The 115,343-nt window shown below is 66.2% G+C and carries 86 protein-coding genes (1 of these 86 running past the window's edge); 59 read left to right on the top strand and 27 right to left on the bottom strand.

The genetic code is table 11. From position 1 onward, the window contains the following. The 3 genes in view from QF819_01145 to QF819_01135 are tightly spaced (at most 19 nt apart) and all read right to left on the bottom strand, a layout consistent with a single transcriptional unit that may run on beyond the window. Positions 1-727, bottom strand: partial view of a hypothetical protein gene (locus tag QF819_01145; GenBank protein MDP6801773.1) — the 5' portion only. It extends 503 nt beyond the left edge of the window; 727 of the gene's 1,230 nt are visible here — the first part of the coding sequence; its start codon is at positions 725-727; its stop codon lies off the left edge, out of view. Positions 728-746: 19 nt separating this feature from the next. Further along, positions 747-1,550, bottom strand: coding sequence for an outer membrane lipoprotein-sorting protein (locus QF819_01140; GenBank protein MDP6801772.1), 804 nt, complete (start codon positions 1,548-1,550; stop codon positions 747-749). After that, complete coding sequence (locus QF819_01135; GenBank protein ID MDP6801771.1) at positions 1,547-3,856, bottom strand: MMPL family transporter; 2,310 nt, start codon at positions 3,854-3,856, stop codon at positions 1,547-1,549. The genes QF819_01140 and QF819_01135 overlap by 4 nt, the downstream gene beginning before the upstream one ends. Before the next feature lie 147 nt (positions 3,857-4,003). Here QF819_01135 and QF819_01130 point away from each other — a divergent pair, with 147 nt between their 5' ends. The 6 genes from QF819_01130 (at position 4,004) to lnt (ending at position 12,738) form a co-directional block, all read left to right on the top strand. Then, a complete protein-coding gene (locus QF819_01130) occupies positions 4,004-4,165 on the top strand; it encodes a helix-turn-helix domain-containing protein (protein MDP6801770.1) in 162 nt (53 codons plus the stop codon). Positions 4,166-4,267: 102 nt separating this feature from the next. Beyond that, complete coding sequence (locus tag QF819_01125) at positions 4,268-5,425, top strand: exonuclease SbcCD subunit D (GenBank protein MDP6801769.1); 1,158 nt, start codon at positions 4,268-4,270, stop codon at positions 5,423-5,425. After that, positions 5,422-8,496: an SMC family ATPase gene (locus QF819_01120; GenBank protein MDP6801768.1), complete on the top strand. Its 3,075-nt coding sequence runs from the start codon at positions 5,422-5,424 to the stop codon at positions 8,494-8,496. Before QF819_01125 ends, QF819_01120 begins: the two co-directional genes overlap by 4 nt. 51 nt (positions 8,497-8,547) lie before the next feature. After that, positions 8,548-9,570 (top strand): asparaginase, encoded by a 1,023-nt coding sequence (locus tag QF819_01115; GenBank protein ID MDP6801767.1) that lies wholly within the window; start codon positions 8,548-8,550, stop codon positions 9,568-9,570. 400 nt (positions 9,571-9,970) lie between these two features. Next, positions 9,971-11,182, top strand: coding sequence for a 2,3-bisphosphoglycerate-independent phosphoglycerate mutase (locus QF819_01110; protein MDP6801766.1), 1,212 nt, complete (start codon positions 9,971-9,973; stop codon positions 11,180-11,182). Beyond that, a complete protein-coding gene (gene lnt, locus QF819_01105; GenBank protein MDP6801765.1) occupies positions 11,179-12,738 on the top strand; it encodes an apolipoprotein N-acyltransferase in 1,560 nt (519 codons plus the stop codon). The genes QF819_01110 and lnt overlap by 4 nt, the downstream gene beginning before the upstream one ends. 9 nt (positions 12,739-12,747) lie before the next feature. Here the strand turns inward: lnt and QF819_01100 are convergent, their stop codons facing one another. Further along, entirely contained in the window at positions 12,748-14,517 is a 1,770-nt protein-coding gene (locus QF819_01100) for an agmatine deiminase family protein (protein ID MDP6801764.1), read from the bottom strand. A 173-nt stretch (positions 14,518-14,690) separates the two neighbouring features. On the opposite strand from QF819_01100, the gene QF819_01095 reads away from it, so the two are divergent. From QF819_01095 to QF819_00990, 22 genes are all read left to right on the top strand, one after another. After that, positions 14,691-15,461: an energy-coupling factor transporter transmembrane component T gene (locus QF819_01095; protein MDP6801763.1), complete on the top strand. Its 771-nt coding sequence runs from the start codon at positions 14,691-14,693 to the stop codon at positions 15,459-15,461. A gap of 1 nt (position 15,462) precedes the next feature. Further along, entirely contained in the window at positions 15,463-16,218 is a 756-nt protein-coding gene (truA, locus tag QF819_01090) for a tRNA pseudouridine(38-40) synthase TruA (protein ID MDP6801762.1), read from the top strand. Continuing rightward, positions 16,215-16,871 carry a fructose-6-phosphate aldolase gene (gene fsa, locus QF819_01085; GenBank protein ID MDP6801761.1) on the top strand — a complete coding sequence of 219 codons (657 nt, stop codon included), beginning with the start codon at positions 16,215-16,217 and terminating at the stop codon, positions 16,869-16,871. The genes truA and fsa overlap by 4 nt, the downstream gene beginning before the upstream one ends. Next, positions 16,872-18,005 (top strand): trypsin-like peptidase domain-containing protein, encoded by a 1,134-nt coding sequence (locus tag QF819_01080; protein MDP6801760.1) that lies wholly within the window; start codon positions 16,872-16,874, stop codon positions 18,003-18,005. Continuing rightward, positions 18,002-19,318 carry an adenylosuccinate lyase gene (gene purB / locus QF819_01075; protein MDP6801759.1) on the top strand — a complete coding sequence of 439 codons (1,317 nt, stop codon included), beginning with the start codon at positions 18,002-18,004 and terminating at the stop codon, positions 19,316-19,318. The genes QF819_01080 and purB overlap by 4 nt, the downstream gene beginning before the upstream one ends. After that, positions 19,308-21,659, top strand: a complete 2,352-nt coding sequence (gene purL, locus QF819_01070; protein ID MDP6801758.1) for a phosphoribosylformylglycinamidine synthase subunit PurL — start codon at positions 19,308-19,310, stop codon at positions 21,657-21,659. The genes purB and purL overlap by 11 nt, the downstream gene beginning before the upstream one ends. Further along, positions 21,656-22,435 carry a phosphoribosylformylglycinamidine synthase I gene (gene purQ, locus QF819_01065; GenBank protein MDP6801757.1) on the top strand — a complete coding sequence of 260 codons (780 nt, stop codon included), beginning with the start codon at positions 21,656-21,658 and terminating at the stop codon, positions 22,433-22,435. The genes purL and purQ overlap by 4 nt, the downstream gene beginning before the upstream one ends. After that, entirely contained in the window at positions 22,432-22,935 is a 504-nt protein-coding gene (locus QF819_01060) for a hypothetical protein (protein MDP6801756.1), read from the top strand. The genes purQ and QF819_01060 overlap by 4 nt, the downstream gene beginning before the upstream one ends. Further along, positions 22,932-24,356, top strand: a complete 1,425-nt coding sequence (purF, locus tag QF819_01055; GenBank protein ID MDP6801755.1) for an amidophosphoribosyltransferase — start codon at positions 22,932-22,934, stop codon at positions 24,354-24,356. Before QF819_01060 ends, purF begins: the two co-directional genes overlap by 4 nt. A gap of 35 nt (positions 24,357-24,391) precedes the next feature. After that, positions 24,392-25,432, top strand: coding sequence for a rod shape-determining protein (locus tag QF819_01050; GenBank protein MDP6801754.1), 1,041 nt, complete (start codon positions 24,392-24,394; stop codon positions 25,430-25,432). Between the two features lie 3 nt (positions 25,433-25,435). Further along, the gene (gene mreC / locus QF819_01045; GenBank protein MDP6801753.1) at positions 25,436-26,236 is read left to right on the top strand and encodes a rod shape-determining protein MreC; all 801 of its coding nucleotides are present in this window, start codon (positions 25,436-25,438) and stop codon (positions 26,234-26,236) included. Further along, on the top strand, positions 26,233-26,736 hold the full coding sequence (gene mreD, locus QF819_01040; GenBank protein MDP6801752.1) for a rod shape-determining protein MreD: 504 nt from the start codon (positions 26,233-26,235) through the stop codon (positions 26,734-26,736). Before mreC ends, mreD begins: the two co-directional genes overlap by 4 nt. Further along, positions 26,699-28,501: a penicillin-binding protein 2 gene (mrdA, locus tag QF819_01035; GenBank protein ID MDP6801751.1), complete on the top strand. Its 1,803-nt coding sequence runs from the start codon at positions 26,699-26,701 to the stop codon at positions 28,499-28,501. Before mreD ends, mrdA begins: the two co-directional genes overlap by 38 nt. Further along, entirely contained in the window at positions 28,498-29,715 is a 1,218-nt protein-coding gene (rodA, locus tag QF819_01030) for a rod shape-determining protein RodA (GenBank protein MDP6801750.1), read from the top strand. Before mrdA ends, rodA begins: the two co-directional genes overlap by 4 nt. Then, positions 29,716-30,510 carry a prolipoprotein diacylglyceryl transferase gene (gene lgt / locus QF819_01025; protein MDP6801749.1) on the top strand — a complete coding sequence of 265 codons (795 nt, stop codon included), beginning with the start codon at positions 29,716-29,718 and terminating at the stop codon, positions 30,508-30,510. Then, entirely contained in the window at positions 30,507-31,346 is an 840-nt protein-coding gene (locus QF819_01020) for a shikimate dehydrogenase (GenBank protein MDP6801748.1), read from the top strand. The genes lgt and QF819_01020 overlap by 4 nt, the downstream gene beginning before the upstream one ends. Before the next feature lie 69 nt (positions 31,347-31,415). After that, positions 31,416-32,123, top strand: coding sequence for a double zinc ribbon domain-containing protein (locus tag QF819_01015; protein MDP6801747.1), 708 nt, complete (start codon positions 31,416-31,418; stop codon positions 32,121-32,123). A 54-nt stretch (positions 32,124-32,177) separates the two neighbouring features. Continuing rightward, positions 32,178-33,767: a sulfatase gene (locus tag QF819_01010; GenBank protein ID MDP6801746.1), complete on the top strand. Its 1,590-nt coding sequence runs from the start codon at positions 32,178-32,180 to the stop codon at positions 33,765-33,767. Positions 33,768-33,856: 89 nt separating this feature from the next. Continuing rightward, a complete protein-coding gene (locus tag QF819_01005) occupies positions 33,857-37,846 on the top strand; it encodes a C25 family cysteine peptidase (protein ID MDP6801745.1) in 3,990 nt (1,329 codons plus the stop codon). 276 nt (positions 37,847-38,122) lie between these two features. Further along, the gene (gene sat, locus QF819_01000; GenBank protein ID MDP6801744.1) at positions 38,123-39,280 is read left to right on the top strand and encodes a sulfate adenylyltransferase; all 1,158 of its coding nucleotides are present in this window, start codon (positions 38,123-38,125) and stop codon (positions 39,278-39,280) included. A 115-nt stretch (positions 39,281-39,395) separates the two neighbouring features. Then, the gene (gene cysC, locus QF819_00995) at positions 39,396-39,956 is read left to right on the top strand and encodes an adenylyl-sulfate kinase (protein MDP6801743.1); all 561 of its coding nucleotides are present in this window, start codon (positions 39,396-39,398) and stop codon (positions 39,954-39,956) included. A 205-nt stretch (positions 39,957-40,161) separates the two neighbouring features. Continuing rightward, positions 40,162-40,731 carry a hypothetical protein gene (locus tag QF819_00990; GenBank protein ID MDP6801742.1) on the top strand — a complete coding sequence of 190 codons (570 nt, stop codon included), beginning with the start codon at positions 40,162-40,164 and terminating at the stop codon, positions 40,729-40,731. Positions 40,732-40,798: 67 nt separating this feature from the next. On the opposite strand, the gene QF819_00985 is transcribed toward QF819_00990, so the two are convergent. After that, positions 40,799-42,595: a sulfatase-like hydrolase/transferase gene (locus tag QF819_00985; GenBank protein MDP6801741.1), complete on the bottom strand. Its 1,797-nt coding sequence runs from the start codon at positions 42,593-42,595 to the stop codon at positions 40,799-40,801. A gap of 118 nt (positions 42,596-42,713) precedes the next feature. Between QF819_00985 and QF819_00980 the strand changes: the two genes are divergently transcribed. Both QF819_00980 and QF819_00975 read left to right on the top strand, forming a co-directional pair. Continuing rightward, on the top strand, positions 42,714-44,081 hold the full coding sequence (locus QF819_00980; GenBank protein MDP6801740.1) for a glycosyltransferase family 39 protein: 1,368 nt from the start codon (positions 42,714-42,716) through the stop codon (positions 44,079-44,081). Continuing rightward, positions 44,078-45,421 (top strand): sulfatase, encoded by a 1,344-nt coding sequence (locus QF819_00975; GenBank protein MDP6801739.1) that lies wholly within the window; start codon positions 44,078-44,080, stop codon positions 45,419-45,421. Before QF819_00980 ends, QF819_00975 begins: the two co-directional genes overlap by 4 nt. Here QF819_00975 and QF819_00970 read toward each other — a convergent pair. The 3 genes from QF819_00970 to QF819_00960 all read right to left on the bottom strand — a co-directional run bounded on the left by QF819_00970 (position 45,372) and on the right by QF819_00960 (position 49,641). Further along, positions 45,372-46,784, bottom strand: a complete 1,413-nt coding sequence (locus QF819_00970) for a hypothetical protein (GenBank protein MDP6801738.1) — start codon at positions 46,782-46,784, stop codon at positions 45,372-45,374. The two genes, QF819_00975 and QF819_00970, sit on opposite strands and share 50 nt — an antisense overlap. Position 46,785: 1 nt before the next feature. Further along, positions 46,786-48,828, bottom strand: a complete 2,043-nt coding sequence (locus QF819_00965) for a M3 family metallopeptidase (protein MDP6801737.1) — start codon at positions 48,826-48,828, stop codon at positions 46,786-46,788. A gap of 84 nt (positions 48,829-48,912) precedes the next feature. Beyond that, positions 48,913-49,641 (bottom strand): DUF2270 domain-containing protein, encoded by a 729-nt coding sequence (locus QF819_00960; GenBank protein MDP6801736.1) that lies wholly within the window; start codon positions 49,639-49,641, stop codon positions 48,913-48,915. Positions 49,642-49,793: 152 nt separating this feature from the next. Here QF819_00960 and QF819_00955 point away from each other — a divergent pair, with 152 nt between their 5' ends. The 5 genes from QF819_00955 (at position 49,794) to QF819_00935 (ending at position 56,326) form a co-directional block, all read left to right on the top strand. Beyond that, positions 49,794-50,753: an NAD-dependent epimerase/dehydratase family protein gene (locus tag QF819_00955; GenBank protein ID MDP6801735.1), complete on the top strand. Its 960-nt coding sequence runs from the start codon at positions 49,794-49,796 to the stop codon at positions 50,751-50,753. Next, entirely contained in the window at positions 50,750-51,961 is a 1,212-nt protein-coding gene (locus QF819_00950; protein ID MDP6801734.1) for a glycosyltransferase family 4 protein, read from the top strand. Before QF819_00955 ends, QF819_00950 begins: the two co-directional genes overlap by 4 nt. A gap of 227 nt (positions 51,962-52,188) precedes the next feature. Further along, complete coding sequence (locus QF819_00945; GenBank protein MDP6801733.1) at positions 52,189-53,403, top strand: MraY family glycosyltransferase; 1,215 nt, start codon at positions 52,189-52,191, stop codon at positions 53,401-53,403. A gap of 91 nt (positions 53,404-53,494) precedes the next feature. Continuing rightward, complete coding sequence (locus tag QF819_00940) at positions 53,495-55,294, top strand: GDSL-type esterase/lipase family protein (GenBank protein ID MDP6801732.1); 1,800 nt, start codon at positions 53,495-53,497, stop codon at positions 55,292-55,294. 81 nt (positions 55,295-55,375) lie between these two features. Further along, positions 55,376-56,326 carry an NAD-dependent epimerase/dehydratase family protein gene (locus QF819_00935; GenBank protein MDP6801731.1) on the top strand — a complete coding sequence of 317 codons (951 nt, stop codon included), beginning with the start codon at positions 55,376-55,378 and terminating at the stop codon, positions 56,324-56,326. A gap of 1 nt (position 56,327) precedes the next feature. Here the strand turns inward: QF819_00935 and QF819_00930 are convergent, their stop codons facing one another. The 6 genes from QF819_00930 to QF819_00905 all read right to left on the bottom strand — a co-directional run bounded on the left by QF819_00930 (position 56,328) and on the right by QF819_00905 (position 64,611). Then, positions 56,328-58,037 carry a LysM peptidoglycan-binding domain-containing protein gene (locus QF819_00930; GenBank protein ID MDP6801730.1) on the bottom strand — a complete coding sequence of 570 codons (1,710 nt, stop codon included), beginning with the start codon at positions 58,035-58,037 and terminating at the stop codon, positions 56,328-56,330. Positions 58,038-58,203: 166 nt separating this feature from the next. Continuing rightward, positions 58,204-60,069 (bottom strand): sulfatase-like hydrolase/transferase, encoded by a 1,866-nt coding sequence (locus tag QF819_00925; protein ID MDP6801729.1) that lies wholly within the window; start codon positions 60,067-60,069, stop codon positions 58,204-58,206. Further along, positions 60,066-61,859: a sulfatase-like hydrolase/transferase gene (locus QF819_00920; GenBank protein ID MDP6801728.1), complete on the bottom strand. Its 1,794-nt coding sequence runs from the start codon at positions 61,857-61,859 to the stop codon at positions 60,066-60,068. Before QF819_00920 ends, QF819_00925 begins: the two co-directional genes overlap by 4 nt. Further along, positions 61,856-63,523: a sulfatase-like hydrolase/transferase gene (locus tag QF819_00915; GenBank protein ID MDP6801727.1), complete on the bottom strand. Its 1,668-nt coding sequence runs from the start codon at positions 63,521-63,523 to the stop codon at positions 61,856-61,858. Before QF819_00915 ends, QF819_00920 begins: the two co-directional genes overlap by 4 nt. A gap of 139 nt (positions 63,524-63,662) precedes the next feature. Beyond that, positions 63,663-64,388, bottom strand: coding sequence for a hypothetical protein (locus QF819_00910; GenBank protein ID MDP6801726.1), 726 nt, complete (start codon positions 64,386-64,388; stop codon positions 63,663-63,665). An 82-nt stretch (positions 64,389-64,470) separates the two neighbouring features. After that, a complete protein-coding gene (locus tag QF819_00905) occupies positions 64,471-64,611 on the bottom strand; it encodes a hypothetical protein (GenBank protein MDP6801725.1) in 141 nt (46 codons plus the stop codon). Positions 64,612-64,901: 290 nt separating this feature from the next. Between QF819_00905 and QF819_00900 the strand changes: the two genes are divergently transcribed. The 3 genes from QF819_00900 to QF819_00890 are packed head-to-tail and all read left to right on the top strand — an operon-like array spanning position 64,902 to position 70,143. Next, entirely contained in the window at positions 64,902-66,845 is a 1,944-nt protein-coding gene (locus QF819_00900) for a tetratricopeptide repeat protein (protein ID MDP6801724.1), read from the top strand. Positions 66,846-66,880: 35 nt separating this feature from the next. Further along, positions 66,881-67,813 (top strand): right-handed parallel beta-helix repeat-containing protein, encoded by a 933-nt coding sequence (locus tag QF819_00895; protein MDP6801723.1) that lies wholly within the window; start codon positions 66,881-66,883, stop codon positions 67,811-67,813. Between the two features lie 2 nt (positions 67,814-67,815). Next, on the top strand, positions 67,816-70,143 hold the full coding sequence (locus QF819_00890; GenBank protein MDP6801722.1) for a sulfatase-like hydrolase/transferase: 2,328 nt from the start codon (positions 67,816-67,818) through the stop codon (positions 70,141-70,143). On the opposite strand, the gene QF819_00885 is transcribed toward QF819_00890, so the two are convergent. After that, positions 70,133-71,572: a sensor domain-containing diguanylate cyclase gene (locus tag QF819_00885; protein MDP6801721.1), complete on the bottom strand. Its 1,440-nt coding sequence runs from the start codon at positions 71,570-71,572 to the stop codon at positions 70,133-70,135. The genes QF819_00890 and QF819_00885 overlap by 11 nt on opposite strands. A 193-nt stretch (positions 71,573-71,765) precedes the next feature. On the opposite strand from QF819_00885, the gene QF819_00880 reads away from it, so the two are divergent. From QF819_00880 to QF819_00825, 12 genes are all read left to right on the top strand, one after another. After that, positions 71,766-72,887, top strand: a complete 1,122-nt coding sequence (locus QF819_00880) for a glycosyltransferase family 9 protein (GenBank protein ID MDP6801720.1) — start codon at positions 71,766-71,768, stop codon at positions 72,885-72,887. Between the two features lie 146 nt (positions 72,888-73,033). Then, positions 73,034-73,594, top strand: a complete 561-nt coding sequence (locus tag QF819_00875; protein MDP6801719.1) for a TlpA disulfide reductase family protein — start codon at positions 73,034-73,036, stop codon at positions 73,592-73,594. Further along, on the top strand, positions 73,591-75,075 hold the full coding sequence (locus QF819_00870) for a DUF6029 family protein (protein MDP6801718.1): 1,485 nt from the start codon (positions 73,591-73,593) through the stop codon (positions 75,073-75,075). Before QF819_00875 ends, QF819_00870 begins: the two co-directional genes overlap by 4 nt. Then, positions 75,057-76,337 carry a PEGA domain-containing protein gene (locus QF819_00865; protein ID MDP6801717.1) on the top strand — a complete coding sequence of 427 codons (1,281 nt, stop codon included), beginning with the start codon at positions 75,057-75,059 and terminating at the stop codon, positions 76,335-76,337. Before QF819_00870 ends, QF819_00865 begins: the two co-directional genes overlap by 19 nt. Positions 76,338-76,406: 69 nt before the next feature. Then, the gene (locus tag QF819_00860; GenBank protein MDP6801716.1) at positions 76,407-77,942 is read left to right on the top strand and encodes a FlgD immunoglobulin-like domain containing protein; all 1,536 of its coding nucleotides are present in this window, start codon (positions 76,407-76,409) and stop codon (positions 77,940-77,942) included. 61 nt (positions 77,943-78,003) lie between these two features. Beyond that, positions 78,004-78,141 (top strand): hypothetical protein, encoded by a 138-nt coding sequence (locus QF819_00855; protein ID MDP6801715.1) that lies wholly within the window; start codon positions 78,004-78,006, stop codon positions 78,139-78,141. A gap of 27 nt (positions 78,142-78,168) precedes the next feature. Continuing rightward, positions 78,169-80,049, top strand: coding sequence for a FlgD immunoglobulin-like domain containing protein (locus tag QF819_00850; protein ID MDP6801714.1), 1,881 nt, complete (start codon positions 78,169-78,171; stop codon positions 80,047-80,049). Between the two features lie 142 nt (positions 80,050-80,191). Next, a complete protein-coding gene (locus QF819_00845; protein MDP6801713.1) occupies positions 80,192-80,911 on the top strand; it encodes a polyprenol monophosphomannose synthase in 720 nt (239 codons plus the stop codon). Further along, positions 80,908-83,115, top strand: a complete 2,208-nt coding sequence (locus QF819_00840) for a hypothetical protein (GenBank protein ID MDP6801712.1) — start codon at positions 80,908-80,910, stop codon at positions 83,113-83,115. Before QF819_00845 ends, QF819_00840 begins: the two co-directional genes overlap by 4 nt. 87 nt (positions 83,116-83,202) lie before the next feature. Next, on the top strand, positions 83,203-85,875 hold the full coding sequence (locus QF819_00835; GenBank protein MDP6801711.1) for a valine--tRNA ligase: 2,673 nt from the start codon (positions 83,203-83,205) through the stop codon (positions 85,873-85,875). Positions 85,876-85,926: 51 nt separating this feature from the next. Then, positions 85,927-87,267, top strand: a complete 1,341-nt coding sequence (locus tag QF819_00830) for a DUF4139 domain-containing protein (protein MDP6801710.1) — start codon at positions 85,927-85,929, stop codon at positions 87,265-87,267. Positions 87,268-87,272: 5 nt separating this feature from the next. Beyond that, on the top strand, positions 87,273-88,157 hold the full coding sequence (locus QF819_00825) for a helix-turn-helix transcriptional regulator (GenBank protein MDP6801709.1): 885 nt from the start codon (positions 87,273-87,275) through the stop codon (positions 88,155-88,157). A 6-nt stretch (positions 88,158-88,163) separates the two neighbouring features. On the opposite strand, the gene QF819_00820 is transcribed toward QF819_00825, so the two are convergent. The 3 genes from QF819_00820 to QF819_00810 form a co-directional block, all read right to left on the bottom strand. Continuing rightward, positions 88,164-89,588 (bottom strand): Na+/H+ antiporter NhaA, encoded by a 1,425-nt coding sequence (locus QF819_00820; protein MDP6801708.1) that lies wholly within the window; start codon positions 89,586-89,588, stop codon positions 88,164-88,166. Positions 89,589-89,706: 118 nt separating this feature from the next. After that, positions 89,707-90,690, bottom strand: coding sequence for an ornithine carbamoyltransferase (gene argF / locus QF819_00815; GenBank protein ID MDP6801707.1), 984 nt, complete (start codon positions 90,688-90,690; stop codon positions 89,707-89,709). Positions 90,691-90,730: 40 nt separating this feature from the next. Next, complete coding sequence (locus QF819_00810) at positions 90,731-91,966, bottom strand: arginine deiminase (GenBank protein ID MDP6801706.1); 1,236 nt, start codon at positions 91,964-91,966, stop codon at positions 90,731-90,733. A 190-nt stretch (positions 91,967-92,156) separates the two neighbouring features. Here QF819_00810 and QF819_00805 point away from each other — a divergent pair, with 190 nt between their 5' ends. Beyond that, on the top strand, positions 92,157-93,341 hold the full coding sequence (locus QF819_00805) for an acyl-CoA dehydrogenase family protein (protein ID MDP6801705.1): 1,185 nt from the start codon (positions 92,157-92,159) through the stop codon (positions 93,339-93,341). On the opposite strand, the gene QF819_00800 is transcribed toward QF819_00805, so the two are convergent. From QF819_00800 to QF819_00790, 3 genes are all read right to left on the bottom strand, one after another. Beyond that, a complete protein-coding gene (locus tag QF819_00800) occupies positions 93,338-94,315 on the bottom strand; it encodes a hypothetical protein (protein MDP6801704.1) in 978 nt (325 codons plus the stop codon). The genes QF819_00805 and QF819_00800 overlap by 4 nt on opposite strands. Positions 94,316-94,440: 125 nt before the next feature. Beyond that, entirely contained in the window at positions 94,441-95,943 is a 1,503-nt protein-coding gene (locus tag QF819_00795) for a carboxypeptidase M32 (protein MDP6801703.1), read from the bottom strand. Positions 95,944-95,956: 13 nt separating this feature from the next. Beyond that, positions 95,957-96,799 (bottom strand): rhomboid family intramembrane serine protease, encoded by an 843-nt coding sequence (locus tag QF819_00790; GenBank protein ID MDP6801702.1) that lies wholly within the window; start codon positions 96,797-96,799, stop codon positions 95,957-95,959. A 182-nt stretch (positions 96,800-96,981) separates the two neighbouring features. On the opposite strand from QF819_00790, the gene QF819_00785 reads away from it, so the two are divergent. Beyond that, on the top strand, positions 96,982-98,043 hold the full coding sequence (locus QF819_00785; GenBank protein ID MDP6801701.1) for a M20/M25/M40 family metallo-hydrolase: 1,062 nt from the start codon (positions 96,982-96,984) through the stop codon (positions 98,041-98,043). A gap of 12 nt (positions 98,044-98,055) precedes the next feature. On the opposite strand, the gene QF819_00780 is transcribed toward QF819_00785, so the two are convergent. The 5 genes from QF819_00780 to QF819_00760 are packed head-to-tail and all read right to left on the bottom strand — an operon-like array spanning position 98,056 to position 104,161. After that, entirely contained in the window at positions 98,056-99,450 is a 1,395-nt protein-coding gene (locus tag QF819_00780) for a M20/M25/M40 family metallo-hydrolase (GenBank protein MDP6801700.1), read from the bottom strand. 5 nt (positions 99,451-99,455) lie between these two features. Continuing rightward, a complete protein-coding gene (locus QF819_00775) occupies positions 99,456-101,696 on the bottom strand; it encodes a protein-disulfide reductase DsbD family protein (GenBank protein ID MDP6801699.1) in 2,241 nt (746 codons plus the stop codon). 36 nt (positions 101,697-101,732) lie between these two features. Then, positions 101,733-101,888: a DUF5989 family protein gene (locus tag QF819_00770; GenBank protein MDP6801698.1), complete on the bottom strand. Its 156-nt coding sequence runs from the start codon at positions 101,886-101,888 to the stop codon at positions 101,733-101,735. 38 nt (positions 101,889-101,926) lie between these two features. Beyond that, positions 101,927-102,313 carry an SxtJ family membrane protein gene (locus QF819_00765; protein MDP6801697.1) on the bottom strand — a complete coding sequence of 129 codons (387 nt, stop codon included), beginning with the start codon at positions 102,311-102,313 and terminating at the stop codon, positions 101,927-101,929. Between the two features lie 24 nt (positions 102,314-102,337). Then, positions 102,338-104,161 carry a carbamoyltransferase gene (locus tag QF819_00760; GenBank protein ID MDP6801696.1) on the bottom strand — a complete coding sequence of 608 codons (1,824 nt, stop codon included), beginning with the start codon at positions 104,159-104,161 and terminating at the stop codon, positions 102,338-102,340. Between QF819_00760 and QF819_00755 the strand changes: the two genes are divergently transcribed. Genes QF819_00755 through QF819_00745 form a run of 3 tightly spaced genes read left to right on the top strand, consistent with a single transcriptional unit; the run spans position 104,154 to position 109,054 of the window. After that, positions 104,154-104,858, top strand: a complete 705-nt coding sequence (locus QF819_00755) for an HD domain-containing protein (protein ID MDP6801695.1) — start codon at positions 104,154-104,156, stop codon at positions 104,856-104,858. The two genes, QF819_00760 and QF819_00755, sit on opposite strands and share 8 nt — an antisense overlap. Positions 104,859-104,861: 3 nt before the next feature. Beyond that, positions 104,862-106,049: a hypothetical protein gene (locus tag QF819_00750; GenBank protein MDP6801694.1), complete on the top strand. Its 1,188-nt coding sequence runs from the start codon at positions 104,862-104,864 to the stop codon at positions 106,047-106,049. Next, positions 106,046-109,054 (top strand): PEP/pyruvate-binding domain-containing protein, encoded by a 3,009-nt coding sequence (locus QF819_00745; protein MDP6801693.1) that lies wholly within the window; start codon positions 106,046-106,048, stop codon positions 109,052-109,054. Before QF819_00750 ends, QF819_00745 begins: the two co-directional genes overlap by 4 nt. Positions 109,055-109,135: 81 nt before the next feature. Here QF819_00745 and gdhA read toward each other — a convergent pair whose 3' ends face one another. After that, complete coding sequence (gene gdhA, locus QF819_00740) at positions 109,136-110,506, bottom strand: NADP-specific glutamate dehydrogenase (protein ID MDP6801692.1); 1,371 nt, start codon at positions 110,504-110,506, stop codon at positions 109,136-109,138. A 258-nt stretch (positions 110,507-110,764) separates the two neighbouring features. On the opposite strand from gdhA, the gene uvrB reads away from it, so the two are divergent. The 4 genes from uvrB to QF819_00720 all read left to right on the top strand — a co-directional run. Continuing rightward, positions 110,765-112,747 (top strand): excinuclease ABC subunit UvrB, encoded by a 1,983-nt coding sequence (uvrB, locus tag QF819_00735; GenBank protein ID MDP6801691.1) that lies wholly within the window; start codon positions 110,765-110,767, stop codon positions 112,745-112,747. Continuing rightward, on the top strand, positions 112,747-113,649 hold the full coding sequence (gene nadC, locus QF819_00730; protein MDP6801690.1) for a carboxylating nicotinate-nucleotide diphosphorylase: 903 nt from the start codon (positions 112,747-112,749) through the stop codon (positions 113,647-113,649). Before uvrB ends, nadC begins: the two co-directional genes overlap by 1 nt. Then, complete coding sequence (locus QF819_00725) at positions 113,646-114,647, top strand: biotin--[acetyl-CoA-carboxylase] ligase (GenBank protein MDP6801689.1); 1,002 nt, start codon at positions 113,646-113,648, stop codon at positions 114,645-114,647. Before nadC ends, QF819_00725 begins: the two co-directional genes overlap by 4 nt. Next, the coding region (locus QF819_00720) for a type III pantothenate kinase (protein MDP6801688.1) at positions 114,638-115,343 on the top strand (706 nt) is incomplete at its 3' end. The genes QF819_00725 and QF819_00720, both read left to right, overlap by 10 nt.

The raw sequence follows: 115,343 nt of genomic DNA, 5'->3' as shown, positions 1-115,343 counted from the left end.
GCGCCGGGTAGGTCAGCGTGGGGACGCTGCCCCCCGGAGACACACACGCGGGCGTCGGGAAGAAGCCGTGGTAGGTGTAGAGCGCGGCCGTGAAGTCGCCCACATACCGCGATGCCCGCGCCGCGATCTCCGCATTCCCGAGCGCGGCGTTGGGCAGGGTCGGCACGCCGCCCGCTACCGGTGAGGCAAAGACGAGCCTCGTTCCGTCCGGCATCCGGTCGGGCGTGAACCCCGACGCGACCACCACATCCAGATCGACCGGAAGCCCGAAGATCCCCAGCCGCACGGCGTCCGACGGAGCCTTGAGGTACTGGTCCTCGCGACCCGCGAAGAACGACACCCAGTCCTTCGGGAAGAGATCGTTGATGAAGATCAGGTCTCCCGTGCCCCATGTCAGCGCCTGGCGGCCCGCCTTCACATCCAGATGGTCGCCGAGCGTCGTGAAGCGCAGGAAGCCTTCGCGCATCTCCAGTTCCGCCGCGCCCCCTTGGACCCGGTCATGCAGAAAGTCGAGCCGCAGGAACGCTTCGCCCTGCTCCCCGAATGCGTTCAGGCGAAGCTGTCCCCGCGTCTCGTCCAGGACATAGTCCGAAGGGGCGGCGGGGACTTCGGTCGTCCGGATGCCCCACGCGGTCTCCACAAACCCGTGGAACTCCTCCAGAGCGACAGCCACTCCCGGACTCAGGAGAAGCGCCGCGCCCAGGGCGGCCAGGATTGAGCGATTCATCCAAAGGCTCCTTTCCACGCTACCGGGAGACAAGATCTCCGGGTGGGTTCTTGAGGTATCGTTCCGTAAAGACCTTCTCGTCGACCCCGAGGTCGTACGCGATATCGAAGAACTCCACCGTGGTCGTATGGTTCTTCTTCTCGTTCCGGGCCGTCCGCTTTGTGACGGTTCGGTGCCCGTCCACGACGCGGATCTCTCCGGCGGTCAGCACGCGCACCCGTCGGTCCTTGCGATCGTAGTACTCTTCCCGCACCGCGATCGCGTCCTCCTTCGACACCCAGCTCACCTTTCTCGAAAAGGAGTCCTTCCCCCGCGGCGTGCTCTCGACGATCCAGCACGCGGTCCCGTCGATTTCCTCCTCACCGGTAATGGCGTGGTCGTCATCAGTCCAGTGTCGTCCGGAGACATCCTCGTAGGAGAAGTCGCTGCCGACAAACGACGAACCCTTGTCCTTCGCCGAGATTCTCTTCACAAGGTCGATGGCCGGGACATAGATCCACCGTGAGTCGTCCTTCTGCGGATCCTTCCAGACCATGAACGCGGTCCGCCGCACATCGGCCGGTTTGAGGAAGTACACGAAGTACTTCTGCGCTCCGCCGTCCTCCAGATCGCGGCGTACCATGACGAACTCGCGCTCGCGTGTCTTTCCGCGCTTGTCCGTCATGGTCATGCGCACGAACGCCCGCCCGTCGTCTCCCGGATAGTAGAGGTTCATGTGCGCGCTCTTCATGATGTCCTCGGCTTGCGGCGTGTCCGCCGCCCCGGTGCCCCCGGGGAAGGCGGTCGCCGCCAGGACGGCCCCCGCCAGAGCGATGCCCTTCATACGGATCTCCCTTTGCGTTGTCCCACACCCAGCACGCGTCCGCCGGTCAGCGAGATGATGGCCGGGAGTGAGAACATGGTCGTGGCGCCGCTCACCACCATGATCGCGAAGAAGAACGCGCTCACGGTGATGTAGGGCACGAGGTTCGAAAAGAACATCGGGACGAACCCCAGCGCGATCACCAGGATGTTCCGGGCAATCGCGTGGGACGGGGCTTCGAAGAGTTGCCGCATGGTCTCGGCAAGGTCGCCGGTCTCACGCAGGATCTCCCGTGCCCGCTGCAGGAAGTGGATGGCGAAGTCGATCGACAGGCCCAGCGTCAGCGAAGACAGGACCGCGATCGGCATGTCGTACGGCTTGCCCGCGAATCCGATGAAGCCATATACGGCGGCGATCGTGGCAGTCAGCGGGATCATCGACAGGATGCCGATCCGGATCGACCGGAAGAGCAGTGACATCATGACCAGGACGATCGCGAAGCTCCCCGCGAGCGCCTTTCCCATGCCCGCCACCATCTTCTGTTGCCAGATGACATTGATGTAGGGAAGTCCGGCCCAGTGCGTCGTGAGCCCCGGGTGAGGGTTCGCCGACAGGAACTCGTCTGCCGCGGCGAGCACGCTGGCGACCTCGCGGTTCTCACCCCGGCGCATCTGTACCCACACTACGGTGCGGTCGCTTTCAGGCGTGATGAACTTGAAGAGATCGTCCGGGTCGCCGCCGGAGATCTCGTAGAGGAAGAGGTACTGCGCGATCTCCTCCCGGGTGTCCGGAATGCCCGCGGCACGCTCGCCCGTCATCTCCAGCCGGACCTTTTCCACGATGTCCGCAATGGAAGTGGTGCCCCCGACATTCGGGTGCTCCCCGAGGTGCGCCTGCAGATTCTGGACGAAGCGCAGGGCGTCGGGGTTGGTGAACCCGCCGTCTTCCTCCGACTCCACCGACAGGTACGCCATGTAGGTCCCCGCAAGGTGTTCGTTCAGTACCGCGTCCGCCACGCGCAGCGAGTGTCCCGGCTTGAACCACTTCACCGGGTTGTCGTTGACCTCGATCCGCGTCAACCCGACAAGCGCCACCACGAAGAGAAGCGCCCCGACGGCCACGATCGGCTTTGCGCGTGAAGTGGAGACCCGCCGCACGGCGTGCATGGCATGGCGCATCCAGTCGCGGCTCTCCGGCAGCTCGCCGAAGTTCTTCAGCCTCTTCTCCGGGATGAGCGCGGCGAAGGACACGGCGAAGGTCATCGACAGGAACCACGCGACCGCAATCCCGAATGCGACGAACGCGCCGAACACCTGAACGGGCGGGATCGGCGTCAGGATCAGCGAGACGAAGCCCACCACGGTCGTCAGCGAGGTGAAGATCATCGGGACGAAGAGTTCGTCCATGGTGTCCGAGATGGTCTGGCGCATGCTCCGCGAAGACGGATAGCGTTCGTGGAACTCGGTGATCATGTGAATGGAGTCCAGGACCGCGATCGGCATCAGGAAGATCGGGATCATCGAACTCATGATGTGGACCGTGAAGCCCAGCCCGATGAGCAGTCCCATCGTCCAGATGACGCTCATCATCGCGACGATCATGGGCGCCGCGATGATCATGGGCTTGCGGAAGAAGTAGAGCATGAGCAGGAAGATCAGGAGCATCGCCGCAGGGGCGGAGACAGCCATCTGAATGAACATCTCCGCTCCGAAGGTGTCCTCGGCCAGCGGGATTCCGGCGAGGTGGTATTCCTCGTCGCCGCCCTCCGCCGCGATCAGTTCCCGGATTCCCGCCGCCACTTCCCGCGCACGGTCCTTCGACTCCAGCGGAATGAAGACGGCCATCGTCTTCCCGTCGTCCGAGGCCAGCTTGCCGCGAAGCACGGGGTTCTTCCCGATCTGCGCGAGGATTCGCCGCGCTTCCTCCGGGGACTCCGGGACTTCGTCCATCAGCGTGTCCACGCGGAGAATCCCGTCGGCGGTCGTGAAGATGTCGTCCACTTCCGTGGGCGCGAGAAGGTCGTCCTCGATCACTCCTTCAAGATCCAGAATCCCTTCCGTAATCCGCGCCACCCTCTCCAGCGTTTCCGGCCGGAAGACGCCTTCCTCGCGGACGATCCCCAGAACGATCAGGTCGTGCAGCCCGAAGACCTCTTTCACTTCGTCGTGGAACAGGCGCACGGACTCGTCCGCCGGGAGCATGTTCTCCGGGTCGGTGTCGATGTGGATGCGCGGAATCTGAAGGCCCAGCGCCAGGGTGAACGCGAGCGTGATCCCGATCACCCACTTCGGGTGGTCCAGCGAGAATCCGACCAGCAGCTTTTTCATCCGGTGTCTCCCGGGTGGCGAGGTTCTTGTCCATCCGTCTGCGGGGCTGTCACGCAACGATCGGGCCGAGAGGGCAGGGGCGCAGAGAGGCGGCCGGAAGTCGCGCATTTGAGAGAAGATAGGGCACACCCCCGTTTTCGACCACCCGTGCGTGGGCGGGAAACGACAGTGGTCCGCAATGATGGCGGCGAGCTCCTCGTGCTGGTGACGGCGAGTCGCCTGCTGGATCAGCGCGAGGAAGCCGCGCGGATTCTCGGGGTCCACCGGACCACTCTCTGGCGACGCATGCGGAACCTCGGCGTGGAGTGAATCACGCGATCCACGGAACGCACTTGCCACGCCACTCCCGGCCCGGTATACAGAGAGAGGGAGTGACCACCTGACTACAATGCAATGTAAACGGAATGCCTCATGCGTATCCTGCACACAGCCGACTGGCACATTGGACGCCTCTTCCACGGCATCCACCTGACGGAAGACCAGGCGCACATTCTGGACGGTTTCGTGGAGATCGTTCGAGATACCCGCCCGGATGTCGTCGTGATCGCGGGGGACATCTACGATCGCGCCGTCCCTCCTCCGTCCGCGGTTGAGCTTCTGGGCGATGTGCTGGACCGCCTCGTGCGCGAAGAGAAGGTTCCCGTGCTGGCCATCGCCGGAAACCACGACGGAGGAACGCGCCTCCGCTTTCTCTCGGGGATGCTGCGGGAGCAGGGGCTGCATCTCGCCGGGGATGTGCGCCATCCCGTGCCGTCGCCCGTCTTCGCCGACGCTGACGGCCCGGTGCGCTTCCACCTGATTCCGTACGCGGACCCGCCTCTCGCTCGCGAAGCGCTGGCCGACGACTCCCTCATGGACCACGACGCCGCGCTCGGTGCGCTTCTCGATCGGGCACGGGCGGGAGCATCTGCCGGAGAGCGGCAGGTGGCCGTCGCCCACGCGTTTGTGGCGGGCGGAGAGGAGACCGAGTCCGAGCGGAAGCTCGTGGTCGGCGGGAGTGCGCTGGTGGAGGCGTCTCGCTTTGACGGATTCGACTATGTCGCCCTCGGGCACCTCCACCGTCCGCAGACGGCAGGCCGGGACTCGGCTCGCTACTCGGGGTCCCTCTATCCCTACTCGTTTGATGAAGCGGCGCACGGGAAGTCGGTCGCGCTGGTGGAGATGGACGCCACCGGCGCCTGCCGCGTGGAGTGCCTTCCGTTGCCCGCGCGGCGGGCGGTTCGTCGCGTGGAAGGTTCGCTGAAGGACATCCTGCGCGATGCCCGTGCCGACCCCGCCCGGGACGACTACCTCTGCGTGCGACTGGCCGACCGCGGCGCGATCCTGGATCCCATGGGTCAGCTTCGCGAGGTCTATCCGAACATCCTTCATGTGGAGCGGCCTCTGGAAGAAGTGCCGGGCGGCAGCGGGCTGGTCATCGGTCCCGGTGCGCGGAAGATGAGTCCGGAGGAACTCTTCACCGCCTTCCACGCGGAAGTGACCGGTCAGGACCTCACCGAAGCGGAACGCGCCGCCCTCGTCGAAGTCGTGGAGGAGATGGACCGCCGGGATCGCGAGGTGGACGCATGAAGCCGCTTCGCCTCCGCATGCAGGCCTTCGGCCCGTACCCGGGCACAGAGACGCTGGACTTCGCGGATCTGTTGGGGCAGTCGCTCTTCCTGATTCACGGACCGACGGGTTCGGGGAAGACCACGCTGCTCGACGCCATCTGCTTCGCGCTTTACGGAGTGGCGTCCGGCGGGCGGGACGAGCGAAAAGGCGCGGACATGCGAAGCGACTGGGCGGACCCGGAGACCGCGACGGAGGTGGAGTTCGAGTTTTCGCTGGGTGCAAGAAGCTATCGCGTGATGCGGGCACCCCGGCAGGAGCGTCCCAGAAAGCGCGGCGCCGGAACGACCACCGCTCCCGATTCCGCGACACTCTGGGAGATCACCGACGCAGGGCCGGAGAATCCGGAAGGTCGCGTGCTTGCGGACGGGGCGCGGAAGGTCACCACGCATGCGGAGGAGTTGCTCGGGCTCGAGGAGCGGCAGTTCCGGCAGGTCATCCTCCTGCCGCAGGGTCAGTTCCGGAGGCTCCTCCTTGCGGACTCGAAGGGTCGCGAGGAGATCCTCCAGCGGCTCTTCCACACGGGGCTCTACCGTCGGATCGAAGTGGCGCTGAAGGAGAAGGCGGCCGTGCTCAAGAAGGAAGTGGGCAGCCTGAGAGACCGGCGGAGCACCGTGCTGGAGCAGGCGGGGGCGGATTCCGGGGACGCGCTTCGCACGCAGGAAGAGGCGCTTCTCGCGGAGATGAACAGGCACGCCCTCCAGGTTGAGAAACTGGGGAAACTGGCGGCCGAAGCGGAGAAGCGGCTGTCCGCGGGGCATGAGGACGCGAAGAAACTGGAGGAAGTGGTGGCGGCCGGGACGGCGCGGAAGGCCGTGGCGGACCGCGGGGAGAAGATCGATGCGGACCGACGGGATCTGGCCCGGGCACGGAAGGCGGAGCCGCTGGTTCCGGTGCTGGCGAGTCTCGCGAAGCGTGCGGAAGAAGCCGGGGACGCGGCCCGGAGATTCGCCGACGCGGAATCAGCCCTGACGAAGGCCGAGGGCGAGAAGAAGGAGACTGAGGACCGCCTTGCGCGGGAGCGGAAGCGGGATCCCGACCGCAGGAAGGCGGCCGCGCGTGTGACGGAACTCGACGCGCTCACCGGGAAGGTCGCCGGGATCGAGGCCGCGCGGGAAGCATCGCGGAAGGCGAGGGGCAAGGCCACCGAGGCGGCGGAGAAGAAAGAGACACTGGCGGCTCGGATCACCAGGGCGGACACCCGGCTGAAAGAACTGCGCGAGGAACTGGACCGTGTGCGGAAGACGGCCTCCGGAGCCGAGGGCCTGTCCGTGCGTGTCGTGGCGGCGCGTCGTGCGCACGAGGATCGCGTGAGGCTTGAGAAACTGGATAAGGCACTCACGACCGCGCGGAAAGAGCAGGAGGGGTTCGCCACAAGTCTGGAGTGCGCGGAGAAGGAACTCACCTCGGCGAAGGCTCTTCGGGAGAAGCGGGAGGCCGCGTGGCAGAAGGGGCAGGCGGCGCACCTCGCGAGGGGGCTGGCGGACGGGGAAGCGTGTCCCGTGTGCGGATCACAGGAGCACCCGGACCCCGCGCGTGCGGCGAAGGATCTCCCGACAGAGGCGGGCGTGACCGACGCCCGTGACGCGGAAGCGGCGGCTTCCGACGCGCTGGCCGACCTTCGCGACGAGGCAGCGGAGGCGGGTCTGGCCGTGGCCTCGCTGGATTCCACGCGAAGCACGCTTGCCGGGGGATTGGGTGACGCCGCATCGCGGGAACCGGGTGCGCTGGCGGAGGAACGGAAAGTGCTGGAGGATTCCGCGGAAGAGGCGGACCTTGCCCGGACGCGGGTGGAGTCTCTTCTGGAGGATGTGAAGACGGCGGAGAAAGCGCGGGAGGGTCTCGGCTCGGATCATGCCGAGCTGGAGAAGGAGGGCCGAAGCCTCGCGGAAGCGGCCGCCGCGGCCGACGCGGTGTCCGCGGAGAAGCAGGAGGCCATCCCGGAGGAGCTTCGCCCCGAAGGCGCGCTGGAGGCCGGGCTCGCTGCCGCGCGCGAGGAAGCGGACGCGCTGGAGTGCGCGCTGACCGATGCGCGGAAAGAGGCCGAGGACGCGAAGGAAGCCACCGCGGGAGCGAAGGCGGAGCGCGCGTCCGCGCTTGGGGCGGACAAGGCGGCCCGGAAGCAGCACGAGAAGCAGGCGAGCGCGGCCGGAGAGAAGCTCGCCGAAGCGGGGTTTGCGAGCGAAAGCGAACAGGGCGCGGCGGTCCGCTCGGAAGCGGTGGTCGATGCGCTCGACGGACGGATTCGCGAACACGACCGGGCGCTCACGGCGGCCCGGGAGCGTGTCCGGCTTGCGAAAGAGGCAGCCGACGGGATCGCCGCGCCGGACATCCCCGCGCTGCGGGAGGTCGCCGATCGCGCGGGGGCCGCCCACGACGACGCGAACGAAGCGGCGGGCGGGATGCGGGCGAATCGGGAGCAGATGGGTGCATGGCTCGCCGACCTCGCGAAGACCGCGGAGAAGCTCACCGACCGCGAGGAACGCCACGGCGTCGTCGGGCGTGTCGCAGAGATCGCCAACGGAAAAGGCGCGAACGCGCCGGGCATTGCCTTCCAGCGGTTTGTTCTCGGAGCCTTTCTTGACCACGCGCTTCGGGTTGCCACGGATCGTCTCCGCGTGATGAGTTCCGGCCGGTTCGAGCTGCGCCGCGCTTCAGAGCGCGTTGACGGCCGCCGCGCGGGGGGGCTGGATCTTGCGGTCAACGACACCTACACGGGCGTCGAGCGTCCGGTCGCCACGCTTTCCGGCGGCGAGAGCTTCCTCGCGGCGCTGTCGCTGGCACTGGGCCTGGCGGAGGTCGTGCAGTCGTACTCGGGCGGCGTGCGCCTGGAGACCCTCTTTGTCGACGAAGGATTCGGCACGCTGGACACGGAGTCGCTGGAACTCGCAATGAAGGCGCTTTCAGAGATTCAGGCCACGGGACGGCTGGTCGGAATCATCTCCCATGTCTCCGAACTGAGGACGCAGGTTCCGGCCCGGCTGGAGATCACTCGCGGACGGCGCGGCAGTTCGGCCCGCTTCGTCGTCTGACGCCTTTTTCCCGCTGGCGATTGCGCTTCGAATGAGCCACGATCCCGCCCTATGAAACGGATCTTTGAACCCTGGATGATTGTCGAGCGAGGCGGATTCCCGGAGTCTCGTCATCGGGGCATTCTGGCCGTCATCGACGATTCGGGGCGGGTGCTTGCGAGTCTCGGAGATCCATCGTGGGTCTCCTTCCTTCGCAGCAGCGCGAAGATGTTTCAGGCGCTTCCGCTGGTCGAATCCGGGACGGCGGACGCTCTCGGGCTGGACGACCGCCAGCTGGCCGTCTGCTGTGCGTCGCACAGTTCCGAGCCTTTCCACCTGCGCGCCGTGGAGGAGATTCTCTCGCGGGCGGGGCTTCTTGAAGCGGACCTGCAGTGCGGCCCCCACGAGCCGGTTCACGAACCCACCTGGTACCGCATGATCCGCGCGGGGGAGACTCCGGGCGCCCTCCACAACAACTGCTCCGGAAAGCACGCGGGGATGCTGGCAGTCTGTCGGCATCGCGGCTGGGAGACGGAGGGGTACCTCTCGCCGGATCATCCGCTCCAGAGGGAGATTCGCACGCTTCTCGCGGAGTATGCGGGAGTCGATCCGGACTCGGTGACCCACGCCACAGACGGATGTGGCCTGCCCACCTTCCGCCTGCCGGTGGAGTCCTTTGCCCGGGCGCTGGCGAAGTTCGCGGCCGGGAAAGGGCCGGACCGCTGGCGGGGCGCTTCCGCCAGGATCTTCCGCGCGATGACCAGCCACCCGGAGATGGTGGGGGGGACCGGCCGCTTCTGCACGGAAGTGGTGCGTGTCGCAAACCGGCCCCTTCTGGCCAAGACCGGGGCCGAGGGGTTCTACGCAGCCGCCTGGACCGATGACGACGGCCGCGGGAGGGGGCTGGTCGCGAAGGCGGAGGCGGGGGACGACCGAAGCCGGTACTTCGCCGTGGCGGGAGCATTGCGGAGCCTGGGAGTTCTGGACGACGCGGGACTGGCCGCGCTCGCGCCGTTTCACTCGGCGCCGCTTGTCAACCGGGCCGGGACGGAGGTGGGGCGGTTCATCCGCGCCGAGGGTGGGGAGGCGCCTTGATGAGCCGAGGAGTCGGCGGCCGACGGCGACCTGCGGAAAGCGGCTCCCCCCTGCACGCATTTCCCGATCGCCGTCTGGTCCGTCCGAATGCAGCCATTCGAAACGCTGATTCCCGGAAGGGGGTCCTTCCGCGCTGCGTCCGGGAATACTGCAAGTTGCGGGCCAATACTCCGCGATCTGGGCAGATTTTCCGAACTAAGTTGCAACTCCTGTTCGCACCGCAACTTAGCGTCCCTGCTGGCCCCGGGCTTTTCCGAAATCTCGTGCGTGGCCTGGCCCACGAAGGCCGGAAGCGACCCAAATGGTTCCGGTCAGGCGGTACCGGAGGTTCCGGTGGGACCGGGCATGGTCGCTTCCATCGCCGCATGATACTCTCCCCGATCGACTCTGGAGGTGAAGGATGAACCGGGGGATTCTCTCCTCATTGGCACAGCCGTCAGACTCGAAGATCCTGTTGCTCGTCCTCGACGGGCTGGGCGGGCTTCCCCATCCGAAGACCGGGCGCACGGAGCTGGAGTCGGCGGAGTCGCCGAATCTGGACCGCTGGGCGGCCGAGGGCGCCACCGGTCTCCATGATCCCATCGCGCGGGGAATCACGCCGGGGAGCGGCCCGGCGCATCTGGGGCTCTTTGGATACGACCCGGTGGCGGACAATGTCGGCCGGGGCGTCCTGTCGGCGCTGGGTGCGGAGCTGTCGCTGACTGCCCGGGATGTGGCGGCACGCATCAACTTCGCGACACGCGGCCCGGACGGGAACATTGCGGATCGGCGCGCGGGGAGGATCTCGTCGGAAGACGGAGAGCGTGTCGCCGCGCTCCTTGCCGGGGGGATTCGGATTCCCGGCGTGGAAGTGACGGTCTGTGCGGAGAAGGAGCACCGCGCCGTCGTCGTCTTCCGCGGGGAGGGGCTCTCCGGGGATGTGGCGGATACCGATCCGCAGTGTACCGGAGTTCCCGCGAGAGATCCCGCGCCCACCGCCGACGATCCGTGCGCGGCGCGGACCGCTGCCGTGGCGGGCGAGTTCGTCACCCGGGCGCGTGAGATTCTGGCGGGCGAACCCGCAGCGAACGATGTCCTCCTCCGCGGATTCGCGGGGTGGGATCCGCCCCGGTCCTTCCACGAACGGTACGGACTGCGCGGCATTGCCATCGCCCAGTACCCCATGTACCGCGGTCTGGCGCGGCTGGTCGGCATGGGCGTGGCCCCGACCCCCGCGTCGATCGAAGAGGGGTTTGACCTGCTCCCCGATGCGCTCGGCAACTCGGACTTTGTCTACCTGCACATCAAGCAGACCGACTCCGCCGGAGAGGACGCCGACTTCGACCGCAAGGTGAGCGTCATCGAGGAGGTGGACGCACTCCTGCCGAAGGTGGAGGCGGCCGCACCGGATATCATGATCGTGACGGGAGATCACTCCACACCCGCACTCATGGGGTCGCACTCTTCGCATCCGGTGCCGATTCTCCTGCGCGGCGGGCACGCATTCGTGGACGAGACGCGCGCCTTCGGCGAGACCGTCTGCCGCACCGGTTCGCTGGGGAGGTTCCCCGCGCGTGAGATCATGGCCGAAGCGCTTGCCGCCGCCGGCCGCCTCCAGAAGTTCGGCGCGTGACCCGTCCTACCGTGCGGGGGTCCTACGCGGCCCGGAGCCTTGTGTCGGGGCTTCTGCTCGCGTTCGCGTTTCCACCCTTCTCCGCGTTTCCCGTCGCGTGGGTCGCGCTGATTCCCTTCCTGCGCGCGCTCGAATCGCTGGCGGCCGAAGCTCGCACCGGCGCGCCGCGCACCGGCGTGTCCGCGGTTCGCGCGGGGTTCCTCTTCGGGTTCGCATTCTTCCTGCCGCTCCTTTGGTGGATTGCGCTTCTCGACGCGCCGACTCTCACGATCCCCTGGGTTCGATACCCGGCGACTCTCGCCGTCCCGCTCTACCTGGGGGTCTATCCGGCCCTCTTCTCGCTGGCCTATGTCCGCGTGAGAAGCCGGACGCGCATCCCGGCGTTTGTGGTGGCGCCCCTTCTGTGGACGGCGGCGGAGGTGCTGCGCGGCACCGGAGAGATGGGCTTTCCGTGGGGCGAAGCGGGGTATTCGCAGGTTCCCTTCCTGCCCGCGCTCCAGGCCGCGTCCGTCGTGGGTGTGGGTGGATTGACCGCGTGGATTGTGCTGGTGAACGGGATCCTTGCCGGGTTCCCCGGCCGCCGTCCGGTGTTTCGTCTGGCCACGACTCTTCTGGTCATCGCACTGCCACTTGCGGCGGGGCGTGAACGAATCGAGCACGGTGGCGACTGGAAAACCGTGCGGTGCGCGCTGGTGCAGCCCAATATCGCCAACGAGACGAAGTGGAACGCGGACCTTCGCCCGATCCATTTCGAAACGCTGGCGCAACTGACCCGAAAGGGGATCGAAGCGGGAGCGGAGTTTGTCGTGTGGCCGGAGACTGCCGCACCCTGTTACCTGCTCAAGGACGCAAGGTGGCGTCCGTTTGTGGAAGACCTCGCGCGGGAGACAGGCGTCCCGATCTTTCTGGGTACGCCGGACTATCAGGTACGCGACGGCGGCCGGGTGACCTACACGAACTCGGGGGCGTTCATGGACTCGCGCGGGTTCCTGGGCGGGCGTATGGACAAGATCCTGCTGGTTCCTTTCGGAGAGCGGCTGCCCTTCACCGCCGTGCTTCCGTTTCTGAATCGCCTGGACTTCGGCGAAGCGGACTTCCTTCCCGGAACTTTTCCCATCGTCTTCCATCCGGGCGACTGGGGCTTCGGCGCACTTGTCTGCTTCGAGGCCATCTTTCCCGGCCTTTCGGCAAAGTATGTCGAGGAGGGCGCGGAGATGCTGGTGGCCATCACGAACGACTCGTGGTTCGGCGCAGGCTCCGGTGCGGAGCAGCATGCCCGGATGGCGACCGTTCGATGTGTCGAGACCGGATGCGGGATGGCGCGCGCCGCGAACTCCGGGATTTCCATGGGGATCGACCCGTTCGGGCGCACCTTCGGAGAGACGGCGCTCTTTGAACGAACGGTGTCGGTCGTGGATGTGCCGCTTCGCGAGGGCCGCACGATCTACTCGCTGGCCCCCGGGCTCTGGTCGTGGGTGGGTATCGCGGGGTCCGTCATTCTCCTGGCGATGGCCCGCTTCCGGCGCCGGGGGTGGGCCGTGCCGGAAGCGAAGTAGGCCGCCGCGCTAACGCACCACCTGCACCGGCCGGGAGTACCGGATCCCCGCGGTGCGAAGCCGGAAGAAGTAGACGCCGGACGCCACACTCCGTCCCTGGTCATCCCTGGTGTCCCAGTGGATGCGGTTTTCCCCGGCGGGACGCACTCCTTCCACAAGCGTCGCCACGCGCCGTCCGGTGATGTCGTATACCGAGAGCTGCACTTCATCGGCGGTTCGGAGTTCGAACGAAAATGTTGTCGATCCGCGCACCGGGTTCGGCGCGACGCGCGGTGCCAGGGCCGATTCCGTCCCCATCGACTCCACGCCCACCGGAGATCCTCCGACCATCGGGAAGGTGTACCAGTGTGCCGGCTCCACTCTCGGCATGCCGGCGCTTCGCCCGGTGAGGTCCGTCGCGTGGATGTAGTACTCCACGAGCGTCGTGTCCGCAGCCAGGGGGAGACCGGTCCCGACGCCGAGAAACGCTTCGTAGGAGTCCCCGCCGACAGCGGTCATCGGGTCGGATCTCCAGATGTCTCCGGCGTACCGGTAGTGCAGTTCCACCGCCGCGATCCCCGCGCCGCTGCGATCGTCCACCACGGCCGAAATCAGCACGGGTGCGGCGGTCGTCTCACGGACGGGAATGTGCTCCACGCGAAGCATCCCCCGGTCCATGACGCCCTTGGCGCGGCAGTGAAGCGCGTCGTCGGTGATGAACCCGGAGTAGTAGTGGGCGCGGACATCGTAGCCCGGGGCCGCCGCGCGGTAGGCGTCCACGGCGGCACTGTCCCGGGACGCGTTCCCGAATGCGGGCACATAGATTTGATCGTTCAAGATGAGGCTGTTCGTGTAGGCGGCGGGGTCGTTCCAGCCGATGTTGTGGCAGTAGACGCGATGGACGGCATAGTTGCGCCCGGTGGAGGAAGCCAGAGACGCCAGGAGCGTTGCCCGCTGCTCAAGCGCCGCATAGGTGGAGTGGGAGCTCCACACCTCCTTCACCAGCACGGTCTCTTCATCCAGGAACTTCGCCCAGGTGTCGATGTGGTGGATTCCGCTGCCGGAAATGTCGGACACCACTTCGTAGTCCGTGATGCCGTAGTAGTCGAGCATCAGTTGATCCACCTGCGCGCTGGACATCCCGTTCTCGGACGCGGCCTCGTTGTAGACGAGATCCGTGGACATCCCGATGTGCGCGCCGTCGGTCATGTAGTTCCCGCCAGCGTGGAACATGTCGTGGCTGACAACCGGAATCCCCTGCTGCGTACCAAAGTGTCCGTTGACGGCGTTGTCGTTCGGGCGCCAGGGACGGTTGTAGGTGTGGTCCACGATCGCGATGTCTCCGTTCCCGTCAAAGACGAACCACGGTCCGTAGTCCCGGGTCCAGATGGAGTCGTTCGACTTGACGAGGAACTCCACCCGGCCCATGTCCACACCGTTTGCGGTCATGTTCGAAATGGCGGCCCCTTGCGACGAACTCCGGACGACGACATGCAGCGTGACATCGTCATCGAACTCGCGAAGCAGCTCGTACGGCAGTCCCAGCGGATAGCGGATCAGGACTCCGGTGCACGGTTCCCACTCGGCGCAGTTCCGAACCGGCGCGGCGGGAGGCGGGTCGGCGGCGCGGGCGGGCGGGAGCGCGTCCCTATTCCCTTCCCACAGGAGCCGTTCACGCAGCGTCTCCCGGTGCGGGAGGAGCTCTTCCAGGTCGTCCACGTCGCGTTCGGCCATGGCGGGAAAGGCGGACAGTGCCAGCACGGTGCTCAGAATCGTGACGACGCTTCCGGTGCGGTGCATGAAGTCTCCTCGGAGAAGGGCGATCGGAGTCTCCCGGGGGGAGGATCGGCCCAGTATATCAGGTTTGGCGGCCCGCTCGCAGCCCTCGCGTTGACCCTCCCGGGGCGGAGTGATATGTTCCGCCCTTCCTGATCGCCCAAAGCTCCCAGGCAGTCCGGTTCGAGGCAAAGTCCATGAGGTTCGCGTTCCGCCGGGATGTTGCTCTCGGCAGGTATCTGGCGCTGGATTCTCCAGTCCACCGACTGGACCCGAGGACCAGCCTTCTGGCATTCGTGGTTCTCACAGTGGTCCTCTGGCGGGCAGGGGCCGTGGGCTCGGCGCTGCTGGTCGCGGCGGTCGCGGGAGTGGCGGTCCTCGCCCGGATTCCCGCCCGGTGCATCGCGGGGGCGCTTCGAAGCCTGGCGTGGATTCTCCTGCTGACATTCTTCGTCCACCTGCTTCTGGTGGAGGGCGGGAGCGCGGAGTCCGGGGCACGCATGGTCTGCCGGATCGTCGGGATGGCGCTCGGCGCGCTCGTTCTGACCTCCACGACGGAGCCGGTTCGCCTGGCGGACGGGTTCTCTTCCGCGTTCGGGTTCCTGAGGCGCGTGGGTGTTCCCGTGCGGGATCTGGCCATGGTGTTGATGCTGGCGCTCCGCTTCCTCCCGACCATGATGGAGGAAGCGGAACGCATCGTGCAGGCGCAGCGCGCGCGCGGCGCGGTATTCGGCGGAGGGCCCGTGGCTCGTGCTCGCTCGCTGGTGCCGCTGGCGGTTCCGCTGCTTGCCGGGTGTCTCCTTCGGGCGGACACGCTGGCGCTGGCGATGGAGGCGCGGGGGTACTCGTCGGATGCGACGCAGACGAGGCTGCATCCGCTGGCGTTCCGGCGCGCGGATGCGCTGGTGCTTGCGGGTGCGGCGGTGACACTGGCGGCCAGCCTCGGCGGTTCGTCGGGGGGCTCTTGAGTTGGGCATCTGGAAACTCGTGGTCGAGTACGAAGGCACCGAGTTCGCCGGGTGGCAGGTGCAGCCGGAGTTGAGGACGGTCCAGGGAGAACTGGGCCGGGCGCTCTCCACCGTTCTTCGCCGCGAAGTGGCGGTGCAGGGAGCCGGGCGCACGGATGCGGGGGTGCACGCCTGCGGGCAGGTGGCTTCCATCGAGGCCGCGGAAGATGTGAACGAGGTTCTTGCGAAGGTGAACGGCGTGCTTCCGAGGGACGTGGTGGTCCGGCACGCGTCGCCGGCCCCGCCGGGGTTCCACGCGAGGCACAGCGCCGTTCGCCGGCATTACCGCTACCGTCTCCATCGGGGGGTGGTGGCTGTGGAAAGGAGAACATGTCTGTCGCTCCCGTGCGCGCCGGATCTGGAGAGAATCCGCCTCGCCGCCGATCGGCTTCCCGCGTCGCGGGACTTCGCCGCGCTGGCCAGCGCGGTGGATCCGGGGGAATCGACGATCTGCCGCCTGGAAAGCGTAGAAATCGTGGAGGAAGGTTCGTTTGTGAATGTAGAGGTTGTCGCAAACCGTTTTCTGCGGAAGATGGTGCGGACGATCGTGGGCACATTGCTGGAGGTGGGCCGGGGACGGCGTTCCCCGGATTGGATTGACGAGGTTCTCGACTCCGGAGATCGCCGGGCCGCAGGCCCCGTTGTTCCGGCGCGCGGCCTGTTTCTGATGGCGGTAGACTACCCGGGTGACCCCGGACTGAAGGAGAAGACCGAATGAAGATCTTTCTGGATACGGCGAACATCGACGAGATCCGCTCCAGCGCGGACATCGGGATCGTGGACGGCGTGACGACGAACCCCACACTTCTTGCGCGGGAAAAGGACTGCGGCGACTTTCGCGAAGTCCTGAAGGAGATCTGCACCATCGTGGACGGGCCGGTGAACGCGGAAGTCACCGGAGACACGAAGGACGAGATGTTCGAAGAGGGGATGAAACTGGCGCGCCTCCACGAGAACATCGTCGTGAAGATCCCCATGACTCGTGAAGGTCTCAAGGCGGTGAACGCGCTGCATGCCGAGGGCATCCACACCAATGTCACGCTGATCTTCAGCACGAATCAGGCACTGCTCGCAGCCAAGGCGGGGGCCCACTTTGTCAGCCCGTTTGTCGGACGACTGGACGACATCGGGACATTCGGCGTGGAACTCATCCGGGACATCGTGACGGTCTACGCGAACTACTCCTTCGAGTGCGAAGTGATCGCCGCGTCCCTCCGTTCCCCGACGCACGCGACGGACTGCGCCGTGGCCGGCGCGCACATTGCCACGGTTCCAAAGAAGGTACTCGACCAGATGTTTCTGCATCCGCTGACCGATCGCGGGATCGCGCAGTTCCTCAAGGACTGGGAAAGCACGGGGGCGAAGATCTAGGTGGCGGGACTCCTTCGGGCCGTCGTTCTCGCGGCGGCCCTGCTTCCGGCGACGGTTCCTGACCCGGCCGTGGCGACCTCCGCGCGGGACACGGGGGCCGTCATCGAAACCGGGCGGCGAAACGCCATTGTGCGTGCTGCCGAGCAGGTATCCCCGGCCGTGGCGACCGTCTCGGTTCTGCGGAGGGAACTGGTCGTTCAGCGAGTCTATCCGGAGGGATACGAAGACTTCTTCGGTCCGTTCTTTCCGGGAATCCGGCGGAGGGTCTGGAAGCCGGTGCAGGGCATGGGTTCCGGCGTGGTGGTCAGCAAGTCCGGCATTGTCCTGACCAATCACCATGTGGTGAAGGGAGCGGGGGAGATTCGCGTGACGCTCTCCGACGGGCGGGAGTACAGCGCGGTCGTCGTGGGCGGAGAGGAGCGGTACGACCTGGCGGTCCTTCGCTTCGACCCGGCCGGAGAGGACATCCCCGTCGCCACGGGCGGTTCGTCTGCGGATCTGATGATCGGTGAGTGGGTGATTGCGCTCGGCAACCCGTTCGGTTATGTGCTGGGAGACTCCCGGCCCACGGTCACGGTCGGCGTCGTGAGCGCGTTGAACCGGGATCTCCTGCCCTCCGGTTCCAGCACGGTCACCATGTATCGCGGCATGATCCAGACCGACGCGGCCATCAATCCCGGAAACTCGGGCGGGGCTCTGGCCAACGCGCTCGGTGAAGTCGTGGGCATCAACACCTTCATACTGTCCAAGTCCGGAGGCAGCCAGGGGATCGGGTTCGCCATTCCCATGGACACCGCCATGCGTGTGCTTCGCGAGATCGTCGACTATGGCGCTGTTCGCGAAGTCTGGATCGGGTGCCGCATCAACGACATTCCCGCGGCACTGGCGGAGAGGCTGTCGCTGGAGTCCACCGAAGGCGTCATTGTCGCGGATGTGGAACAGGGAAGCCCGGCCGAGCGCGCGGGGATGCGCCGGGGAGATGTCATCACGGAGATTCAGGGAGAGACGATTCGCCGCTTCGAGGACGCCACCTACGCGCTGTACGGATTCCTCGTCGGCGACGACATCACTTTCGAAGTCCAGCGGGGCGACCGGGTCGTCACGCGCACTCTTCATCTGGCGGAGCGAAGATGATCGAGAGATACACGCGCCCCGAGATGGGCGGAATCTGGTCGAACCAGCGCAAGTTCGAGACCTGGCTCGCCGTGGAGATCGCGGTTTTAGAGGCGCTGGCCGACCTGGGCCGGGTGCCTGCGGAAGATGTCTCCGAAGTGCGCGCCCGCGCGCGGGTGGACGCGGATCGCATCGCCGAGATCGAAAAGGAAACGGACCACGATGTCGTGGCCTTCCTTCGCTGCGTTTCAGAGAGCGTGGGAGAGTCGGCGCGATGGGTTCACATGGGGGTCACCAGTTCGGATGTCGTGGACACCTCATGGGCCATCCTGCTGAAGGAGGCGGGGGAGAAGCTGATTGTGGGTGTGGAGGGCCTTGCGGAGGCGCTCCGCCTTCGCGCGCTGGAGCATCGGGACACGCCCATGATGGGCCGCACGCACGGGGTTCACGCGGAGCCCACCACCTTCGGGCTGAAGCTCGCGGTCTTCCGCGAGGAACTCCTGCGCGACAGGGACCGACTGGTGAGGGCGGTGGAGACCATTTCCGTGGGGAAGATCTCCGGGGCGGTCGGCACCTTCGCGCATCTGGATCCCGAAGTCGAAGAGGGGGCGTGCCGACGGCTGGGCCTTACTCCCGCGCCGGTGTCCACGCAGATCCTCCAGCGCGACCGGCATGCGGAGTACGCCTTCGCGCTGGCGGTGACCGGCGCCACCTGCGAGAAGATCGCGCTGGAGATCCGCCATCTGCACCGGACCGAAGTGCGCGAGGTGCAGGAGCACTTCGCGCGCAAGCAGACCGGATCGTCGTCCATGCCGCACAAGCGGAACCCCATTCTCAGCGAGAGGGTCTGCGGGCTCGCGCGCGTGCTTCGCGGGAATCTGCAGGTGGCGCTGGAGAATGTCGCGCTGTGGCACGAACGCGACATCAGCCACTCGTCGGCGGAGCGTGTGGTGCTTCCGGACGGGGTGGTTCTTCTGGATTACCTCCTGGCGAAGACCACCGGCCTCGTGGAGAACCTCCTGGTCTTCCCGGAGAACATGCGTTCGAACATCGACCGGACGCGCGGCCTCGTATTCTCGCAGGCGCTCCTTCTCGACCTGGTGCAGGCGGGCTGGACGCGCGGGGCGGCGTATCGCGCCGTGCAGAGCGCGTCGGCTCGTGTCTGGGACGAGGGGATCACCCTTCGCGAAGCCGTGCTGGCCGATGACCTCATCATGCAGACGCTGGACGAGAGCGCCGTGGACAGCGCGTTGTCGCTCACGCGATCGCTGCGGAATGTGGGACGCGTGTTCGTGAGGCTCGGTCTCGTGGAGGAGGCGGCCCATGCCGGCTGATTCCGTCGGGGCTCTGCGGACGCTGGAGTTCACCGCATCGGAAGATGCTCTGGTGCAGGCGCTCATTTCCGAGCGTGGGCTGTGCTTCACCGTCGGGGAAGCGCGGCAACTGGTGGATCTTCTCGGGCGGAACCCCACGGTTCTGGAGGCGCATCTCTTCGATACGATGTGGTCGGAGCACTGTTCGTACAAGTCGAGCCGCCCCGTGCTGAAGCGTTTCCTCCCGACCGACAGTTCCTTTGTGGTGCTGGGTCCGGTGGAGGACGCGGGAGTCGTGGAGATCGGTGAAGTGAACGGGGTGCGATGGGCGGCCGTGATGGGGCATGAGAGTCACAACCATCCCAGCCAGATTGTTCCCGGCGAAGGGGCGGCCACCGGCATCGGCGGCATCGTCCGCGATGTCTACTGCATGGGTGCGGATGTGTTCGCGGTGCTGGACTCGCTTCGCTTCGGAGATCTGGACGGACCGGACGGGGAGAGATCTCGCGAGATCCTCACGGGAGTCGTGGAGGGGATCGCGGGTTACGCGAACCCTCTGGGCGTTCCGAACTGCGGCGGGGAGACGGTCTTTCATCGCGGGTACGGGGACAACTGCCTGGTGAATGTGGTCTGCGCCGGGGTGATGCCGGTGGATCACCTGGTCCACAGCGCGGTGCCGGAGCGCGCCCGGACGGAACCGTACGACTTCATCCTCACGGGCAAGGCGACGGATGCTTCGGGGTTCGGCGGGGCCACGATGGCTTCGCGGATTCTGGAAGTGGAAGAGGACTCACGCTCGGCGGTGCAGGTCCCGGATCCGTTCTTGAAGCGCGTCTTGCGGAATGCCTCGCTGGCGGTCATGGAGCGGGCGCGGGAGATGGATCTCGAAATCGGGTTCAAGGATCTGGGCGCGGGGGGGATCGTCTGTGTCGCGGCGGAGATTGCGCATTCCGGTGGTGTCGGCGTGGAGATTCGGCTGGACGAAGTCCATGTGGCGGAGGATGGGCTGGGGCCGGAGGTGATCGCCTGCGCGGAGACCCAGGAGCGCTTCGGATGGGCGGTTCCCCGGAGCTTCACGGACGAGGTTCTTCGCATCCACAACGAGGAGTTTGATCTCCCGCGTGTAAGCCGTGGCGCGGCGGCGCGTCATGTGGGGGAGTTCCTGCCGGATCATCCCGGAATGCGCGTCTTCTGGAATGGAGAACTGGTCGGAGACGCCGCCACCGAGGCGGTGACCGCTGGCGTGACGGCGGTGCGGGACGCGGCTCCGGCGCGGGATGAAGACCCCGGCGAGGTCGTCTTCCACGGAGACCTGCGGCGGTTGGCGCTGGAAGTGCTGGCGTCGGAGAACATCGCGTCGAAGCGGGATCTCTTCTCTCACTACGATCAAGAGGTGCGTGGCGGCGCGTTCCTCCGTCCGGGGGAAGCGGACGCGGGCGTGGCGCTTCCGGTGCCGGGGGCTCCTCTGGGCGTGGCTCTTTCGGTGGACGGCAATCCGCGCTATGGCGAGCGCAATGCCTACTGGGGCGGTGCGAACGCTGTGCTGGAGTCGGCGCGGAATGTGGTGGCCGCCGGTGCGTGGCCGCGTGCGCTGACCGACTGCCTCAACTTCGGCAACCCGGAACGGGCGGAGGTGTACCGGGACTTCCGGGATGCCGTTCGCGGAATGTCGGATGCGGCGCGCGGCTTCGGCACGCTGGAGCGGCCCGGGGAACCGCTGCCGTTTGTCAGCGGGAATGTGAGCTTCTACAACGAGTCCTCGACGGGACGGGCCATTCCGCCTTCGCCCATTGTGTGCTGCCTTGGAGTGGCGCCGGACGCCCGCCGCTGCCGGGCGATCGCTCTGGAGCGCGTCGGGAGCCGGGTGGTCCGCGTGGGGCACTGCCGCGACGAACTGGGAGGCTCGGAGGCGGCGAGGATTCTCCATCAGGAGGAACGCGGGCGCGTGCCCACGGCGGACTTCGGCGCGGAAGCCACCTTCGCGCGGGCGGTGCTGGAGTGCATCGAGGCCGGGAGCGTGGGGGGGAGCCACGACATCTCCTCCGGCGGGCTCTTCACCGCGCTGGCGGAGATGCTCCTCGGGCCGCGCGGGAGCATGGAGCGCGGACTGGCCGTGGACATCCGGGCTCTTCCCGGGCGGGGAGATTTCGAGAAGCTCTTCTCGGAGACCGGCGCCTACCTTCTGGAAGTGCCCGGTGACGGACCGCTCCCGCCCTCGCTCGCGGAGGTTCCCTGCGAAGTCGTGGGAACGGTGACGGACCAGCCAGGGTTGCGCATTCTCGGAGATTCGGGAGAGTACGAGTTTTCGGCACAGGAACTGGAATCGGCGTGGCGGGATTCCTTCGCGGAGGTGGCGGGATGAGAGTCGCGGTGCTGCTGTTTCCCGGGATGAACTGCGAAGACGAGACTCTGCGCGCGCTGGAAAGCGTGGGGTTGGATGCACGCATCGTTCCGGCGCACACCGGCGAACGGGAGCTTCTCTCGTACGACGGGTTCGTTCTTCCGGGCGGCTTCTCCCACGAGGACCGGATTCGCGCGGGAGTCGTGGCCGCCAAGCATCCCGTGATGGAGACGGTGGCGCGTGCCGCCGAAGAGGGGCGTGCCGTCGCGGGGATCTGCAACGGTGCGCAGATCCTGCTGGAAGCCGGGCTCGTTCCCGCGCTGGAGGCGGGGCGCGTGGAGATGGCGCTGGCTGTGAATGACTCGGGAAGCCGGACCGGCTACTACTGCGACTGGCGAACCGTGGTCGCGGATTTCGCGGAGGAACCGGTGCCGCTTCCCTTCGCGCACGCGGAGGGGCGCTTTGTGACAGCGGATGAAGAAGTGCGGCGGCGCGTGCTGGCCGAAGGGCTGATTGCGGCGCGGTACTGCGATCAGGACGGAAAGGTCGTCGCCGGGTGGCCGGTCAATCCAAACGGCGCGTGGGAGAACGCGGCCGCGATTCGCAATCCACAGGGGAATGTGTTGGCGATCATGCCCCATCCGGAGCGGGCCAACTGGGCATGGCAGGTGCCGGTGGACACCCCGGGCCGCTGGGGGGAGATTCGCCGGTCACTTCCCGACGCGTGGACCGAAGAGCCGGGGCCGGGTCGGGACTTCTTCCGCGCCTTCGCACGGATGACGGGGGTGACCGCATGACGATCGAAGCCCTGGTCTTTCGAAAGGTGAGGGACCTTGTGCGGGATGCCGCGGAAGATGTTCTCAACGACTGGGGCGCGCCGGTCTCCGCCGTGGAGCGCGCGGAGATCTGGTCGTTCACGGTGGATGCCGCCGACCCTGCCGAAGAGGTGCGGCGGGCTCTGGAGGAGACGACCGCCGTGGTGAACCCCAACATCCATCTCGTCCGTATGGACGGGTGGGGCGCGCCGCCTGATCGGGGATGCCGCGCGTTTGTTCGGGTCACCGACCGGGTGGATACGAAGGGCGCGGCGGTGCTCAGGGCACTCCGGGATCGACGCGGGATGGCCTCCTTCACCGAGGTGCGCCGGTCGGTGCTGTGGATTCTGGACCTGGATACGGAAGACCCGGCCGAGGCGAAGCGCGCGGTCGCAGGACTGGCCCGGACGGACCGCCGCTCGGCCGGACTCCTGGCCAACCCGCACGCACAGGATGTGTGCGTAGAGGTGGTGTCCGCATGAGTGCTCGCGAGAAGTGCGGCATTTTCGGAGTGTACGGGCACCCGGACGCGGCGTGGCTCACCTATCTGGGGCTGCACGCCCTGCAGCACCGGGGGCAGGAGGGGGCGGGCATCGTCTCCGCCCACGAGGCGGATCTGCATACGCACCGTGGACAGGGGCTGGTGTCGGATGTGTTCACCCGCGAGGCCATCGAGGCCCTGCCGGGGCGTTCCGCCATCGGGCACAACCGCTACTCCACGACCGGCGCGGACAAGTCGATGAACCTCCAGCCGCTCGTGGCGTCCTATCGGGACGGACGAGTCGCCATCGCCCACAACGGGAACCTGGTCAACGCACGGGAGCTTCGCGAGGAGTGCGAACACCTGGGCTCCATCTTCCAGACCACGGTCGACAGCGAGGTCATCGTGCACCTGCTTGCCCGGGCGCACCCGCCGGGGCTCGACGGGAAGCTCCGGCAGACGCTGTCACGAGTGCGCGGCGCGTACTCGCTGGTCTGCCTCTCGCCGGACGCGCTCCTCGCGATTCGAGACCCCAACGGATTCCGCCCGCTCTGTCTGGGGCGGCTGGACGACGCCTGGATTGTGGCGTCCGAGAGCTGCGCGCTGGATATCATCAAGGCGGAGTATGTCCGGGAAGTGGAGCCGGGGGAGATCGTCGTCATCGAAAAGGGCGGCGTTCGGTCGCTTCGCTTCGGAGCCGATGCCCCGCGGGCGGAGTGCGTGTTCGAACACATCTATTTTGCGCGGCCGGATTCTCGCGCCTACGGTTCCTGCGTGAGTGAAGTGAGGCGCGCGCTGGGGCGGCAGCTCGCCCGGGAGCATCCGGTGGACGCGGATCTGGTGATGGCGGTCCCGGACTCGTCCAATGCCGCGGCGCTGGGGTATTCGCGGGAGTCGAAGATCCCGCTGGAGCATGGACTCATCCGGAATCACTATGTCGGGCGCACCTTCATCAGCTCGTCTCAGGAGCAACGCGACTTCGGCGTGCGCCTGAAGTACAACGCCGTCCGGGAAGTGCTGGAGGGCCAGCGAGTGGTCGTCGTGGATGACTCCGTGGTGCGCGGCACTACCAGTCGCAGCCTCATGCGGATGATCCGCGAGGCCGGTGCCCGCGAGATCCACTTCCGTGTGAGTTCCCCCCCCGTGAAGCACCCCTGCTTCTACGGGATCGACATGCCGACCTATTCGGAACTGGTCGCCTCCGAACGCACCGTACCGGAGATCCGCGATGCGGTCGGCGTGGATTCGCTGGGGTATCTCTCCGTGGAGGGGATGCTTCGCGTGATCGCGGCGGAACGGGGCGAGGGGCAGTGCGATGCCTGCTTCACGGGAGCGTATCCGGTGAGGTGGAAGAAGATTCCTCACAAGGAAGTTCTTTCGGTGATAGACTCCGGCGGCGTTTCGAAGGGCGCGCGGTCGTGATGCCCGCGCGGTAGGCGCGGAAGGGGAAGAGGCGAATGCTCAGCAGTCTCTGGAGTCTCCTCACCAACGACATGGCCATCGATCTGGGGACGGCCAACTCCCTCGTCTATGTCAAGGGACGCGGCATTGTCATCGACGAGCCGAGTGTCGTGGCGGTGGACCAGCACTCGGGAGAGGTCATCGCGGTCGGCCAGGACGCCAAAGCCATGCTGGGCCGCGCACCGGACTCGATTGAGGTCATCCGCCCGCTGAAGGACGGCGTCATTGAGAAGGTCGGGATGGCGGAAGTGCTTCTGCGGTCGCTGATTACGCGTGCGCAGAGGCGGAAGGCCTTCGTCCGTCCGCGGACGGTCGTGGCCGTCCCGTCCGGCATCAACGAATCCGAGGAGCGCGCGGTCCGGGACTCCGCCGAGAACGCCGGAGTTCGCGAGGTCTACCTCATCAGCGAACCCATGGCGGCCGCCATCGGAGTGGGGCTGCCGGTGGACAAGCCGTCCGGGAACATGATCGTGGACATTGGCGGCGGGACCACGGATGTGGCGGTGATCGCGCTTTCGGGAACCGTCGCGAAGACCTCCATCAAGGTCGGCGGAGACGGCATGAACGAAGCCGTCGCCCAGCATGTGAAGAAGAAGTACAACCTTCTCGTCGGGATCCAGGTGGCGGAGCAGATCAAGATGGCCATCGGATCGGCGCACCCGGAAGAGGGAGAGGACGATGACGGGCTGGAGGTCAAGGGCCGGGATCTGGTGGAGGGAATCCCGAAGACAATCCGCATCAAGACCTCGGAGATTCGCATCGCGCTCAGGGATCCGGTCGAGGAGATCGTCCGCGCGGTGAAGCGCACGCTGGAGGAGACACCGCCGGAACTGGCGGCGGACATCGTGGATCGGGGAATCGTGATGACCGGGGGCGGGGCGCTCCTGAGAGGGCTTGATGTCTTCCTGCGGGAACGGACGAACCTCCCCATCAATGTGGTGGAGGACCCGTTGACCTGCGTGGTGCTGGGGGCGGGGAAAGTGCTGGATGAGACGGATCGCTACGAAAAGGTACTCTTGAAATCACACCGAAGGTAACTCTTGTCGCCATTGAACGACTACCTCTCCCGCCGGGGCGAGATCCTGGTCCTGGTTTGCGTAGTGGCGGCCTCCCTGACTCTTCACTGGGTGTCGCGGTCCCGAGGGGCCGGGTTCGCCCACTCGCTGCATGATGCCGCGCTGGGGCCGGTCCAGTCGGGGCTGTCCTTCGTGGGCGGGCTGGTGGGGCTGAGATCGGAGAATGACTCGTTGCGTACGGATCTCGCGCAGGCGTCGCTTCGGATTGCCGCGCTCCGGGAGGATGCGCGCGAGGGAGATCGCCTGCGGGAGATGCTGGCGCTGCGGGACCGAAGCACGCACGGGCTTCTGGCGGCGCGGGTCGTCGCGGTCGAAGCGGACCGCACCGGGGACGACCTTCGCATCGACAAGGGCGAACGAGACGGCGTTCGTTGCAATCTGGCGGTGGTGACGCCTTCCGGGCTCGCCGGAGCAGTGGCGACGGTCGGGCCGCGTACTTCGCTGGTTCGCCCGCTGGCCGGACCCCAGTGCCAGGTCAGCGTCCGGCTCTCCGGTGTACGAGCGGAGGGAATCCTCAGGTGGGATCGGTTCGATGGCTTGCGGGTCACCTTCCTTCCGGCGCGGGCGGCAGTGGAGGTTGGGGAAGAGGTGATCACGACCGGCTACGGAGGCGTCTTTCCCGCCGGAATCCCGGTGGGGCGCGTGCGGTCGGTGGAATCCTCGCCCGGCGACGGAACGCTCCGGGTGAGCGTGGAGCCTGCCGTGGACTTCTCGCGCCTGGAGGAGGTGTTCGTCGTCTCAGGCTCCGGAGAGGAGACGCCGTGATCGGGCTGCTGCGTTTCCTCGCCGTGCTGTACGCCGCGATCCTCGTCCAGACGCTCATGGTCCCCGCGCTGGCTCTGGGTGGAGTTCGTCCGGATGTCACTTTCGTGCTGGTCATCCTGGCGGCGTTTCATCACGGCGCCGCGGCCGGAGCGCTGGCCGGGTTTCTGGTGGGGCTTCTTGTCGGCGCCGGATCGGACGGGACGCTGGGGCTCCTGTCTCTGGCAAACGGCGTCGTCGGATATGCGGTGGGCGCGTTGGCCTCCCGAATCGTTCGCGGGAGCATTTCGACGCAACTCCTGATTCTCTTCCTGGCGGCGATCTTCCGCGATCAGATCCTCGTGTTCCTCCGGCTGCCGGGGAGCCCGGTGGAGGGGGGGCGACTCTTCATCACATCCACGCTTCCGGGCGGCATCTACACCGCGCTTCTGGGGGTTCCAGCGCTGGCCCTTGCGGAGAAACTCGTTGGATGGAACCGGGGACCGGCCCGTGGCCTCCGCTGACTCCCCGCTGCAGGAGGAGCGCGTTCGTCGCGCCCGGTTCCTGACGGTTCTCCTCCTGGCCGGAGTCGCCGTAATGGGTGCGCGTCTCTTCCAGCTTCAGGTGCTCGGAGTGGAGGAGTACACCCTCCGTTCGGAGAAGAACCGCGTGCGTCGAGAGTGGGTGGATGCTCCCCGCGGACTCATTGTGGACCGGAACGGAGAGGTGCTGGCTGATACGCGTCCGAGCTTTACCGTGCTGGCTGTCCCGCGCGAGGCGCTTCCCGACTCCGCCTGTGTGGCTCTTCTGTGTTCCGTGATGGAGATGGACCCCCTTCAGGTGCGCGACCGCCTCGGCGGAGGCGCGGACCGCCTGCCGCGCGTGTTGTATCGAGACGCGAGTTTCGAACAGGTGTCTCAGATTGCGGAGCGCGGGGCGGAACTCCCCGGCGTGACGGTGGAGGTCGCGCATGCGCGGTTCTATCCGCATGGGTCGCTGGCCGCGCACGCGATCGGTCATGTCGGTGAGATCTCCGAGGAGGAAGTGGCCTCGCTGCAGACGGAAGGCTATCGGGCGGGGCACTTTCTGGGGCGTACGGGACTCGAGAGGTTCTATGAGGCGCGTCTGCGCGGACGCGAGGGCGAGCGATACAGCGAAGTGGATGCCGTCGGCCGGGTCGTGGGAATGTTCCCCGGGCGGGATCCCGTGCCGCCGCAACCCGGAGAGACGCTGGAGTTGCATCTCGACGCGCGGCTGCAGGCGGTTGCGGAATCGCTGCTGATTGGAGTGCGCGGGGCGGCGTGCCTTCTTGAAGTGGAGACCGGGGGGGTGCTGGTCCTCGCATCCGCTCCCGCGTTTGACCTGAACCCCTTTGCCACCGGGATTGACGCCCCGAGCTGGAAGCGTCTCCGCGAGAGCGCGGAACTGCCCCTTCTCAACCGGTGCGTTCAGGCGGTCTATCCGCCCGGTTCTACCTTCAAGGCGATCACCGCAGCCGTCTCGCTGGAGGATCGGATCATACGCCCCGGAAACCCGGCATGGGTTCCGTGCCGGGGGGGCTACCAGTTCGGGAATCGATGGTACGGGTGCTGGGACGCGGATGGCCACGGGTCGCTCTCTCTGGTGGGCGCGTTCCTCCGGTCGTGCGATGCGTACTTCTACCAGCTGGGCGAGCGGTTTGATCTGGACTCTCTGGCCGGGCATTCGCGAAGTGCCGGTCTCGGGTCGCCCACCGGGATCGACCTGCCGACGGAACTCGCGGGAAACACCCCGGACACGGCGTGGTTTGATCAGCGCTACGGGCGCGGCCGCTGGACGAGGGGGAACCACCTGAATCTCGCCATCGGGCAGGGCGAACTTCTGGTGACGCCGCTTCAGATGGCGCGCCATGCGGCGGTGCTTGCGACGGGCGGGCGTGTCCCGACACCACGCCTCGTGCGGTCTCCGCAACGGGCAGACCAGGACGCCGCGCCGTCCCCCCCGAACTGGGATCTGAGCAGTGAGACATGGAAGGCCCTTCGCGAAGGAATGGCTCGAACCGTCACGGATGACGAGGGCACGGGGCGCGGCTGCCGGATTGCCGGATTCATGCCCGCCGGGAAGACGGGCACCGCCGAGAATTCACACGGGAGCCCCCACGCGTGGTTCATGGGGTACGCGCCCGCGGACGCGCCGGAAGTGGCGTTTGCCCTGATCGTGGAGGGCGGTGGGCACGGCGGAGAGGTCGCCGTCCCCCTCGTTCGCGCCCTCCTGGAGGAGGTTCGCCTGAGCCGAAGAGGTGTGTCGTGACGCGACCCCGGGAGGACTTCGACCTGATCTTCCTGGCGGCATTTCTCGCGCTGGTGGCCGCGGGACTGGTGGCCGTCTACTCCGCGTGCCAGGGGGAAGCGCCCGGTTCGGTGAGCGGCCTCTGGAAGCGGCAGATCCTCTTTGCCGGAGTCGGGATGGTGGCGTTTCTTGTCTGCGCGTCCATTCCGCACGCCGTGTGGGACCGGATGTCACCCGTCCTTCAGGTCCTTGCGCTGGGGATGCTGGTGGTGGTCCTGGTGGCGGGAGACTCCGGGGGCGGCGCGCGCCGGTGGTTTACCCTGGGCGGGGTACGGTTCCAGCCCTCCGAACCGGCGAAGCTCGCGACCGTGCTTCTGCTGGCGCGGGTCCTGGCCTCCCGGAGAAAGCCACGCGAGTCCATCTTCGGGATGGTGGTGCCGTGTGCGCTGGTATTTCTCCCGGCGGCGCTCGTTCTTCGCGAACCGGATCTCGGCACCGCGCTGGTCTTCCTCGCGATCCTCCCCGCGATGCTCTACTGGAGCGGGATCTCCGCGCCCTACATTCTCCTGTCCGTGTCTCCGGCGCTCTCGGTCGTCTGCGCCTCCAGCCTGCCGTCGTGGGTGGTGTTCAGCGTGTTCCTGCTGGTCCTGGCGTTCCTTGCACGCTTCCATCTTGCAGAGCGAATCCTCTATGTCGTGCTGTCCCTTCTGGCGGGGATCGGGACGCCGCTCCTCTGGGGGCGGCTGGAACCCTATCAGCAGGACCGGATCCTCGCGTTTGTGGATCCGGCGCAGTACTCTTCCGGAGCGGGTTACCAGATCATCCAGTCCAAGGTGGCCATCGGGTCGGGAGGGTTCGCCGGACTGGGCTTTCTGGAGGGAACCCAGAAGGGGCTGGCATTTCTCCCGGCGCGGCACACGGACTTTGTCTTCAGCGTTGTCGGCGAGGAGTTCGGCTTTCTGGGAACGGTGTTCGTGCTGGGGCTCTTCACACTGCTCGTGGCCAGGGGACTCCGAATCGCGGCATCCGTTCGAGACCCGTTTGCCGGCTTGACGGTTGTCGGCATCCTGTCGATGCTCTCGTTCCAGTTGCTGGTGAACATCGGCGTGACGCTCGGGCTGGTTCCCGTGACCGGGCTTCCGCTTCCCATCCTCTCGTATGGGGGGACATCGCTCATCTCGACGATGGCATCGCTGGGGATTGTCTTCGGGATCGGCCTGAGACGGAGGATCTGAATGCACAAGACGCTGTTCTCACTCGGACCGCTGGAGATCCACTCCTACGGGTTTCTTCTGGCCCTCTCGTTTGCGCTGGGGCTGTGGCTGGCCGCGCGGCGGGCGGAGGCTCGCGGGATTCCATCCGAGAAGATCATGGATCTCACGCTGGTGATCATTGCGTGTGTGGTCGTGGGAGCGCGGGCCCTCTTTGTGGCGGCGCATCCCGCGCAGTTCGCCGGGCGCTGGCTGGATGTTCTGAAGACCTGGGAGGGCGGCCTGACGATGTACGGCGGCGCGGTTCCTGCCGTGGTGGTGGGAATGTGGCTGTTGCGCCGATGGGGCATCGACCCGTGGGCGGCGGCGGATTCGATTGCCCCGTCGATCGGGCTGGGTCTGGGGCTGACCCGGATCGGCTGCTATCTCTCCGGCTGCTGCCTGGGCGCACCCACGGAGGCGTCGTGGGCCGTGGTCTTCCCCGACAGCTGCTATCTGTACAGCGGCAGTCCGCTGAGTGCCGGAACGCCGGTTCACCCCGCGCAGCTGTATGCGTCGGCGGTCGGGTTCTTCCTCTTCGCGTTTCTGATGCTCCTGGATCGGCGGCCGCTGCGCCGGGGGAGCCTGTTTCTGACCTTCCTTCTGCTCTACTCAGTGGCTCGCACGCTTCTGGATACGCTGCGCACCTACGACGCGACCGCCTTTCCCGTCGCCGCAGTTCCGCTGACACTCAATCAGTGGGTTTCCGCGGCGGTGTTCCTGTTTGCAGTGTACGGCCTGGCTCGCGGTGTCGGCGGGAGCCGGACCTCCTCCGCGTGACCGGCGAACCCTGCCGCGCGACGGGGCCGAGTCCGCGGTTTCTCGTCGTGGGTTGCCCCGTGGCGCACTCGCTGTCGCCCGTGATGATGGCGGCGGCCTTCCGGGCGGCGGGAGTCCCGGGAGAGTACGCGGCGCGGGAGATTCCCCCGTCCTCATGGCCGGACGCCATGGACGATCTCTTCCTCGAGGGGATCGCCGGGATCAATGTCACGGTTCCACACAAGGAAGGGGCGCTGGCGGGGGCGGCCACGGCGTCGGCGGAGGCGCGCGCGATCGGTGCGGCAAACACGCTGGTTCGAGCGGATCACGGGTGGCATGCGGAGAACACCGACGCCCCCGGCTTCCTCGACTGGGTCCGTGAGGCCGACGGAGGCGATCTCCTCCGGGAAGATGCACTGGTGCTGGGTGCGGGCGGTTCGGCCCGCGCGGTGGTCGTGGCGCTCCTGCGGGCGAACTGCCCGCGCGTCTGGATCGCGAATCGAACGCGACCGCGGGCGGAGCAGCTGGCGAACGCGCTCGGGGCGGAGCGCGTGTCCGTGGTGGAAAGGGACGACGCATCCCCGCAAGGACTGGTCGTGAACTGTACGGCTCTCGGGATGCATCCGGCCGATGCGCTTCCGCTCGCGGCGGGTTCTCTTGCGGGGGCCGGTCTGGTGATGGATCTGGTCTACCCGGAAACGAACCTCGTGCGTGCGGCCCGCGAGGCCGGAGTCGCGGCTCATGACGGCTCGGGGCTTCTTGTGGCGCAGGGGGCGCGGTCCTTCCAGCTGTGGACAGGTTTCACCGCGGACCGTCGCGCCATGCGCGAAGCGGTGGAGGCGGCCCGGCACGGATAGCACGCCGGGGAGGGGTGGTCCGCGGGAGGATCGGTCCGTACCATCGACCTTCCCCGTCGGAGGTTGTTCGTGGTCGGGTTTGCCGTCGCCTGTGCCCGCAGCCATGCGACCGCGCTTCTGGATCTCCTCTGGCCGCCCGTCTGCCCCCGGTGTGGGGGCCGTGCCGCCGTGCCGCGGGAGATCTTCTGCGAGTCGTGCTGGTCCTCCCTCTCTCCGGTTCGCGGAGATGCGGGCCGGGGGGTCCATGCCGCGTTTTCGGTGAACGCCTTGTTCATCGAAATGCTCGCGTTCTCCAAGTACCGAAGATACCGGCGTGTGGGTCTTCGTCTGGCGAGGGAGGCGGCGGCCCTGGTGTCGCCGCTGCCCGGGGCGGTCCTCGTTCCGGTTCCACTTACGAAGACCCGGCACCGCGAACGCGGGTTCAATCAGGCGGCGGACTTCGCAAGAGTGCTCGGAGACCGGACAGGCCTTCGCGTGGAGGAGAGGTGGCTTCGTCGCGTCCGGGGGGGAACGCCGCTGGCCGGGCGCCCGCGCGAGGAACGCGCCGCCGCCATCCGGGGTGCGTTTGAGGCGGGGGCCGCCTTCCCCGGAGCCGACGCGCCTCCGCTTTTCGTCGTGGATGATGTGGTCACGACCGGATCCACCCGCCGCGCGTGTCAGCGTGCGCTGGAGGCGGCAGGCGGGCGTGTGGTTGCCTGCGTCGCGATGGGGCGGGCGTTCGATTCCCGGCGCGACGCCTCGGGCGGAACGGGTGCCGGGCTGCCGGGACAGTTCTGATCTTCGCGCCTCCGCGGCTTGCCGCGTTTCGTGCGGTCGGATAGGCTCCCGGGCATGAGTGCGCTCAACATTCTTCTCGGACTTGCCACCGGTTTCGCTGCGGCGCTGCTCCAGCTTCGCCTTCTGGCGTGGGGCGGGATTGCGCCCGACCAGCGCCTCGCGTATTGGGCCTTCTTCCTGGCCCTGGGCGCGTGTGCCGGGATTGCGGGCTGGCTCGTCGGGCGGGTGGTCTCTCTGCGCTGGATGCGGGCCGGGCGGACGCTTGCGCCGATCGTGGCACTTCTTGCCGCCGGGGCGATCTTCGCACGAATCCTCCCCGGGAACGCGACACCGCTCCCGAATGTGCTCCTCCTCGTGACGGATACCACTCGCGCCGATCATCTCTCGCTCTACGGATACGACCGGCCGACCACACCGTACCTGGAGGAACTTCGCGAAGAGTCCATCATCTTTACGAATGCCTTCTCACAGGGGTCTCACACGATTGTATCGACGCCGTCCATTCTGGCCTCCATCTATCCCAGCGAACACGGTGTGGACTCGTACAACGGGGTTCTCGCAGACCGGTTCACGCTGCTCCCGGAGCATCTGAAGTCGGCGGGCTACGACACCTTCGGCTTCGTCACCAACCCGCATGTCAGCGCAAAGAACGGGTTCGATCAGGGTTTTGACACCTACGAGATGCTCGGGAAAGGGACGAGCGTGGCCGTCCATGCGCCGCGAGTGAATCGAAACGCGCTGGAGTGGCTGGACGAGCGCGAGGGGGACGCGCCCTTCTTCGGCTTCCTCTTCTACACGGACCCGCACGCTCCGTATGCGGTCCCGGATTCGGTGGAGAAGATCTTCCCGCCGGACCCTCTGGCGGAACCGATCGACCGGTGGAATGTTGTCCGCGACGGGCGCGCGGACGACGCGGAGCTGGCGAACATGGTGGCGCAGTACGATGAGTCCATCCGCTACTGGGATGCCCGGTTGCGGGACTTCACGGGAGAGCTGGCCGCACGCGGGATGCTGGAGAACACGGTGCTTGTATACACTTCCGATCATGGCGAAGAGTTCTGGGACCACGAGGCCTACGGACATGGTTCCGCGCTGTATGACGAGTCCATCCATGTTCCGCTTCTCCTGTCCTTTCCGTCTCCCGTTCGGCTGCCGCGCCTCCCGCGTGCAAGAGGCGTCGTGGAGGAGGTGGTTTCCAGCGTGGATCTTCTGCCGACAATTCTCGAACTCCTGCGGCTTCCGAAAGGGGAGGGAAGCCGGGGGAGGAGCGCGCTCCCGCTGGTGCTTCCCCGGCTTTCCGAACCGGATTCCGGCGGCGAGCGGTTCGCCTACTGCGAGGAACTCCTGACGCAGTACGGCCCCTATGACATCCGGTGCCTCCGGACGCGCGCGCGGAAGTTCATTCTGATTCTGGACATGAAAGGCGCCATCCGGGAACACGACGACCTTCTCTTCGATATGGAGAATGACCCCGGCGAGACGACGAACATCATCGGTCGAGATCAGGAGGAATCGGACGGGATGCTGGATCGGCTGGCCCTGCTCATCAACGAGCACTCGCTCCGTGCGCCGGAAGTCGTGGAGCAGGTGGAGTTGGACGAGGAGCACATGGAACAGCTGGAGGCGCTGGGATACATCGATTAGACACGCGGGCGACGGCTCGAATGGCGCCGGGTGGCAGCTACGCCCGATGGGTGATACAATGAACGGGTTCCCGATCCCCCGGGGTTCCCATGCAAAAGCGGTTTCTCCTCCAGATTTCCGGTCTCCTGCCCCTGGCGGTGGCGGCGTCGTATGCTCTTGCGGCACCCGGTGAGGATCGCCTCTCGGATCTCCCCTTCGATCCGGCTGCGGGTCCGTCGCTGGAGGGAATCCCCGTTCAGCAGGTCGTGGTGACGACCCAAAGCCTCGCCGGTGCATTCCAGGATTACGCCGCACGCGAGACGATGCGTGGAATCCCCACGGTGGTTCGCACCCTCGTATGGATTGAATCGCGCTATGGGGGGGCGGACACGCCCGCTCGGATTCGTGCGTTCCTTCAGGATGCGCGAATGCGCTGGGGGACTCGCTGGGCGGTTCTGGGCGGAGATGCGGAACAGGTTCCAGTGCGCTATGTGCCGTGGATCGGAGGGATGCTTCCGACCGACCTGTATTACGAATGCCTCGATGGCGAATGGAACGACGACGGAGACTCCCTGATTGGAGAAGCTCACGGGGACAACCCGGATCTCCTGCCGGATCTTGTCGTGGGCAGGGTTCCTGCAAGGACACCCGCGGAGGTGGGGATCTGCCTCGCCAAGCTCCGGCGCTACGAAAAGGCCACTCCGGGAGATCATGCCACCCGGGCGCTCTTCCTGGGAGAGATGATCACCGGGCAACTCGACGGGCGGGACACCTGTCTGGAGATCGCGGACCTCCTGCCGTCCGGGTTTGAGTCCTCGGGGTTGTATGAGTCGGAGGGGATGTTGAGCGCCCACTCCGCCCGTGCGGCGCTTTCGGCGGGACATGGCGTGGTGTTGCACTACGGACACGGCTCCTACGACATCCTCGGTTCGGGTCCGGGGCTGGAGCTTCTCTTCCACCGGGATCTGGCCGAGGCCGCGGACGCCAGCGAGAGAAGGGCCGGTCTCTTCGTAACGCTGAGTTGCTTCGCGGGCGGGTTCGATCAGGATGCCGTGGTGGAACGGCTTCTTCTGCACCCGGACGGCGGCGCGGTCGCGACCGTCGGCAATGTTCGCGACGCATCCCCGATTGTGGATGCGGAGATGGCGCGCGTTTTCTTCGAGGAACTCCTTGCATCCGAGTGGGGCCGCCCGGCCGAAGCGATGGCGGCGTCGAGGGCGCGTCTTGTCTCCGAGAACCCGAACGCCTACCGCGTGTCCGGTGCCCGTCGCTTCATGTACTTCGGGCGGAGTTTTCTGGGTTTCCCGACGCTTTCGCTCCACCGGGGGGAGCCGGGGACGCTGCGCGTGGATCATCCGACGGTGTTGTCCGCGCGTCGCGCCCCCTTCCCCGTGCGTGTCACCGGGGCGGAAGACGGCCTGCCGGTGGAAGGTGCGCGCGTGTGCCTGTCGAAGGGGGACGAGGACTACGCTTTTGGCACGACCGACGAGACCGGGCGGGTGCTCTTCCAGTTTCGTCCGGAGCACCACGGCGTTGCGGACCTTGTTGTGACGGCACCGGGCCGGGTTCCGTATGATGCCGCGCTTCCCGTGAATGCGTCGGCGTCGGCGCATCTGGTGTCCGCCGGATGGCGAGGCGTCGGCGCGACGGGAAGCGGGGGGGAGTGGCGTGTTCAGCTGGCGGTGGAGAATGCCGGCAGGGTGGCCTCTCCCGGCGGATCGGTGAGCCTGTCGGCTGCGGGGGAAGGCGTGGTCGTCATGGATGGAGCGGGGAGCGTGTCGGTGGTCGCTCCCGGGGACACCGCGTGGACGACGGCATTCACCCTCCGGTCGGCCGCTTGCGCCACCGACGGAGACCGCCTCCCGGTCCTTCTTGACGGAGAACCCGGAAGCGGCCTCACGAGCGAGCCATACCTCTTGAGCGCGGAGCTTGCGGAGGTCGTGATCGCCGGGATGGAGATTCGCGGCGGGCGGATTCTCCCCCTGCTGGAGAACCGGGGTTCCGGCTCGTCGGGTGTGCTGTTCGCAAGCCTCACCGTCGCTGCGGGAGAGGGGAGTGTCGCCGAAGGGGAAGTCACCGCGGGAAGACTCGCGCCGGGAGAAGAGGTGCTTCTGGAGCCGGGATTCTCCGCGTCCGGCCCCTCCGGAGTCACCTTCCGTCTGGATGTCGAGTGCTCCCGGGGGACGCGCGTCACGCGCATCGTGAATCTTTCGCCCCCGGCGGGTGCGTCCGCCGCGTCCTCCTCTCCACGCCCGGAGAGTGCGGTGCTGTCGTGGACATCCGGCCCGTCGGGAGATACGGCGGGTTATCGGATTCTCCTCCCCGGGCGGCGCGGCTGGCGGGATGCGTTCGGGCACCTCCTGCGTCAGGGAAGCGTTGCGGAGATTCCGCTACCCGCCGGGAGTCGATCGGCCTTCGCGGTGATCGCGGTCGACTCCTCCGGGCTGGCGTCCCCGGACACGGCTTTCGGCGAAGCCCGCTCGAACGATCCCCTCCTGCCCGGGTGGCCGCAGCGGCTGGATTCCGTGGTGGGGCCGACGCCGCTGGTTCCCGCGGATCTCGACGGGGACGGTCTTCCGGAGATCGTGCTCGGGTCGATGTGGCCGTCGAATGCAGTGCATGTCTTTCGGGCGAGCGGATCGGAGTGGGTGGATGGAGATGCGGATCCCGCCACCGCCGGGCATTTCGGGACGACGGGCGGGCGGGTCAATGCCGCCCCTCTCGTGGTCGACCTCGACGGCGATGGCCGCGGGGAGATTGTCGCCGCGTCTTATGACGGCTTCGTGTACGCGTGGCGCACCGACGGGGCGAACGCCGCGCCGGACCCCGTCCCCGGGTGGCCCGTCTTCCACGCGGCCACAGGGCTCCGGAGCAGCCCCGTGGCCGCGGATGTGGACGGGGACGGCCTGCCGGAGATCGTGACCGTGGCGCATGACGGCCGGATTCGGGCGCTGGAGGCGGACGGGTCGCTCGTCCCCGGCTGGCCGCGGGTGACGGGTCGCGGCGGGACGGGATCGACTCCGGCGGTCGCGGATCTCGACGGCGACGGCCGGGACGATGTCGTCGTCTCGGGAACGGACAGTTTGCTCTATGCCCTCTCGGGTTCGGGCGAGGATCTCCCCGGCTGGCCGGTTGCGATGGGTGCGGAAGGGCTGGCCAGTCCCGTGCTTGCGGACCTCGACGGGGACGGGACTCTGGAAGTCATCGCGCCGGATGAAGACGGGCGGATTCACGCATTCAGGCTCTCCGACGGCGACGGCGACGGCGTGGCGGATTCGTGCCCCGGCTGGCCGGTCAGCGGAGCCTCTTCCGAGGCGACGATTCCCTCACCCGCCGTGGCCGACCTGGACGGCGACGGCTTCCCGGAGGTCATCGCCAACGCGAATCGACGCGTGTGCGCCTGGCGCGCGGACGGAACGCCCTTGCCGGGCTGGCCGATTCCCGCCGCCGGAAACGCGGCGAACTCGCCCGTCGTGGCGGACCTGGATGGAGACGGACGACTGGATGTTCTTGTCGGGCGCACCGACGGGACTCTCACGGCCCATGCGCCGGACGGAACGGTCGTCCCCGGTTGGCCGTGGTCGTTTACGGAGATCCCGTGGGCCACTCCCGCGGTCGCGGACATGGACGGCGACGGAGACCTGGATGTGCTCATCGGCGCGGACGACGGCCGGGTGAGGATTGTGGACGCTCCGGGGTCGGCGGCATACGGAACGGCTCCGTGGCCCGTCTATCACGGGGGAGCGGACCTGGCCGGGGTCTATCGCCCGCTGTCCGACGCGACCGCTCTTCCGCCCGCGGGAACTTCCGATTCCCCCGCCGTCCTCTCGCTGGCTTCTCCTTTCCCGAATCCCTTCCGGGATCAGACTCTCCTTCGGTTCGCGCTGCCGGAGACCGGTCCCGTCACGCTGACCCTCCACGATGTCGCCGGGCGCCGGGTGGCCTGCCTGCTCGACGAGCGCCTCCTGCCCTCCGGGGATCACTCCGTTGTCTGGGACGGCCATGCGGCCCGCGGGGGCCGGACGGCTCCCGGCGTCTACTTCGTGCGCCTGGCACTTCGGGGAGAGTCGGAATCTGTCAGGATCGTCCATCTTTGGTGAAATGACGCGCATCGGTTCAGTCCTTCCTTCACTCTGCCGACACTCTCTTCGTGTACGGAATTGACACGCGGGGCGCCGGTCGGTATCCTCCCCGGTCTTTGTGGCGGATCCGGGCTTTCCCGGCTGAGTGAAGCCGGGGGAATGAGTCTGTGGGCCGCCTCAAAATCGGACTGTGCCCGGGTTCGGTGTTTCCCCCCCGGAAGTGCTGAAACCGGGTATTTCGTGGAGTGAAGTGACTCGCCGTGCCGCTGGCGCGCGCAACCCATCGGAGATTTCATGAGCATCGAACCGCATGGCGGAACCCTGATCGACCGCTGCGTTACAGGGGCGAAGAGGGAACAGCTGATCGAGGAAGCCGCCGGACTGCCGAAGGTCCTGCTGAACGAATGGCAGGTCTCGGACCTGGACATGATTGCCTGCGGTGCCATGAGTCCGCTCACGGGTTTCCTCGGGGAAGCGGACTATCGCTCCGTGGTGGACTCCATGCGTCTCGCGGATGGAACTCCGTGGTCGCTGCCCATCTGCCTTCGTGTGGATGAAGGCGCGGCGGACGGGGCGGATCGCGTTGCGCTGTGCGCGGCGGATGGCGGGCTGCTTGCGGTGATGGATGTGGCGGAGCGGTATCACGCCGACAAGACCTCGGAGGCGGTCAAGGTCTACCGGACGGACGAAGACGCCCACGCGGGTGTGGCTGCGCTCTACTCGCAAGGAGATGTCGCGCTGGGCGGAGAGGTTCATGTGGTGAACCGCGTTCCGTACGCGGACTTCCTTTCGCAGCGACTGGACCCGGCCGGGATTCGTGCCGTCATGAAGGAGCGGGGCTGGGAGACCATGGTGGGCTTCCAGACGCGCAATCCCATTCACCGGGCGCACGAGTACCTTATCAAGTGTGCGCTGGAGATGGTGGACGGCGCGCTGATTCACCCGCTCGTGGGCGCGACGAAAGCGGATGACATTCCCGCCGATGTCCGCATGAAGTGCTACGACATCCTGCTGGAGAACTACTTCCCGGCGGATCGGGCGCTGCTCTCCGTGTTCCCGGCGGCCATGCGGTATGCCGGGCCCAGAGAAGCCATCTTCCACGCCATCACCCGGAAGAACTACGGATGCACCCACTTCATCGTGGGGCGGGATCACGCGGGGGTGGGCAACTACTACGGAACCTACGACGCCCAGAAGATCTTCTCCGAGTACGGACCCGGGGAACTCGGGATCACTCCGCTGATGTTCGAGCACTCCTTCTGGTGCAAGAAGTCGGGCGGGATGGCGTCGAGCAAGACGAGCAATTCCGGCATGGAGGATCGGTTCTTCCTGAGCGGAACCCGAGTCCGGGAAATGCTGGAGAATGGGGAGGAGATCCCTGTGGAGTTCACGCGGCCGGAGGTGGCGGCGGTACTTCAGGAAAGTGCGAAGTCGAAGGTCTCGTCCTCGTAGGCGAAGCGTCTGCGGGCGAGCGGTTTCTCCGGGGGGCGTCCTCGCGGCGCTCTCCGGTCGGTACGGTTTTTTTTCAGTCTTCCCTCGCGGAAAGAAGAGCCCCAAGGAGGTTTGGATGTCAGTACCCGGCTTCACCGTCTGGTTCACGGGCCTGCCCTGTTCCGGAAAGACCACCATCGCCGAGATCGTCGCAAAGCGCATTCAGGCGGAGTGTGGAAAGATCGAGATTCTCGATGGCGATGTCGTTCGCACGAATCTGTCGAAGGGACTGGGCTTCAGCCGGGAGGATCGTGAGACGAACCTCAACCGGATCGCTTTTGTCTGCGCCCTGCTGACGCGGAACGGTGTGCCGAACATTGCGGCTGCCATCTCCCCCTTCCAGAACTGCCGGGACTTTGCCCGGGACCTCATCGGGAACTATGTGGAGGCGTATGCCCGCTGTCCGGTTGAGAAGTGCATCGAGCGCGATGTGAAGGGGATGTACAAGAAGGCGCTTGCCGGAGAGATCAAGGGCTTCACCGGCGTCGACGATCCCTTCGACGAGCCGATCGATCCCGAGATCATCTGCGATACGGACAAGGAGACGGTCGAGGAATCGGCCGACCGGGTGATCGCCTATCTTCGGGAGAACGGTTACCTGCCGAAGGCTCCTGCCGAAGCCCCCGCCGCGGGATAGGCTCCGGAGCATCGGGTTTGCCCCCGGATGCGGGGCTGGCCGGGGAGTGCCTTCAAGGCGCTCCCCGGTTTTGTATCGTGGCATCTTCCGGAGCGTTCCCGTGCTTGCAGGAAGAACTTCCCGAAGATAAAGTGGTCCCCTCCAGCCTCCGGTCGATCCGAGCGGCGGGCCAGGGATTTCCAACTTTCGGGGGGGTGGTGCTTTCATGAAACGAATACTGGTTCTCGCAGCGCTTGTTCTCTTCTCTCTGGCGACAGTCCCGGGCGCGCACGCGGAGAAGTACGCCTGGACGATCAGCTCCAGCACGACGGATCCGTGCGCCAATACCGCGGCCCCGGCGATGGGGGTGGGGTTCTTTTCCCTGTGGGTCGGAGGGGACGGCGACTACACCGACGGCTGGTCCGCCGCCGAGTTCGACATCGGCGGAACGATGACGGTCTATGCGTTCCAGCCGGAAAACGGCGTCTTGAATGCCGGGGGAGCCACCAACCTGATGCTGGCGGTGGGAGGGTGTCCGGACACGGCCTTTGTCGCCGGAACGATCATGGCGCTGGACACAGGCGGAACGCTCTATCCGGAGGATTCGGCGATGAACGGTATCAATGTCACGGTGAACTGTGCCGCGACGGATATGTTCCTCAACGACTACATCGGGCTGTCTACCGACGGTTCGGCCCCGGTGGAGTCGGTCGGAAACCAGGAGGGCAGCACGCTCTGCGGGACGACTCCCCGGGAGTCGGAGAGCTGGGGCGGCGTGAAGGCGCTCTACCGCTAGTTCCTGCAGTATTGAATGTTGACCTGCCGGGGGGTGTCTTTGAGACGCTCCCCGGCAGTGGTCTGGGTCAGTGCCTGCCCGTTTCTTCGAGCATCCGCGCGATCTGCTTTGCCGCGTCGCTTTCGGGATCGATGCTCAGCGCCCGATCCAGCGCCTCCCGGGCTTTCGCCGGACGGCCCATCTGCGCCAGCCCCGTCGCCAGGTTCAGGTGCGCGGCCACCAGGCCGGGGTCCAACTGCAGTGCGCGTCGGAAGCTCCTCACGGCGTTTCGAGTCTCCCCGGCCCGGGCGAAGATCAGCCCTGCCTGGTTGTAGTAGTCCGCCACATTCGGATCCATCTCGATGGCGGCCCGGTAGGTGGTGAGCGCTGCCTGGAAATCCCCACGGTCCGCGTGAGACTTGCTGACCCAGTAGAGGGCTTTCCCGTTTCCGGGATCCTGCAGGAGGATCTCCTCCAGGAGCGCCACCCCCTCCTCCATGCGACCGGTTCGACAGAGTTCGATGCCGCGGTGCATCACGGGGATGAGATCGACGATCTCCTTGGGATCCCGTCGGGAGGTGACGGAGGTGCCTTCGTCTCCTCCGATGTATCCGAGGGCCATGAGCTTGTCGCGGGTCTCGTCGTCGACCGCCTCGCCCCGGGTCGCGGGGGCCGTCCGGGCGAGAGTCTCCGCAAGGCGTGCTCGCATCTCTTCGGCGCGCGGGGCGGTGTCGCGGTGGAGGTTCCGCAGTTCGTCGGGATCCGAGTCCAGATTGTAGAGTTCGGGTACGGGAGCCTGAATGTACTTCCAGTTGTCGTCCAAGAGTCCGGCCAGACGGGTCGCGCCGTAGGCGATCTCCGGTTCCAGCGTCTCGAACAGAAGCGGGCGCGAATCACGAGTGGTCAACAGGGATCGCCCGGGGAGCTCTTCAGGGAGAGGAAGCCCGAGGAGATCTCCGAGCGTCGGCAGGAGATCCACGGTGCGGGCGTCGTCGCTGCGGATTTCGTGCCCGAGGCGAGCGGTCCCGCTTCCCGTGAGGATCATCGGGACGCGGAGGGTGGTCTCGTAGACGAAGTAGCCGTGGCCGAACTCTCCGTGCTCGCCGAATGCTTCGCCATGGTCGGAGGTGAGCGCGATCACCGCGTCGCGCAAGGCTCCTCTTTCGTCCAGCGTCCCGAGGAGCCGGCCGAACTCACGGTCCGTATGGGCGATCTCGCCATCGTAGGGCGATTTCGGAAACGCGGCGTCCCAGGGAGCGGGGGGCTCGTAGTCGTCGTGCGGGTCGAAGAAGTGCGCCCACAGCAGAAAGGGCCGTTCCCCGATGCCAAAGTGCCAGGCGAGGGCGCGGTCGGTGACTTCCTGCGCGCGGCGTTCCAGCGTGCCGCTTCCCGCGCCGCGCATGCCCCAGTGGTCGTCGTAGCGGTCAAAACCCCGGGCAAGTCCGAAGTTGGAGTTCAGGACGAAGGTGGCGACGACGGCACCGGTCTCGTAGCCGAGCGACTTCAGGATGGTGGCGAGCGTGGGGGCTTCGCGCGTGAGGTTGAAGGAGTCGTTTCGCCGCGCCCCGTGTGAGCGTGGATAGAGCCCCGTGAAGATGGACGCGTGGGAGGGGAGGGTCAGCGGGTAGGGCGTACGCGCCCTGGTGAACTGAAGGCCGCGTCTGGCCAGCGCGTCGAGGTGCGGCGTGCGCGCTCCCGGGTGTCCGTAGGCGCCCAGGTGGTCGGGACGGAGCGTGTCGATCGTGACCACGAGGACGGATGCAGCACGCTTACCGGGGCCGCCGCAGGAGGCGGTCAGCAAGGGCAGTACGCAGAGTGCGGCACACGCCGCGATCCATCGCCGGGAGGCACCCGGGTGGTCGCGTAGTCTTGCGTCGTTCACCATGCAGGCTCCGGGGCGGGTGAACCGTCGTAAAACCGGACGGATTGCGTTCCGGGTGGCATAATCGCCCGATGAGTCGCAGCCGTCCACGATGGAAAATCGGGCAGGACGCGGGAGAGCCATGAACGGGCTGAAGAGTCGGGACGCCGCGCGCCGTCTCGCGTGGATCGTGGTCGTGTCGCTGGCGGTGAAGGTGGCCTTTCTTCCGGTTGTGGCCGACATGGAGTGCACCGGGGACCAGTGCTCCTTTCTTCATGCGGCGCGCGCCGTTCTGGCGGGGGACGGCTTCGACTACGGAACCGACGACTGGAGCGAGGGGCACACGCCTCCGCTCTTCGTGCTCTTCCTTGCCGGGCTGCTCGGACTGAGCGGCGGAAGCCTCTCGGCCGTGCGGTTCGCGCAGGTGGTGGTGAGCTGCGGTACGGTCGTGCTTGTCTTCCATCTGGCCCGAAGATGGGTGAGTCCGCGCGGAGCGCTCCTGGCCTCGGCAGGCGTGGCGATCTATCCGAACTTCATCGCCTATACCCAGTACGCATTCACTGAGACGGTGTTTTCGTGTCTGCTGGCGGCGCTGGTGTTGTCTCTGGTGCGCCTTCAGGAGCGAGGGCGCATTCGAGACGCGGTTCTGATCGGCGCGCTCTTCGGGATTGCCGCGCTCTTTCGATCGATGGTGCTCTATCTGCTTCTGCCCGTGGGCGCGTGGGTTCTCTTCGGGGCGCGCCGCGAAGGGTGGCGCGCGCTGGTCCGGGCGGCCGTCATCGTGTTCGTGATGCTGACCGTCATTTCTCCGTGGGCGGCATACAACAGGGCGCGCTTCGGGAAGAGTCTCCTTCTGGCGACGAATGCGGGCAATGTCGTCTACAGGAATCTCAATCACTTCCCTCCCGAGAACTACGATTACCGGGCCTTCCGCCGGACGGAGTGGCGTCCGGATCAGCGTCCATGGGTTCGTTCGCGGGCGGAGAATCCGGTGGACCGTTACCAGGAGGACATTCGGGCTGGCATGACCTTCGCTCTGGAAAACCCCGCCACGACGGCGCGCTACGCATGGATCAAACTGCGTGGGCTCTGGAACCCGGGGTCGTTTCTCCTGCGCTATCTTCACAGCGGTGTCTATGGGGAAGTGAACGCGGGGATGATCGCGTTGTGGACCGTTCTCGCGGTGGGGAGCTTCATGCTGGCGGTCCTCGCCGGGACGCTGGGGATCGCGGGGGCGCGCGCCGGGCCACTCCGTGTCGCGGTGCTTCTTGTGATCGCGTACTGGCTGGCGATTCACGGAATGACGCTGGGGATGTCCCGCTACCGGCTTCCGCTCATGGTGTTCTTCCTCCTGGGGGCGGGGGCGTTTCTCGATGATCCGCGAGGCTGTCTGCGGCGCCTCCGGGGACGCCCGCTGACGATGGCGGCCCTCGTGCCGTGGGGGATTCTACTGGTGTCGTCGTGGTTGCTGTACGCGCCGATTCTATGGGGCGGAGACCGAGCGGGATGATTTCTCGCGCCGTGTTTCGTGTCGCGTGGGTGGCCTTCGCGTCGGCGGCGGTCCTTCTGTCCGGCTGCGAGAGCGCGCCCCCGGCGCCCGGCGTGGTCGTGATTCTCGTGGACACCCTGAGGCCGGATCGCCTGGGCTGCTACGGGGCGGACCGCCCGACCTCGCCCTCCATCGACCGCCTCGCGTCGGAGTCCGTGCGGTTTGCCCGGGCCCGGGCGACAGCGCCATGGACGCTCCCCTCGGCGGCGTCTCTGTTGACCGGACTCTATCCGTCCGCACATGGCGCCCGCACCACGCGCAGCATGATCCGGGAGGACGCGGTGCTCCTGGCGGAGGTCTTTCGCGCGGAGGGGTTTGCGACCGGGGCCGTGGTAAGCCATGTGTTCGTGGGGTCGAAGTTCGGGTTCGGGCGTGGATTCGATGTCTTTCTGGAGGCGGAGGCGCAGGGGCATTCGCACATTTCGACCGACGGCGTCACGCGGGAGGCGATCGCCCTTCTGGAAGAGTATGCGGCGAGTGGCGCGTCGTTCTTCCTGCTTGTGCACTACTTTGATCCGCACGATGCATACCTGGATTTCGAAGGCGCGGACTTCGCGAAGGGGCCGCCGGGGAGGATCGGATCGGGGATGGCGCTGTCCGAAGTGCGGTGGTTGCCCGACGGGCTGAGTCCGGATGAGGAGCGCCGTCTTCGCGATCTCTACGACGAGGAGATTCTCCGGACCGACGGAGGAATCGGCCGGTTGCTGAACGCGGTGGACACCACCGGGCTGTCAGCGAGAACCACCGTCCTCCTGACGGCGGATCACGGCGAGGAGTTTCACGAACACGGGCGACGGGGACATGGCCGGACGGTCTATGAAGAACTGATGCGCGTGCCCCTGATGGTGCGGGAACCGGGCGGGACGCCGGGGACCGTGGACGCGCCGGTGTCGCTGGCGTCGGTGGCGCCTTCGCTGCTGGAACTTGCGGGGCTGGATCCCGCGGCGCTCGGGGCGCAGACGCCTTCGCTGGTTCCGTATCTTCGCGGGGAGACGGTGGATGCGCCGGACCGGATCCTCTGCGAAAGCGACTATGTCGCTCCGGAACGGTTGCGCGCGCTCGTGAGCGGCCGCTACAAACTGGTGCGGGAACTCACCACAGGGTCGTCGGCTCTCTATGACCTGGTCGCGGACCCCGGGGAGTTGCGCGATCTCTCCGGGGCGAGCCCGCAAGTGACCGCGCGCATGGAGGCGGAACTCGAACAGGAACTTCGCCGGGTCGTCCGGGCGGGACGGGGGCGAGGCGTTTCTCTCACACCGGAGAAGGAGGAGATGCTCCGCGGTCTCGGATATGTGGAATGATCCCGCGAAGTGTCAGTCCGCACAGCACGACGAAGAGAGGTTCGCCGAGGAACCGGAATCGGTAGTTCTCGCCGACATCCAGCGAGTTCCCCACAGCGGCGATGTACGCCACGGTGCCCAGCGCGAAAAGGAGAGTCGCTTCCGCCGGGTCGGACAACCGTCGTCGTCCGGCGCTGCGCAGGAGTCGGCGGAAGGTCACGGCAAGCACTCCGAACCAGACCCCGGCGAAGAGAAGCCCTTTGCCGGCGTGCGGAAGCTGAAGGAGCGCATCGAGGCGCGGGATTCTGGCTCGATTGTCCGCAAGAAACTCTCCGCTCCATGAGGCACGGAACGAGTTTCGCCAGGCGGTCCGGAGTCCGCGGGCGTACCAGAGGGGGTGGCGGCGGATGACGGTGAGCGCGTCGGCGAGATAAGCCCGGGACACGCCGGGGTAGGCCGCGTGATGGAAGTTCGCCTTTCCGGTCGACTTGAACTCCTCGTCCAGAACGGGGACTCCCGTGGGAGGGAGAGGCGTCAGGAGCTTTCGGACCGCCGGGAGGGGGCGGAAGGGCGGAACCAGCGCGAACCCGGACAGTTCCCCCTTGCGCACCATGTTCTTTCGCGCTTCCGGTTCTCCCTGCATGACGGTGATTTTCGCGAGGCTCATTCCCATCCAGGTGCTGCCCGCGAACTGTCCGGTCATGGCGGCGGTCTTGGCATACCACCCGCCGACCAGCAGCAGCGGTATCAGCGAGAGGCGAAGGGCGCGGCCGAAGCCGACGCGCGGATGGCGGGCCAGGACGAGGATCACGGCGACCATCCATCCCGGGTGGAAGAGGCTCCGCATGAGCGCGATGGCAGCGAGGATCGCGAAAAAGAGGACGCCGTCCCGGTTGCGGTCTGACTCCAGAAAGCGGAAGAGCGCGAGCGCCGCCAGCACGAGGAGCGTCGCGACCGGGTAGGCGTAGAAGAGGTGGTTCTCCCGAAGGAGTGCGGCCGGTCCCAGCGAGAAAAGGAGTGCGGCCAGCGGGCTGATCCAGCGGCCCGCGCCCAGTCGGATGGAGAGCCGGAATACGGACAGGCAGAGGAGAAGTCCGCAAGCCAGATAGGCAGCGTGGAAGATCGGGGCGCGCAGGCTCTCCTCAAACTGCATCACCCCCGCGAGGAAGGCGTTCATGAGAGGCGGTTGTGCGTGCAGGTGCCAGAGGCTCTCCAGCGGGCGATCGCGCAGGAGAGCCGGATCCAGATACTGATGGAAAGTCCCGAGAGGAGACGCGTCGAACCGGACGCCCCGCTGCCAGGCGAGGGCGCGGGACACCGCGAAGGTGACCGCCAGCGCGATCAGGACGAAGCGACCGCGTCGCGTCTCCTCTGCGCGGGGCATGTCAGTCCACTTCCAGACCGAGTTCTTCCAGGAAGGCGCGGTTGTTCGGTTCACGCCCGAGGAAGTTCCGGATCAGGTCGCCTCCGTCGAGAGTTCCGCCCTTTTCGAGGATCTCCTTCCGGTAGCGCATTCCCACTTCGGGGTTCAGGATTCCCGCGTCGCGGAAGGCCGTGTACATGTCGTCTCCATAGACCTTCGACCAGAGGTAGCCGTAGTAGCCGGCATCGTATCCGAACAGGTGCCCGAAGCCCGCCTGAAGATGCGTCCCCGGCAGCGGCGGGAATCCGCAGATGGGGTGCAGCTCCTCCAGGATGTCGGTGGTGTTCTTGGTCTCGCCGGGTGCGTGGTATGCCATGTCCAGCGAGGCGTAGAAGACCTGCCGGAGCGCGCGGATTCCCTCGTTCAGGTTCTTGGCCGCGACCATGGACTCCACCATTCCCCGCGGGATCGGTTCTCCCGTTTCATGGTGCCCGGCGAACCGTGCCAGCACATCCGGTTCCCAGATCCAGTGTTCCAGATTCTGAGAGGGAGCCTCCACGAAGTCCCTCTCGGTGGAGGAACCCGCGAAACGGATGGTCTCCGCGCGCGTCAGGATCTGGTGGAGGATGTGTCCGAACTCGTGGAACATCGTCTCCACCTCGTCGTGCGTGAGGAGGGAAGGGGCGTCATCGGTAGGCTTGGTGACATTCGCCACGATGGCCGACACCGGGATGATGCGCCGCCCGGCTTCGTCGTGTCCGCCGCTTCGGAGCGTGAAGGCGGCCGCGTGTGAGAACTTCCCACTGCGCGGGAAGAGGTCCGTGTAGAAGTAGCCGATCAGATCTCCGGTCGCCGCCTCGCTCACTTCAAAGAGCTGCACATCCGCGTGCCACGCGTCCGGATCCTCGACCTCCCGGTACACCAGCGAGAACATCTCCTGCGTGATGGAGAAGAGTCCGTCGAGAACGCGGCCCAGCGGGAAGTACTGCGCGACCTCCTCCGGGTCCACCCGGTAGTCCGTTCGCAGGAGGCGCGTGTGGTAATGGCGCCAGTCCCAGTAGTCCACCGTGCCGTTTGCGTCTTCCTCGCCGAAGCGGTCGTAAAGGAGTGCCATGTCCTGATCGAACTTCGGGCGGAGCTTCTCGGCAAGATCCACAAGGAACTCATCCACCGCGTCCGGGTTCCCCGCCATGCGAATCTCCAGGCGGTAGTGCGCCCAGGATTCATACTCCAGCGTCGTGGCCACGCGGTCGCGCAGAGCGATCGCCTCTTCCAGCAGTTCCAGATTCTCCGGGTAGGTGGAGTTCCAGTTCATTCGAGTGAGCTCTTTGCGAAGGTCCTCGTCGAGGGAGTTCTCCATGAACGGGACCAGCTCCGGGTAGTCGAGACTCACCAGGTAGTTGCCCCGGGAGTCCTGATCCAGAGTCTCCAGATAGCTCTCGGAGAGCCCCCCTGTCCGATCCGGCGGAACCTCGATACCGTCTTCCCACTCCGCCAGATTCCGGTCGAACTCGAGGCCGATCTCCACGAGTCGGTTCTTCATTTCCTCGACGGCATTCCGGGTTTCCTTGCCGAGACCGAAGCCGTTGCGGCGAAAGTCCCGGAGTTCGAGCTTGAGAAACCGCCTTCGTTCACCGGTGAGGCTCGCCGCCTCTTCGGTACGGGAATAGGCTTCGACCGCCCGGTAGATGTCTTCGCGGAAGCCACACGCGACCTCGTACTTGTCCAGCAGTTCCTCCTGCCCCCGGGCCGTGTCGCGGAGCACTTCGTCCTCGGCGACATAGCCAAGGAACGCGAGGCGCCCGAACGCTTCGCCCAGGATTCCCCCCGTGCGGTCGAGGGGACGCATCGTGTTGTCCCAGGTGCGCACGGCGTCCGGGACTCCGGCGACGGCGGCCAGGAGTTCGTCCGCCGCCTGGCGAGCGGCTTCGCATCCGGACACGATGGCCAGGGAGTCGACGGTCGTATACGCCATCAAGGGAGCGCGGTTCGGAGAGGCGGAGGCGTGTGCGCCCGACGCCATGATGAGGAGAGCGGGCAGGAAGCGGAAAGCGAACAGTCTCACGGCAAGATCCTCAGGTGGAAGGGGATGGACGAGTGAAGGTGACCGATCCGGGGACTGGAAGCAAGCCGGGGCGCATCAAGGCGGTTACTGCTCCTCCTGAACCTCCTCGCCGAGCCCCCAGTGCTGTCCGTGAAGGGCGGTGGCGGATCCGGGGACCAGATAAATAAACGCCAGTACGGTATACGCAAGCCACACGGCCACGACCGTGATCCACCATGGCACGATGCCGACCTCCATGCGCTCCGTGACATCCGCAAGGGCGCGCGTCGGAACCGGATGGATGAAGAGCTTGGACAGCCACGCAACGAACATCACCAGGAAGAGCACGACATAGTTCGAGCGGAATCGTTGATGGAGCGCGTGCCACCGGCTCATCTTGAACTTGGGGTGCGAGAGGTCCATGGCGACATCATCTCCCCAGAGCGGGTCCGGAGACTCCAGCCGGCGCGTGAGGAGCGGGTTGAGGAAGTTCTCCTCGATCTTGCGGACGCGGCTGCGCCAGACATCGAAGAACCGGTACCGGCGCGACTCGATCCACAGGAACGAGAAGAGCAGGACCTGTCCGAGCAGGAGAACGAGATGGCTGGAACCGGGATGGCCGAAAGAGAATGTGAGGAGACCGCCCGTGGAGAGAATGGCCCAGTTGGTCGTGTTGTCGAGGCGAAGCCGCCACGCGGTGGCCCGGTGCATCTCTCCCCGGTAGAAGTGAACCATGGCCGAGATGTACTCAGCGCGAGTGAGAGCCCCGCGCTCCAGATCCACACGGCTCGGAGGACAGTCGGACAAGGGCGGAATCTCGGAATCTGACGGCATTGGAACTACCTCCCGCACGCTCCGCCGGAGTCTGAACCACCCGGGGCGGCGGGTCAACCGTCCGGGACGGCCACTCTCAGCAGGTTGCGTTCTCCGGGCGAGCTTGGCAAGATAACAGACTTGCTGCGCACTTCTCCCCCGGAGGCCGAAGAATGCGAGACTGGTCGGACAGACGCGTCGTCGTAACGGGCGGCGGCGGCTTTCTGGGGCACCATCTGGTGAGCCGACTGTCCGAGGCGGGGGCGCGTGTCACGGCTCCTCGTTCCCGGGATTGCGACCTCCTCCGGCCCGAGGAGGCGCGAGAACTTCTGGCCGGGTCGCCCGATGTCGTCTTCCATCTGGCGGCCCGCGTGGGCGGCATTCAGGCGAACCGGCTTCGGCCCGCGGACTTCTTCCGGGACACTCTCCTGATGGGGCTTCATGTGCTGGAGGGCGCGCGGACCGGGGGAGCGGGCGTGGTCGTCCAGGCCGGGACGGTGTGCAGCTATCCGGCGGAGACTTCCGTTCCGTTCCGCGAAGGCGCGCTCTGGGACGGCTATCCGGAGAGAACCAACGGTCCTTATGGCATCGCCAAGCGCGCGCTGATCGCCGGATCCGACGCCTATGCGCGGCAGTATGATCTTCGCGTGGTGAACCTGTTGCTCCTGAATCTGTATGGAGAAGGAGACTCGTTCGACCCGGAGACTTCCCATGTGATTCCCGCGTTGATCCGCAAGTGTCTGGAGGCGGTGGAGTCCGGAGCGACGGAGGTCACCGTCTGGGGAGACGGGTCGGCGACCCGAGGCTTCCTCCATGTTCGGGATGCGGTGGAGGGGATGCTGGCCGCAGCGGATGCGGTCCCGACTCCGGACCCGGTCAATCTGGGGTCGCCGGGGGAGATCCGCATTGCGGAGCTCGCAAGGAAGATCGCGAAGTTCTGCGGGTTTCATGGAGCGCTCCGTTTCGACGATTCGCGCCCCACAGGGCAGGTTCGGCGTTCGCTTGACTGTTCCCGGGCGACCGAGCTTTTCGGGTTTTGCGCCCGAACCTCGCTGGACGACGGCCTTCGCCGGACGATCGAGGCGTACCGTGCGTCCCGGAAGTGCGTCAGTGTTCCCGGGGCCGGTGCGTGAGTCGCGTGTCCCACTGGCCGATGCACATCCTTCTTGTGAACCAGCACTACCCTCCGGAGAGCGGGGCCACGGGGGTTCTGGCGGAGGCGCTCGCCGCGGAGCTCGTGGCGCGCGGGCACTCGGTGACCGTGGTGGCGGGGCACTCCGGCGGGGTGCCGGGGTCTGTCGACTGCGACGGCGTGCGTGTTCTGAGGCATCGCGTGCCCGAGAGGGGCGCCGGAGGAATCAGGCGGCTGGCACATTACGCCGCGTTTGCCGCGCGCCTTGCGATTCTTCGCAACCCCGGCCGGGTGGATGTCGTCCTGGCGTTTTCCTCGACGCCCGTGCTCGGGGGCATCGGTGCGGTGCTTCTTGCACGGCGCCTTGGTGCTCCCCTGGTGTATGGCGTGCAGGACCTGCATCCGGAGGGGGCGCTCGCCATGGGTGTTCTTCGGGACGGCGCCGCCACCGCGATGGCCACGCGCCTCGACGGAATCGCCTGGCGTGCGGCCGCTCGCATCGTTCTGGTGGGGGAGTGCCTTCGCGTGGGGGCCGCCCCCCGGGGAATCGCACGCCGGGCTCCGGTCGTGATCCCGAACTGGGCCGATACGACGCGGGTCGTCCCCGCCGATCCCGGGCCGCACCGCCGCCGCCTGGGAATCGACTCGGAGGCCTTCCTGGTGGGGTACTCGGGGAATGTCGGACGGGCGCAGGATTTCGACACGATCCTCGCGGCGGCGCGAATCCTCGGGCGTGAGGGTGGTCCCCGGTCGATTCGCTTTCTGATCACGGGCGACGGCGTTCGGGCGGAGGAGATCCGGAGGGAGGCGGACGCGCTCCCGAATGTCATGATCATCCCGCCCGTGTCCGGTACGCAGCTCTGCGAATCGCTGGCCGCGGTCAGTCTTTCGCTGGTGCCACTTCGCGCGGGTCTGGGTTCCTGCTGCGTTCCAAGCAAGGTGTACTCCGCACTCGCCTCCGGTCGGCCGGTCGCCGGGATTCTGGAGGGCGGGAACGACGCCGCGCGCATGATCCACGAGGCGGACTGCGGGTTCTGTGTGCCGCCCGGCGATTCCATTTCGCTTGCTGCGCGCATTCGCGAACTTGCCACGCAACCCGATCGCGCGGACGAGATGGGTCGGAACGCGAGATCGTATGCCGAAGCGAACGGCGGGCTCGATCGCGCGGCTTGCCGGTACGAAGCGGTTCTTCGACGCGCGATCCTGTGAGCAGGTTCCGCTCAAGTGCAAAGAAGTTCTTGCCGAAATGCTGGGGAAGCATGATCCTTCCGGAGTCCTGATTGCACAGGATGGTGGAATCAGGGCAGGCGGTCCCCCATCGCTTGCAGCACAGCTTTTCCCCCCCATGAGGTTGATGAGGTTCCGGCCCCCGTGCGGAGGCCGGCGTGGTTTGAACTGAGTCGGCAGGGGAAGACAAGAGAGCGAGGGTGTGGAGTATGGCCGGATTCCAGTTCGTACTTCTGGCAGCGTCGTTCGCTGCGGCATTCGTGGCCGTCCCTGTCGTCAGGCGGTTCGGGCGGGCCATCGGTCTTCTTGACGAACCGCACTCCCGAAAGTTGCAGCGCGTTCCCGTGCCTCGCACCGGTGGCATTGGGGTGGTAGCCGGGTTTTCGGTCGGAGTGTGTCTTCTCCCCGAAGGCGCGTTCTCCCCGGGCGTGGTTGCGTTGCTGACGGGCGGCGCCATCATTCACCTCACCGGCATTCTCGACGACCGATTCGACCTGGCGCCCTGGGCGAAGCTCACGGGGCAGGCTCTGGCGGGCCTTGCGGCGATTGCCGGCGGCGTGGTGCTGCGAGAGGTGGCCATTCCCGGTGGAGCGGTCTGGCATCTCGGCGTCCTTGCCGGGCCTGTCACCCTCTTCCTGTTTCTCGGGTTCATCAACGCCATCAACCTTGCGGACGGTCTGGACGGCCTGGCGGCCGGTGTCGTTCTGGTGGGTGCACTCGCGGTCGCGTGGGTGGTGACGGTCTCCGGCAACCCGGTCATTGCATCGCTCGCACTCGCCCTGGCCGGTGCAACGGCGGGCTTTCTCCCGCACAACTTCTTCCGCGGGCGGACCTTCCTGGGGGACTCAGGGAGTATGCTGATCGGATACCTTCTCGGGGGGACGGCCATTGCCGGCTCCGGGGGCGCGTCCGGCACCGCTCCGCTGTTTGCGGCACTTGCCGCCGTGGCGCTTCCGGTGCTCGATACGGCGACAACGATCGTGCGACGGCACCGCAGGGGACAGGGTGTCTTCGCAGCCGACTCCATGCATCTGCACCACCGGCTGATTCGTGCGGGATTGGGTCCGCGGCGCGCGGTGGCGGTCATTCTGGCGATCACCGCCGTGATTGCGGGGCAGACGGTGGCGTCGCTCTCAGGGGGCGGGGTCGTACTGCGGATCGCGAGTCTTCTTCCTGCGGCGTTTCTCTGCGCGACCTGGAAGCGGCGTGTCGCGCGGCCGGTCACCGACGACGCGGGGTTCCGGGAGGTCCTCCTCTACCTTCTTGGAGCGCGGGACGGCCACGGGCCGAGACTTCGCGGAGATCTGGAGATCGTGGATATCGTGCGGGCGAATGAGGCTCGGGAGGGAGCAGCCGAGGTGGCTTCCGCGGCGGGAGAACCCACTCCGTCGTGGGAGGCCGGATCCAGGCTTCGCGCGGGATAGGTCCAGGGGCCTGTGGCCTTTGGCGGGTCCCGGTGTGGTAAGCTTGTCCGGCAGGATCGAGGCCCGCCACGACCACCACCGAGGCTGACGGATGCGCCCCAGAATCGCACTATGGACGATCATCGCCTGGACTCTTCTCGGCGGAATCGCGCTTGCCACCACCCCGATCGACCCCGCGGATCCCGGCATCCTCTACACGGGCCGCTGGAGCGCGGACAACCCGTCGGAGCCGTGGTCCTACTGGATGGGTTCGTCGATCGCCGCCCGCTTCGAAGGGACCAGCCTCATCGCCACGATGAACGCGGGATGGTGGGGGAGCCCGGACTACCTGCGCGTCATCATCGACGGAGATGTCGCCGGTTCCACGAAGATCGCGGTCGGGACGAGCACGGGGTCGGTGCTGCTGGCATGGGGATTGCCCGACACGACTCACTCAGTGGAGATCATCAAGGAAACGGATGTCGGCTACTGGACTTTCCTCGGGTTCGGCCTGGATGACGGAAGCGGGCTGGCCGCGCCCCCGGCCCGGCCGTCACGACGAATCGAGTTCTACGGAGACTCGAATCTGGCGGGGTGGTCGCTGGAGCACGAGGAGAACGCGAGCGGCGATCATCTTCGCGGCAGCTACCGGGGGTATGCGGGGATCGTTTCCCGGATGTTCGACGCGGAGTACCAGAATGTCTCGCGGGGAGGCGCCCGCATCTCCGACATTCACGGAGTGTTCGATCGCGTGGACTACTGGTCCGCAACCCCGATCTGGGACTTTGCGGACTCTCCGCCGGATGTCGTGGTGGTTGGACTGGGCGCCAATGATGTGGGACGCCCGAAGTTCGCCATCAAGAGCGACTACCATGCGTTTCTGGATGCGCTCAGGGCCACGCACCCGGACGCGCACATCGTGCTGTACAACGGTTGGGGCTGGGACTACGACGAACCGGCCAACTACACGCACGAAGTCATCGCGGAGCGGGTCGATCCGAACCTGTCGTATGCGGTGTTCCCGTGGCTCTTTGAGCAGTGGCACGGCTGCGAATACGACCATGCGGGCATGGCTCAGATTCTGGCGGATCACCTGAGCGCGGTCCTGGGCTGGGTGCCGGGTCCGCGGGATGTGATGAATGGATTCGGAATGAATGGAGATCTCGCGAACGGCGGCTTTGAAGAGCAGGCGCCCTTCGGGGGATACGGCTGGCGGTATTCCACGCACTCCGGCACGAGCCGGGTTTCGGATCCGGCGGGAGCGGCCGAAGGAGAGCACTATCTCCGCCTTTCGGGCGGGGGTTCTTCGCACCAGCCGATTCCCGCTTCGGGCGGGGACACCTTCGATCTGACGGTCTGGATGCGAGGCGGCACGGCGGGTGACGAGGCGAACATCACCATGGACTTCCGGGATCAGGAGATGTGGACCTCGCCTCTTCAGACGGCCACCGAGGCCTTCTCCCTGACGACAGACTGGCAGGAGTACACCATGACGGCCACGGCACCCTCAGCCGGGGCCAACCCCGTATACCATATGCGGGTCACCTTTGCGGCGGGTGCGGCGAGCACGGTGGACATCGACGACGCGGGAATGGCGACGGCCACGGGCGTTGCGGCTCTCGGCCCGGTTTCCGGGCGCGCGGGGCTTTCGGCGAGTCCAAGCCCTTTCGGCGAGTCCACGGAGATTCGGTTCTCGTTGTCGGAAGCGGGCCCGGTGATGCTGGCCGTCTTTGATGTCCGGGGTCGGCGTGTCCGCCACCTGATTCGCGACGGGGAGTATGAGGCGGGAGTGCATCGGATGAGATGGGATGGCCGCGATCACGCCGGGCACCTGCTTCCCGCCGGGGTGTACTTCGCACGGCTGAAGTCGGCGGCTCAGGAAGAAACGCGCAAGCTCCTCCTCGTTTATTGACCTGCCCGACGGCGGGAAGGTGAGGTAGAGTCGCTCCCGTCGGCAGCAGACTCTCTTTCCCCCACAGAGGAGTTCTTTCGGATGGACTGGAACGGTGCCCGTGCATTGGTCACAGGCGGGGCGGGGTTCGTCCCTTCGCACATTGTGGACGCACTGGTGGCCGAGGGAGCGGTCGTCACCGTGCTGGACAATATGCAGGCCGGGCGAATGGAGAATCTCGCGGAAGTCACCGATCGGATCACATTCCTCCAGGAGGATGTGCGAGACGCCGAGAGCGTACGAAGTGCGGTGGAGGGGCAGGACTTCGTGTTTCATCTCGCGGCGAACGCGTCCGTCCCCGGCTCCGTTCGGGATCCTCGTTATGATCTGGAATCCAATGCACTGGGCACGCTGAATGTGATGGAGGCCGCGAAGGAGAGCGGTGTTCGCCGTGTCGTGTATGCGTCCAGCGCGGCGGTCTACGGCCCTCCGGAGTCGGTGCCCACCGACGAATCCCATCGTCTGCGGCCCACCTCGTTCTACGGTCTGTCCAAACTCTACGGAGAGCAGTTGGGCTTCATGTACCACCGGTTGTTTGGCGTGTCATTCAGCGCGGTCCGGATCTTCAACACCTATGGACCCCGGCAACCGCGTTATGTTCTGGCGGACCTCGTGCGCAAGTTGATGAAGAACCCGCACGAACTGGAAGTGCTCGGTACGGGGGAACAGGTGCGTGACTATGCCTTCGCCACGGACACAGCAGGCGCATTCCTGACGGTCGCGGCCGACGAGGATCTGAACGGCAAGGCGTGCAATGTCTCAGGCGGCCAGGCCATCAGCATCCGGGATCTCGTGTCGATCATTCTGGAGGTGATGGATCTGCCCGACTGTCGCGTTCGCTATACGGGAGAGAGCTGGAAGGGCGACATCGACCATCTGGAAGCGGACATCTCCAGGATCGGGAAGGCGGGGTACGCGCCGTCCACCCTGCTTGCCGACGGTATCCGGCGCACGATCGACAGCGGCACCATTGTGGGAGAGTCCGAGTTCTAGACTACAGTCCGGTCGCGGGGATTCGGATGCGGTCGCCGGGACGGATGACACCGGACCGGGACAGGTTGTTCGCCTTCAGGACTTCCGCAAGGCTCACTTCATAGGTGCGTGCAAGATCCCAGAGCGTGTCTCCCTGGCGAATCCGAACCGTGACCCCGGATGGGGCGGCGGGGGCGTTCGCGCTCATATACAGCGTCAGTTTGTCGCCGGGGTGAATGGTGGCGCCGCGAAGGTTGTTCCAGCTGCGGACGCGTCGTGTGCTGGTGCCGTAGGCTTCCGCGATTTCGGAGAGGGTATCGCCTCTCTTGACGACATAGTGGACCGGCCTCTGGCCTGAGGAGCCTCCCGACACAAGAGCGGGCGCAGTCTTCGCGCCGCGCGGGATGAGCAGGTCCTGGCCCATGGACAGGAGATGCGCATTCCGAAGCGTGTTGGCACCGACAATCGCGGAGACCGTCGTGCCGTACCGGAGCGCGATCCCGGAGAGCGTCTCCCCGCGCCGGACGGTGTGGTGGACCCACTCGACCCGCTCCGACGACGGGATCCGGGCGAGCATCCGGCGACCCCGCTCCGCAGTCCCCATGGGGACATGGACGGTATAAGGCGTACCCCCGGGCGGGGTGCACTTTCGAATGAGTGCCGGGTTCAGGTCCGCGAGAATCTGCGCGGACACTCCACAGCACCGGCCCAGAACATCGAAGTCCACGCAAAAGTCGACTTCCAGCGGCTCGACATGATCCGCACGGGTGTACTCGGGGTGCAGCCCGTGCTGAAGCGGGTTCATCGCGATGGACATGGCCGCATAGAACTTGGGGATGTGGTTCCGGGTCTCGCGCGGAAGGCGAAGCCGCCAGAAGTCCGCGGTTCCCTGCCGGCGGATCTGCGCGCGAACCTTGCCTTCGCCGGCATTGTATGCCGCCAGAGCGAGGTTCCAGTCGCCGAACTCCCCGTAGAGATCGCGGAGGTAACGCGCGGCCGCTTCGGTGGACTTCTCCGGATCCCGGCGTTCATCCACCCACCAGTCGATCCGGAGGTCGTACTTCCGTCCGGTTCCTCGAATGAACTGCCACAGGCCCGCCGCGTGAGCCCACGAATAAGCGTCCGTGGAAAACCCGCTTTCGATCATCCCGTGGTAGGTGAGTTCGCGCGGGAGTCCATACCGGGCGAAGATGCGGTCGAACACCGGCTGGTATCGGGGTTGCCGGGAGAGCCACTTCTCCATGTCCGGGTGACCGTCGGTCATGAAGTAATGAACCCACTCCTCAACACGGCTGTTGTACTCCGGGGTGATGGGCCTTGTGACGAGCTTCCAGGATGAGTCGGCGTTTTCTTCCACTTCCGGCGCAGCTAGCAGGGAATCCGGCGTCGTGGCCCTGCGCTCGGAGATCTTCTGCAGAAAGTAGTGCGTCTTCGTTTGAAGCTGGCGGGCTTCGCGGCGCTCCTCTTCGTTCCTCCAGTGGTCCTCGGTGATGGGTTCCAGCTGGCTGAGACACCGCGCGAGAAGCTCCTCGGTGCTTTCGTAGTCCTCCTCCACGAACGCTCGAACGCCGCCAAGGTAGTCTTCGCGGGCGCGAAGAACGGGGGAGGTCATCCCGGGGATGTCCTCGGCGGGATTCACCGACAGAGGCGAAGTGGCGGGAGGAGTGTTTGCGCACCCCGCAGTCAGTGCTCCGAGGGCGAAGATCAGGAATGCCGCAGAGATCCGGTTCAACGGGCGCTTTCTCCAGGGATGGGCGGACGATGGACGCAACAGCCGACTCCTCTTGAGATCGGCAGGTTGCCGACCGGGCTGAATCTCATCTCCGCCAGAATCAACGCATAGACACAAGATTCCGCAAAAGGATGGAAAATGTCCAGCACAGAACGCTCCGAACCCATCAGTGCCTCTCCGGGAGCGTGCGCGAGAGGGCGGGATTCCTCTTGCGCGCCTCTTCCCAGGCGGTGGCGGCATCGGCCGGGCGTCCCTGCCGCGCCGCGATGCGCGCCAGAGCCTCCCACGGTTCCGGGCGATCCGGCTCGACGGACTGAACACGGCGGTAGTACTCCTCTGCCTCTCCGGGTTTTCCGACTTCGTCATGGAGGTCTCCGGCGGCCATGAGAAGGGCGAAGCTCTTCGGCGCGTGGAGGAGTCCCTCCGCGATGAGTCGGAAGGCCTCGTCCGCATTCCCGGCCTCGATGGACAGAAACGCCAGATGCGCCCAGGCTTCGCCGACCCTCGGGTCGATGCGGAGCGCCATGTGGTAGTAGGAGATCGCGACGGAAGTCTCGCCGACGGAACGCAGGCAGTTGGCCAGCTGGTACACGGCGGACACATTCCCGGGATCTGACTGGTACGCCTTTCGGAAGTAGGGGAGCGCCGCGTCCGGCCGCCCCTTGCTGTATAGCGTGATCCCCCGGAAGAGCGCGTTGACCGAGCCGATCATCTCGGCCGGGTTCATGTTCCGTCGGATCTCACCGCCGGTGGCACCGGAGATGTATCCGAGCGCCATCAGCTTCTCCCGGGTCTCATCGTCCTGCGGGGTCTGCCCGGGGAAAGCGGGTTCGGACTCCGCGGCGCGGAGAACGGATTCCGCCTCCTGCACGACCTCGGGATACTCCGCGGCGAGATTCCGCGTTTCTCCGGGATCAAGGCGCCGGTCATAGAGTTCCGGCACGGGTGCGCGAACATAGGTCCACCGCTCGTTGCGCGCGGAGAGCAGTGGGCTCCACCGATAGTGGAACATGGGGTAGTAGGTCTCGCCGATGGCCCATCGGCCCGGTTCCTCCGGATTCAGCAGGGAATGCCCCGCTCCTCCATCGGGTGGAGGAATGCTCAGGATGTCGCAGAGCGTGGGCACGAGATCCTCAAACCGTGCGGTCTCCTTGCGGATGCCTCGCGTGATCCGGTCGCCCTCGGGCGTTCCGGCGGGGGCGTGAAAACCGAAGAGCGCGTGCATGGTTTCCTGGTAAAGCAGAACGCCGTGGCTCATTTCCCCGTGCCCGCCGAGGGCCTCTCCATGGTCGCTGGCGATCGCAAGGACGGGCCTTCGTTCCCGGAGCCGGGAGAACGCGGCCAGGAATCGACCGAGTTCCAGATCCAGCCCGCGAATCTCCAGATCGTACGGGTCTTCTGCGGGGAAACCGGCCAGCGCGGGCATCGGCTCCCGGGGGAAGTGCGGGTCGAAGAAGTGCGCCCAGAGGAACAGCCGGTCTTCCCGGGGGATCTTCCGCGCGAGGTCGAGCGCCGCCGCCACGACATCCCCGGCGGGCCGCTCCGCGTAGTAGGTGCTTCCTCCGGAGGCCGGGGCGAGATCTTCGTCAAAGAAATCGAACCCGCGGGCGAAACCGAACTGACTGCTGAGCGGGAAACCCGCGATGACGGCTGCCGTCCGAAAGTCGTGCCGGGCTAGAATCTCCGGGAGCGTCGGGATGGAGTCCGGGAAGGGGAAGGTGGCGTTGTCACGCACGCCGTGGTCAGCGGGAGTGAGCCCGGAGAGGAGCGAGGCGTGGGAGATGGCGGTCAGCGGCGCGGACGCAAAGGCCGTCCGCGCGAGGAGGCCGTCGCGCAGCACTCGGTCGAGCACGGGCGTGAGTCCACCCGGGTGGCCCATGCATCCGGCGCGATCCGCGCGAAAGGTGTCCAGCGTGATGAGGATGACATCCGGCGGCGGCGCCGGGCCGGTGACGCGTGGGGGAGCCTCTCCGCCCGGTGTGCATCCGACAGCCAGCAGAACCGTCAGTGCGGGAATGGTGATCCGAGTCACTCCCTGTCGCCCCTTCCTGCCGCCATGGCACGCGCCTCCGGGAGCCATCTGGAAGCTTCCGGGTGTTCCGGGTCCATTCGGAGAACCTCCTCCCAGTGCATCGCCGCTTCCCCGGGCCGGTCTTGCCGGAATGCGGTCACTCCCCAGTTGAACCGGGCCTCCATGTGGCGCGGGTCGATCCGACACGCTCGCCGGGAGAAGTCCGCCGCCTCGTCGAGGAGTCCGGCATCCAGGGTGACGCGTGCCGCCTCGTAGTATACCAGAGCGTTCATCGACGCCGGAGGCAGCGACAGGCACCAGCGAAAGGTCTCCAGCGCGCGGGAGACTTCGCCGGTCGCAGCCTGGACTCTGGCAAGAAGGAGATGCGCTTCCTTGTTGCGGGAATCCAGACCGAGCGCCGAGGACAGTGCCCGCCGGGCCGATGCGGCCCGACCGGCCTCCAGGGCACTTCCCGCTCGTGACAGATACGACTCGATCCGAACACGGTCCTTCGCGTCGGGGAGGGAGTCACCGGGGGCGTCGGGCAAGGGGTGGGCGCCCGCATAGCCGAGGCTTCGGAGGGCGGCTTCGGACTCTGCGTCCGGTGCGCTCGCGGGCAGCGTGACGCTCCACTCGGGGCCTGCCAGCATCGCGAGGAGTTCCTGCGGGCGCGAGGGCAGGTCGGCGGAGCCGTGGAGGTTGCGAGTCTCGCCGGGATCCGCGTACAGGTCGTAGACCTCCGGGCGGGGTGCATGGATCACCTTCCAGCGTTCTCCGCGCAGTCCGCGCGGCGGAGCCCACCCGTGCCGCAAAAGGGGGTACGCGGACTCGACGAAGACCGGCTCGCCCCGCCCCGGCGAATCCCCGGTGCGCGGGAGTGGTGCGCCGAACTCGGGAGGGAGCGCGATTCCAGCCCAGTCGGTCAGCGCGGCGGCCACGCCTCGCACCCCGGTGGCGGTGTGGATCGTGGTGCCCGGCACAACGCCCGGCCCCGCGAGGATGAGTGGGACGCGTGTTGTCGCTTCATACACGAAGACGCCGTGCGTGCTCTCGTCATGCTGGCCGAGGCTCTCCCCGTGGTCGGCCGTCACGCACACCCGGAGGGTCTTCGCGGAGCTCTGGAGAATCCGAAGGAGGCGACCTGTCTGGGCGTCCGCATAGGTCACTTCGCCCCGGTAGGGGTCACGCGGGTGCGCGTCGCGGTAGGCCTTCGGCGGGTCGTGGGGGGCGTGCGGGTCGAAGAAGTGGGCCCAGACGAAGCGGCGATCTCCGCTCCACTCCGACGCCACATAATCCGCCACTTCATCCACGACGCTTTCAGCGCGCCTCTCCACAGCTCCGGAGGCACCGTCGCCGGGCGATCCGTGCGGTTCCCGATAGAGATCGAACCCGCGGTGGAGGCCGTAGCGCGCCGCGAGCGGGTGCGCCGCCACGAAGGCCGCCGTCTTCCAGCCCGCACCCCCCAGGACTTCGGGAAGAAGACGAAGGCTGCCGGGCACGCGGTAGAGGCCGTTGTCCCGGACGCCGTGTTCGGGTGGGATGACGCCGGACAGGATGGTCGTATGCGACGGCAGCGTGAGCGGGGCGTGCGCCAGAGCCGTGGCCCACTGGGTCCCGGAGCGTGCCAGCCGGTCGAGGTGGGGAGTGCGGGCTCGCGCGTCGCCGTAGCACCCGAGGCGGTCGGACCGAAGCGTATCGATCGTCAGGAGCAGGAGGGCTTCGCCGGAAGGGCGCTCCCCCGGTGCGGTTCGGGAGCAGGACGCGCACATCCAGGCCATTGCCACGGCGAGCACCCATCGGCCGATCCTCATCGGGGGGCGCGCTCCGCTTCGGCGAGAAGATTCCGATTCCGTTCGCTGCGCGGCGCGAGTTGCACGGCTTTCTTCAGCGGGGCGACGGCATCTTTCGGCCGACCCATGGCGAGGTAGATCTCCCCCAGCGTCGCGTAGATGGGCGCTTCCATCATGTCGGGAGGCAGTTCGAGCGCGCGGCGCGCGTAATCGGCAGCCAGCGGATACCGGCCCCACGTGAAATACACGCCGGCGAGGAAGGAGTGCGCCTCCTTGCATTCCGGGTCCAGGCGAATGGTCTGGGTGAAGTAGCGCTCCGCCCGCACGAGATCCCCATCGAGAATGGCCTGCTCTCCCCGGAAGAGAGCCACCGAGCCCTTGACGCCATCCTTCGGGTCCTTGGCTCCCTCCAGCCTTCGTGCCCGGCGTCCCGGGCGGACCGTGGCCACATAGCCGAGGCTGCGAAGTTCAGCCATCGCTTCCGTCTCCGGGGCCAGCGCGTGAACGGGGACTTCGCGCAGCAGGATCCGGTCGAGGGCTGATGAGAGGGCGCCCACGATCTCCGGCCGCTCCGCGTGGAGGTTCACCGTCTCTCCGGGGTCTGTGCAAAGGTCGTAGAGCTCCGGGCGCGGCGCGCGGATGTACTTCCAGTCCGGGGTGCGGACTCCGTAGAGCGGGCTCCAGCCACGGTAGAGCTCCGTGTGCAGCGTCTCCACATAGGCGGTTTCCGAGAGGGCGGGTCGGAAGAGCGACTCTCCCGTTCTGCGTGCATCCGGGGGCGACCCATCGAAGAAGTCCAGCAGCGTCGCCGGCACATCCAACAGGCTTCGAAGCGAAGGGTCCAGTCGCTGCGGACCGGCGGCGGTCCCAGTGACAAGGAGCGGAATGTGCTGCGTGTCGTCATAGACGAACAGGCTGTGCGTGAGTTCCCCGTGTCCGCCAAGGGACTCCCCGTGGTCGGCCGTCACCAGCACCAGCGGGAGGCGGCTCGGGTTTCCGTCGCCGAGCGAGCGCAGAAAGCGTCCCAGCTGATGGTCGGTGTACGCCACTTCGGCGTCATAGGCCTCCAGCGCGGTGCCCGGCCAGGGCGCGGGAGCCCGGTAGGGGTAGTGCGGGTCGAAGACATGCGTCCAGAGGAAGATGCGGTCGTCCGGATCGAATCCCGCCAGCCAGTCCGAGGCGGCCGAGAACACCTCCCCGGCCGTGCGCTCCAGGTGTCCTTCGCCGGTGGCGTCTGTTCCGGAAAAGTCGTCGTTGTAGGTGTCGAAGCCTTGCGACAGGTTGTACTTCTCCGCAAGGACGACGCTTCCCACGAAGGCACCGGTGGCGACATCTTCAGGGAGCAGCTCGGGGATCGTCGAAAGGGAGTCCTCCAGTCGGAAGATCCCGTTCTCCCGAACTCCGTGCCACGGCGGGACCATCCCGGTGAGGACCGTGGAGTGGGAGGGAAGTGTAATCGGCGCGGGCGAGATGGCTCGGACAGCCTGCAACCCGGTGCGCGCCATTCGGTCGAGAAAGGGAGTGCGCGCGGAAGGAGACCCGTAGCAGCCCACGCGGTTCGCGGGGAGCGTGTCGATCGTCACGAGCAGTGTGGGAAACGGCCCGGGTTCGGACGAAGAGCGGAGTCCGCACCCTGCCAGGAGACCCGCGGTCAGCAGTGCGGAAAGGACGAGAGGGTATCGCACGGGAATCTCCAGACTCGGGGCGCGAGGCGGATTCTGTCCGGAGGGTGCGACGCTGTCAAATACAACTCAAGGAAAAGGGTGCCGGACGAATCCGGCACCCCAATCGTCACCACCTGGGAGCAGCGTTCCAGGTGAGAAACTACTTGTACAGACCCTTGACAGAACCCCAGCTGGAAGGCTCGACGCCGACCGAACAGGAGATAATGGCTTCCCACACAAGACCGGCATCGCAGACGCCGTCAAAGAGCGTGCTGCCCGGGCAAAGCGGGCTGGCCGCGGAACCCCAGTAGTAGGAGTGCGGGTCACGCGAGGTCGGGAAGCAGGTTCCGCACGGCGTGGGACCAGTCGGTCCGGCCGCGGGGTGATCCGTAACGAAGGTCGTGGGGTTGCCAGCAGTGGCACCCATGACCGCGCCAACGGTGAAGGAACCAGGGACGGCTACGCCGGCACCCCAGCTTGCGAACTCCCAGCCACCACCGGCCGGCAGGTACGGCTGCGAACCAATCGCCGCGCCCGTGGGGCAGGCGTTGGCATCGGCAGCGTTCACATCGAGCGAACCGGTGAATCCGTAGCCGGACGGGGCACCCGTCCAGGTGAACAGCCAGTTCGCGTACAGCGTACCGCCACCGGAGTTCGGCGCGTCAAACTGGACGCCGAGGATGTCGCCAGGACTCCAGCCGCTCCAGATCCAGAGCCAGCCGGTGCAGTAGTTGTAATAGAGGACCGTACAGGTCGTCGCGGCATTCCAGTTGTCTGCACGGCTGTCGTCGGTCAGACGCATCGAGGTCTTCTCGAGCGCGAGGCCGGAAGTCGCAAAGACGAGGAGCGCGACCAGAACGAATGTAGTCACGAAGTACTTGCGCATGTGCCTATGACCCCCTTGGGAAAGGAATCCTGTTGATTGCTGCCCCTGCTTTCCCGGCCCCAGCTTCAGTACTGTGGGGCAACTAAGTCGCGTTTAGACCGGCAAAGCGGCCCTTCGCGGAAGTCACTTCGGCGAAAAGGCCTTGCTGCTCGCCCAGAAGAGGAGACGCCCCTTCATGCACCGTCCACGGGATCCAGTCGAGCGACCCGAAACGATCAGGCATGAGCGGAGGCGAACAACTGATTCCCCTCCGATTCCTAGCGAGACTACCACAGGGAAGAAATCGGTGTCAACCGGCGCGAACTGTAGGAAAAAGAGAGGCGGCCGCAAAGCCATGCCGGAAGCGGCTTTGAGGCGGTCGGAGGTCCGGCTTTGCTCTTCCGGAGTCATTCAGAACAGCGGAATCTTCCGGTGAAACAGAATGTAGATTTGCGGATACTGGCAGTTCTTGAACGATCTTCGCTCTGGTAGGATGCTCCGCGGGATGGAAGGGTCATTCGGCCGGGAGGAGTTATGAAAGTTCGCCCCTCGTTTCCGGTGATTCTGATCGGAGTGACCGTTCTCTTTCGTCTGGTCTACCTCCTGCAGATTCGTGGAAACCCCTTCTTCGATCATCCGATCATGGATGAAGCCTACCATGACCTCTGGGCGCGGGAGATCGCGTCGGGGGATCTGACCGGCCGAATCCCCTTCTTCCGTGCGCCGTTTTATCCCGCGCTGCTCGGGTTGATCTACCGCGTGGTCGGTTCGGAACCCCTCGTGGTTCGCGCAGTGCACCTGGCGTGGGGCGTGGCGACTCCTCTGCTGGTGCTCCGTCTGGGTCACCTGTTACTGCCGCGCCCCGCGTGGGCGGCTCGGGCGGCGGCTCTCCTGGTCGCGTTCGACGGGGTGCTCGTGCACTTTGAAGGAGACCTGCTGCTGGAGTCCCTCCTTGCTCCGCTGGCGGCTGCGCTGGCGCTCCTGCTTGCCCGGGCTGTGCTGGAGCCGACGCCGCGTCGCTGGCTTGGCGTCGGCCTCTGCCTGGGGCTCTTCGCGATCACCCGCCCGAATATCCTGGCGTTCGCGCCGTTCGCGTTCCTGTTCGCCGGGATCAGCGGGGAAGGTGGATTCCGTCGCTTCCGGCCCGCTCTCCGGCGGAGTTTCGCGCTGACGCTGGGGGTCCTGCTGCCGGTGTTGCCGATCACCGCGCTGAACGGGTTTGTCGGGGGGGACCGTGTTCTGGTTTCGTCGCAGGCGGGGTTCAACTTCTTCCTCGGGAACAACGCGGAAGCGAATGGCTGGTCGGCCACGGCCCCGTCCCTGCTGCGCACAGACTGGTGGGGTGGTTACGAAGATTCGATCCGGATTCCAGAGGAAGAGACCGGGCGCTCGCTCCGCCCGTCGGAAGTGTCGGGATACTGGTTCAGGAGGTCACTGGACTGGTGGCGCACCGAACCCCGTGCAGCGCTGGGACTCACGGTCAGGAAGATCCTCCTCCTTTTCACCGGGACGGAACTGGCAAACAACCGGAATCTGGAGCTGTTCCTGCGCGAGTACGCGCCCCTGAGTGCGTGGTCCCTCGGCCTCGCATGGATTCTCTTCCCGCTGGCCGTCGTGGGGGCGGTGCGCCTGGTGCGCCGCCGGGAGGGAAGCATCGTTGCGCGCCCGGTGGTCGTCATGGCGGGAGTGTATGCGCTGACGATCGCCGCGTTCTTCGTGACCGCGCGCTACCGGGTTCCTCTGCGTCCGCTGGCTGCACTCTTCGCGGTGGCGGGAGCCATCGGTCTGTGGGAAGGTCTCCGATCGCGGTCAGTGGCTGGCCTCCTGCCGTGGGTTGCCTTCGCGGGAGTGCTCGTGGCTGCCAACGGGAACTCGACCGTCCGCGAGGTTCGAGCCGGTCTCTCGCCGGGGCAGTTCTTCCAGTCGGCCGCGGAGGTTCAGGCGGAAACCGGCGACTTCTCCCGGGCGGCGGCCCTGCAGCGTCGCGCACTGGAAGAAGACCGCGCGCTTCCGGACGGCTTCATGAATCTGGGGGCGCTCCTGCAGCAGGCGGGGGATCCCACGGGCGCCATCGTCGCCTTTCGGGCGGAGGCTGCGCGGAATCCGGGAAATGGAAGGAACCTGGCGTCCCTGGCGCGGGTACTGGATCGTCAGGGGGAGCACGAGGAGGCGGAACGGATCTACGCGGCTGCGGAACGCACGGGCTGGGAGGATCCGCCTGCGCTCTTCGGGCACGCACTGGTACTCGACAGAATGGGCCGGACCGACGAGGCTGCCGAACTCTATCGAAAGGTCGTGGAGCTGGATCCGTCCCACGCGGATGCCTGGAACAGCCTTGGCGTGGCGGAAGCTCGCGCGGGCAGGCTCGAGGAAGCAATGGCACTCTGGAACCGGGCGCTGGAAGCGCAACCCGGATTCCCGAGAGCACTGGACAATCTGGAACGGGCCCGCCGTCGGCTGGAGGCCCCAACGCGATGACGGGCGGACTTCGCCCGAACAGGAGAGGAGCAGGGATGCGTGTGACTCGTTTGGCTCTATTGGGGGCGCTGATCTCAGTCTGGGCCGGGCCGGTCCATGCCGCGGTTCTTCGCGTCCCGGCTGATCACGGTTCGATCCAGGAAGGCGTGGTTGCGGCTGCCGTCGGAGACACGGTGCTGGTGGCCCCCGGGGAATACACGGAACTCATCATGATGAAGGGCGGGGTCGTGTTGAAGTCGGAGGCCGGGCCGGACTCCACGGTGCTTCTGAGTCCGGGGTTGGGAGAGTCCCCGAAGGACGAGCGGCTGCTGGAAGTTCAGGAGGACGCGGATCGCTCCACGGTGATCGAAGGATTCACGCTGGATCACGCGGGGACCATGGGCACCGCAATCCATGTCGAAGGCGGAAGTCCGACGATTCGCGGAAATGTCTTCCGCGGCTTCGGCTGGGGAATCCACCTGCGTCACTCCAAGGCGCTGATCACCGACAACCTGCTCGATGAGATCACGACCTTCGGCATTCTGATCTTCGCGTCGTCCCCGGAGGTCTATCGCAACACCATCCGAAACTGCAATCTGCGTGCGATCGATGTCTCCGGACGAAAGAGCCACCCCGTAATCGGGGGGAGTTCGGAGAACGGGAATCACATTCACGGGAACAACATTTCGCTGATGAACTCTTCGCGCAATGACATCGATGCCACCTGGAATGACTGGGGATGGGACACGGCGCTGGAGATGGAGCGAAAAGGGTATCCGGCGGACATCACCGACATCATCGACGGCAATGACCGCGCGGCTTCCCACCGTGGACGCGGCAAGGTGGACTACCGGAACTGGGTGGTGCCGGACACTTCCGGGGACGCAGCGTCCGGCGGGGGGAAAGGCCTTGTGATCGTCGGCGTGGCCCTTGCCGGTCTGGCACTGGGGGCGGTGCTCTCCGCGCGTCGGCGTCGGAAGGCGGGCTGATCTTGCGCGGTCCGGCTCTTGCGGCCGCGGTTCTCGCGGCGGGCCTCCTTCTGGTTCCCGCGTGTTCCGGCCCGGATGGTCCCCGGGGCGTGGTGCTCATTACGATCGATACCTGCCGAGCGGATCGGATCGGGTGTCACGGCGGGCGCGTTCGGACGCCTGCCATCGATTCCATCGGGGAGTCGGGAACGGTCTTCCTTCAGGCCACCGCCACCGCTCCGCTGACGCTCCCGTCGCACGGTTCCATACTGACCGGGCTCTACCCGCTCCGGCACACCGTTCGTGACAACGGGGCCGGGCGCATCCCGGAGGATGCCGTCACGCTCCCGGAGGTGCTGCGCGATGCGGGGTGGAATACCGCGGCATTCGTGGCGGCCTATCCTGTGGCGGGGGAGTTCGGGACTTCGCAGGGTTTCGCCCGATTCGATGACGACTTCACCGGCAACGCCGCCGGAGCTGCCACCGGAGGCTCGCGGGAGATCGCGGAGCGGTTGTTCTATGACGAGCGCAATGCGGACGATGTCGTGGACGCCGCCATCCCCTGGCTGGAAGAAGCGGTGCGCGGCCCGGCACCCTTCCTGCTGTGGCTGCACTTCTTCGATCCTCACGCTGTGTACCAGCCGCCGCCCCGGCAGGCATCCGTCTACGGGGGCGGTTCCTACGAGGGCGAGGTGGCGTTTGTAGACGAGCAGATCGGGCGCGTGCTGGAGGTTCTCCAGCCGGTTCGGGACCAGACGGTGGTGTGCGTCACTGCGGACCATGGGGAGTCGCTGGGCGAGCACGAAGAGACGACACACGGGCTCTTCGTGTATGAGTCCACGCTCCATGTCCCCTGGGTGATGGAGGGTCCGGGTGTTCCCGCCGGAGTGCGCGTGGAGGATCCGGTCTCCCTGGTGCAGGTTCTGCCGACCGTGCTGGATGCGGTTGCGGTCGAGGCTCCCCCCGGAATGGACGGGCAAAGCGCACTTCCTCTGGCGCGGGGAGAGGCGTCCGGTCCTGAGAGCGTGTTCGGAGAATCGCTCTATCCGCTTCTCCACTTCGACTGGGCGGCGCTGCGGTCCGTGCGGCGCGGTCGCTGGAAGCTGATCGATGCTCCGCGCCCGGAGCTGTTCGATCTGGCTTCCGATCCCGGGGAGACCGTGAACCTCGCGGACGATCATCCGGAACGGGTGCGGGAGATGCGCGCCGAACTGGAGCGGCATCATTCCCGCGGACCTGCGCTCGGGGGGACGGCGCCCGCCATCGACGACGAGGCCCGCCGCCGCCTCGAAGGATTGGGATATGTCGGCGGCGGCGGGAGTTATGCGGCGGACGGCGACTCGGATCCGTGGAATGCGGGCGGGGAAGACCCGCGGGACATGGTGGGTGTCTTCAACGGGCTTCAGGAGATTCCCACGCTCATGATGAACGGTCGCTTCGACGAAGCGGGGGCTCTGCTTGCGGAACTGCGCGTGGCGGATCCGGAGAATCTCACCATCCTGCGGAAAGCGGCGCTTCTGGAGCGAACCCGGGAGAACTGGGAAGAGGCACGCCGTCTGTGTGAGGAAGTTCTCCAGCGGGATCCGGAGGATGCCCGGACCAGGCGGAACATGGCGTTCGTGGCGCGGCAGGCCGGAGATCTGAGCGGAGCCGAGAGGATCTACCGCGACATGGCGGCGCGGGATTCCACGGATGCGGATGCGTGGGCGCTCCTGGGGTCGCTTCTGTCGGAAGCGGGCCGGCACGACGAGGCTGTTCGGTCGCTGGCGCGAGCGTGCCGTCTGAATGAGGCCGACGCCGTTCTTCGCACAGAGCATGCACGCGCACTGGAAGAAGACGGTCGGGTGGAGGAAGCGCTCGCCGCATACGACGGCGCGCTCGCGCTGGATGCGGCGCTGCCCGGGGCGATCAACGGGAAGGCGCTGCTCCTTTCGCATACGGGACGCGCGGAGGAGGCGGCCCGTCTTCTGACGGAGGGCGTGGAGGGGCGCGGTCTCGGGCAGGATGTCGAAGTGCTGAACAACCTCGCCTGGATTCTCGCGGATCGGGGGATCGACCCCGCGCGGGGGTTCGCCATGGCTCGTCGTGCGCGGGGGCTTTCGCCGGAAGATCCCGCCGTGCTCGACACATTCGGCTGGGCCGCGATACAGGCGGGGGAGCCCGGAGTCGCCGTGGATGCGCTGAAGAAGGCCTGGCGCGCCACGCAGGACGCCGAAGTGCGCGCGCATCTGGGGATTGCGCTGGCCCGGACGGGTCGTGAGAAGGAGGGGCGCGGCCACCTGCGCGCGGCGTTCGCCGAGCGGCCGGGCCTGGCCGACAAGCCGGGGCTTCGGGAGTGGACTACCCCGTAATGGGATCTTCGGCCTGCTCCTGGATGGAGGCCCACGACACCACGCGATTCCGCCCGCGGTTCTTCGCGGCGTAGAGCGCCACGCGGTCGGCGCGTTCGATCAGCTGGACCGCGCTTCCGGCGTCGTCCGGATACAGCGCCAGCCCCAGCGAAACCGAAACCCGCGTCTCGTCCAGCTCCGGCGCGATCTCGGAGAAGGACGCCTCCGCCACGACACGACGAAGCCGCTCCGCCGTCAGAACCGCTCGGGCGCGGGTGATGGTGGGCAGGAGGATGGCGAACTCCTCACCGCCGTACCGGGCCGCCACATCGATCTGCCGGATGTTGGCGCGAATGATCGACGCGAGGAATGCCAGCGCACGGTCCCCGACCTGATGCCCGTGGGAGTCGTTGATTCGCTTGAAGTGGTCCAAGTCGGCCATCAGAAGCGCGACCGAAGTTCCCGTGCGGTTGGCGCGTTCGATTTCGCGCAGGATCTGGTCGTCGAAGTAGGCGCGGTTGTACAGCCCCGTCAGCTTGTCGAGGAAGATGAGCTTCTCCAGCGATTCGGCTCGCACCACCAGCCCTCCGGTCACGGCCGCGGCCAGCGAAAAGAACGCCAGCTCCTCCGTCTCGAAGGGGCCGGGGGCATCGCGCAGCACTTCCATGCTGCCGACCACCCGGTCTCCGGATGTCATCGGGAGACAGACCAGCGCACCCTGTTCTCCAGCCGGGGCCCGGGCCTCCCGCGCGGTCAGGTCCGGGACATGCACGCCCAGCTGATCTTGCAGGACGCTCCGGCGCACCGCCTTGCCCAGTTCGTGCGCTGCCGGAACCACGCATTCGGGAAAGGTCACCGGGATGAGCGAGGTGGCCTCATCCTGCGAGCCGTCGTCTGCACCGACCACTTCCTCCAGCAGGAAGAAGTGAAGCTGCGTGGCACTGGAATGGCGGAGGACGAGATCCCGGATTGGCGCAAGGGACGCGGCAAACTCCTCCGGCGAACGGCATGGGGCAAACCCGGAGAAGAGCGTTCGGAGCGGTTCCCCGGTGGCCGGATCGTAGAACTTGCGGGTGAGTCCCGGCTCCAGTGGGAATGTCTCCACAGCCTTCACGATTCTGGGCGACGGAGCCGACTGTGCGGCCGGGGCGACGGGTGCGGCGGGTTCCGGTCGATCTTCCGCCGTCGGCGAGCCTTCCGGATCCACCGCACGCGGCCCGGGAAGGCGAATGGTCCAGCGGTCGTTGGTCGCCGGATCCAGATAGCGCCGATTGTGCGACTCCCGCCCGGCAGGCGGGTTCAGCCGGACGAGCGCATCTCGGGATGCCAGGGTCTCCAACAGTCCGCGAAGGCGCAGGGCGGTTTCGACCGGATCCGGCAGTGCGAGGATTCCCTCGGCTTCCTGCCGCTCTTCCATCCGGAGGAGTCTTCCCGCGAGCAGCTTTCTCAACAGGTCCCTGTAGGTAAGGGATTCCTTGCGCATTTGGTGTCTGACCCGGACTGTTGTGCCTGTTCTCAGGGGCGGTTCCACGGGGGGCGTAGACCCGTCACGGATTCACCGATTCATCGTAGCCCCGTGGCAGGCCGAAATCAAGAGGACCGACCGAAGCGTCGTTATGGTAGGACGCAGGCGGGAGGAGTCGATGAAGGGAGCAAAGAGACGCTGGCGCACCGATTGCCGCTTTTTCCCCGGCGACCGTCCGTGCGCCCACCGGCGGGAGTGCGAAGGCTGCGACCTCCACGAACCGTGGGGCCGGCGGGTGCTCGTGCTGAAGATCGGCGCCATCGGGGATGTGCTGCGGACCACCCCCATCCTTCGCCCGCTGGCGGGGGGGAGCGCGTCGCCCGTCCATGTGACCTGGGTCGTCGGGGAGGCAGCCCGTCCGCTCCTGAACGGCCATCCGCGGATCGACCGGGTGCTGACGCCCGGAGCCGAGGCGGATGCCATTCTCGCCGTGGAGGACTTCGACCTTCTGCTCTCGCTCGACAAGGATCCCTGGCCCACGGCACGCGCGATGACGGTGACGGCCACGGAGAAGCGCGGTTTCGGGCGGGACCGGAACGGGGTCGTGATTCCGCTGCACCCGTCCGCGGAGTATGCGTGGGAACTGGGACTCTCCGACCGGCTCAAGTTTCAGGAGAATCAACGCGTCTACCAAGATCTCATCGGTGAAGTGTGCGGAATCCCCTGGGACGGGGAAGAGTACGATGTCCCCGCGCCGGCAGACGACTCCGCGACCGGCCGGAGAATACTGGAGAGCGCCGGGATCGCCGTGGGGAGCGGTCCACTCGTCGGGTTCAACACCGGCGCGGGCGGGATCTTCGCGAACAAGGCCTGGACCGGGGATGCATACGCAACGCTCGCCGGGCGGCTCGCAGCCGAAGGATGCCGGGTGGCGTTGCTCGGCGGGCGTGCGGAGGCCGAGCGGAATGAGCGGATCGCGCGGTTGTCGGAGGGTGCCGCCGTCGATACTGGCTTCGAGCATTCGCTGCCGGAGTTTGCGGGGCTGATCAGCCATTTCGACCTGGTGGTCACCGGAGACACGCTGGGAATGCACCTTGCGATCGCGGGGCGGGTTCCGGTCGTCGCCCTGTTCGGGTCCACCTGCCCGCAGGAAATCGAACTCTACGGACGGGGAGAGAAGATCATCACCCCGATGGATTGCCACCCCTGCTATCGGCACACCTGCGACCTCTCGCCAGGCTGTCAGGATCTTATCCCGGTGGACGCGGTCCACGAGGCTGTTCGGCGAATCCTGACATAGCTCGCCCCCCGGGCCTGCCGCCGGGTGGTGCCCTCTCTCTGCGGATAGAATCGCTGGATGAGTCGCGCCTCCGAGGTTATGATGGCCGACCCGGTGGAGTTTCGCCGGGCGCTCTTCCACCCGCATCCTGACCGAGGTAAGTCCCCATGGCCCTGCTCTTCCGCCGGATTCCGCTCTTCTTCGCGATGTTCCTTTTCTTCGCGCCGGCTGCCGAAGCGGAGCTTCCCGTGCTGGGCAAGGCTCCTGCCTTCAAGGCCCGGGACATGAACGGGGAGAAGGTGTCGCTGGAGGGGTATCTCGGAAAGGGGCCGATCGTGGTCGACTTCTGGGCCACCTGGTGCAAGCCGTGCAAGAAGGAACTCCCGTGGCTCCAGAAGCTCCATGCGAAGTACGAGGAGCGTGGGCTTCAAATGGTGACGGTCTCCATCGATCAACCCAAGAGTTCCGGCAAGGTGAAGCCTTATGTGCGCGGGCGAAAGTACACCTTTCCGGTGATCATGGATCCGACACAGCATGTCTTCCGCAAGCTTCAAGGGAAGGGGAGCGTGCCGTACATGGTGATCATCGATGCGGACGGCAGCATTCGCTATCGCCACACCGGTTATCAGCCGGGATTCGAAAAGAAGCTGGAGAAGATGATCCTCGAGCTTCTGCCTCCGGAGGCGGAGCCTGAGGCGGAGGCCCCCGATGCCGAGGTGGCCGAGTGACCCTGCGCGGAGTGCTTGCCCTCTGGTGGATCGCCCTCGCGGCGCCGCTCTCGCCATCTTCCGCATGGGATGGCGACGGTGCGCTCTCGATGAGCGTCGTCAACAAGGTGGAGTACCGTCGGTACTCGCTGGATGCACGCCGGGAAGAGGCCTTCCGTAATCGGCTCGATGTGCAGGGTTACCTCGGGGCACTCACCGGCTGGATTCGGTACGAAGCGGTTCAGGTCTCCGATGCCTCCTTCTACGACCCCTTCTCGCTCCCCGGGTTGGATGCCGGCGACACGCGCGTGGAGCGTTCCGGCGTTCCGATGGGTGCTCTCACCATGGAGCAGGGGGCGTTTCGCGTGACGGCGGGTCACTTCTCCGAAGTGCTTGGCCGCGGGATGCTGTTGGCGGTCTTCGAAGACGAGGAACTGAACTTCGACAGCCGCCTGCAGGGAGCTTCCATTCGCTGGGACCATGCGTCGGGAAGTGCGCGGGTTCTTGCGGGCCAGCACGAGGGCAACCGCTTCCGGGCGTTGCGTTTCGACGCCGAGAGCCTGGGACCCCTGCAACTGGGGGGCGGGATGGTGGAAGCCTGGGGGAGCGGTCAGAACACCGATGTTCGTGATCGGGAGCAGCTCTTCGGCGCCACGGCGGAACTCTCGGGAGCCACGGGAACTCTGTTTGCGGAGCATGTCGTGCGCACCTTTCCCAATGGTGCCGATGCCGGGCACGGATCGTATGCTTCCGTCTCCGGCGTGATGGGCGAGTTCTCGCTGGAAGCGGAGGCTCGGGACTACGAACGCTTCGAGTTCGAGTACCACGATCCGCCCAGCGTGCTCTTTCAGCATCAGTGGACGCTGGCGAATCGTGTGATCGGCGTGATCCAGACAGACATCGGGAACGATGATGTGCAGGGCTGGCTCACCGAAGGCACTTACTCCCCCGGGCTCTTCACCACCCTCCTCGGGGCTTATGGAGTCACCCGAAGCCATGACGGCGACCGCGAGTACCGGGAAGGCTACGCAGAGGGGAAGACCGACTGGCAGGAGCGCGTGTTTGCCACGGTGGCCGCGGGGGAGACGGAGTTCGACTTCGGCCCGCGCTTCACGGAGATTCTCTCGGGATACGGGGAAGTCGTCGCGGAGTTCGGAGAGGTGCAGAGCCTCGCGGTGGCCCTGGAGTGGTCGGAGGCGGTGGAGTCCGATGCCACGACTGCGGACTTCCAGTATCCGCGGGAGTGGCGTGACCGCATTCTGAACCTGACCTATGCCAGATCGCCCTGGCTCACCATGACGCTGTCTCACGAAGACACAACGGATGAGGAGCAGGAGCGGTCCGACTGGCTCTTTCTGCAGGCGGAGATCATGCTGGACAGTGGAAACGATGTGGTCCTGACGGCGGGCTCGGAGCGCGGGGGCTGGAAGTGCTCCGGGGGCGTCTGCTGGTACGAACCCGAGTTTCAGGGAGTGAAGGTGAAATGGGTCAGCCGATTCTAGCGGGCGCTCCCCGCCACGCTCTGCCATGGCTTCGCCGCGCGGGGACGGCCTGTGTCGCGCTGGCTGCGCTGGGTCTGATGTCGGCGGCGGGCTGCCGGGACTCTCTCATCGAACCGACGCAGGGGTTCCTGTCCGTGGAGTCCAGTGTGGCGGGGGTTTCGGTGACGCTCGACGGAGTGGCCCAGTCCCGAACCGCGCCCTGCGTACTGGGGCCGCTTGCGGCGGGGATGCACACGGTGCGTGTTTCGCGCGAGTTCTATGCCGCCACTCCCGAGTCCGCGTCGGCGATGGTGGCGGCGGCGGGGACGACCTCGGTGTCATTCGAGATGATGCTCCAGACCACGGGTTCCGCCCGCATTGCCTCCACCGACGAGATGACGCAGGCGGATCTTTCGGGGGCCGCCATCCTTGTGGAGGGTGCGCCCGGGGAGTTCACGCCCACGGGCAGAACCACCCCCGCCGTCGTCGACAGCCTGCCTCCGGGGGACGCGCGCTTTGTCCTGCGCCTGGACGGATTCGCGGACACCGCGCCCTTCACTGTGGAAGTGGCCGTGGGAGACACCGTGGATGCCTCTGCGGAACTCGGGCCGCTTCCCGGCGTGCTTGCGGAGATGTTCACCTACCAGACCTGCATCAACTGCGGTCCCGCAGCGGACTCTCTGCACGCCGTGTACGAGGACTTCGACGAACGGTTCGTGGTCGTGGAGTATCACACCGGACAGCCCGTTTACGAACTCTACACGGACTACCCCGACGCAATCCTGCGGCAGCACTACTACTATCCGTCGGGAGCGCCGCCCTATCCGTCCGTCGTGTTCAACGGAACGGAACGGGTGGAAGAGGCGCAAGAGTCGCAACTCAGCCGCTACCGGACCCTTGCGGGCTCGTACCTGGCCGGATGCGACAACACCTGCTCCATTGCTCTTCGCGCCCGGGACTTCACCGTCGCCGGTACGCCGGGGCTCACGGTTCTCGTGAAGGCGCGTTCCGCATTGGGCGCGGGCGAGGCCGTCCTGCGGCTCGTGCTGATTGAAGACGGTATCCTGACCGTTCCCGCTCTTCCCCCCGGTACCATTTTCAACTTTGTGGCGCGCTGGGTTTCAGAGGAGGCTCTTCCGGCCATGCAGGCGGGCGAGATTGCGGAGTTCTCGCACAGCTTTCCCGCGGAGGCGGTCTGGAAGGAAGAATCGAACCTCGGAGTGGCCGTTTTTGTGCAGGATGACGCCACAGGGGAGGTTCTTCAGACGGTACTGGCTCGCTGAGATTCACACGGGTTTGAAGTTCCCCCCCGGAATCTGATATGATGGGCTTCAACTCTGGAGGATTCTTCTATGTGGTGCACCAATCGTTTCCCTGCGGTCTGCGCGTTTCTGTGTCTGGCCCTCATCATCGGCTTCCTCTTTCCGGTGGATTCCCCCGCCCGGTCCATCTCCCATCTGACTCGTTCCGCCGTGCCGACTGCGGATGCCGGCCTGGAGTCGCGGGGAGAGATGGGCGCCGGAGTCCGTGGAGCGTTTGGATTTACGGTGGAGCCCGTGACGGGAGATGTCGCGACGGCCTCCGCCCCGTGGAACCTCGCGGATCTCTTCTATGTGCTCACCAACCACTCCGCAGTCGCGGATACCATTCGTCTCTACTGCGACTCATCCACGATGCCCGCCCTGTGGACGGCGGATGTCTGCATCGGGATGGCGTGCTACCCGACCGGCGTGGACTGGGCGATGGCGCCCGGGCAGTCGGATACCGTCCGGGTCGATGCATTTCCCGGCTCGGTCGGCGTGGGCCATGCGGTTCTTCAGGTGCAGTCGCTGGGGAACCCGGGGCTTCGCGTAGAGAGAGACATCACCATTGTGTGCGGAAGCGGAAGCTACTTCTCGGTGGTGCCGACCGGCGGGAATGTGGAGACGGTCGCCGCGCCGTGGAGCCTTGCGGACATGTTCTATGTGATCACGAACCACTCGACCGTTGCGGATACGGTTCACCTGTACTGTGATTCATCCACGATGCCCGCACTGTGGACGGCGGATGTCTGCATCGGGATGGCGTGTTACCCGGCCGGTGTGGACTGGGCGATGGCTCCGGGACAGTCGGATACCATTCGCGTCGATGCGTTCCCCGGGTCGGTCGGCGTGGGGCACGCGGTTCTCCAGGTGCAGACCCCGGACCAGTCGGATGAGTTTCCTCTGACCGTGGTCTGCGGCGACACTCCGTACTACACCGTGACGCCTTTGGGCGGAGCCACGACGACCGTGCCCGCTCCCTGGCAACTGGCGGACTTCTTCTACCTGCTGACGAATCACTCTGCCGGATCGGACACCATCCACCTGTACTGTGATTCGTCCACCATGCCCGCCATGTGGACGGCGGATGTCTGCATCGGGATGGCGTGCTATCCCGCGGGCGTGGACTGGGCGATGGCCGCCGGGCAGTCGGATACGATCCGTGTGGATGCGTTCCCCGGGTCGATCGGTGCGGGGTACGCGGTTCTGGGAACAGCCTCGCTGGGAGACCCTTTGCTGGGCGCGGACTTCGGTGTCACGGTGATCTGCGGCAGCGCCACCGGCGTGGAGGCTCTGACGCCGGATGCGTCCGGAGTCCTTCTGGAGCAGAATGCCCCCAACCCGGTACGGACCGCGGCTTCCATTCGCTTTTCGCTGCCGCGCGCCGACTGGGCCACTCTTCGTATTCACGATGTCGCGGGCCGGACCGTCCGGACACTGCTCGACGGTCCCGCCGGCGTGGGGCCGCACCGTCTCGTCTGGGACGGAACGGATGACCACGGCGGTCTTGTCGCCAGTGGCACTTATTTCTACCAACTGACCACCCCCCTCGGAAAGAGGGCGAAGACCCTGATCCTGGTCCGCTAGGGACCCGGCTTATCCGGAACCCGGTATGGCCGGATTCCACGCACCGAAAGGAGAGCACACCTTGAACAGAACGACACGCAAGGTGGCGGGAGGCACGCTCGGCGTGCTGGTTCTCGCCCTCGCACTGGCTCCGGTGGCGGCAAACGCCACACTGGTCCCGAGGACGGTCTATGCCGAAGAGTTCGGCTTCACCACTTGACCATACTGCCCTGACGCCCGTGCGGCGTTGAAGCAGCTTGAGGACGAGTACACGAGGGCGGAGTTCATCACCGTCGACTGGCACAACAGCGGTGCGATCGTTCATCCGGACGCGCAGGCCCGCGGGAACTACTACGGGGTCGGCGGTGTGCCGGATGTCTATTTCGACGGGTACGACAACGAGGTTGGCGGCGGGACGGATATGTACCCGTACTACCAGCCGACCGTCGTGAGCCACCTGGCTTCGCAGGCCAAGATCACGGTGTCGGGATATGTCATCTTTGACGAGGCGGCCCGGACGGGAACGATGGTCATCGATCTGGAGGTTGCGCCGGGCGAGGTCATCACCAATCCCGGAAACTGCACCGTGGGCGCCGCCATCTATGAAGATGATGTGTTCTATTGCTGCGGAACCAATGGCTGGAACAACTGGCACGGGATCGGGCGGGATCTCCTCCCCGATTCTCCGCTCACGATCAGCAACGGCGGGGAAACCGCCCAGATCGTGCACAACTTCAATCTGGATGTCGTGGGACCGGACACGCCGTGGGATATTTCGAAGCTCCACGGAGTCGCCTATGTTCAGCGGACAGGGAACAAGAAGATGCTGAACTCGGGCTATATGTATCCGGCCTACTCGGCTCAGGTTGCGGGGGTGGACGCCCCGGTCCGGAAGACAACTCCGGGTGCTCCGGTGGTCTTTACGCATGAGGTCACCTACACGGGCATGCTTTCCGACGATGTGGTCGTCTCGACCGCGAATGTTCCGCCGGCCTGGAGCGCGGAAGTGGCCTGGGGCGCGTCAAATGGCTCCAGCGTCACCATTCCCTCCATGGTTCCGGGACAGGTGGAGACGGTGACCGTCACGCTGGACCCGCAGGGGAACAGTGGTCTTGCGTCCATGCTCGTGGATGCCACCCCCACACTGGGTGCCGGCAACGGGGGTTCGGACGAGGTCCACACATTCTCCGGAACTCCAGCGGTTCTTCTTGTGGATGATGACCGGAATTACAGCTACGAAGCGTCCTATCTGGCGGCCATATCCGGTTCGGGGTATTCCGCCGTTCACTGGGACAATGCGGCGCTCCTGGCGGGTCCGGACGAGATCTACATGGGCTACTACGACGCCGTGATCTGGATGACCGGCGAGTTTCAGGTCAAGACGATCGGCGCCAACAGCCAGGCCAAGATCGTCAGCTACCTGGATGCGGGCGGGAACTTCTTCCTGACGAGCCACGGTTATCTGTCCGACAAGGGCGCCAACACTTTCACGACGGACTATCTGAATGTCGCGTCGTGGAACGACGACTCCGGTTGTGCGAATGCGTCCGGCGTTGCGGCGGATCCGATCGGAGACGGGCTCTCGTTCGCCATGAGTCCGCCTTACCCCGATTACGCGGATGACATGGCACCCGGTGCGGGAGGGGCCACCTGGCTCAACTCATCGGTCGGGCCTGTCGGGATTCGGTATGACTCCGGTACCTACCGGACCGTCATGCTGGCCGCAGCCTTCGAGGGAATCCAGGACACTTCCAGCCCGAACACAAAGACCGATGTCATGGGTCGCGTGCTGGACTGGATGCTCGAAGGTCTCACGACCGGCGTGGAGACGGGGCCGATGGCGTCCGCTCTGACGCTCTCCCAGAACGCGCCCAACCCCTTCACTCCGGCCGCGTCCACGACGATCGCCTTCTCGGTTCCCCGGGACGGCGCGGTCGATCTGGCGGTATTCAATATCGCGGGTCGTAAGGTCGTGGATCTGGCGGACGGAACCTTCACGCAGGGCCGACACACGGTGGTGTGGGACGGTCGGGACGCGAAAGGGAGTCCGGTTGCGAGTGGTGTCTACCTCTACCGGCTGAAGGCGGCTGGTGAGACGCTGGCGCGGGAGATGGTGCTGACGCGCTGATCCCGCAGGATTCCGTGATGGACCAGGGGGGGGCCGGGAGGCTCCCCCCTTTTTTGTGTGCGGGCGGGTCTCCTCCGGCAGGAAAACACGATTCCTCTTCCGCTTCCCTCGGGTAAGATGCCGGTCGACCGGGAGGGATTGCGTGCGGACCGTTGTCATCATACCGACCTACAACGAAGCCCCCAATCTCGTGGCGCTCGTGGAGCGCATCCGCGCAGTGGCACCGGACGCGGGCATACTGGTCGTGGATGACCGGTCTCCGGACGGAACCGGAGAGCTGGCCGACACGCTGGCATCCGAAGACGACCGGGTGCGTGTGCTCCACAGAGATCCCCCCAGAGGGCGAGGACTCGCGGGGCGGGATGGCTTCCTTCACGCGCTTTCTCTGGGGGCCGAGGTCATCCTGGAGATGGATGCGGACTTCTCCCACGATCCGGCGCTGATCCCGCGTTTCCTTCGCGAGATCGAGAACGGCGCGGATGTGGTGCTGGCGTCCCGATTCGTCCCCGGCGGCTCTGATGAAGACCGATCGTTTCCGCGCCGCGTGCTGACGATTCTCGCCAATGCGTACATCCGGGTGCTTCTGGGGATGCCGGTGGGTGACTGCAACTCCGGGTATCGGGCGTTTCGCAGGTCCGCAATGGAAGCGGTGTCTCCCGCCACCCTGGTCTCGGCGGGGCCGTCGATTGTGCAGGAGGTGTTGTTCCGGGCGCATCGAGCGGGGTGCCGGATCGTGGAGATCCCGCTGGCTTTCGTGGACCGTACGACGGGTGATTCCAAGCTCGGGATGCGCCTTCTGCTGGACGGCTACACGATGGTTCTTCGCCTGAAGTTCCGGGAACTGATCGGGAGGGGCGGATGAGTCGGGCCGGGGTCGTCGGGCTGGTCCTGCTGGTGGTCGTGGCACTCCTTCTCTCCTGTTTCCGCATCACGAATCTCGATCTGGGCGGGCATCTTGCCGTAGGGGAGAGGATCCTCGCGACGCATGCCATCCCGGACACGGATTTTCTGAGCCATACATTCCCCGGCCATCCCTATCCGGTGCATCAGTGGCTGGGAGAAGTCGCGCTCCATCTGGTGGATCGCTCGGCAGGCGTTGGCGGACTCATCCTCCTGCGGATGCTGATCGTACTGCTGGCCGCGCTCATTCTCCGGAGGACGGCTCTCCGCGAAGGGGCGCCGCAGGCTGTCGCGGCAGCCCTCGTGATCCTGCTGCTCGTCGCCATGCAGCCGCGCTTCTTCGTTCGGCCCTTCCTGGCGACGCTGGTGTTCCTGGCGCTTCTTCAGTCGTGGGTTCGGGACTACTGTGCCGGTCGCCGCGAGTCTCTGTGGCCGCTGCCGGTGCTTCTGGCCGTCTGGGGGCACATCCACTCCGGCGTGCTCTTCGGGGTGCTCTTCCTGGGCGGGACGATTGCGGGGGAACTCCTCGATCGTCGCATCCGTTCCGGCACGCGAACCCGGCAGGATGATGCGCGCTTTCGACCACTTCTTCTCTACTCCGCGATCGCGGCAGCCCTCCCCTTCGCGACCATGGCGCTCATCAACCCGAGCGGTCTCAAACCGCTGGTCCTTCCCTTCCTCTTCTTCACGAACTCCGGATTCACTTCGATGATCGGAGAGTATCGACCGGTCAATCTGGCGACCGACTGGCCGTTTGATCTGGTGGCAGGGCTCCTGCTGGTCGGGCTGGTGCTGCGAAGGCGGCGCGTGGATTTCGCGGGCCTGATCGTCCTGGCGGGGTTCGGGTTTCTCGCCTTTCGTGCGGTCCGCGGGATTCTTCCCTTTGCCGTCGTGGCGGCGCCGGTTCTTGCGCAGACCTGGGGAGGCCTTGCGGCGGACCTTTCGCGGCGTGCCCGGAGGATTGCGGGCGTACCCTCGACGGAGTGGGCCGCCCTTCTCGTGGCCCTGGCGGCGGCATCCTGGGCCGGTTCGCGCACGCTGGACGGAACGCCGTTCCCGTTCGGCTTTGGAAAGGACGCGAAGCACTATCCGACCGCCGCCCTGGACTTCATTGAGACCCACCACCTGCAAGGCCCCGTCTTCAACACGGACCTCTGGGCGAGCGCTCTTCTGTGGCGATTCGGCCCGGAGCGAATGCCGGTCTTCGTAGACGCCCGCCTGGAAGCCTATCCGGAGTCGTTCTGGAAAGAGGGGTACTACCGCGTCTTGCAGGCGGTGCCCGGATGGCGCGAGGTGCTGGACCGTTACGAAGTGCAGTTCGCCATGATTCGCCGGAAAGGCGGGGAGACGGACGACCGGATCGGTGATGTCCTTCGCGAGGATCCGGCATGGGGACTGGCGTACTGGGATGACCACGCGGAGGTGTTTCTGCGTCGCGACACGCCGCACGCGGCGCATCGGGAGCTTCTCGCGTCCGGGGAACTCGTGGCGGTGGATCCGCGGCGACCCGGTTCGGTGATGTCGTTGCGAGGGGCGGATGCACGGGCCGCACGCGACGAAATGGCGCGTCTTTCGGCGATCAATGCCGGGGCGTTCCTCTCGCGCTGGGCAGGCGCGGCGGCGGCGCTCCGCGGCGGAGATGCGGACGGGGCGGTGCGCACGCTGGAGGATCTGTCGTCCATGCGGGAAGCGCGGGACAACGCGGCCTTCCTGCGAACACGGGCCGAAGCTGAACTCGTGGCCGGGCGGCGCGATGCATGGAGTGCTCTCTTGCGGGAAGCGGGAGGAGACCCGGCAGATCCCGCCGAGCTCTTTGATGCGGGGAGCCTTCTCTCCGGTGCCGGGGTCGTTGCGGAGGCGATCGCGCTCTATCGCGCGACGCTGGCGGTCAACCCTTCGCATACGGATGCCATGAACAACCTGGCGCTCCTCCTTGCGCAGCGGCCGGAGGGCGTGCCGGAATCGCTCGACCTCCTGACGGAGGCGGTGCGTCGCATGCCGGAGGATCCGTACTACCTCGCATCCCGCGGAGAGGTTCGGCTTGCGGCAGGGGATCACGACGGCGCGCGGGAGGATCTGCGGCGCGCCCTCCGGCTTCTGCCCGCGACGGATGCCGGTGCGCGTGCGCAGGTCGAGGGGTTGCTGGAGAGCGCAGAGGGGAAGTAGCCCGCGCGCCATCCACCGTCCGTGTCTTGCGAGTCCCGGGGGGCGGTGGTACGCTGCACCACCCACGCAACACTCGATGGAGTGCCCATGTCATCGAATCCCGTTCCGTCGCTGGACAAGGCCTACGACGCTTCCCGTGTGGAAGATGCCTGCTACACGCGCTGGGAGGAGTCCGGCGCCTTCGGTGCGGATGCATCTTCCACACGGCCCCCGTTTGTCATCATGATGCCGCCGCCCAATGTCACCGGTGTTCTTCACATGGGGCATGCGCTCAACAACACCATTCAGGACATTGTCATTCGGCACCGTCGTATGCTCGGGCACGAGGCACTCTGGCTTCCGGGCACGGATCACGCGGGGATTGCCACGCAGGCGGTCGTCGAGAAGACGATCTACCGGGAAACCGGTGTCACTCGCGAGGAGATGGGGCGCGACGCTTTCCTTGCGGAGATCTGGAAGTGGAAGGAGAAGCACGGGAACACCATTCTCCAGCAGCTTCGCCGACTGGGGTGCTCCTGCGACTGGTCCCGCACCAAGTTCACACTCGACGAGGACATGTCGCACGCGGTGCGCGAGACCTTCGTGCGTCTCTGGGAGAAGGGGCTCATCTACCGTGGCGCGCGGCTGGTCAACTGGGACTGCGTGCTCCAGACCGCCGTCAGCGATGACGAAATCCTCCATGTCCCGCGTGCGGGAAAGCTCTGGGATCTCCGGTACCCCGTCCAGGGGCGCGACGGAGAGTTCGTCACCGTGGCCACGACCCGCCCGGAGACGATGCTGGGGGACACCGGCGTGGCGGTGCATCCGGATGACGACCGCTACAGGGATCTCGTCGGGCAGACGCTCGTTCTGCCGCTTCTCGACCGGGAGATCCCCGTCATCGCGGACGAAAGCGTGGACCCCGCATTCGGGTCGGGTGCGGTCAAGGTCACGCCGGGGCACGACCCGGCGGATTACGATCGCGGAGCCCGCCACCGTTTGCCCATCATCAATATCCTGGAAGGCGACGGCACGATGGGCGAAGCCGCCGGACCGTATCGAGGCCTGTCCCGGGAGCAGGCGCGCGAAGCGGTCCTCGGCGATCTCGCGGCGGCGGGGCTTCTGGGGGAAGTCCGGGAGATCGAGCACAATGTCGCCACCAGCGACCGTTCCCGCACGGCCATCGAACCGCTCGTGAGCGAGCAGTGGTTCGTGCGGATGGAGGAACTGGCCCGGCCGGCCATCGCGGCGGTGAAGACGGGGCGGCTCCGGTTCAAGCCGGATCGTTGGAGCAGCGTCTATCTCGACTGGCTGGAGAATGTGCGCGACTGGTGCATCAGCCGCCAGCTGTGGTGGGGGCACCGAATCCCCGTCTGGTACGACGAAGACGGAGAGCCGGTCGCATCCGTGGACGAACTGGAGGTCGGGTCCCCGCATCCGCGCACCGGTAAGCCCATCGTCCGGCAGGATCCCGATGTGCTCGACACCTGGGCGTCGTCGTGGCTCTGGCCGTTCGCCACGCTGGGGTGGCCGGAGCGCACGGACGACCTGGCCCGGTTTTACCCCACGCACTTCCTGAGCACCGCCCGGGAGATCATCTACCTGTGGGTGGCGCGCATGGTGATGGCCGGGTACGAGCTTCTGGATCACCTGCCGGAGAAGGACCGCTGCCCCTTCGACCTCTGCTACATCAACCCGACCGTCCTCGACGGGCAGGGGCGGCGCATGTCGAAGAGCCTCGGCAACGGGATCGATCCCATCGAGATGATCGACCGATACGGCGCGGATGCGGTCCGGTATTCGCTGATGGTTCTCGGGCGGGAAGGGCAGGATGTCAAACTCTCGGAGAATCGCTTCGAACTGGGACAGCGGTTCGCGAACAAGATCTGGAATGCGTCGCGGTTCGTGATCCGGAATCTGGAAGGTAAGCGGGAGGCCGCACCCGGTACGGATCTGGAAGATGAGTGGATTCGCTCCCGGCTGGCGCGCGTGACGGAAGAAGTTTCGGCCGCCCTCACCGAGTATCGCTTCCATGACGCGTGTCAGGAACTCTATCGCTTCCTGTGGAACGACTACTGCGACTGGTACCTGGAGGTCGTGAAGGGGCGATTGGCGGGGGAGGCGGGCGAAGCGTCCGCGGCGCGCGCAAGGGGTACGCTCCTGGAAGCGCTTCGCACGGTTCTCGCACTCCTGCATCCGATCATGCCGTTCCTGACAGAGGAGATTCACCGCTTCCTCCCCGGGTCGAAGGGGCTTCTCATGCAGTCCGCATGGCCGACCGCGGACCCGGCTGCCCGGAACCTTGCGGCGGAGGGGGCCTTCGAGGCGATCCAGGATGTCGTGAGCGCGGTACGGAATCTCCGGAGCCGGATGAGCCTTCCGCCGAGCGCGGTCGTTTCGATTCTTGTGAAAACGGACGACGCGACGGTGGCCACGGCACTCTGTGAGTCGGAGCAGCGCATCATGGCTCTGGCCGGGGCAAAGGGCGTTCAGGCGGGCCCGGATGTGGAGAAGCCCGCCGGTTCCGCAAGCGCGCTCGCCGCGGGCGGAACGGTGTTCGTCCCGCTGGAGGGACTCATCGACCTGGATGTGGAACGCGCCCGGCTCGGCAAAGAGAGGGGGCGGCTGGAGAACCTGGTCCTGCAGACGGAGAGAAAGCTGGGCAACGAGCAGTTCGTCTCTCGCGCGAAGCCTGAGATCGTGGAGAGAGAACGCGAAAAGCTGGGGAGTCTGAAGGCGGATCTGGAACGCGTCGCCGGAGCGGTGGCGGACCTGGGGTAGCGCCCGTGTCATCGGGATCTGTCGACAGGCCCCCGGGGGGAGAGAAATGTCATGATCCGATCGGTGCTTCTCGTTCTGGTTCTGTCCGCCACGTTCATGGCGCCCCACGCCCGCGCCGAGGTTCGGGTTACCGTCTACAACAATGACCTTGCGCTGGTGAAGGAGTCGCGGAGCGTGCACCTTCCCTCGGGAGAAGGGGAGTTCTCGTTTGTGGATGTCGCCGCCCGCATCGACCCGACCTCCGTGCGCCTGGACGGCGGCGGCCTGACCATCCTGGAGCAGAACTTCCGCTACGACCTCGTGAGCCGGGAGAAGCTCCTGGCGCGCTATCTGGACCAGCCGATCACGGTGATGACCCGCCACGACCGTTTCCATGAAGGCGTGCTCAAGACAGCGAGCGGGTCGATCGTGCTGGAGACCGCCGACGGAGTGGTCGCCATCTCGTCGGACGAGGTGGCGGACATGACCTTCCCGGAGATTCCGGAGGGTCTCATCACGCGTCCCACGCTGGTCTGGCGCGTGGAGAACGACGGTCCGCGGAATGCCGAGATCGAGGTCGCGTACCTGACCTCGGGGATTTCATGGCACGCGGAGTATGTCGCGGCCGTGGACGCGAAGGACGAGAAGATGGAGCTGACCGCCTGGGTGAGTGTTGAGAACCGCTCCGGGGCGGCCTATGCGGACGCGAAGGTGAAGGTCGTTGCGGGAGAAGTGAACCGGGTGCGCGATGCGACCGGGCCTCCTGCCGCGCAGCCGATGCTGAGGCTCATGGGCAAGGCCGCGGACTTCGAAGAGCGGTCCTTCTTCGAGTACCACATCTACGAACTCGGGCGGGCCACCACCCTTGCGGACCGTGAAGTGAAGCAGATCGAACTGCTCGGCGGGCGCGAGGTGTCCGTCCGGAAGAAGTATGTCTATGAGCCGCGCCGTTCGGGTGACGGCATTCAGGTGCGACTGGAGTTCGAGAACACTCTGGACAACGGTCTGGGGATTCCGCTCCCCGGCGGGAAGTTCCGCATCTACCGGGAAGACTCGGACGGGCAGCTGGAGTTCGTGGGAGAGGATCGGTTGGACCACACCCCCCGCGACGAGGAGATCTCGGTGGTGGTGGGGGACGCCTTCGATCTGGTGGGCGAGAGAAAGGAACTGGAGTCGAAGCAAATCAGCAATCGCATTCGTGAGACCCGGGTGGAGATCAAGCTCCGCAACCGGAAGAAGAAGGAAGAAGGGGCGGTCACCATTCTCGTCAAGGAACATCCCGGCGGAGACTGGACGGTGCTGGAGTCGAGCCACCATCCGGACCGGGAGGATTCCCGAACGATGGTATTCGAGGTCCCCGTGGACGCGGGCGGAGAGACCGTCATCACTTATCGGGTACGAAGCAGGTACTAGGGCTTATGGAAGAACTGGGGCGGTTTCTGGCTGAGGGTCGGCAGGCGGCGGGCTTGTCGCTGGAGGAGCTGGAGGAGCGCACGCGGATTCGTCTGCCGAATCTCGTGGCGCTGGAAGCCGGAGATCACGACCCCCTGCCGTCGGTCCCTTATGTGCGCGGCTTCGTGCGGCTCGTCTGCCGTGAGCTGGGCCTCTCGGAAGAGGACGGCGTCGGGATGTACGAGCGCCTGCTCTCGCCGGAAGGCGGGACGGGTGAAACCACCTGGGCCGAGGAGCGATCCGCACCGGTGCCGGGCATTCTGGAGCGTGCGCTGCAGGACCCGGACCGAATCCTGGGGACGCTTCGCGTGGTCGGCCGCTGGGGCGTCCGCCTGGGCGCGGTCGCTCTGGCCGTGGCCGTGGTGGCGACGGGAGTGCGCTGGCTTTCCGGGGGTAGCGCGGAGGACGCGCCACTCGCGGTAGAGGAGCGATCGCAGGCGGAAGTCGGTGCCCCGACCGACCGGGAGACGGTTCCGCGGGAAGTGGAAGAACCGATCGTGGCCAATGAGCGCGCAGTCGCTATCGAGCACACGCCTGTGGCCGAACCGACCCATGCGGAGGCCGAACCGACACCGCCCTCGCCCTCGGCCGAGGCACCCTCCGGCCGGGTTCGACTTGCGATCCATGCCGTCCGCGCCGTCGAGGTCTCCGTTCTTCTCGATGGCGCCGGTTATCTGCGCAGGCAGTCGCTCCGGGCGGGAGAGTCGGGCCACTGGACGGCCGACAGCCTCTTCCTGGTGAGCGTGGCGGACGGCGGCGCCGTTCGTCTGGAAGTGAATGGAAGAGACCTGGGGCCGGCCGGCCCGGATGGCCGACCCCTGGAAAGCGTGGCCGTTCGGGCCGCGCAGTAGCCCCGGTCAGGCCGCGGACAGCTCCCGGATTCTCTCGCGGAGTTCCGCATCGGTGGAGATCTTTCGCACCCCGAGCAGACGCCCCAGCAGCATGGAAGTGGCCCCCGCCAGGAAACTGAGGAGCGCACCCATCTTCACCTTGTCCTTGACGAGGCTCTTCTGCGCAACCGACAGATCCTCGTAGGAGGCGCCGGGCGGAGGGGGCGGGACCACCGGCTCCTGATGCGTGCTCGGACCCGGTGCGCGGTGCGCGGGCGCGTCGTGAACTTCCGCCGCGTGCCCGGCACCTTCCGCATGGGCGTCCGCTCCGGCGGCCTTCGGGAAGGCGACATCGGTGACGAAGAGCGCCACGGTAAACCCGATGGCGGCAACATTGCCCATGACGAAGCACTCGCGCATGGTCATCCCGGCCGGGAGGCTCAGCCGCGCAAGGCGGCCGACCACGGTGAACAGGAAGATGCCGATGGTCTTCCCGATGAAGATGGCCGCCAGCGTGATCCATGTCTCCAGCCCGAATGCGGAGAAGGGAACGCCCGCGTTGACGAGGCCGAAGGTGAGCAGCCCCACATCCACATACGGCTTGAAGGTGTGCTCGAAGGAGTTCAGCGCATCCGTCGGGTGTGCCGCGTGCCCGGGGGAGGCCTCCTCCGGCATGTCCTCTTCTTCGAAGAGACCGACATCCCGCTTCTCAGAGGGCATGAGCGGAATGATGGGAACCAGCGCGAGAGCCGCATGGACTCCGGTGAACAGGAGCCCGAACCAGGAAAGCGTTCCACCGATCAGGAGATACGGCCAGAAGCTCTTCACGCCAACCCACCAGCGGAGAACACCGCAGAACATCATTCCCGCCGCCACGAGCGTCATCCACTCCATCTGGATTGTGGAGCTGTAGAAGATGGCGATGATGACCATGCCGATGAGATCGTCGAGGACAGCAAGCGCCAGCAGGAACTTGGTGGCGGGATGCTTGTAACCGAAAATCAGCCCGGCGAAGAGCCACGAGTACGCGATATCGGTGGCGGTCGGGACCGCCCATCCACGAAGCAGGTAGGGCGCTGCAGCCAGGCAGGCCGCCACGAACACCAGCACCGGACCGGCCACACCGCCAATCGTGCTGATCATCGGCAGGCTGGCCTTCTTCGGGCTGGAGAGGGGGCCGCCGGGCAGGAAGGCCTCGACGACTTCCTTGGTGGCGATCCCGAAGAAGAACGCCATGAAGATGTCGTTCACGGCAAAGTGAAAGGTGAAGCCGTGGTGCCCGATCTCCCGGCCGAACAGCATGGGGTGTCCCCATACCCGATGCAGGAATGTCTGATACGAAGTCAGGTCCAGATTGGCCCAGGCGATGGCGGCGACGGATCCAGCGATTAGAAACGCCGAATACTCCCGGAGAATCGAAAAGGGGCGGTTCAATGCGGCGACGGCGTTCACGACTCCTCCAGCTGAAGTGGGACTGCGGACCGTGGGGCGGTCCGGAACCGGGTCAATCTACGCTCTGATGTCCGTCGCGCCAAGTGGACGGTTGCGTGGCGTTGCGGGATGAGTGCCCTCATCCGGCCAGCGTCGCCACCATGACGGCCTTGATCGTGTGCATACGGTTCTCCGCCTGATCGAAGACGCGTGATCGATCGCCCTCGAAAACACCGTCCGTGGCTTCCTGAATGCCCGGGAACGCCGACGCGAGTTCCGTGGCGGTGTCGTGAAAGCAGGGGAGGCAGTGCAGGAAGATGGCGTTCGCGTTTCCGGTCGCTTCGAACATCTCTTCCGTGATGCGATAGTCGCCCAGGAGGTGGATCCGCTCCTCGATGCGGTCTTCTTCGCCCATGGAGGCCCAGACATCCGTGTACAGCACATCCGCTCCCTCCACGGCTTCGTCGACGGAGTCGGTCAGCGTGATTCTCCCGCCCGTCTCGGACGCATCCGCACGACACCGGGCCACCAGGTCTTCCTCCGGTCTCAGTGACTCCGGCGATCCGATCCGGAAGTCCATGCCCGTGCGTGCCGCTCCGGCCATGAGCGAGTTTGCCATGTTGTTCCGCCCGTCGCCCAGATATGCGAAGCGGATTCCGTCGAGGCGCCCGTCGAAGTTCTCGCGCACGGTCAGGAAGTCCGCGAGGATCTGCGTCGGATGGAAACGGTCGGTCAGGCCGTTCCATACCGGCACGCCAGCCCACCGCGCCAGCTCCTCCACCGTCTCGTGCCGGAAACCGCGGAACTGGATCCCGTCGAACATTCTGCCCAGCACGCGTGCCGTGTCCTTGACGCTCTCCTTCTTGCCGATCTGGATGTCGCCCCGGCCGAGGTACTCCGGGTGCGCACCTTCGTCCGCCGCCGCGACCGTGAAGGCGCAGCGCGTTCTCGTGGACGGCTTTTCAAAGAGCAGCGCGATGTTCATTCCGTCCAGCCGCCGCGGCCGTTTCCGGGCGGCTTTCTCTGCCTTCAGCGATGCGGAGAGATCCAGCAGGTGCGCGATCTCCCCGGGCGTGTAATCGAGCAGCGTGAGAAAGTGGCGTCCTCGGAGAGATGGGGTCATCGGCGGTTCCTTCTCCGGGCCGGGCGTCGGCCCTCTTGAATCAACGGTTCCAGTCCACTTCATCGCGGAGGAGAGGCTGCGTCATGCAGCGGCTTCCCCCGCGCCCACGGCACAGTTCGGACGCGTCCAGCTCCAGCACCTCGACGCCGGCGTCGCGAAGTCGGCGGTTTGTCTCGCGGTTGCGAGCGTAGCTGACCACCACCCCCGGTTCCAGCGCGAGTGTATTGTGCCCATCGTCCCACTGTTCGCGGATGTGGTCGATGCCATCCTTCCCCGAGGTGATGAACTGCGTGTCGTCGCGCGGGAGGCACGCGGCGATCGCCTTCTCCAGCCCGTCGGTTCGCAGCACGGAGAGCTTGCCCCCGCGCCCGGGACGAAGCAGGTACACTTCCAGCCCGTCGAGGATGCCGGGATAGAAGTTGAACCGGTTCACATCCACCATCGTGAGCACGGTGTCGAGATGCATGACAGCCCGCTCGCGTCGGAAGTGCGCGACGATCATGTTGCGCACGGGACTTCCGTCGAAGAGCCGGTGCGCGAGAATCTCCACCGCCGCGGGCGCGGTTCGTTCGCCGCAGCCTATGAGTACCGTCTCTTCGTCCAGCACCAGGATATCGCCGCCTTCGACCGTCGCGGGGAAACGGTCCGCGGCCTCGTCTCCGTACCATGTCGGGAAGTCGAGATCGGCGAAGAGCGGGTGATGCCGGTAGATGGCGCGGACGAGCACCGACTCCGACGCTCGCGCGGGCGACGCGAGGACATTGAGCGAGAGGCCGTCCCCGATCCAGGACGCATTGTCGCGCATGAAGAAGAGGTTCGGAAGCGGCGGCAGCACCCAGTCGTAGCGGTCGGAGATGAGATCGGCGAAGAGCGGGTCGATGCCGCGCGCCTTGAGGTCTTCGCGGAGGAGCCCGCCCAGGAGCACATCCACGAGATCCGCCGGAGAGGATTCACGCAGGTGCCGTCGGAGGTAGCGCGACAGCCGTGGGCCGCAGACGACCGGGGGGACAAGTCGGTTCACGACCTCGCGGCGCAGGCCTTCGTCTTCCAGCACTTCCTCCAGGAGTGTCCGCAGGTGGAGCACCTCCGCGCCGCGCGAGCGCAGGAGTTCCACGAATCGGTCGTGTTCGTCACGGGCGCGTTCCACCCAGAGGATGTCTTCGAACAGGAAAGACTCGCGATTCCGGGGGGTGAGCCGTGCCAGTTCGATTCCGGGCTTATGGACGAGCACCTTCCGGAGGCGGCCGATTTCGGACCCGACACGCGGAGCGGACATGGGCAACCTCTCTCTATCATGGGGGCCAATCGATGGACGGTCCCATACGGAGCAGTCAAAGTCCAGCGGCGAGGAAGAGAGGCTGCGGCGCGGTTTGCCTCGCGCGGGTTGGGGGCGTGGGGTACTCTCGCCGCACAAGTGGCCGTTCCCCGGCCTCCGAATGGATGAACAGCACAGGAGATAGCAGGTCATGGCGGATTCGACCCCTGTGAGTCTCGACGATCTGATCGCTCTCGACGAGACCCTGACCGACGAGGAAAAGCTCGTCCAGAAGACCGTTCGCCGGTTCGTCCGCGATCGGTACCTGCCCGGCGCGGAGGAGTGGTTCGAAGAGGGGGTCTTCCCGCGGGATCTCATCCCGGAAATCGCCGGACTCGGCATTCTCGGCATGACCATCGACGGATACGACTGTGCCGGCATGGGCGACATGGCCTACGGGCTTGCGCTCATGGAACTGGAGGCCGCGGATTCCGGGCTTCGGAGCTTCGTGTCCGTGCAGGGATCTTTGTGCATGTACCCCATTCACCGATACGGATCAGAGGAGCAGAAGGACCGCTGGCTCCCTCTGATGGCGCGGGGAGATGTGGTCGGCTGCTTCGGGCTGACGGAACCGGACGCCGGGTCGGATCCGGGTGCCATGCGGACGCACGCTGTTCGCGATGGAGACTCGTGGGTGCTCAACGGTGCGAAGATGTGGATCACCAGCGCGCCGTCGGCGGATCTCGCCGTCGTCTGGGCCACGACGGAAGTCGGGAATGCCGCGTCGATCCGGGCGTTTCTGGTGGAGCGCGGCACGCCCGGATTCGAGACGCCGACGATGGGCCGGAAGATGTCGCTGCGTGCGTCCGACACCGGGGAGATCGTGCTGGCGGACTGCCGCATTCCGGCCACGAACATGCTGCCCGGCGCGAAGGGGCTGGGCGCACCGCTGTCCTGCCTGAACCAGGCGCGATTCGGGATTGCCTTTGGCGTGGTGGGCGCGGCGCGTGCGTGCTACGAGGCTGCCACTTCCTATGCGGCGGAGCGGATTGCGTTCGGTGTTCCCATCGCCGCGAAGCAACTCATGCAACACCGCCTGGTGGAGATGGCGCAGGGGATCTCGCGGGGGCTGCTCATGGTGGCGCACTTCTCCCGGATGAAGGAGAAGGGGCTCCTGACCCCGTGGCAGGTGAGTCTTTGCAAGCGGAACAATGTGGAGATGGCGCTGGAAGTCGCCCGATCGGCCCGCGCGGTGCTGGGCGCGAACGGGATCAGCCTGGAGTACCCCGTCATCCGGCATATGCTGAATCTGGAATCCGTGTACACCTACGAGGGCACGCACGAAGTTCATACGCTGATTCTGGGGCGTGCGCTGACGGGGGAGAGCGGGTTCTAGAGCCGCCCCACGCTCACGCCATCGAGCGCGGCGGCGAGTTCGCGCGAGGGCGGGCCGCTGCCCGGGGACTTGACCCACACGATCGAAAGCCTCGGCCGCGCCGCCACTTCGTGCTGTCCGGCAAGGTAGCGCTCTGCCGAACGCGGATCGAACCGCACTCCCGGGTCTTCCAGACTGATCCCGTTCAGCGCGGGGTCGCGCAGTGCCCCCCCGCTGTTGCCGATGATCAGCGCGTCATCGCCCAGCTCCTCGCGGAGCCGCTGCGTGAAGTGCGGTCGCCACCTTTCGTAGGAAGCGTCCACCTCCTCCAGCGTGTCGGCGCGACCGTCCGCATCGAAGTCGAAGCCGCCCGCGCGCCGGGCCAGCATCTGCCGCCGGTGTTCGGGAAACACCCGCGTGCACTGGTCGACATAAAGCCCGTCCCAGCCCGCGCGCATGGTGACCCCGGCGAGGAACGACGCGAGAAGTTCCGCCGAGTGCCGATGCATCACGAAGCCCGGCTGGCCCCGCTCCGGGTGAACCACAGGGTCGGGGTCGTACAGGCGAATGACTTCCCCGCTGGACGCGTCGCGGACACAGAAGGAACTGTCGAACACCGCCGTGAGGGCGCGATAGTACGAACTTTCGTACATCCCGATGGGGACATCCTGGGCGTTCGTGTAGGCCAGGAATACCGCCTCCGGGCGCGTTCGCCGAAGCCGGGAGAGATCCTGTGCCGTGAAGGACGGATTGCACACGAAGACCGAGTACTGTTCGTGGCTCTCCGGCCATGCCGGGGACCGGAACTCCGCCCGCTGGAGAATGAAGTACGCCTCGCCGAACCCCGCGCTTCTCTCGGGCGTCGCGACCACTTCCTGAACGCCGCTGTTCACGGCATGATCAGCAGCCTGTTCGCCGTGCGCCGCGGGAGGCGAGTGCGCAAGGATGAGGATTCCCCCGATCACCGCGCACTTCCACAAGGATTGATCGGTCATCGCAAAGCTCCCCCGGGGTGCGGCCGTGCGAAGCGGCGCGGCGCGCGTTCCCTCGGGGGAGGCTATGCAACCGATGTGCCAGCGAACGGGGCGCGGCAGAAATCCACCACGCCCGTGCGACAGCGCTACAGCCCGTACAGGTCCCCGAACTTCGCGTTCGCGTAATCCACGAACGGTTTTGTGGAGAGCGGGCTGCCCGTGGCGCGCTGGATCAGTTCCGCCGCGCTGTAGGTCTTGCCAGGGGCGTGGATACTCGTTCGCAGCCAATCGCGGAGCGGCAGGAGCTTGCCGTTCTCCACGCGCCGGTCCAGCCCGCGAATGCTCTTGCGCGCCTTGTTGTAAAGCTGGCACGCGTAGAGATTCCCCAGCGAATAGGTGGGGAAGTACCCCATGAGCCCCATCGCCCAGTGAATGTCCTGCAGGACTCCTTCCGATGCGTTGCGCGGAACGATTCCCAGGAGTTCTTTCATCTTCCGGTTCCACGCCTCGGGGAGGTTTTCGGGCTGGAGCTCCCCGGAGAACAGTTCCTTCTCCAGTTCGTAGCGCAGAATGATGTGCAGGTTGTAGGTCACTTCGTCCGCTTCCACGCGGATCATCGACGGGCGAACATCGTTGATGGCAAACACGAAGTCATCCAGACGAACGCCCCGAAGCGCCTCCGGGAACACGCGCCTCGCGCGGGGGAGGCAGTGCTTCCAGAACGGGCGGCTCCGGCCGACGAGATTCTCCCACAGTCGCGACTGCGACTCATGGATGCCGAGCGAGATGGAGTCGCCGAGCGGCGTCCGGGCGAGTTCACGACCGATTCCCTGCTCGTAGAGGCCGTGTCCCGCTTCGTGGATCACACCGAAAAGAGAGGGCTTGAGGTCGCGTTCGTCCACACGCGTCGTCAGGCGAACATCCGACATGTGGAACGAAGTGCAGAACGGATGCGTCGAGAGGTCCAGCCGCCCTTCGGTGAAGTCAAAACCCATCGTCTCGGCGACCATGCGCCCCAGGCGCAGCTGTCCCTCCTTCGGGAACTTCCGGCGGAGGAGCTTCCGGTCCGGGCGTCTCTTCGACCGGCGAATGCGCCCGAGAAGATCCACGGTGGCCTCCTTCAACTCCCCGAGAAGCGGATCCAGCTGCTTCACCGTGGCACCGGGTTCAAAGTCCTCGAGAAGCGCGTCGTAGGGCGTGTCCTGGTACCCGACCGCCTCGGCAAGGCGCCGCTTCAGCCGCACCAGAGTCGACAGATTCTCCGCGAAGTCCGACCACTGGCCCTCCTCGCGGGCGGTCTTCCATGCGGCCAGGCCGCGGCTCTCCGCCAGCGCGAGCTCCATCACGAGCTCCCGGGGTACGCGACGCGCGCGGTCGTGGGTCCTTTTCGCTTCGCGGACCATCGCCTGTTCGCGGCCTTTGAGCGAACCGTCGCGTTCGGCTGCCGTCAGGGCCTTTCGGAACGCGGGGGCCGTCAGCTTCTCGTGGGAGAGTCCGGCGAGGGTGGCCAGGTGCTGCGAGCGAGCCTCGCCGGCTCCGGTCGGGAGGTGCGTCTCCTGATCCCACTCCAGCACCATGGATGCGTGCTGGATGTCCTCGTACTCCCCCCAACGATCAAGGAGTGCTTCCATGGGGGTCTGCTTTGTCATTTGAGTTCTCCTCTCAGCGGATAATCCGCGTGATGGCGCCGAGCGCCAGAGTCAGATGAAACAGGAGCGCGAGCGCGGTCACGGCGACCATCGCCAGCGCAGTGAACTGAGTGCCGCGCCCCTCGGGTCGGCCGAGGCGGGACCGGAAGAGCGTGGCGGAAACCCACCCGCCTGCGAAGCCACCGAGGTGGGCGAGGTTGTCGATCCCGGGGAACAGGAGCCCCATGACTCCCAGGATCAGCGCCCACTTCCAGAGTTGGCGCGTGAGCAGCGTGGCTCCGATGGCGCGGCCGTAGACAATCAGCGCGGCCATGAGCCCGAAGATGGACCCGGACGCGCCGAGCGACCCCGGGCTGCCCGGAGACAGGTTCGACAGGAGAAACCCGAGCGCCCCGGCGACGGTCCAGATGATGAAGAACCGTGCGGGACCGAAGGCTCGCCCCACCTCCGGCGCGAGGTTGCGTATCCACATCACATTGAACAGGATGTGGAGCAGCCCGCCGTGGAGGTAGATGGCGGTGAGAAGCGTCCACCACTGGCCGTGATGGAGCGATGCGGGGGATGTGGCTCCCAGGAGCCCGAGGGCGCGGGGCGCGGGGGAGAGGATATGCAGGAGCCCGAATGATGAACTGAGCGCCGAGCGCGGGTCGAGCAGGAGCGCGATCACAAACCACGCAATACAGACTTGCGGGATGGCTGTCACCGGGTTCAGAAACCCACCGAAGACGCGCTGGAGAACCGGTCCGAAGCCCCACAGGCCCGGTCGGGTGGCGCTGCAGTAGGGGCACCGGTCCGCGGAGACCGAGACCAGCTTTCCGCACCGGGGGCAGAGCATGGAACCCTGATTCCGTCGCACTCCGAGTCTCCCGGGATCAGAAGGGACAATTTCGGACGAATGGACCGGACAGAGTACCAGCGACCCGGCTTTGACTCCACCCTCCACGCGCCTTGCCCGGATCGGCGGGCGGGTCTATGCTCCCGCGGGTTCACTCCGGCCCGGTTCGCCTTCCCTCAACCCGCCCTCACCGAAGGAGCCTCATGCGCCGCGAATCCAGGGAGTTCCTCGTCCGCCTTCTGGATGTTCCCGCCCCGACCGGGTTCGAGATGCCCGCGCAACGCATCTGGCGGGAAGCGGTGGAGCCGCACGCCGGTCGCGTGGAAGTGGATGTTTACGGAAACCACACGGCGGTGCTGGATGGTACCGACGAGATCTCCGTCATGGTGGCAGGACACGCGGACGAGGTGGGGCTGATCATTCGGCGAATCGACCCTTCGGGAATGCTCCGGTTCGGGAGAATCGGCGGCCTCGACACGGCGGTGCTTCCCGGGACGCGCGTTCGGGTTCTCGTGGGCGGGAAGGAGATCCCCGGAGTCATCGGCCGCCCGGCCATCCACCTGATCAAGCCGGAGGATCGTCGAAAAGCGGTGAAGCCGGAAGATCTGTGCATCGACATCGGCGCGAGGGACGGGAAGGCGGCGGGGCGGCTTGTCTCGGTCGGGGATCCGGTGATTTTCGGTGAGGACTTTCAGGATCTGGCCGGGGGCTTTGCTTCACACCGCGCGTTCGACAATCGGATGGGGTGTTTTGTTGTCGCGGAAATGGTGCGCCTGTTGTCGCGCCGTCGGCACCGGGCCACGGTCTACGCCGTATCCACCGTGCAGGAGGAGACCGGCGTCTGGGGTGCGGGGCTGGTTGCGGAGCGGTATCGACCGTCGCTGGGGATTGCCGTGGATGTGACCCACGACACCACGACCCCGGGGATCCCGAGCGCGTCGCACGCGGACACCGCCTGCGGGAAGGGTCCGGTGCTCTGCCGGGGAGTGCGTTCGAGTCGCGTCGTGACGGGGCTCCTGGAGAAGACTGCGCGGGCCGCGAAGATCCCGTTCCAGATCGAAGTCGACGAAGGCGCCACCGGTACGGATGCCGATGCCATGTCGTGGCGCGGGACCGGCGTGCCGGTGAACACGGTCTCGGTGGCGTGTCGGTACATGCACACGCCCGCGGAAGTGATCCATCTGGACGATCTCTCTCGAACGGCGTCGCTGTTGGCGAAGTTCGTGTCGGGGTTGTCCGACCGGACGGATCTCGTTCCGAGGTAGCGTCAGTCCGCGTCAGTCGCCCAGTTCGCCCGGCATCTCCGCCAGAACATAGGCCATGACCGCCATGGCGGCGGTGTTCCTTCGCAGCGCGTCGGGATCCACCTTGTCCACGGTGTCAGCGCTGCTGTGGTGGATGTCCCAGTAGAGGTCCATCGGCGTCTGGAGCGCGAGTCCCGGGACCCCGTCTTCCATGAGCGGGGAGATGTCGGCTCCTCCTCCTCCGGGCGCCATGTCGCGCGCGCCCGACTCCGCGAACAGGGGAGCCAGCTCCTTCAGAACCCGCAAGGCGCGGTCCTGACGCTCTGTGTCCACATCGCGCCCCCCCGGCTTCCAGACGGTCACCCCGAAGCCCGACGGCGCTTCCACGCCCCCGTCCGACTCGATGGCGGCCACATGGCGCTCCGCCGCCGTGCCCGGGTTCTTGCGATAGGCGCGCCCGCCCGCGCCGCCGCTTTCCTCTTCCGTCCAGAGGACCACTCGCACCGTGCGCCGGGGACGCAGCCCCAGCTCGTGCAGGATCCGAACCGCCTCCATCGAGATGACGCATCCGCCCCCGTCATCGTGCGCCCCCTGCCCGACATCCCACGAATCCAGGTGCCCGCCGATGACGACGATCTCCTCCGGGAGTTCCCGGCCGGTGATCTCGGCCAGCACATTGGCCGACTCCACATCGGAGAAGTGGCGCGCTCCCATCTCCAGACGGACCACGACGCGTTCGCCCGATTCCGCAAGGCGGGCGAGCATGGCGGCATCCTCAACCGAAAGCGCAGCGGCGGGGATGGCACGCGCGCCGTCCTCCCACGGTGCCTGCACGCCGGTGTGCGGGTTTTGCAGGCTTCGGCGGCCGACCGTGCGCACGAGCGACGCCACCGCGCCGCGCTTCGCGGCTTCTTCCGCACCGCTCCATCGATAGGCGACCGTGGCGGAGTAGGTCGTGAAGGGCGCATTCCACAGCACGATGCGGCCTTCCACGGCGTCATCGGGGAGGGCGTGGAAGGTGTCGAAGTCCGGCACGACGACCACCTCCGCCGTGACCCCTCCGGGCGGCGTTCCGACGCTTCGCCCCAGCCCGAGCATGGCCAGTTCCATGCGCCTCGGCTGCAGGAGGACGGCGCGTTCTTCGCCGCGCTCCCAGTGCCCCACGGTGACTCGCTGGCGTCGGACATTTTCCAGACCGTCGAGTGCCATGGCTTCCAGCGCCCAGTCGATGGCGCGGTCGAGCGCGGGAGACCCCACGATTCGATGGCCGATCCGGTCGCACAGATGTGTGAGCTTCCGCCACGCGCCGTCGGACGCGAGCGCGGCGGCCGTGATTCGCTCCGCTTCGTCCCGGTAATCGTCGGAGGGAGTCGCGCCGGCCGATGCATCCCCGGGCGTGAGCGCAAGGGAAAGTGCGAGCACGGCCATTCCCCTCAAGAAGCGTCCTCCGCGCTTCTCCCGGACCGGCTCGGCCCGGCCTTTTCCAGCGAGTCGAGGACGATTCCGCGCGTGATGACCTCCGGGAGTACGATCACATCCTCCGGTCGTCCGGCGGGATACACGGCATAGAAGGGGACGCCGCTGCGATTGTGCCGGCGGAGTACTTCCGAGATGACGGGATCCTTGCGCGTCCAGTCTCCCTTCAGCGTGACGATGTTGTACTCGTGCAGCTTCGCCTCCACATCAGCGTCCGCGAGCACGGTCTTCTCGTTCACCTTGCAGGTGAGGCACCAGTCCGCCGTGAAGTCAATCAGCACGGTGCGACCGTCCGCCATGGCGCGGTCCAGTGCTTCATGGGAGAACGGTTCCCACGCGATGCCCCCCTTGGTCACCTCCACGCCACCGGTATGCGCGCCGTCTTCCGGCTCCATCGTGCCGGAGAGGAGCCCGGAGTATCCCCATGCGAGCAGCATGGCAGACACCCCCCAGACGATCAGTCGTCTTTGCGTGGAGGACGCCAGCCCGAGAAAGCGGCCGTGCAGCCACGCGATGAACCCCAGCAACACCAGGAACGCGAGGAACCATGTCATGCCCGACGGACCGGTCAGCGCACCGTAGACCGAGAGCAGCCAGACCATGGTCGCCAGCAGGATGAACCCCATGAACTGCTTGAAGGTCTCCATCCAGGTGCCCGGCCGGGGAAGGAATCGGAGCCAGGCGGGGTGGCTGCTGAGGAGCACATAGGGAAACGCGAGGCCCGCCCCGATGACGAGAAAGACCAGAAGGATCACGCCCGGCGGCTGGGAGAAGGCGAACGCGAGTGCGGTTCCCAGCATGGGGGCGGTGCATGGCGTCGCGAGGATCGTCGCGAGAACGCCGTTGAAGAACGCGTCCGCATAGGCGCCCCGTTCCCGGCCTCCACCAAACGATACGGGCAGGACGATCTCGAATACTCCGAACAGGCTCAGCGCGAAGAGGAAGATGACAGCGGTCATCACCGCGACGAAGACCGGGTTCTGGAACTGGAATCCCCATCCGACCTGCTCGCCCGCCGCCTGCATGGCGACGACCGCCATCGCGAACACAAAGAACGAAACCAGAATCCCCGCGGCGAACATGAGTCCCAGTCGGAAGACCTTGCGCGGGTCTTCTCCCGCGTGCGAGACGAAGCTCAGGATCTTCAGCGACACGACGGGCAGCACACACGGCATGACATTGAGGATGATGCCCCCGAGAAACGCCAACAGGAGGATGCGAAGGAGGCTCTGTCCGGATGCGGCCCGCGTTTCTCCGAGCAGGTTCCCGCCTCCCGAGAAGACGGCCGCGGGAGTGGGGGAGGGAGTGTGCGCCGAAGCGGCAATCCGCACCGGAAGCGCGATGTCGAGGAGGAGCGGCTCCGCGTCCGTGGGAATGCGGAGGGTGCCCGTCAGGATGAGAGTGCTTCCCGATTCCGCGGACAGGTCCACTTCCACGGGGATGACCACGCCCAGATTCTCACCGTCCCAGCGGATCAACGCGTCTCGGAACCAGAGTTCATCGCTCGGGCCGGGGAAGAATTCGACCTCGTCGGAAGCCACGGACACGAGGCCGCTGAGGACTGCCGCGACGCGCACGCTGTCGCCGGGGACGACGGCGTCGACGCTCTGGAAGGGGCGCACGGTGAGTCCCGGGAGGGAGGCCTCGGAGAGCGGAACCCGTGCGATTCCTTCGCGGAACGCATCCGCAATGCGTCCTGTTGCGGGGCGGGCCGTCTCTTCCACCGGAAGCCGCAGCACAAGCAGCGCGCTTCCGGGTGTGCAGAGGTCCCGACACTGGAGCCAGTCCGTGTCTGCGCGAAGGACGATCTCTCCCGACTCGCTCGACAGTTCCTCCGGCGGGGTGACCTCGGCCAGAAGAAGGGCTTTCTTCTCATATCCGAAGGAGACGATCTCTCCTTCGTCCTCATAGCGGTGGGGAACGGGCCAGCGGAGTTCGCTGACCGTGAATCCCTCAGGGAGCGTCCACTCCACCGAGGTGGCGTACCCGGCATCGCCGCCGTTCTTCCAGTATGTGTGCCACCCGGGGCCCATCGTCAGTTCGATGCCCACCAGAAACGGTGTTCCGGGAGCGATGGCCGCCGCATTCGAGATGAGTCGGGCGGAGACGCTGACCTCCCGCACGGGAGGCGGGGCCGGTGTGGCCGGGGTCGGCAGGAACGCGAGGATTGCCGCGGCGAAGAGAGACGCTCTCGTCATGGAACCTCCGGCAGGGGATGCGGGACGCACGCCCGCTCAGAAAAGCGTGTAAATGAACGGTGCGACGGAACTCGATGTGAACAGGATCAGCCCCCCCAGAAGAAGGAGCAAACCAACGATGGGTGCCAGCCAGAGCTTCTTCCTGACGCGGAGGAACTCCCAGAACTCTCGGAGAATGGAGATTCGTTTCATCCTGTGGTGCTCCCGTGCGGTAGCCGCCCAAGTCGGGGTCAGTATTGTCTGTCCATGCTCTTCGGGTCAAACGGCGTGTCGTCCCTGGCGATCCACCCGGATCCGTCCGGGGGCGTTTCCGGCGACCGCTTTCGCCGCACGAACCCGACGGGAGTGATCACCAGATAGTAGGCCCCGGCCAGCAGGATCCATGTGATCGCCCGCGCGATCCCCCGGGCCGCGGGCATCCAGACCCGATGCAGCGGGAAGAGCACACGCGGTTCGATCACTGCCGCAAGGACCAGCACCGGCCCCGCGACGGCAAACCACAGGGCCGCGTCGCCGTGCCCCTTCCATCGGAACAAGCCGCCCCACAGGAGACACACAACCCCCAGCGACAGGCCGAAGTTCCGCAGTTCCCGCTTTCGGGCGTTCTTCGATTCCACGGGTCTCTCCCCGATTCGACCGGATCAGTCCGGCGCGAACTCTCTCTTGCCCGTTCCGGCCAGAGCCTCGGCGGGCTGTTCTTCCTTCAGCAGAAGGAACGGTCCGATCATGAGCGCATCCATCTCCGTTCCGAAGAAGCAGTCGAGCGCGTTCTCCGGGGTGCAGACGATGGGCTCTCCGCGCACATTGAACGATGTGTTGATGACCAGCGGGCACCCCGTCCGCTCCCGGAAGCGTTCAATCATCCGGTGATAGAGCGGATTCGTCTCCCGGTGGACGGTCTGGACTCTTGCGGAGTAGTCCACATGAGTGATGGCGGGGACATCGCTCTTCGGAACATGGAGAAGGTCCAGCCCCTCCAGCTTCTCCTGACCATCCTCGAACGCCGCGCGTCTTTCCTCCAGAACCTGAGTCACCAGCAGCATGTACGGTGACGCGAAGTCATCCTGAAAGACGCGCCCGGAGTGTTCCGCCAGCACGCTCGGCGCGAAGGGCCGGAAGGACTCGCGGTACTTGATCGAGAGATTCATCCGCTTCTGCATCCCGCGGTCCCGGGGATCACCGAGAATGGACCGGGCGCCCAGCGCTCGCGGGCCGAACTCCATGCGTCCCTGAAACCACCCGACGATCTTCCCGCTCTCGAGAAGGCGGGCCGTCTGCCCGGCGATCTGTTCGTCGCCGTCCATGGTTCGGAATGCCGCTCCGCGCCCGGTGAGTTGGCGCTCGATCTCTTCCGGCGCAAACTCCGGCCCGAGGTAGCTGCCCTGTTGCGAATCCGACCCGTTCGGCGCCGGTGTCCGCGGGTTCCCGAAGCGCCGGTGCCACACATCCAGCGCGACACCGAGCGCGCCTCCGGCATCTCCGGCGGCGGGCTGGATCCACAGGTTCGTGAACGGGCTCTCGCGGAGAATCCGGCCATTGGCGACGCAGTTGAGCGCCACGCCGCCCGCCATCACGAGGTTCTCCATGCCGGTCTCCCGATGCAGATGGTTGGCCATCGAAAGGAGGACTTCCTCCAGCACCACTTGCACCGACCGCGCAAGGTCCATCTCGCGTTGCGTCACCGGGGAATCCGGCGGTCGCGGCGGTCCGTCGAAGAGCTGGTGGAATCGGCGGCCTGTCATGCGCAGCCCGGCAGGATAGTCGAAGTAATCCATGTTCATCCGGAACGACCCGTCCGGGTAGATGCGGATCAGGTGATCGCGGATCTTGTCCGCGTACTTCGGCTCCCCGTACGGGGCGAGCCCCATGAGCTTGTACTCACCCGAGTTCACGCGGAATCCCGTGTAGTAAGTGAACGCGGAGTAGAGAAGCCCCAGCGAGTGAGGGAAGCGGATTTCGCTCGAAAGATCGAAGTGGTTCCCGCGACCTGCGCCGAAGGTGGTGGTGGCCCACTCGCCGACCCCGTCGACGGTCAGAATGGCCGCTTCCGTGAAGGGGGACGGGAAGAACGCGGACGCGGCGTGCGAGGCGTGGTGCTCGGCGAAGTGGATGGGGATGTCCGCGCCGATGGCCTTCCGGATGTGATGTCGACCGAAGAGCTTCTCCGTCAGCCATACGGGCATGGCGGCCTGAAACAAGCGAAGGCCACGAGGCGCATGGTGCAGACAGGTTTCCAGCAGACGATCGAAAGTGAGGAACGGCTTGTCGTAATAGCCGATTGCGTCGAGATCCTCCGGGCCGATCCCCGCGATCTCCAGACAGGAGGCGATGGCGTTCACCGGGAAGTCGCTGTCGTGCTTCTTGCGGGTGAAGCGCTCCTCCTGGGCCGCCGCGACAATCCGGCCATCTTGCAGAAGGCACGCCGCGGAGTCGTGGTACCAGGCGCTGACGCCGAGAATGTACAAGAGACGCACTCCGCAGGTTCGCAAACGGGTTCCGTTCGGGGAGGCACCGTATCACCGGCGAGTCCGACCGGTCAACGAGACGGGTCGCGACACTCTTGCGTCTCCCGGGGTGACGGGCTACCTTGGCCGCTGCACGCCGGATGCCGGGGAGGGATCAGACATGGCGGACGCAGTGAGAGAACTCTGGCCGGAGTTGGAGTGGATTGCCGGGGAGGATCTTCGGGCGGCGACGACCCGGACCTGGGAGACAGCCCTTTCCCGGAGTCCGCTCGCCCCTTCGGATCTTCTGGAGATTCCCTTCACGCTCCTGATTGAGGATCTGGATGTGACCTTCATGGAGCACAAGCGCGCCGTGGTGCATATCGCGCGTCGCTCCGCGGAGGCCATGAAGGAGTTTTTCGGGCAGAAACTCCCCATCGATCTCGACACGGTGATCGCGGGGGCCATCCTTGCGGATGTCGGCAAGGTCCTGGAGTACGAACGCTCCGGCGGGAAGACCGTGCAGTCGGCCCGCGGGCAGAGCCTTCGCCATCCATTCACCGGCGTGGCGGTCGCCATGGAGTGCGGTGTCCCGGATGAGGTGTGCCACATCATCGCGGCGCACGCGGCGGAGGGGGACCTGGTGAAGCGCTCCACGGAGGCCACGATCGTTCATCATGCGGACTTCATGAGCTACCTTCCGTTCCGGAACCGCTGACCCATGTCGCGCGCCGCGCGGACGCGTCATCTTTCGGTCGCGCGGGGGTTGCTCTCCTGCCCGACCGCTCCCTTTCTGGAGGACTCACCCGCGTCGTTCGTCCGTGCGTTCGCGCGTCGTCGCGCGGGGGTGTCGCTTGCGGAGGACCGATACGGGAATCTCGCCGTGAAGTTCCCCGGCCGCGGTCGCCCGAAGGCGCCGCCGCTTGTCCTTGTCGCGCATCTGGACCACCCGGGCTTTGTCGTGGACTCGGTCGAGGACGGGCTGGCGCACCTCTCATTCCGGGGTGGCGTCCGCATTCGGCACGCGCGTCCCGGTTCCCGTCTGCACTTCTTCCGCGCGGGTGGACGGAACCCCGTGGGGAGCGGGCGACTCCTCTCCGCGTCCGGGCGTGGCGCGCGGCGCGCGGGCTTTCTGGGGTCGGGGGTTGCGAAGGTCACCTCCGGTCGCGCCGTTCCGGGCGGGTTCACCATGTGGGCGTGGCCCGGGTGGTCCGTGCGCGGGAAGCGCATCGTCTCCCGGTGCCTGGACGACCTGCTGGGAGCCGCGGCGGCCCTGGCGGCGCTTGACGAGCTGCTTCGGCTTCGTCCGCGCGGCGCGAATGTGTGGGCGCTCTTCACTCGGGCGGAGGAAGTGGGCTTCCTCGGGACGCTCGGTGCGATCCGCGCGAAGACGCTTCCACGCGGTGCTCGCGTGATTTCGCTGGAGACATCGCGGGCGTTGCCGTCGGCCCCTCCCGGAGCCGGCGTGATCCTCCGGGTGGGGGACGCGCGCTCCGTGTTCGATTCCCGCCTGACGCTCGTGGCGCAGCAGGCCGCCGGGGAACTGGCCGCCGAGGGAGACGGCTTCCGCGTGCAGCGGCGCCTCATGGACGGAGGTGCCTGCGAGGCCACCGCGTTCTGCGCCGCCGGGTTCCGCTCGACGGGTCTTGCCCTGCCTCTGGTGAACTACCACAACATGAAGGGGCTGGATCGGGGGAAGCCCGGGATCGGGCCGGAGGCGGTTCGCATGGAGGACTACTTCTCCATGGTCTCCCTGCTCGTCCGTCTGGGGGAGTGGTCCGGCGGGCTCGCGGCCCGTGAAGGCGAAACGGACCGCTGGCTCAAGGCGCTCTCCCGCACGGCCCATCGGGATCTTCTGGAAAGGCCGCTCCTGCCCGAGGGCCGAAGCGGAAAGGGGCGCTGCCGGTGAGCAATCCCATCCTCGACCGGCTGATCGACTCCTACGACGCACGCTCCGTGGGGTTCGACTCGCTGCGGCCGTTCAATGTGCGCGACATCCTCCTGGTGGCCAGCCTCTACGACTCCTACACGCTGGCGGAAGAAGGGCAGCTCTCCGAGCGCATCTTCGGTGAATATCTGGAGCTTTCGCTGTCCGCTCCTCCGCACATTACGCGAATCTCCACCGGGGAGAAGGCGCTGGCGCTTCTGGCCACCCAGCGATTCGACATGGTCATCACCATGGCGCGCGTCGGAGACATGGCCGTCCGTGAGTTCGGCCGCAGCGTCAAGGAGATGCATCCGGATCTTCCCGTACTCCTTCTTGCATACGACACGCGGGAACTCGGGGTGCTGGAGAGTTCCGGCGTGGAGATCCCCGGGATCGATCGCGTATTTGTCTGGCGCGGCGATGTCCGTCTCTTCCTGGCCATCATCAAGCTCGTGGAAGATCAGCTGAACGCGGAGCACGACACCAGCGTCGGGGATGTCCGAACACTCATCCTCATCGAGGACAGTATCCCCTTCTACTCCTCGTATCTCCCGATGCTGTTCGAGCAGATCATGAAGCAGACCTCGGAACTGATTCACGAAGGAGTGAATCCGTCCCAGCGGCTTCTGCGGATGCGCGCGCGCCCGAAGATCCTCCTGGCGACGACATTCGAGGAAGGCTGGGATCTCTACGATCGCTTCCGCGGCACGATTCTCGGCGTGATCTCGGATGTGCGCTTCCCGCGCGACGGGCTGGTCGACCCGGAGGCCGGGATCGAGCTTATTCGTCGGATTCGTATGGAAGACGACCACACGCCACTCATCCTCCAGTCGGGGGAAGAGCGCTTCCGGTTGACGGCGGAACTCCTGGGTGCGGGATTCCTGCACAAGAAGTCGCCGACGCTCCTGCAGGAGTTCCGCAAGTTCATGTTGGAGAACTTCGGTTTCGGGGACTTCGTGTTCCGGCTGCCCGACGGGACGGAAACGATGCGCGTTCGGGATCTCCAGTCGATGGTCCGGGTGCTGGGATCGGTGCCCGCGGAATCACTGATCTATCACGCGAAACGAAATCACTTCTCGAACTGGTTGATGGCCCGGACGGAGTTCAGCATCGCGCTGGCGCTGCGTGAGCGCAATGTGGACGATTTTGAGTCGGTGGAAGTCATGCGGGAGTTCCTGCGGCGGAGCCTGGCGACCTTCCGGCAGCGAACGAGGCGCGGGCTGGTGGAGGACTTCGACGCGTCCCGATTCGATGCGGGGAGCGAGTTTGTCAGGATCGGCGGCGGTTCTCTTGGAGGCAAGGGGCGAGGCCTTGCCTTCGCGCACGAACTCCTGAGTCGGCACGACATTGAAGACTACTTCGAGAATCTGCGGATCTTCGTGCCGCCGTCCGCGGTCGTGGGGACGGATGTCTTTGATCGATTCATGGAGGAGAACGATCTCTTCGGGTTCGCCATGGTCGAGGCGGATGACGATGCCATCACGCGCCGGTTCCTGGCGTCACGGATGCCGCGCGAAGTGGTGCGCGACTTGCGGACCTTCCTCGACAAGGTGCGCTATCCGCTGGCGGTGCGTTCGTCGAGCCTTCTGGAGGATTCGCATCATCAGCCGTTCGCCGGGGTGTATGCCACCCGGATGCTGCCGAATCAATCGTCGGACCCCGGAGGGCGCCTTCGCGAACTGCTGGATGCCGTGAAGTACATCTACGCATCGACCTTCTTCGGAGAGGCAAAGGCCTATGTCGCGTCCACGCCCAATCGGATGGAAGAGGAGAAGATGGGCGTGGTGATTCAGCAGATTGTCGGGCGCCGGTTCGGGAGTTTCGTCTATCCGCATGTCAGCGGGGTTGCGTGTTCCTACAACTTCTATCCCGTCGGCGGGATGACTCCGGAGGAGGGCATTGCGAGCGTGGCGCTGGGTCTCGGGAAGACCGTGGTGGAGGGGGGGAGGACGGTTCGCTTCTCTCCGGCGCACCCGGAATCGCTCCCCCAGCTCTCCGGAACCGAGGACATTCTGGAGAACGCGCAGCGCGGGTTCTGGGCGCTGGATGTCACCCGCGATGTGGACTATGCGGATCCTGACGGGAACATCGTGCCGCTCGATCTTCGCCAGGCGGAGAAGCACGGCACGCTGTGGCCGGTCGGGTCCACCTATGTTCCGGATGAGCATACCGTTCACGATGGAATCTCCCGGCCGGGCGTGCGCCTCGTGACTTTCGCTCCGATCCTGAAGCACCAGCTCATTCCCCTGCATCAGGTCGTGCAACTGCTTCTGGAGATGGGCTATCGGGGTTTCTCCGGGCCGGTCGAGATCGAGTTCGCGGTCAATCTCGACCCCGAGGGCGGGGGGCCCAAGGAGTTCGCGTTCCTTCAGATTCGCCCGGCGGCCATGGTCGCTTCGGTGGAGCGGGTGGACTTCTCCAGCCTTCCGAACGACCGGATCCTCGTCCGGTCGGTACAGGCGCTGGGCAATGGGCGGATTCCGGGCATTCGGGACATCGTGCTGGTGCGGATGGATCGCTTCGAGCGGGAGAAGACGGTGGAGATCGCCGCGCAGGTGGGGAAGATGAACGAGAAGCTCCAGGGAGCGGACCGGCCATACATCCTGCTGGGGCCGGGGCGTTGGGGCACTGCGGATCGATGGCTCGGCATCCCGGTGTCGTGGCAGCAGATCTCCGGCGCGCGCGCCATTTTGGAGTGCGATCTGGATGACCTCGTGGTGGAACCTTCGCAAGGCACGCACTTCTTCCAGAACATGACCAGCTACGGGATCGGTTACTTCACCGTCCATGAAGCGGCGGGCGGTTTTGTGGACTGGGACTGGCTGGCGGGGCTTCCGGCAGAAGAGGAGACGGAGTGGCTTCGGCACATCCGGCTTCCGGATCCGCTGGAGGTCCTGATCGACGGAAAGAAGGGCGAAGGAGCCATCCTTCACGACTGGAGCGCAGGCAACGGGGATGAAGAAGAGGACGGGAATCCCGCGGGGTAGGCGAGACAGGCGCGGGAGCAGAAGCGCGCGGGGGTGGCGAACCACCCCCACGACTGTTCCCGCAGTCGGTGACCGAAGCGTCTAGACCAGCCCCTGGTCCAGCATACTGTCGGCGACCTTGATGAACCCGGCGATGTTGGCTCCGTTCACATAGTTCACGAAACCGTCTTCCTCGCCGTACTTCACGCAGTTCTCATGAATGCTCTTCATGATGTTGTGCAGCCGCTCGTCCACTTCCTCACGGGTCCACGAGAGGCGCAGGCTGTTCTGGGACATCTCCAGACCGGAGACGGCCACGCCGCCCGCGTTGGCGGCCTTGCCCGGGCCGAAGAGAACCTTGCTCGCCAGGAAGACCTCCACGGCGTCCGGTTCCGTCGGCATGTTGGCTCCCTCGGCAACGCAGACGCAGCCATTGTCGACGAGCGTCTGGGCCTCGGCGGCGTTGATCTCGTTCTGCGTGGCGCACGGCAGCGCGACATCGCACTTCACGCCCCAGGGACGCTGGCCTTCCAGATACTCGCAGCCGAACTTCTCCGCGTACTCCTTGATGCGGCCCCGGCGGACATTCTTCAGGTCCATGGTCCAGGCGAGCTTCTCGGCGTCGATCCCGTCGGGATCGTGGATGCTGCCGGCGGAGTCCGAGAGCGTGACGACCTTGCCACCCAGTTCGTTGACCTTCTCCGTGGCGTACTGCGCGACATTCCCGGAGCCGGAGACGGTGACCGTCTTGCCCTGGAAGGAGTCGTTGCGATACCCCAGCATCTCCTGAGCGAAGTAGACCGTTCCGTAGCCCGTGGCTTCCGGACGAATGAGGCTGCCGCCCCAGTTCATGCCCTTGCCGGTCAGCACGCCGGCGAACTCGTTGCGCAGTCTCTTGTACTGCCCGAAGAGGTAGCCGATCTCCCGGCCGCCCACGCCGATGTCACCCGCGGGGACATCCGTGTCCGGACCGATGTGACGCTGGAGTTCCGTCATGAAACTCCGGCAGAAGCTCTCCACTTCCGAGTCCGACTTGCCCTTCGGGTTGAAGTCCGAGCCGCCCTTGCCGCCGCCCATCGGGAGCGTGGTGAGGCTGTTCTTCAGAATCTGCTCGAACCCCAGGAACTTCAGGATGCCGAGATTCACCGTGGGGTGGAAACGGAGTCCGCCCTTGTACGGGCCGATCGCGCTGTTGAACTCCACGCGGAGTCCGCGGTTGACCTGGACCTCTCCGCTGTCGTCCCGCCAGGGAACCCGGAACATGATGACGCGTTCCGGCTCCACCATGCGCTCCAGGACCTTCGCGGCCTTGTAGTGCGGGTTCTGGTCGAGGAACGGCCAGATCGATTCCACGACCTCGCTCACGGCCTGGTGAAACTCTTTCTGCTCCGGATTCTTGGCGATCACATCGCTCATGAAGCTTTGCACGCCGCTCGACCCCTGCATGGAGGGATCCTTCGTCGTCGTCGTCATGGACAGGTTCTCCTTACTGCTTGCTGAAAGGTGCCCCCGAGGGGGCCGGAACGGGTACTTCAGACACAGGCGTAGTAAGCTATTCCTCCGCCCCAGCGGGTTCAAGGGAGAATCGACCTCGCCCTGACTTTCTCGGGGGCTGTTTTCCCCGGGTTTTCGAGGGGAGATCGGCTGGGCGGGTGCGAAGCGGATTCCGGCAGGGTAGAATGGGCCGCTGGAGGGGCGCGCCGGTCGCTGTCCCTGCCGTGGGGAGGAAGCATGGATTTTGCGCTGAAGGCCCCCTACGAGCCGCGCGGGGATCAGCCTCAGGCGATTGAGGGTCTTCTTGCGGGGCTTCGTGAGGGCCGCCCCGATCAGGTGTTCCTGGGGGTCACCGGCAGCGGGAAGACCTTTGCGCTGGCCAATGTCATCGCGGGCTGGGGACGCCCGACGCTGGTGATCTCTCCCAACAAGACGCTCGCGGCGCAGCTCTACGGCGAGTTCCGCGGGTATTTTCCGGACAACCGGGTCGAGTATTTCGTCTCCTACTACGACTACTACCAGCCCGAAGCCTACATCCCGCAGTCGGACACCTACATCGAGAAGGACGCGTCGATCAACGACGACATCGACCGCCTGCGGCTGCGCGCATCCATGGGTCCGCTGACGCGGAGCGATGTCATCGTGGTGGCATCGGTCTCCTGCATCTACGGGTTGGGAACGCCCGAGGACTTTCTGGGCCTGTCGGTGGAACTTCTGCGCGGTGCGCGGCGCGATCGGGACTGGGTCCTGTCGGCTCTCGTGGAGATTCAGTATTCGCGGAACGACCTCGCGCCGGTGCGCGGCACATTCCGGGTCCGGGGCGACACCATCGAGATTCGCCCGGCCCACGAAGAGGATCTCGTGCGCGTGGAGTTCTTCGGCGACGAAATCGACCGCGTGCGCATTCTGGACCCCACCACCGGTGAGTTGCGCGGAGAGACGGACTCCTATCGTGTCTTTCCGGCCAAGCAGTATGTCACCACGCGCCCGAAGATCACGCGGGGCATCGGTCTCATCCGCGATGAGATGACGGAGCGCGTGGCGCAGTTGCGGCAGTCCGGGAAGCTCCTGGAGGCACAGCGGCTGGAATCGCGCACGCGCTTCGATCTGGAGATGATCGAGGAGATGGGGTACTGCTCCGGAATCGAGAACTACTCGCGGCATCTGGCGGGGCGTGCGGAAGGCGAACGCCCGCCGTGCCTGATCGACTATTTCCCCGGGGACTTTCTCACGGTGATCGACGAATCCCATGTTGCCATTCCCCAGATCGGGGGGATGTATGCGGGCGACCGGAGCCGGAAGCGGACGCTGGTGGAGCACGGGTTCCGGCTGCCTTCCGCGCTGGACAACCGCCCGGCGCACTTCGCGGAGTTCGACGAAATGACCGGCCCGAGGATTCATGTCTCCGCCACGCCCGCGGCGTGGGAACTGGAGCGCACCGGAGGGGTCGTGGTGGAGCAGATCATCCGGCCCACGGGGCTCATGGATCCGTCGATGGTGGTTCGCCCGGTAGAGGGGCAGGTGGACGACCTTCTGGAGGAGATTCGCACGACAGCGGCGAAGGGTGATCGCATTCTCGTGACGACGCTGACCAAGCGCATGGCGGAGGATCTCTCGGAGTATCTGGAGGATGCGGGCGTCCGGGTGCGCTACCTGCACTCCGACATTTCGGCGATTCGACGAGCCGAGATCCTGCGAGGACTCCGGCTCGGGGAGTTCGATGTGCTGGTGGGAATCAACCTCCTTCGCGAAGGGCTGGACCTGCCGGAGGTGTCGCTGGTGGCTATCCTGGATGCCGACAAGGAGGGGTTTTTGCGCTCGGAGCGGTCGCTGGTGCAAACTTCGGGACGGGCGGCCCGCCATGTGGACGGGCGCGTGATTCTCTACGCGGAGGAGATGACCGGGTCGATGGAGCGCGCCATCGCCGAGACCCGCCGCAGGCGCGACCTCCAGCGTGCGTTCAACGAGAAGCACGGGATCACGCCGAAGGGGATCGTGAAGTCGGTGGAGGAGATCCTCGGCGCGACGGTGGTTGCGGATTCCGGGCGGGCGGACACGGATGACGGAGACGGGCAGGAACCGGTGGATCCCGCCGGGATGGACGATGCGGAACTGGCGGCCAGGATCGAGCGCGAGATGCTGGCAGCGGCCGAACGGCTGGACTTTGAACTGGCGGCGAGTCTTCGCGATCGCCTTCTCGAAATGGCGGGGGGTGCGTGATGAAACAAGTTCTCGGCAGGTTTGATGCGCCGCTCCCGGCAGCGGAGACGATGGACCCGGTGCTGTACGGAGCGCTTGCGGAAGACCGTGCGCAGGAGGATCGCACGACACTCCCGATCGTGCCGGAAGGGCTTCGCGCACGGGGACGGGTTGTGGCTCGCGAACCGGGAGTGCTGGCTGGCGCAGGCGTCTTTCGGCGCGTGTTCGAATGCCTCGGGAAGTGCGGGGAAGAGGCGGACGAACTCTCCTTTGACGGAATGAGAGACGGGGAGGTCTTCGCCCCCGGAGACGAAGTCCTCCGCGTGGAGGGGCCGGGGCGTATACTCCTGACCGGAGAGCGCACGGCGCTGAACTTCCTTCAGCGGCTGTGTGCCGTGGCGACGGCCACCCGCGCATGCGTGGACGCCGCGCAGGGAAAGGTGGCCATCTGCGATACGCGCAAGACCACGCCGGGGCTGCGTGCGCTGGAGAAGTACGCGGTCGTGGTCGGGGGCGGGCGAAGCCACCGCTGGAGTCTGGCCGACATGGTTCTCGTGAAGGAGAACCATGTGGAACTGGCGGGAGGGATTGGCGCGGCGATCGACGCCGTCCGGCGCGACGCGGCCTCCGCCGAACTGCCCCTGACAGTGGAGGCACGGACCGAGGCCGAGGCGATGGAAGCCGCGGATTGCGGGGCGGATCGGATCCTTCTCGACAACATGGAGCCGGAGGTCATGCGCGCCATTGCGGACGCGCTGGCGGACCGTCCCGGCCGACCCGAACTGGAAGCGTCGGGCGGGATGCACGCCGGGAGCATTGCCGCGGTGGCGGATGCGGGGGTGGATGTCGTCAGCGTCGGGCTGGTGACGCATGGAGCGGGCGCGCTGGACTTGTCCTTCCTCACGGAACGAGTGACCCGGTGACCGGCACTCCTCCCGCGGACATTCTGGCCGAGGAGGCACGCCTTCTTCGCCTGCTGGCTGACTCCGACGGAGAGGTCTCCGTGGCTCGCGCCGCGCCGCGAGACTCCTGTGCACCCTTCGCGGAAGCGCTGGGCGGGCTGGCGGAAGCCGGGCTGGTTGCGATCGGTGCGGACGCACGCCTTCGCCCGGGGATGCGCGGCTCCATGCTGGTGGCGTCAGAGGTGGAGGAGGCGCTCGGGGAGTGCCGTTTCGGGCGCACGCTGGAGATTCGGGCTACGGTGGACTCCACCAACGCCGCGCTCCTTGCGCGTGACCCCGCGGATACCCCCGTCGGGGCCACGCTTGTCGCGGAACACCAGAGCGCCGGGCGCGGGCGGCGCGGCCGCTCCTTCGACTCCCGTCCCGGGCTCGGGATCTGGGCGTCTGTCGTCCTGCCGCCTCCCTCCGATTCCCGGCGCGCGCCGCGCCTCTCGCTGGTGGCTGCACTGGCCGTGGCGCGGGCGCTGGAGTCCGAAGCGGGAGTCCCGGCGCGCATCAAGTGGCCCAATGATGTGCGCATGGATGGACGGAAGGTCTGCGGGCTTCTCGTGGAGGGGCGCACAGCCGGGGGGACGCTCTTTCCGGTGGTGGGGTTCGGCGTGAATGTGCACCATCGCCCTGCGGACTTTCCGTCGGGGTTGGCCTCCCCGGCATCTTCGCTGGAGATGGCGACGGGCCGGTCGCTTCCGAGGAGTCGGATTCTGGCCGCCGTGCTTCGCGAACTGGCGCGGGCGGTGGATGCCGAGGAGGCGGGCGAACTGGACCTCCCGGCGTGGTTTTCCAGACGGGACGACCTCCCCGGCCGCTCCGTCGTGGTGGAAGAGGGGGGGAGCGTCCTCCGGGGGAGGTCGCTGGGCATCGACGAGACGGGATCGCTTCTTCTGGAGACCGGAACGGAGGGAATCGTGGCCGTGGCGAATGGAGATGTCAGCCTGAAGGAGGAAGCGGGATGCTCCTGACCGTGGACATCGGGAATACGAATGTGGTGCTGGGTCTCTTCGGCGGCGGGGAAGAGCCGCTGGCTGTCCTGCGCGCACCGACCATCCGCGACGCGACTCCCGGGCAACTGGGTGTGCTCGTGGACGGTCTGTGCGAGAAGATGCCGGATGGAGAAGCATCCGTCTCGCGGACGATCCTCTGCTCGGTGGTCCCGGATCTGTCGAGGGCGTTTTGCGAGTATGTCCGGACGGCGCTCGCACAGGAGCCGGTGGTTGTCTCGGCGGAAACGGACCTCGGGATTCCCGTACGCGTAGACGATCCGCGCGAAGTCGGCGCGGATCGCATCGTCAACGCGCTGGCCGCACGGGAGGCCGTGGGTTCGCCCGCGATCGTCGTGGACCTCGGCACGGCCACGACCTTCGACTGTCTCGACAACAAGGGTGCCTACATCGGCGGCGTCATCGCGCCCGGCGTGGAGACTTCCGCGGAGGATCTCATCCGACGGGCGGCGCGCCTCTGCCGGGTGGACCTTCGTTTTCCCTCCCGTGTGATTGGAACCAACACTCGGGATTGCGTGCAGTCGGGCATCCTCCACGGGGCGGCGAAGATGATCGACGGAATGGTGGAGGCGATCCGTGCGGAAATGCGTGAACCCGCGGCCACCGTTCTGGCGACGGGAGGGCTGGCCCCGGTGCTGGCACCCCGCTGCGGCACGC

This window comes from Gemmatimonadota bacterium, assembly GCA_030747075.1.
In the GTDB taxonomy this organism is placed as follows: Bacteria; ARS69; ARS69; order ARS69; family ARS69; genus ARS69.
This window is presented reverse-complemented; position numbering and strand designations above follow the sequence as displayed.

Excerpts from the sequence above, each read along its gene's own strand:
- QF819_00920 (MDP6801728.1), bottom strand. The coding sequence starts at position 61,859 with ATGAGGATCGGCCGATGGGTGCTCGCCGTGGCAATGGCCTGGATGTGC.
- purL (MDP6801758.1), top strand. The coding sequence starts at position 19,308 with ATGCCGGCTGATTCCGTCGGGGCTCTGCGGACGCTGGAGTTCACCGCA.
- QF819_00940 (MDP6801732.1), top strand. The coding sequence starts at position 53,495 with ATGCGCCCCAGAATCGCACTATGGACGATCATCGCCTGGACTCTTCTC.
- QF819_01060 (MDP6801756.1), top strand. The coding sequence starts at position 22,432 with ATGACGATCGAAGCCCTGGTCTTTCGAAAGGTGAGGGACCTTGTGCGG.
- QF819_00985 (MDP6801741.1), bottom strand. The coding sequence starts at position 42,595 with ATGGTGAACGACGCAAGACTACGCGACCACCCGGGTGCCTCCCGGCGA.
- QF819_01050 (MDP6801754.1), top strand. The coding sequence starts at position 24,392 with ATGCTCAGCAGTCTCTGGAGTCTCCTCACCAACGACATGGCCATCGAT.
- purB (MDP6801759.1), top strand. The coding sequence starts at position 18,002 with ATGATCGAGAGATACACGCGCCCCGAGATGGGCGGAATCTGGTCGAAC.
- QF819_00825 (MDP6801709.1), top strand. The coding sequence starts at position 87,273 with ATGGAAGAACTGGGGCGGTTTCTGGCTGAGGGTCGGCAGGCGGCGGGC.
- QF819_00750 (MDP6801694.1), top strand. The coding sequence starts at position 104,862 with ATGTCGCGCGCCGCGCGGACGCGTCATCTTTCGGTCGCGCGGGGGTTG.
- QF819_00960 (MDP6801736.1), bottom strand. The coding sequence starts at position 49,641 with ATGCCGTCAGATTCCGAGATTCCGCCCTTGTCCGACTGTCCTCCGAGC.
- QF819_00900 (MDP6801724.1), top strand. The coding sequence starts at position 64,902 with ATGAAAGTTCGCCCCTCGTTTCCGGTGATTCTGATCGGAGTGACCGTT.
- QF819_00955 (MDP6801735.1), top strand. The coding sequence starts at position 49,794 with ATGCGAGACTGGTCGGACAGACGCGTCGTCGTAACGGGCGGCGGCGGC.
- QF819_00810 (MDP6801706.1), bottom strand. The coding sequence starts at position 91,966 with ATGTCCGCTCCGCGTGTCGGGTCCGAAATCGGCCGCCTCCGGAAGGTG.
- QF819_00980 (MDP6801740.1), top strand. The coding sequence starts at position 42,714 with ATGAACGGGCTGAAGAGTCGGGACGCCGCGCGCCGTCTCGCGTGGATC.
- QF819_01120 (MDP6801768.1), top strand. The coding sequence starts at position 5,422 with ATGAAGCCGCTTCGCCTCCGCATGCAGGCCTTCGGCCCGTACCCGGGC.
- sat (MDP6801744.1), top strand. The coding sequence starts at position 38,123 with ATGAGCATCGAACCGCATGGCGGAACCCTGATCGACCGCTGCGTTACA.
- QF819_00860 (MDP6801716.1), top strand. The coding sequence starts at position 76,407 with ATGTGGTGCACCAATCGTTTCCCTGCGGTCTGCGCGTTTCTGTGTCTG.
- nadC (MDP6801690.1), top strand. The coding sequence starts at position 112,747 with ATGAAACAAGTTCTCGGCAGGTTTGATGCGCCGCTCCCGGCAGCGGAG.
- QF819_00830 (MDP6801710.1), top strand. The coding sequence starts at position 85,927 with ATGATCCGATCGGTGCTTCTCGTTCTGGTTCTGTCCGCCACGTTCATG.
- QF819_01125 (MDP6801769.1), top strand. The coding sequence starts at position 4,268 with ATGCGTATCCTGCACACAGCCGACTGGCACATTGGACGCCTCTTCCAC.
- QF819_00835 (MDP6801711.1), top strand. The coding sequence starts at position 83,203 with ATGTCATCGAATCCCGTTCCGTCGCTGGACAAGGCCTACGACGCTTCC.
- QF819_01100 (MDP6801764.1), bottom strand. The coding sequence starts at position 14,517 with ATGCACCGCACCGGAAGCGTCGTCACGATTCTGAGCACCGTGCTGGCA.
- QF819_00910 (MDP6801726.1), bottom strand. The coding sequence starts at position 64,388 with ATGCGCAAGTACTTCGTGACTACATTCGTTCTGGTCGCGCTCCTCGTC.
- QF819_01110 (MDP6801766.1), top strand. The coding sequence starts at position 9,971 with ATGAACCGGGGGATTCTCTCCTCATTGGCACAGCCGTCAGACTCGAAG.
- QF819_00880 (MDP6801720.1), top strand. The coding sequence starts at position 71,766 with ATGAAGGGAGCAAAGAGACGCTGGCGCACCGATTGCCGCTTTTTCCCC.
- QF819_00895 (MDP6801723.1), top strand. The coding sequence starts at position 66,881 with ATGCGTGTGACTCGTTTGGCTCTATTGGGGGCGCTGATCTCAGTCTGG.
- QF819_00945 (MDP6801733.1), top strand. The coding sequence starts at position 52,189 with ATGGCCGGATTCCAGTTCGTACTTCTGGCAGCGTCGTTCGCTGCGGCA.
- purQ (MDP6801757.1), top strand. The coding sequence starts at position 21,656 with ATGAGAGTCGCGGTGCTGCTGTTTCCCGGGATGAACTGCGAAGACGAG.
- QF819_00780 (MDP6801700.1), bottom strand. The coding sequence starts at position 99,450 with ATGGCCGTGCTCGCACTTTCCCTTGCGCTCACGCCCGGGGATGCATCG.
- lgt (MDP6801749.1), top strand. The coding sequence starts at position 29,716 with ATGCACAAGACGCTGTTCTCACTCGGACCGCTGGAGATCCACTCCTAC.
- QF819_00785 (MDP6801701.1), top strand. The coding sequence starts at position 96,982 with ATGCGCCGCGAATCCAGGGAGTTCCTCGTCCGCCTTCTGGATGTTCCC.
- QF819_00865 (MDP6801717.1), top strand. The coding sequence starts at position 75,057 with ATGGGTCAGCCGATTCTAGCGGGCGCTCCCCGCCACGCTCTGCCATGG.
- QF819_00935 (MDP6801731.1), top strand. The coding sequence starts at position 55,376 with ATGGACTGGAACGGTGCCCGTGCATTGGTCACAGGCGGGGCGGGGTTC.
- argF (MDP6801707.1), bottom strand. The coding sequence starts at position 90,690 with ATGACCCCATCTCTCCGAGGACGCCACTTTCTCACGCTGCTCGATTAC.
- gdhA (MDP6801692.1), bottom strand. The coding sequence starts at position 110,506 with ATGACGACGACGACGAAGGATCCCTCCATGCAGGGGTCGAGCGGCGTG.
- QF819_00775 (MDP6801699.1), bottom strand. The coding sequence starts at position 101,696 with ATGACGAGAGCGTCTCTCTTCGCCGCGGCAATCCTCGCGTTCCTGCCG.
- QF819_01115 (MDP6801767.1), top strand. The coding sequence starts at position 8,548 with ATGAAACGGATCTTTGAACCCTGGATGATTGTCGAGCGAGGCGGATTC.
- QF819_01005 (MDP6801745.1), top strand. The coding sequence starts at position 33,857 with ATGCAAAAGCGGTTTCTCCTCCAGATTTCCGGTCTCCTGCCCCTGGCG.
- QF819_01010 (MDP6801746.1), top strand. The coding sequence starts at position 32,178 with ATGAGTGCGCTCAACATTCTTCTCGGACTTGCCACCGGTTTCGCTGCG.
- QF819_00975 (MDP6801739.1), top strand. The coding sequence starts at position 44,078 with ATGATTTCTCGCGCCGTGTTTCGTGTCGCGTGGGTGGCCTTCGCGTCG.
- QF819_00990 (MDP6801742.1), top strand. The coding sequence starts at position 40,162 with ATGAAACGAATACTGGTTCTCGCAGCGCTTGTTCTCTTCTCTCTGGCG.
- QF819_00770 (MDP6801698.1), bottom strand. The coding sequence starts at position 101,888 with ATGAAACGAATCTCCATTCTCCGAGAGTTCTGGGAGTTCCTCCGCGTC.
- QF819_00800 (MDP6801704.1), bottom strand. The coding sequence starts at position 94,315 with ATGACCGATCAATCCTTGTGGAAGTGCGCGGTGATCGGGGGAATCCTC.
- QF819_01095 (MDP6801763.1), top strand. The coding sequence starts at position 14,691 with ATGAGGTTCGCGTTCCGCCGGGATGTTGCTCTCGGCAGGTATCTGGCG.
- QF819_01135 (MDP6801771.1), bottom strand. The coding sequence starts at position 3,856 with ATGAAAAAGCTGCTGGTCGGATTCTCGCTGGACCACCCGAAGTGGGTG.
- uvrB (MDP6801691.1), top strand. The coding sequence starts at position 110,765 with ATGGATTTTGCGCTGAAGGCCCCCTACGAGCCGCGCGGGGATCAGCCT.
- QF819_00795 (MDP6801703.1), bottom strand. The coding sequence starts at position 95,943 with ATGACAAAGCAGACCCCCATGGAAGCACTCCTTGATCGTTGGGGGGAG.
- QF819_00875 (MDP6801719.1), top strand. The coding sequence starts at position 73,034 with ATGGCCCTGCTCTTCCGCCGGATTCCGCTCTTCTTCGCGATGTTCCTT.
- QF819_00905 (MDP6801725.1), bottom strand. The coding sequence starts at position 64,611 with ATGCCTGATCGTTTCGGGTCGCTCGACTGGATCCCGTGGACGGTGCAT.
- cysC (MDP6801743.1), top strand. The coding sequence starts at position 39,396 with ATGTCAGTACCCGGCTTCACCGTCTGGTTCACGGGCCTGCCCTGTTCC.
- fsa (MDP6801761.1), top strand. The coding sequence starts at position 16,215 with ATGAAGATCTTTCTGGATACGGCGAACATCGACGAGATCCGCTCCAGC.
- QF819_00970 (MDP6801738.1), bottom strand. The coding sequence starts at position 46,784 with ATGCCCCGCGCAGAGGAGACGCGACGCGGTCGCTTCGTCCTGATCGCG.
- QF819_00755 (MDP6801695.1), top strand. The coding sequence starts at position 104,154 with ATGTACAAGAGACGCACTCCGCAGGTTCGCAAACGGGTTCCGTTCGGG.
- QF819_01140 (MDP6801772.1), bottom strand. The coding sequence starts at position 1,550 with ATGAAGGGCATCGCTCTGGCGGGGGCCGTCCTGGCGGCGACCGCCTTC.
- QF819_00805 (MDP6801705.1), top strand. The coding sequence starts at position 92,157 with ATGGCGGATTCGACCCCTGTGAGTCTCGACGATCTGATCGCTCTCGAC.
- purF (MDP6801755.1), top strand. The coding sequence starts at position 22,932 with ATGAGTGCTCGCGAGAAGTGCGGCATTTTCGGAGTGTACGGGCACCCG.
- QF819_00840 (MDP6801712.1), top strand. The coding sequence starts at position 80,908 with ATGAGTCGGGCCGGGGTCGTCGGGCTGGTCCTGCTGGTGGTCGTGGCA.